The 115,343-nt window shown below is 37.9% G+C and carries 109 protein-coding genes (2 of these 109 only partly in view); 51 read left to right on the plus strand and 58 right to left on the minus strand.

Annotation, left to right across the window (positions count from 1 at the left end):
• Positions 1-354, plus strand: partial view of a prolyl oligopeptidase family serine peptidase gene (locus J2Y60_RS07180; RefSeq protein WP_309915420.1) — the 3' end only. Its footprint begins 2,025 nt before the window's first position; 354 of the gene's 2,379 nt are visible here — the last part of the coding sequence; its start codon lies beyond the left edge, outside the window; its stop codon occupies positions 352-354.
• A gap of 52 nt (positions 355-406) precedes the next feature.
• Here the strand turns inward: J2Y60_RS07180 and J2Y60_RS07185 are convergent, their stop codons facing one another.
• Complete coding sequence (locus J2Y60_RS07185) at positions 407-1,141, minus strand: NrtR DNA-binding winged helix domain-containing protein (RefSeq protein ID WP_309915424.1); 735 nt, start codon at positions 1,139-1,141, stop codon at positions 407-409.
• Between the two features lie 103 nt (positions 1,142-1,244).
• On the opposite strand from J2Y60_RS07185, the gene J2Y60_RS07190 reads away from it, so the two are divergent.
• Positions 1,245-2,888: a carboxylesterase family protein gene (locus tag J2Y60_RS07190; protein ID WP_309915427.1), complete on the plus strand. Its 1,644-nt coding sequence runs from the start codon at positions 1,245-1,247 to the stop codon at positions 2,886-2,888.
• Between the two features lie 881 nt (positions 2,889-3,769).
• The gene (locus J2Y60_RS07195; RefSeq protein ID WP_309915429.1) at positions 3,770-5,662 is read left to right on the plus strand and encodes an amidophosphoribosyltransferase; all 1,893 of its coding nucleotides are present in this window, start codon (positions 3,770-3,772) and stop codon (positions 5,660-5,662) included.
• Between the two features lie 70 nt (positions 5,663-5,732).
• Here J2Y60_RS07195 and recG read toward each other — a convergent pair whose 3' ends face one another.
• Positions 5,733-7,829 carry an ATP-dependent DNA helicase RecG gene (recG, locus tag J2Y60_RS07200; protein WP_309915432.1) on the minus strand — a complete coding sequence of 699 codons (2,097 nt, stop codon included), beginning with the start codon at positions 7,827-7,829 and terminating at the stop codon, positions 5,733-5,735.
• Positions 7,830-8,212: 383 nt separating this feature from the next.
• Between recG and J2Y60_RS07205 the strand changes: the two genes are divergently transcribed.
• The 4 genes from J2Y60_RS07205 (at position 8,213) to J2Y60_RS07220 (ending at position 12,403) form a co-directional block, all read left to right on the plus strand.
• Positions 8,213-10,507, plus strand: a complete 2,295-nt coding sequence (locus J2Y60_RS07205) for a gliding motility-associated C-terminal domain-containing protein (RefSeq protein WP_309915439.1) — start codon at positions 8,213-8,215, stop codon at positions 10,505-10,507.
• Between the two features lie 87 nt (positions 10,508-10,594).
• On the plus strand, positions 10,595-11,149 hold the full coding sequence (gene nuoB / locus J2Y60_RS07210; protein ID WP_309915445.1) for an NADH-quinone oxidoreductase subunit NuoB: 555 nt from the start codon (positions 10,595-10,597) through the stop codon (positions 11,147-11,149).
• A gap of 5 nt (positions 11,150-11,154) precedes the next feature.
• Positions 11,155-11,643: an NADH-quinone oxidoreductase subunit C gene (locus tag J2Y60_RS07215; RefSeq protein ID WP_309915447.1), complete on the plus strand. Its 489-nt coding sequence runs from the start codon at positions 11,155-11,157 to the stop codon at positions 11,641-11,643.
• A gap of 16 nt (positions 11,644-11,659) precedes the next feature.
• A complete protein-coding gene (locus J2Y60_RS07220) occupies positions 11,660-12,403 on the plus strand; it encodes a glycosyltransferase family 2 protein (RefSeq protein WP_309915450.1) in 744 nt (247 codons plus the stop codon).
• Here J2Y60_RS07220 and J2Y60_RS07225 read toward each other — a convergent pair.
• Genes J2Y60_RS07225 through J2Y60_RS07235 form a run of 3 tightly spaced genes read right to left on the minus strand, consistent with a single transcriptional unit; the run spans position 12,375 to position 15,257 of the window.
• On the minus strand, positions 12,375-13,157 hold the full coding sequence (locus J2Y60_RS07225; protein WP_309915453.1) for a polysaccharide deacetylase family protein: 783 nt from the start codon (positions 13,155-13,157) through the stop codon (positions 12,375-12,377). The genes J2Y60_RS07220 and J2Y60_RS07225 overlap by 29 nt on opposite strands.
• Positions 13,132-14,091, minus strand: coding sequence for a glycosyltransferase family 2 protein (locus J2Y60_RS07230; RefSeq protein ID WP_309915456.1), 960 nt, complete (start codon positions 14,089-14,091; stop codon positions 13,132-13,134). The genes J2Y60_RS07225 and J2Y60_RS07230 overlap by 26 nt, the downstream gene beginning before the upstream one ends.
• Positions 14,073-15,257 carry a glycosyltransferase family 87 protein gene (locus J2Y60_RS07235; RefSeq protein WP_309915459.1) on the minus strand — a complete coding sequence of 395 codons (1,185 nt, stop codon included), beginning with the start codon at positions 15,255-15,257 and terminating at the stop codon, positions 14,073-14,075. Before J2Y60_RS07235 ends, J2Y60_RS07230 begins: the two co-directional genes overlap by 19 nt.
• Positions 15,258-15,782: 525 nt before the next feature.
• On the opposite strand from J2Y60_RS07235, the gene J2Y60_RS07240 reads away from it, so the two are divergent.
• The 3 genes from J2Y60_RS07240 (at position 15,783) to J2Y60_RS07250 (ending at position 19,000) form a co-directional block, all read left to right on the plus strand.
• Entirely contained in the window at positions 15,783-17,618 is a 1,836-nt protein-coding gene (locus J2Y60_RS07240) for an ABC transporter transmembrane domain-containing protein (protein WP_309915462.1), read from the plus strand.
• A gap of 57 nt (positions 17,619-17,675) precedes the next feature.
• Positions 17,676-17,879, plus strand: a complete 204-nt coding sequence (locus J2Y60_RS07245; protein WP_309915465.1) for a cysteine-rich CWC family protein — start codon at positions 17,676-17,678, stop codon at positions 17,877-17,879.
• 278 nt (positions 17,880-18,157) lie between these two features.
• The gene (locus tag J2Y60_RS07250; protein WP_309915469.1) at positions 18,158-19,000 is read left to right on the plus strand and encodes an endonuclease/exonuclease/phosphatase family protein; all 843 of its coding nucleotides are present in this window, start codon (positions 18,158-18,160) and stop codon (positions 18,998-19,000) included.
• A gap of 118 nt (positions 19,001-19,118) precedes the next feature.
• Here J2Y60_RS07250 and prmC read toward each other — a convergent pair whose 3' ends face one another.
• The gene (gene prmC / locus J2Y60_RS07255; RefSeq protein WP_309915471.1) at positions 19,119-19,979 is read right to left on the minus strand and encodes a peptide chain release factor N(5)-glutamine methyltransferase; all 861 of its coding nucleotides are present in this window, start codon (positions 19,977-19,979) and stop codon (positions 19,119-19,121) included.
• 19 nt (positions 19,980-19,998) lie between these two features.
• Between prmC and ribD the strand changes: the two genes are divergently transcribed.
• The gene (ribD, locus tag J2Y60_RS07260) at positions 19,999-21,063 is read left to right on the plus strand and encodes a bifunctional diaminohydroxyphosphoribosylaminopyrimidine deaminase/5-amino-6-(5-phosphoribosylamino)uracil reductase RibD (RefSeq protein ID WP_309915477.1); all 1,065 of its coding nucleotides are present in this window, start codon (positions 19,999-20,001) and stop codon (positions 21,061-21,063) included.
• Here the strand turns inward: ribD and J2Y60_RS07265 are convergent.
• The 11 genes from J2Y60_RS07265 to J2Y60_RS07315 form a co-directional block, all read right to left on the minus strand.
• Complete coding sequence (locus J2Y60_RS07265) at positions 21,029-21,400, minus strand: SMR family transporter (protein WP_309915480.1); 372 nt, start codon at positions 21,398-21,400, stop codon at positions 21,029-21,031. The two genes, ribD and J2Y60_RS07265, sit on opposite strands and share 35 nt — an antisense overlap.
• Positions 21,401-22,312 carry a sterol desaturase family protein gene (locus tag J2Y60_RS07270; RefSeq protein WP_309915482.1) on the minus strand — a complete coding sequence of 304 codons (912 nt, stop codon included), beginning with the start codon at positions 22,310-22,312 and terminating at the stop codon, positions 21,401-21,403. It lies immediately after the preceding gene.
• A 251-nt stretch (positions 22,313-22,563) separates the two neighbouring features.
• Positions 22,564-23,469, minus strand: coding sequence for an N-acetylneuraminate synthase family protein (locus tag J2Y60_RS07275; protein ID WP_309915485.1), 906 nt, complete (start codon positions 23,467-23,469; stop codon positions 22,564-22,566).
• Between the two features lie 141 nt (positions 23,470-23,610).
• Positions 23,611-24,102, minus strand: coding sequence for an HAD hydrolase family protein (locus J2Y60_RS07280; protein ID WP_309915488.1), 492 nt, complete (start codon positions 24,100-24,102; stop codon positions 23,611-23,613).
• A gap of 122 nt (positions 24,103-24,224) precedes the next feature.
• Positions 24,225-25,064 carry an SDR family oxidoreductase gene (locus tag J2Y60_RS07285; protein ID WP_309915491.1) on the minus strand — a complete coding sequence of 280 codons (840 nt, stop codon included), beginning with the start codon at positions 25,062-25,064 and terminating at the stop codon, positions 24,225-24,227.
• A 95-nt stretch (positions 25,065-25,159) separates the two neighbouring features.
• The gene (locus tag J2Y60_RS07290; RefSeq protein ID WP_309915494.1) at positions 25,160-26,503 is read right to left on the minus strand and encodes an aminotransferase class III-fold pyridoxal phosphate-dependent enzyme; all 1,344 of its coding nucleotides are present in this window, start codon (positions 26,501-26,503) and stop codon (positions 25,160-25,162) included.
• Between the two features lie 112 nt (positions 26,504-26,615).
• A complete protein-coding gene (locus J2Y60_RS07295; RefSeq protein ID WP_309915496.1) occupies positions 26,616-27,530 on the minus strand; it encodes a transketolase C-terminal domain-containing protein in 915 nt (304 codons plus the stop codon).
• A gap of 107 nt (positions 27,531-27,637) precedes the next feature.
• On the minus strand, positions 27,638-28,495 hold the full coding sequence (locus tag J2Y60_RS07300) for a thiamine pyrophosphate-dependent enzyme (RefSeq protein ID WP_309915500.1): 858 nt from the start codon (positions 28,493-28,495) through the stop codon (positions 27,638-27,640).
• A gap of 21 nt (positions 28,496-28,516) precedes the next feature.
• Positions 28,517-29,320 (minus strand): glycosyltransferase family protein, encoded by an 804-nt coding sequence (locus J2Y60_RS07305; protein ID WP_309915503.1) that lies wholly within the window; start codon positions 29,318-29,320, stop codon positions 28,517-28,519.
• Between the two features lie 132 nt (positions 29,321-29,452).
• Positions 29,453-30,487, minus strand: a complete 1,035-nt coding sequence (locus J2Y60_RS07310; RefSeq protein ID WP_309915506.1) for a hypothetical protein — start codon at positions 30,485-30,487, stop codon at positions 29,453-29,455.
• A 183-nt stretch (positions 30,488-30,670) separates the two neighbouring features.
• Positions 30,671-33,232 (minus strand): DUF5686 family protein, encoded by a 2,562-nt coding sequence (locus J2Y60_RS07315; protein ID WP_309915508.1) that lies wholly within the window; start codon positions 33,230-33,232, stop codon positions 30,671-30,673.
• Positions 33,233-33,899: 667 nt separating this feature from the next.
• Here J2Y60_RS07315 and J2Y60_RS07320 point away from each other — a divergent pair.
• Entirely contained in the window at positions 33,900-35,078 is a 1,179-nt protein-coding gene (locus J2Y60_RS07320; protein WP_309915510.1) for an alkaline phosphatase family protein, read from the plus strand.
• A gap of 106 nt (positions 35,079-35,184) precedes the next feature.
• Here the strand turns inward: J2Y60_RS07320 and J2Y60_RS07325 are convergent, their stop codons facing one another.
• The 3 genes from J2Y60_RS07325 to J2Y60_RS07335 all read right to left on the minus strand — a co-directional run bounded on the left by J2Y60_RS07325 (position 35,185) and on the right by J2Y60_RS07335 (position 37,864).
• The gene (locus J2Y60_RS07325; protein ID WP_309915513.1) at positions 35,185-35,643 is read right to left on the minus strand and encodes a hypothetical protein; all 459 of its coding nucleotides are present in this window, start codon (positions 35,641-35,643) and stop codon (positions 35,185-35,187) included.
• 202 nt (positions 35,644-35,845) lie between these two features.
• Positions 35,846-36,997 carry a TIGR03364 family FAD-dependent oxidoreductase gene (locus J2Y60_RS07330; protein ID WP_309915516.1) on the minus strand — a complete coding sequence of 384 codons (1,152 nt, stop codon included), beginning with the start codon at positions 36,995-36,997 and terminating at the stop codon, positions 35,846-35,848.
• An 84-nt stretch (positions 36,998-37,081) separates the two neighbouring features.
• Positions 37,082-37,864, minus strand: a complete 783-nt coding sequence (locus J2Y60_RS07335) for an HAD hydrolase-like protein (RefSeq protein ID WP_309915519.1) — start codon at positions 37,862-37,864, stop codon at positions 37,082-37,084.
• A 227-nt stretch (positions 37,865-38,091) separates the two neighbouring features.
• Here J2Y60_RS07335 and J2Y60_RS07340 point away from each other — a divergent pair, with 227 nt between their 5' ends.
• Positions 38,092-39,399, plus strand: a complete 1,308-nt coding sequence (locus J2Y60_RS07340; protein ID WP_309915523.1) for a DUF5690 family protein — start codon at positions 38,092-38,094, stop codon at positions 39,397-39,399.
• A 69-nt stretch (positions 39,400-39,468) separates the two neighbouring features.
• On the opposite strand, the gene J2Y60_RS07345 is transcribed toward J2Y60_RS07340, so the two are convergent.
• Positions 39,469-39,633 (minus strand): hypothetical protein, encoded by a 165-nt coding sequence (locus tag J2Y60_RS07345; protein ID WP_309915525.1) that lies wholly within the window; start codon positions 39,631-39,633, stop codon positions 39,469-39,471.
• A 4-nt stretch (positions 39,634-39,637) separates the two neighbouring features.
• The gene (locus J2Y60_RS07350) at positions 39,638-40,117 is read right to left on the minus strand and encodes a DUF6934 family protein (RefSeq protein WP_309915528.1); all 480 of its coding nucleotides are present in this window, start codon (positions 40,115-40,117) and stop codon (positions 39,638-39,640) included.
• A gap of 247 nt (positions 40,118-40,364) precedes the next feature.
• Between J2Y60_RS07350 and J2Y60_RS07355 the strand changes: the two genes are divergently transcribed.
• The 6 genes from J2Y60_RS07355 to J2Y60_RS07380 all read left to right on the plus strand — a co-directional run bounded on the left by J2Y60_RS07355 (position 40,365) and on the right by J2Y60_RS07380 (position 47,819).
• Positions 40,365-40,862 (plus strand): hypothetical protein, encoded by a 498-nt coding sequence (locus J2Y60_RS07355; RefSeq protein ID WP_309915532.1) that lies wholly within the window; start codon positions 40,365-40,367, stop codon positions 40,860-40,862.
• Between the two features lie 6 nt (positions 40,863-40,868).
• Complete coding sequence (locus tag J2Y60_RS07360; protein WP_309994578.1) at positions 40,869-41,507, plus strand: carboxymuconolactone decarboxylase family protein; 639 nt, start codon at positions 40,869-40,871, stop codon at positions 41,505-41,507.
• A 299-nt stretch (positions 41,508-41,806) separates the two neighbouring features.
• Entirely contained in the window at positions 41,807-45,100 is a 3,294-nt protein-coding gene (locus J2Y60_RS07365) for a SusC/RagA family TonB-linked outer membrane protein (RefSeq protein WP_309915538.1), read from the plus strand.
• A 65-nt stretch (positions 45,101-45,165) separates the two neighbouring features.
• Entirely contained in the window at positions 45,166-45,714 is a 549-nt protein-coding gene (locus tag J2Y60_RS07370) for a hypothetical protein (protein ID WP_309915541.1), read from the plus strand.
• Positions 45,715-45,747: 33 nt separating this feature from the next.
• Positions 45,748-47,226 carry a SusD/RagB family nutrient-binding outer membrane lipoprotein gene (locus J2Y60_RS07375; protein WP_309915545.1) on the plus strand — a complete coding sequence of 493 codons (1,479 nt, stop codon included), beginning with the start codon at positions 45,748-45,750 and terminating at the stop codon, positions 47,224-47,226.
• A gap of 17 nt (positions 47,227-47,243) precedes the next feature.
• Complete coding sequence (locus J2Y60_RS07380; RefSeq protein ID WP_309915548.1) at positions 47,244-47,819, plus strand: HD domain-containing protein; 576 nt, start codon at positions 47,244-47,246, stop codon at positions 47,817-47,819.
• Positions 47,820-47,900: 81 nt separating this feature from the next.
• Here J2Y60_RS07380 and J2Y60_RS07385 read toward each other — a convergent pair whose 3' ends face one another.
• Complete coding sequence (locus tag J2Y60_RS07385) at positions 47,901-48,299, minus strand: DUF3244 domain-containing protein (protein ID WP_309915550.1); 399 nt, start codon at positions 48,297-48,299, stop codon at positions 47,901-47,903.
• A 343-nt stretch (positions 48,300-48,642) separates the two neighbouring features.
• Here J2Y60_RS07385 and J2Y60_RS07390 point away from each other — a divergent pair, with 343 nt between their 5' ends.
• Positions 48,643-50,034 (plus strand): GH1 family beta-glucosidase, encoded by a 1,392-nt coding sequence (locus tag J2Y60_RS07390; protein WP_309915553.1) that lies wholly within the window; start codon positions 48,643-48,645, stop codon positions 50,032-50,034.
• Positions 50,035-50,142: 108 nt separating this feature from the next.
• Here J2Y60_RS07390 and J2Y60_RS07395 read toward each other — a convergent pair whose 3' ends face one another.
• Complete coding sequence (locus tag J2Y60_RS07395) at positions 50,143-50,880, minus strand: LytTR family DNA-binding domain-containing protein (RefSeq protein WP_309915556.1); 738 nt, start codon at positions 50,878-50,880, stop codon at positions 50,143-50,145.
• A 175-nt stretch (positions 50,881-51,055) separates the two neighbouring features.
• Positions 51,056-52,087 carry a sensor histidine kinase gene (locus J2Y60_RS07400; RefSeq protein WP_309915558.1) on the minus strand — a complete coding sequence of 344 codons (1,032 nt, stop codon included), beginning with the start codon at positions 52,085-52,087 and terminating at the stop codon, positions 51,056-51,058.
• Positions 52,088-52,401: 314 nt separating this feature from the next.
• Between J2Y60_RS07400 and J2Y60_RS07405 the strand changes: the two genes are divergently transcribed.
• Entirely contained in the window at positions 52,402-54,936 is a 2,535-nt protein-coding gene (locus J2Y60_RS07405) for a TonB-dependent receptor domain-containing protein (RefSeq protein ID WP_309915560.1), read from the plus strand.
• A gap of 52 nt (positions 54,937-54,988) precedes the next feature.
• On the plus strand, positions 54,989-55,558 hold the full coding sequence (locus J2Y60_RS07410) for a YceI family protein (protein ID WP_309915563.1): 570 nt from the start codon (positions 54,989-54,991) through the stop codon (positions 55,556-55,558).
• A gap of 138 nt (positions 55,559-55,696) precedes the next feature.
• On the opposite strand, the gene J2Y60_RS07415 is transcribed toward J2Y60_RS07410, so the two are convergent.
• The gene (locus J2Y60_RS07415) at positions 55,697-56,419 is read right to left on the minus strand and encodes an NrtR DNA-binding winged helix domain-containing protein (protein ID WP_309915566.1); all 723 of its coding nucleotides are present in this window, start codon (positions 56,417-56,419) and stop codon (positions 55,697-55,699) included.
• A 134-nt stretch (positions 56,420-56,553) separates the two neighbouring features.
• On the opposite strand from J2Y60_RS07415, the gene J2Y60_RS07420 reads away from it, so the two are divergent.
• Positions 56,554-57,348 (plus strand): prolyl oligopeptidase family serine peptidase, encoded by a 795-nt coding sequence (locus J2Y60_RS07420; protein WP_309915569.1) that lies wholly within the window; start codon positions 56,554-56,556, stop codon positions 57,346-57,348.
• Between the two features lie 137 nt (positions 57,349-57,485).
• On the plus strand, positions 57,486-58,415 hold the full coding sequence (locus tag J2Y60_RS07425) for a sugar phosphate isomerase/epimerase (protein WP_309915571.1): 930 nt from the start codon (positions 57,486-57,488) through the stop codon (positions 58,413-58,415).
• A gap of 112 nt (positions 58,416-58,527) precedes the next feature.
• Here the strand turns inward: J2Y60_RS07425 and J2Y60_RS07430 are convergent, their stop codons facing one another.
• From J2Y60_RS07430 to J2Y60_RS07440, 3 genes are all read right to left on the minus strand, one after another.
• Positions 58,528-59,196: a YiiX family permuted papain-like enzyme gene (locus J2Y60_RS07430; RefSeq protein ID WP_309915574.1), complete on the minus strand. Its 669-nt coding sequence runs from the start codon at positions 59,194-59,196 to the stop codon at positions 58,528-58,530.
• A 250-nt stretch (positions 59,197-59,446) separates the two neighbouring features.
• Complete coding sequence (locus J2Y60_RS07435; RefSeq protein WP_309915577.1) at positions 59,447-59,944, minus strand: hypothetical protein; 498 nt, start codon at positions 59,942-59,944, stop codon at positions 59,447-59,449.
• An 80-nt stretch (positions 59,945-60,024) separates the two neighbouring features.
• Positions 60,025-60,300: an energy transducer TonB gene (locus tag J2Y60_RS07440; protein WP_309915580.1), complete on the minus strand. Its 276-nt coding sequence runs from the start codon at positions 60,298-60,300 to the stop codon at positions 60,025-60,027.
• Between the two features lie 238 nt (positions 60,301-60,538).
• Between J2Y60_RS07440 and J2Y60_RS07445 the strand changes: the two genes are divergently transcribed.
• The 13 genes from J2Y60_RS07445 to J2Y60_RS07505 all read left to right on the plus strand — a co-directional run bounded on the left by J2Y60_RS07445 (position 60,539) and on the right by J2Y60_RS07505 (position 70,959).
• A complete protein-coding gene (locus J2Y60_RS07445) occupies positions 60,539-61,804 on the plus strand; it encodes a site-specific integrase (RefSeq protein ID WP_309915583.1) in 1,266 nt (421 codons plus the stop codon).
• 155 nt (positions 61,805-61,959) lie between these two features.
• Entirely contained in the window at positions 61,960-63,348 is a 1,389-nt protein-coding gene (locus J2Y60_RS07450; protein WP_309915587.1) for a hypothetical protein, read from the plus strand.
• Between the two features lie 2 nt (positions 63,349-63,350).
• On the plus strand, positions 63,351-64,226 hold the full coding sequence (locus J2Y60_RS07455; RefSeq protein ID WP_309915590.1) for a DUF4238 domain-containing protein: 876 nt from the start codon (positions 63,351-63,353) through the stop codon (positions 64,224-64,226).
• A gap of 667 nt (positions 64,227-64,893) precedes the next feature.
• The gene (locus tag J2Y60_RS07460) at positions 64,894-65,271 is read left to right on the plus strand and encodes a single-stranded DNA-binding protein (protein ID WP_309915593.1); all 378 of its coding nucleotides are present in this window, start codon (positions 64,894-64,896) and stop codon (positions 65,269-65,271) included.
• Between the two features lie 45 nt (positions 65,272-65,316).
• Positions 65,317-66,390: a DUF932 domain-containing protein gene (locus tag J2Y60_RS07465; RefSeq protein WP_309915596.1), complete on the plus strand. Its 1,074-nt coding sequence runs from the start codon at positions 65,317-65,319 to the stop codon at positions 66,388-66,390.
• A 58-nt stretch (positions 66,391-66,448) separates the two neighbouring features.
• On the plus strand, positions 66,449-66,826 hold the full coding sequence (locus J2Y60_RS07470) for a hypothetical protein (protein WP_309915598.1): 378 nt from the start codon (positions 66,449-66,451) through the stop codon (positions 66,824-66,826).
• A gap of 16 nt (positions 66,827-66,842) precedes the next feature.
• Entirely contained in the window at positions 66,843-67,181 is a 339-nt protein-coding gene (locus J2Y60_RS07475) for a molybdenum ABC transporter ATP-binding protein (RefSeq protein ID WP_309915599.1), read from the plus strand.
• Positions 67,182-67,191: 10 nt separating this feature from the next.
• A complete protein-coding gene (locus J2Y60_RS07480; RefSeq protein ID WP_309915603.1) occupies positions 67,192-67,386 on the plus strand; it encodes a hypothetical protein in 195 nt (64 codons plus the stop codon).
• A 12-nt stretch (positions 67,387-67,398) separates the two neighbouring features.
• Positions 67,399-68,001, plus strand: a complete 603-nt coding sequence (locus J2Y60_RS07485; RefSeq protein ID WP_309915606.1) for a PRTRC system protein E — start codon at positions 67,399-67,401, stop codon at positions 67,999-68,001.
• 30 nt (positions 68,002-68,031) lie between these two features.
• Positions 68,032-68,250, plus strand: coding sequence for a PRTRC system protein C (locus J2Y60_RS07490; RefSeq protein WP_184160325.1), 219 nt, complete (start codon positions 68,032-68,034; stop codon positions 68,248-68,250).
• Positions 68,251-68,267: 17 nt separating this feature from the next.
• Positions 68,268-69,434, plus strand: coding sequence for a hypothetical protein (locus tag J2Y60_RS07495; RefSeq protein WP_309915609.1), 1,167 nt, complete (start codon positions 68,268-68,270; stop codon positions 69,432-69,434).
• On the plus strand, positions 69,431-70,153 hold the full coding sequence (locus J2Y60_RS07500) for a PRTRC system protein B (RefSeq protein ID WP_309915612.1): 723 nt from the start codon (positions 69,431-69,433) through the stop codon (positions 70,151-70,153). The genes J2Y60_RS07495 and J2Y60_RS07500 overlap by 4 nt, the downstream gene beginning before the upstream one ends.
• Positions 70,153-70,959 carry a PRTRC system ThiF family protein gene (locus tag J2Y60_RS07505; RefSeq protein ID WP_309915615.1) on the plus strand — a complete coding sequence of 269 codons (807 nt, stop codon included), beginning with the start codon at positions 70,153-70,155 and terminating at the stop codon, positions 70,957-70,959. Before J2Y60_RS07500 ends, J2Y60_RS07505 begins: the two co-directional genes overlap by 1 nt.
• Positions 70,960-71,195: 236 nt before the next feature.
• Here J2Y60_RS07505 and J2Y60_RS07510 read toward each other — a convergent pair whose 3' ends face one another.
• From J2Y60_RS07510 to J2Y60_RS07610, 21 genes are all read right to left on the minus strand, one after another.
• Positions 71,196-71,642 carry a response regulator transcription factor gene (locus tag J2Y60_RS07510; protein ID WP_309915617.1) on the minus strand — a complete coding sequence of 149 codons (447 nt, stop codon included), beginning with the start codon at positions 71,640-71,642 and terminating at the stop codon, positions 71,196-71,198.
• A complete protein-coding gene (locus tag J2Y60_RS07515) occupies positions 71,620-71,925 on the minus strand; it encodes a hypothetical protein (protein ID WP_309915619.1) in 306 nt (101 codons plus the stop codon). The genes J2Y60_RS07510 and J2Y60_RS07515 overlap by 23 nt, the downstream gene beginning before the upstream one ends.
• A 272-nt stretch (positions 71,926-72,197) precedes the next feature.
• Positions 72,198-72,491 carry a helix-turn-helix domain-containing protein gene (locus J2Y60_RS07520; protein WP_309915622.1) on the minus strand — a complete coding sequence of 98 codons (294 nt, stop codon included), beginning with the start codon at positions 72,489-72,491 and terminating at the stop codon, positions 72,198-72,200.
• Positions 72,472-72,783 carry a helix-turn-helix domain-containing protein gene (locus tag J2Y60_RS07525; protein WP_309915625.1) on the minus strand — a complete coding sequence of 104 codons (312 nt, stop codon included), beginning with the start codon at positions 72,781-72,783 and terminating at the stop codon, positions 72,472-72,474. The genes J2Y60_RS07520 and J2Y60_RS07525 overlap by 20 nt, the downstream gene beginning before the upstream one ends.
• Positions 72,784-72,955: 172 nt before the next feature.
• Positions 72,956-73,231 carry a molybdenum ABC transporter permease gene (locus J2Y60_RS07530; protein ID WP_309915628.1) on the minus strand — a complete coding sequence of 92 codons (276 nt, stop codon included), beginning with the start codon at positions 73,229-73,231 and terminating at the stop codon, positions 72,956-72,958.
• 98 nt (positions 73,232-73,329) lie between these two features.
• Entirely contained in the window at positions 73,330-73,779 is a 450-nt protein-coding gene (locus tag J2Y60_RS07535) for a DUF3872 domain-containing protein (RefSeq protein ID WP_309915631.1), read from the minus strand.
• A 13-nt stretch (positions 73,780-73,792) separates the two neighbouring features.
• The gene (locus tag J2Y60_RS07540) at positions 73,793-74,353 is read right to left on the minus strand and encodes a conjugal transfer protein TraO (RefSeq protein ID WP_309915634.1); all 561 of its coding nucleotides are present in this window, start codon (positions 74,351-74,353) and stop codon (positions 73,793-73,795) included.
• Positions 74,354-74,373: 20 nt separating this feature from the next.
• The gene (gene traN, locus J2Y60_RS07545) at positions 74,374-75,267 is read right to left on the minus strand and encodes a conjugative transposon protein TraN (protein ID WP_309915638.1); all 894 of its coding nucleotides are present in this window, start codon (positions 75,265-75,267) and stop codon (positions 74,374-74,376) included.
• Positions 75,268-75,291: 24 nt separating this feature from the next.
• Positions 75,292-76,692 (minus strand): conjugative transposon protein TraM, encoded by a 1,401-nt coding sequence (traM, locus tag J2Y60_RS07550; RefSeq protein ID WP_309994580.1) that lies wholly within the window; start codon positions 76,690-76,692, stop codon positions 75,292-75,294.
• Positions 76,622-76,909 (minus strand): nitrogen regulatory IIA protein, encoded by a 288-nt coding sequence (locus J2Y60_RS07555; protein ID WP_309915644.1) that lies wholly within the window; start codon positions 76,907-76,909, stop codon positions 76,622-76,624. The genes traM and J2Y60_RS07555 overlap by 71 nt, the downstream gene beginning before the upstream one ends.
• A 19-nt stretch (positions 76,910-76,928) precedes the next feature.
• A complete protein-coding gene (locus tag J2Y60_RS07560; RefSeq protein WP_309915647.1) occupies positions 76,929-77,354 on the minus strand; it encodes a hypothetical protein in 426 nt (141 codons plus the stop codon).
• Positions 77,355-77,364: 10 nt separating this feature from the next.
• Positions 77,365-77,988, minus strand: a complete 624-nt coding sequence (gene traK, locus J2Y60_RS07565; RefSeq protein WP_309915651.1) for a conjugative transposon protein TraK — start codon at positions 77,986-77,988, stop codon at positions 77,365-77,367.
• 19 nt (positions 77,989-78,007) lie between these two features.
• Positions 78,008-79,003 carry a conjugative transposon protein TraJ gene (gene traJ, locus J2Y60_RS07570; protein WP_309915654.1) on the minus strand — a complete coding sequence of 332 codons (996 nt, stop codon included), beginning with the start codon at positions 79,001-79,003 and terminating at the stop codon, positions 78,008-78,010.
• 3 nt (positions 79,004-79,006) lie between these two features.
• Positions 79,007-79,639, minus strand: coding sequence for a DUF4141 domain-containing protein (locus tag J2Y60_RS07575; RefSeq protein WP_309915657.1), 633 nt, complete (start codon positions 79,637-79,639; stop codon positions 79,007-79,009).
• 26 nt (positions 79,640-79,665) lie between these two features.
• Positions 79,666-82,170, minus strand: coding sequence for a TraG family conjugative transposon ATPase (locus J2Y60_RS07580; protein WP_309915658.1), 2,505 nt, complete (start codon positions 82,168-82,170; stop codon positions 79,666-79,668).
• The gene (locus J2Y60_RS07585) at positions 82,167-82,496 is read right to left on the minus strand and encodes a DUF4133 domain-containing protein (RefSeq protein ID WP_309915662.1); all 330 of its coding nucleotides are present in this window, start codon (positions 82,494-82,496) and stop codon (positions 82,167-82,169) included. The genes J2Y60_RS07580 and J2Y60_RS07585 overlap by 4 nt, the downstream gene beginning before the upstream one ends.
• 11 nt (positions 82,497-82,507) lie before the next feature.
• Positions 82,508-82,813 carry a DUF4134 domain-containing protein gene (locus J2Y60_RS07590; protein ID WP_309915665.1) on the minus strand — a complete coding sequence of 102 codons (306 nt, stop codon included), beginning with the start codon at positions 82,811-82,813 and terminating at the stop codon, positions 82,508-82,510.
• A gap of 198 nt (positions 82,814-83,011) precedes the next feature.
• Positions 83,012-83,791 (minus strand): hypothetical protein, encoded by a 780-nt coding sequence (locus J2Y60_RS07595; RefSeq protein WP_309915668.1) that lies wholly within the window; start codon positions 83,789-83,791, stop codon positions 83,012-83,014.
• Between the two features lie 76 nt (positions 83,792-83,867).
• Positions 83,868-84,503 (minus strand): conjugal transfer protein TraD, encoded by a 636-nt coding sequence (locus J2Y60_RS07600; protein ID WP_309915671.1) that lies wholly within the window; start codon positions 84,501-84,503, stop codon positions 83,868-83,870.
• 11 nt (positions 84,504-84,514) lie between these two features.
• A complete protein-coding gene (locus J2Y60_RS07605) occupies positions 84,515-84,964 on the minus strand; it encodes a DUF3408 domain-containing protein (protein ID WP_309915674.1) in 450 nt (149 codons plus the stop codon).
• Positions 84,965-84,969: 5 nt separating this feature from the next.
• Positions 84,970-85,737 (minus strand): ParA family protein, encoded by a 768-nt coding sequence (locus tag J2Y60_RS07610; RefSeq protein ID WP_309915676.1) that lies wholly within the window; start codon positions 85,735-85,737, stop codon positions 84,970-84,972.
• A gap of 747 nt (positions 85,738-86,484) precedes the next feature.
• Between J2Y60_RS07610 and mobA the strand changes: the two genes are divergently transcribed.
• From mobA to mobC, 6 genes are all read left to right on the plus strand, one after another.
• The gene (gene mobA, locus J2Y60_RS07615) at positions 86,485-86,916 is read left to right on the plus strand and encodes a conjugal transfer protein MobA (RefSeq protein ID WP_309915684.1); all 432 of its coding nucleotides are present in this window, start codon (positions 86,485-86,487) and stop codon (positions 86,914-86,916) included.
• Positions 86,917-86,924: 8 nt separating this feature from the next.
• Positions 86,925-88,211 carry a conjugal transfer protein MobB gene (gene mobB / locus J2Y60_RS07620; protein WP_309915687.1) on the plus strand — a complete coding sequence of 429 codons (1,287 nt, stop codon included), beginning with the start codon at positions 86,925-86,927 and terminating at the stop codon, positions 88,209-88,211.
• Between the two features lie 87 nt (positions 88,212-88,298).
• On the plus strand, positions 88,299-88,610 hold the full coding sequence (locus tag J2Y60_RS07625) for a helix-turn-helix transcriptional regulator (protein WP_309915691.1): 312 nt from the start codon (positions 88,299-88,301) through the stop codon (positions 88,608-88,610).
• Complete coding sequence (locus tag J2Y60_RS07630; RefSeq protein WP_309915694.1) at positions 88,607-89,515, plus strand: Dam family site-specific DNA-(adenine-N6)-methyltransferase; 909 nt, start codon at positions 88,607-88,609, stop codon at positions 89,513-89,515. The genes J2Y60_RS07625 and J2Y60_RS07630 overlap by 4 nt, the downstream gene beginning before the upstream one ends.
• Positions 89,516-89,521: 6 nt before the next feature.
• Positions 89,522-91,201 carry an AlwI family type II restriction endonuclease gene (locus J2Y60_RS07635; protein ID WP_309915697.1) on the plus strand — a complete coding sequence of 560 codons (1,680 nt, stop codon included), beginning with the start codon at positions 89,522-89,524 and terminating at the stop codon, positions 91,199-91,201.
• Positions 91,202-91,345: 144 nt separating this feature from the next.
• Positions 91,346-93,349, plus strand: a complete 2,004-nt coding sequence (gene mobC / locus J2Y60_RS07640; protein WP_309915951.1) for a conjugal transfer protein MobC — start codon at positions 91,346-91,348, stop codon at positions 93,347-93,349.
• A 53-nt stretch (positions 93,350-93,402) separates the two neighbouring features.
• On the opposite strand, the gene J2Y60_RS07645 is transcribed toward mobC, so the two are convergent.
• Positions 93,403-98,838, minus strand: a complete 5,436-nt coding sequence (locus J2Y60_RS07645; RefSeq protein ID WP_309915700.1) for an N-6 DNA methylase — start codon at positions 98,836-98,838, stop codon at positions 93,403-93,405.
• Positions 98,825-99,262 carry a DUF1896 domain-containing protein gene (locus J2Y60_RS07650; protein ID WP_309915703.1) on the minus strand — a complete coding sequence of 146 codons (438 nt, stop codon included), beginning with the start codon at positions 99,260-99,262 and terminating at the stop codon, positions 98,825-98,827. The genes J2Y60_RS07645 and J2Y60_RS07650 overlap by 14 nt, the downstream gene beginning before the upstream one ends.
• A 181-nt stretch (positions 99,263-99,443) precedes the next feature.
• On the opposite strand from J2Y60_RS07650, the gene J2Y60_RS07655 reads away from it, so the two are divergent.
• The 5 genes from J2Y60_RS07655 to J2Y60_RS07675 all read left to right on the plus strand — a co-directional run bounded on the left by J2Y60_RS07655 (position 99,444) and on the right by J2Y60_RS07675 (position 105,082).
• Positions 99,444-102,557: a protein NO VEIN domain-containing protein gene (locus J2Y60_RS07655; RefSeq protein ID WP_309915705.1), complete on the plus strand. Its 3,114-nt coding sequence runs from the start codon at positions 99,444-99,446 to the stop codon at positions 102,555-102,557.
• A 140-nt stretch (positions 102,558-102,697) separates the two neighbouring features.
• The gene (locus J2Y60_RS07660) at positions 102,698-103,420 is read left to right on the plus strand and encodes a YoaK family protein (protein ID WP_309915707.1); all 723 of its coding nucleotides are present in this window, start codon (positions 102,698-102,700) and stop codon (positions 103,418-103,420) included.
• 98 nt (positions 103,421-103,518) lie between these two features.
• A complete protein-coding gene (locus J2Y60_RS07665) occupies positions 103,519-104,097 on the plus strand; it encodes a Crp/Fnr family transcriptional regulator (protein ID WP_309915710.1) in 579 nt (192 codons plus the stop codon).
• Between the two features lie 71 nt (positions 104,098-104,168).
• A complete protein-coding gene (locus J2Y60_RS07670; RefSeq protein WP_309915712.1) occupies positions 104,169-104,561 on the plus strand; it encodes a DUF4267 domain-containing protein in 393 nt (130 codons plus the stop codon).
• Positions 104,558-105,082, plus strand: coding sequence for a cupin domain-containing protein (locus tag J2Y60_RS07675; RefSeq protein WP_309915716.1), 525 nt, complete (start codon positions 104,558-104,560; stop codon positions 105,080-105,082). Before J2Y60_RS07670 ends, J2Y60_RS07675 begins: the two co-directional genes overlap by 4 nt.
• Positions 105,083-105,111: 29 nt before the next feature.
• Here the strand turns inward: J2Y60_RS07675 and J2Y60_RS07680 are convergent, their stop codons facing one another.
• From J2Y60_RS07680 to J2Y60_RS07705, 6 genes are all read right to left on the minus strand, one after another.
• Positions 105,112-105,993 (minus strand): ORF6N domain-containing protein, encoded by an 882-nt coding sequence (locus J2Y60_RS07680; RefSeq protein WP_309915718.1) that lies wholly within the window; start codon positions 105,991-105,993, stop codon positions 105,112-105,114.
• A complete protein-coding gene (locus tag J2Y60_RS07685; RefSeq protein WP_309915721.1) occupies positions 105,983-108,076 on the minus strand; it encodes a DNA topoisomerase 3 in 2,094 nt (697 codons plus the stop codon). Before J2Y60_RS07685 ends, J2Y60_RS07680 begins: the two co-directional genes overlap by 11 nt.
• A gap of 6 nt (positions 108,077-108,082) precedes the next feature.
• Positions 108,083-109,555 carry a DUF3945 domain-containing protein gene (locus J2Y60_RS07690; RefSeq protein WP_309915723.1) on the minus strand — a complete coding sequence of 491 codons (1,473 nt, stop codon included), beginning with the start codon at positions 109,553-109,555 and terminating at the stop codon, positions 108,083-108,085.
• A gap of 86 nt (positions 109,556-109,641) precedes the next feature.
• Positions 109,642-109,950 (minus strand): helix-turn-helix domain-containing protein, encoded by a 309-nt coding sequence (locus J2Y60_RS07695; protein ID WP_120182552.1) that lies wholly within the window; start codon positions 109,948-109,950, stop codon positions 109,642-109,644.
• Positions 109,951-109,966: 16 nt separating this feature from the next.
• Positions 109,967-110,317 carry a helix-turn-helix domain-containing protein gene (locus J2Y60_RS07700; protein WP_309915725.1) on the minus strand — a complete coding sequence of 117 codons (351 nt, stop codon included), beginning with the start codon at positions 110,315-110,317 and terminating at the stop codon, positions 109,967-109,969.
• A gap of 261 nt (positions 110,318-110,578) precedes the next feature.
• Positions 110,579-111,424, minus strand: a complete 846-nt coding sequence (locus tag J2Y60_RS07705; RefSeq protein ID WP_309915728.1) for an RteC domain-containing protein — start codon at positions 111,422-111,424, stop codon at positions 110,579-110,581.
• A 240-nt stretch (positions 111,425-111,664) separates the two neighbouring features.
• Between J2Y60_RS07705 and J2Y60_RS07710 the strand changes: the two genes are divergently transcribed.
• From J2Y60_RS07710 to J2Y60_RS07720, 3 genes are all read left to right on the plus strand, one after another.
• Entirely contained in the window at positions 111,665-112,228 is a 564-nt protein-coding gene (locus tag J2Y60_RS07710; protein ID WP_309915731.1) for an AraC family transcriptional regulator, read from the plus strand.
• Between the two features lie 90 nt (positions 112,229-112,318).
• Complete coding sequence (locus J2Y60_RS07715; protein ID WP_309915734.1) at positions 112,319-114,730, plus strand: heavy metal translocating P-type ATPase; 2,412 nt, start codon at positions 112,319-112,321, stop codon at positions 114,728-114,730.
• 88 nt (positions 114,731-114,818) lie between these two features.
• Positions 114,819-115,343: the 5' portion of a cation diffusion facilitator family transporter gene (locus J2Y60_RS07720; protein ID WP_309915737.1), read on the plus strand. 423 nt of this gene lie beyond the right edge of the window; 525 of the gene's 948 nt are visible here — the first part of the coding sequence; its start codon is at positions 114,819-114,821; its stop codon lies beyond the right edge, outside the window.

Below are 115,343 nucleotides of genomic sequence, written 5' to 3' on the forward strand. Positions count from 1 at the left end.
GCATATAATAGAACATTGACTCCCTTTGGCTTTCAAGGAGAAGAACGTTCGATTTGGCAAACCCCTGAAACCTATTACAAAATGTCGCCATTTAATTATGCCGATAAAATGAAAACGCCTTTGCTATTGATACATGGCGAAGCAGATAACAATATGGGAACTTTCCCGATGCAGTCTGAACGATATTATAATGCCTTGAAAGGACTAGGGGCTACGGTGCGTTATGTTCAATTGCCCTATGAAAGCCACGGATACCAAGCCAAAGAATCTATCTTACACATGCTGTGGGAAATGGATACTTGGCTGACTACTTATGTGAAGGAAGTGAAAATGGTAGAGATGAATGTTGTTTAGTATTAATGCAAAGTCCATCGAAAAATTTTTCGATGGACTTTGTGTTTGAAAGCTATTTAATAAAACTATACAGAAAAGGAGCTTTATGAGCCTTGCCTAAAAATTGTTTTTCGTGCCTTTTTAAAATATCCAAACCTAGTATTTGTCGTTGGAAAGTAGTTCTACGAATCTTTTCTCCTAAAATCGCTTCATAAACTTGTTGATATTGTTTCATAGTAAACTTTTCTGGTAATAAATTAGCCCCAACCAATTTTTTATTGATGTTGTCTCGAAGCGTTTGCAAGGCTTTCTGTACCATTTCATGGTGGTCTAGCATCAGAGGAGGCAATTCATTGACGGGATACCATTCGCACCTATCCGATAATGTATCTGGTTGTGGGTTTACTTCATTAAAATTGATTAAGGCATAATATCCCACCGAAATGAAGCGCTCTAAAAGCCAATGTTCTTCGCCCGAGTTTAAATGTCCATTATTTAACATTATCTGTTCTATGGTTGCAGGGACAAACCTTTCTAAAGAACCAAAAGTATGAAACTGTTCGAGATAAATATTTTCTAAACCCGTTCTGTCGTGCAAACCTCTTCTTACAGCATCGTTTAAGCTTTCATGCACTTTGACAAATCCTCCGGGCAATGCAAAGAGTTTGGTATTGTGATACTCTAAAATAAGAATCTTCAAGGTCTCTCCGTCAAACCCAAAAATGACTGAATCGTAGGCAATATGAGGCAAAAAGCCTGATTCTTTTGCGGTGTTTGCATACTTTTTATGAATAGCCCTTTTTGTCATTTTTAAAAAATAATAAGATTTAATTGTATTTTTCTGTAAATCATTTTATTATTGTCACAAAATGAGACAATAAGTTCAATCTTTCGTAAAACTAACAAATAAAATGAAATTTAGCATCAGACTGTTATGCTTACTCTGTGTATTAATGAATCTAAACATTACTGCTCAATCGCTCAAAAATGGATATGTATTGCCAATTCAAGCCAAAACGGTAAATGGCATTGTGGAAGGTGAATTTGATGTTCGTACCAATACCCATAGTTTCAAGGGTATTCCATTTGCTCAGCCTCCTGTTGGTGATTTAAGGTGGAAGGAACCGCAACCTGTAAAAAACTGGACAGGCGTTTTAGAAACCAAACAGTTTGGCCCTAAAGCGGTACAACCAGCTATTTTTGGAGATATGGGTTTTAGAAGTAATGGCATGAGTGAAGATTGTTTATACTTAAACGTGTGGACACCTAAAGTAAGCAGTCAAGAAAAATTGCCAGTGTTAGTATATTTCTATGGCGGAGGTTTTATCGCAGGCGATGGCTCTGAACCAAGATATGACGGCGAAAGTATGTCGAAAAAAGGAATCGTTACAGTTACTTTGAATTATAGATTAGGCATTTTTAGTTTCTTCTCACATCCTGAGCTTACGAAAGAATCTCCTCATAAAGCTTCTGGTAATTATGGTTACTTAGATCAAAACGCAGCATTGAAATGGGTAAAAGCTAATATTGCTAATTTTGGTGGTGACCCTAACAAAATTACGATAGCGGGCGAGTCTGCAGGTTCTGTTTCAGTAAGTGCGCAAGTGGTATCGCCATTATCTAAAAACTTAATTGCGGGTGCTATTGGCGAAAGTGGTGGATTGGTTTTTCCAACATTAGCAGCTGTTACTTTACAAGATGGAGAAAAAACAGGCGTTGCCTTTGCTCAAAAAGCAGGAGTGAGTACATTGAAAGAATTGCGTGCGATGACTACTTATGAAATTTATCAGAAAATGATGGAATTTGGTGTGTGGAATTTCAAATCAACAATTGATGGATATTTCTTGCCAAAAACATTACCAGAGATTTATGCGAGTAAAGAACATGCCAATGTGCCATTATTATTAGGGTGGAATTCAGAAGAAATGAATTATAAGGCTTTAACCAAAGGAAAGGAAGCTACAGCGGAAGTGTATACCAATACTGTAAAAGAATTGTACGGAGACAAAGCACAAGAAGTGTTGAAATTATACCCTGTAGGTACAGCCGAAGAAACAGAACAGTCGGCAACGGCATTGGCTGGCGACCGCTTTATTGCTTATTCTACTTGGAAATGGTTTGACGAACACCGTAAAAATAGCACACAGCCAGTGTATCGTTATTTTTATGCACACCCTAGACCCGACATGAAAGCGCAAGACCTTGAGGCTGCCTTGGCAGGGGGAGTAGTAAAAAGAGATAAAAATGCTCCGAAACCAGCAAAGCCAAAAGGCGCTGTTCACTCAGCAGAGATTGAGTACGCGATGGGCAACTTAGCAGGCAATACTACGTACGATTGGAACGAAGACGATTATAAAGTATCACAAACGATGCAAAATTACTTTGCTAACTTTATCAAAACGGGTAACCCGAACGGAACAGGCTTAGAAAACTGGCCAGTGGCTAAAGACGAAGCCAATCCAGATGTAATGATTATTAAAGTACAATCAAAGGCCATCAAAACGCCAAATGATAATCGTTATTTATTTTTAGACAAAGAGTATCAGAAGAAATAAATAGTAAAAATTTAAGCGACTGTCTTAATAAGCAATATTATCCATCTAAATGAAATTTGGAAGTATTACTATTAAGACAGTCTTTTTTAATAATAGTCTAAAGTTTAAAGTCTAGAGTCTAGTGTCCTAAATTCTAGTATCTTTAAGTCTAGCGTCCTTTAGTCCTAAATCTTCAAGTCCTGAATTCTAGTGTCTTTAAGTCTAGCGTCTTTAAGTCTAGCGTCCTTTAGTCCTAAATCTTCAAGTCCTAAATTCTAGTATCTTTAAGTCTAGCGTCTTTAAGTCTAGCATCCTTTAGTTCTAAATCTTCAAGTCCTAAATTCTAGTGTCTTTAAGTCTAGCGTCCTTTAGTTCTAAATCTTCAAGTCCTAAATTCTAGTGTCTTTAAGTCTAGCGTCCTTTAGTTCTAAATCTTCAAGTCCTAAAGTCTAGCGTCTTTAAGTCTAGCATCCTTTAGTCCTAAATCTTCAAGTCCTAAATTCTAGTGTCTTTAAGTCTAGCGTCCTTTAGTTCTAAATCTTCAAGTCCTAAATTCTAGTATCTTTAAGTCTAGCGTCTTTAAGTATAGCATCCTTTAGTCCTAAATCCTCCAGTCCTATAGTCTTAACAGATAAACACTAATATTTTAACTAAATCTAAGAATAGTTACAATTTTGAAAATGATTGTAAAAAATAGTGTTAATGAGTCCTTAAAATTTGCTTTTTTCAAAGTTATATCTGTAATTTTGCTTACAGAAAAATAACCCATCTTTAATTTTTTTTTAATCTGAGATTTATTGCGAATTCTTACCAAAACCATTTGACATTTAATACATTGGTTTAGGGAACTTTATTTTCCAAAAAATAAGTTCTAATAATTCAAAAAAAATATAATTAAAGTCATGTCTGACGCAATTAAACACGAGTGCGGGATAGCGCTAATCCGTCTTCGGAAAGACTATCAGTATTATATCAACAAATACAACACGCCATTGTACGGTTTGAATAAATTGTATTTGATGATGGAAAAACAAGTAAACCGTGGACAAGACGGTGCAGGAGTTGCTAACATCAAGATTGATGTTCCTCCGGGTCACCGTTATATCAGTCGCTACCGTTCTGTAGAACAAAATGCTGTACCTGATATTTTTGGAAAGATTTACAAGAAATTCCGAAAGGCTCTGAAGGACAACAAAGACAAAGCTAAAGATGCTCATTGGATTCAAGAAAATGTGGCTTTTTCTGGCGAAGTATTTTTAGGACACCTTCGTTATGGAACACACGGACAGAATGAAATAGAGAACTGTCATCCGATGCTGAGACAAAGTAACTGGCGAAGCAGAAACTTAGTAATGGCTGGAAACTTTAACATGACAAATGTTGAAGAGTTATTCGATAAACTGGTTTCGTTAGGACAGCACCCGAAAGAAAAAGTAGATACAGTAACGGTAATGGAGAAAATCGGACATTTTTTGGACGAAGAAAACCAACGCCAATTCGAATATTTTAAAAGTGAATATCATAATCCAGAATTATCGGATGTTATTCAGGATAATATAGATTTACAAAGGGTTCTACAACGTTCTTGTCGTGATTTTGATGGCGGATACGCCATGTGTGGAATGACTGGATACGGAGCAGCTTTTGTAGCCCGTGACCCCGCAGGAATCAGACCAGCATTTTATTATGCCGACGACGAAGTAGTGGTAGTAGCTTCTGAAAAGCAAGCCATTAAAACAAGCTTCAACTGTAATTATGAAGATATTAAAGAGGTGCAACCAGGACACGCTTTAATCATCGATAAAAAAGGAGATTATTCTGAAAAACAATTCATCGAGCCCATCGAAAGAAAATCTTGTAGTTTCGAGCGCATCTATTTCTCAAGAGCTTCAGATCCAGATATTTATGCAGAACGTAAGCAATTAGGACGTTTAGTGATTCCTCAGGTACTCCAAGAGGTGAGCTTCGACCTGAAGAATACGGTATTCTCGTACATTCCTAACACTGCCGAAACAGCCTTTTTGGGAATGATTGAAGGTTTGGAAGATTATCTTGCTAAGGAACGTAAAAAGGCTATCATGGAAGGTGTATTGTTTGAAAAAGACCTTGAAGATTTGCTCACTTTCCGTCCAAGGGTTGAAAAATTGATTTCTAAAGATGTTAAGCTAAGAACATTCATTACCAACGATGCCGACCGTAATGACATGGTAGCTCATGTATATGATACTACTTTTGAGGTAATCAAGAAAGGCGTTGATAATGTAGTGTTGATTGATGACTCTATTGTTCGTGGAACTACCTTAGAGCGTTCTATCGTGAGGTTATTGGATAAATTAGGCCCTAAGAAAATCGTTATTGTTTCTTCGGCACCACAAATTCGTTATCCTGATTGCTATGGTATAGATATGTCGCGTATGAAAGAATTTGTAGCTTTCCGTGCGGCTTATCAGTTACTGATTGAAAGAAATATGGATGATGTGCTAGAAGATACACTAGGACGTTGTTTAACAGCAATAGAATTAGGAACTGCTCATAAAGAGAACTTTGTAAAAGCTATTTATGAACCGTTTACAACAGAAGAGATTTCAGATAAAATTGCTGAGTTAGTAAAACCAAAAGACTTGAAAGCTGAATTAGCAATTGTTTATCAAACAGTTGATAGTTTAAACAAGGCTTGTCCGAATGATACAGGAGACTGGTATTTTACAGGTAATTATCCAACACCAGGAGGGAACAAAGTAGTAAATACTGCTTTTGTAAACTTTATGAAGGGTGTTGAGATGAGAGCTTACTAGTAGAGCAGCGATATAGAATAAATAAAAACGACTTGCCGAAGATGATTTGGCAAGTCGTTTTTGTTTATCATTAACTAATCCTAGCCCAGTTGCTAGCATTTGCTTTTTGCTGTTCTATTTGTTCTTTAACCATCGCATTTTGGGGTAGGTCTAAGTCATGGTCTTCTTCTAAGATGGCTGTAGCACATTCTCTGGCTACCCTTAATATTTCGCCATCTTTGGCTAGGTCTGCAATGAGTAAATCTATTACGCCGCTTTGTTGCGTCCCTGATAAATCCCCTGGCCCACGTAATTGTAAATCTACATCCGCAATTTCAAAACCATCCGTTGTTCGTACCATGGTTTCTAAACGGATACGGGTATCTTTGGAAAGCTTTACATCTGTCATCAAGATGCAATAACTTTGTTCTGCCCCACGTCCTACACGTCCACGCAATTGGTGTAGCTGTGATAGCCCAAAACGTTCGGCACTTTCAATGACCATAATAGAAGCATTCGGCACATTTACGCCAACTTCAATCACGGTGGTTGCTACCATAATTTGCGTTTCTTTTTTGATAAAGCGTTGCATCTCAAAATCTTTGTCTGCTGGCTTCATTTTTCCATGAACTATGCTAATATGGTATTCAGGAAAGGCCCTTACTATGCTTTCGTAACCATCAGCCAAGTATTTGTAATCTAATTTTTCAGACTCCTCAATCAATGGATACACCACATATACTTGTCGCCCTTTTTTGATTTCATCACGCATAAAACCAAACACATTTAAGCGGTGCGAATCGTAACGATGAACAGTTTTGATAGGCTTTCGACCTTTAGGTAATTCATCAATGATAGAAACATCTAAATCTCCATACAGCGTCATGGCCAAGGTTCGAGGAATAGGAGTAGCCGTCATTACCAGAATATGAGGATGAATAACTGAGTTTTTCTCCCACAGTTTGGCTCTTTGTGCTACACCAAAACGATGTTGTTCATCAATAACTACAAAACCTAAGTTTTGAAACTGTACAATATCTTCCAAAATGGCATGTGTTCCCACTAAGATACTTAATGAACCATCCAAAAGCCCTTCATGAATACTAGCGCGAGCTTTTTTACGAACAGACCCCGTCAGTTTATCAATTTTAATGCCTAATGAATCTGCAAAATCTTTTAAGCCTTGATAATGTTGGTCTGCTAAAATTTCGGTAGGGGCAATAATACATGCCTGACAGCCATTACTTATGGCCAAAAGCATACAAATGAAAGCAACAATGGTTTTGCCTGAACCTACATCACCTTGCAAAAGCCTATTCATTTGTTTGCCCGATTTCATATCTTCAAAAATCTCTTTGATTACCCGTTTCTGGGCATTGGTTAAATCAAAAGGAAGATGATTTTTATAAAATTCTGTTACTAAAGTAGTACTCTTAAAAACTTGTCCTTTATAGTCAGTCCTTCTATTGAGCTTTTGTTTGATAAGTCTGAGCTGATTATAGAAAAGTTCTTCAAACTTCAACCTGCGTCTAGCTTGATGTAACCAAGCTTCTGACATGGGCAAATGAATATTATAAACAGCGTCTTTCTTTTCTATCAAACGGAACTTCTGTCTGATATTTTCAGGTAGTGTTTCTCGGATTTGTGAATAGGAGATGTCTAATAAATTGCGTTGCATCGTCGCAATTACTTTAGAATCTATATAGCGTTTTTTTAGTTTTTCGGTTAAACCATATACTGGCTGAAAATATCCTCCTTTTTCATTGGCTGGGTTAAGCAATTCCATTTCGGGATGTTGCATTTGTGGGCGACCTTGAAAGAAAGCAGGTTTGCCATAAATAACATATTCTGAACTTGGTCTTAACTTTTTCTCTAAAAAACTTACTCCCTGAAACCACGTTAATTCCATCGTACCCGTTCCATCAGAGAATTGGGCAGTAAGACGAGCCTTATGACCTTCGCCCATTTTCTCCACAAAATGTAGCCTTCCTTTTATTTGCGCTACTTCCATTCCCTCATATAAGTCGGCTATTGTATGGAATTTAGTGCGGTCTTCATACCTGAAAGGATAGTATTGAATTAAGTCGGCATAGGTGAAAATTTGCAATTCAGTATTGAGGAGTAGTGCTCTTGCAGCACCTACACCCTTGAGGATTTCTATGCGGGTATCGAAAAAATTGTTTTGCATAATTTTGCTCTTAATCGCAACGTTATTAGTAAGTTAGTAGTCTTATATTGAATTGCTGCATGAACATATTTGCCTTTGGTTGTTCAAAAGAAATACAATATTTTAGATAGATGATAAACAATTATGTGAAAATACTGATTTTTATATTAAAATATTACCTTTAAGCCCTCTGAATCTCTAAAGAAAATATACTAATTAATACTTCCCCTCTACGCTTTTTTAATAAAAAGACTCTCTCGAATCCAAAAACTATGAAGAAAATTTACGTTGCATTTTTTTGCGTTCTCTGCTTTTTAAGTAGCTTCCAGCTCCGAGCCAATCACATTCTTGGGGGTAATTTTAGTCTTGTCCGAGGGAATACCCATGGTTCATTTACTTTGACTATGCATCTCTATTTCGACAATGCTGTTAGAACAGCTACTGCACAAGACAATGGGATAAAAGTAGGTATTTTTCGTAAAAGAGATAATTTTTTAATGAGGACACTTACGTTATTCACTGCTGATTTAGCAGGTCGTCCTTTTGTTTATAGTAATGCGGCTTGTGCTACTAATCAGGGATTGAATATTACAGACATCACTTTTTCTGAAAACATAGACTTAAATCCAGATGAGTATAATGATGCACAAGGCTATTATCTGACCTATGACAGATGCTGTAGAAATTCAGCCAACAATATTAGCAATTCATCAAATACAGGAATGTTATTCTATCTGGAATTTCCAGCATTAAAGATAAATGGTGTTGATTTTGTAAATTCTTCTCCAGAATTCACGACGCCTAATGGTGAATATATTTGTAAAGGTAAGCCATTTAGGTTTGATAATTCTGCTACAGATGCTGATGGAGATCAATTACGCTACTCTTTCGTAACTCCTTATAGAGGGTATAGCGTAGGGGGGAATAATATAAATAATCCTATCGGGTCTTCATCCATTCCATTGATTAATTGGAACAGTGGTTATAGTGCCATTAGCGCTATCCCAGCCGAAAGTCCCGGTATGAAAATTGACAACCAAGGAATAATGACACTAACCGCTACCGAACTTGGACTTTTTGTATATTCGGTGATGGTAGAGGAAATTCGGAATGGAGTAGTAATTGGTGTTTCCAGAAGAGATTTCCAACTGAAAGTAATAGATTGTTTTGATGCACCCGCCAAACCAGACATTTTTAAAGACTTATCACCTATTAAAACACATACAGCTACTATCGATTTTTGTGATTATGGATTTGTAGAATTAGCTACAGAAATCAATACGAAATATAGTTATCAATGGCAAAAAAACGATGTTAATCTTGTTAATGAAAATCGTTATAAAATCAGAATTAATGAACCAGGGAAATATACTGTAATAATTGGCTATAATACTGGTTGTAGCGAATCGACAACTTCTGATGAAACAATTGTTAGTAAAGTTGCTGGGGAACAATTTGTGATTAATCCCGATGAAAAAAAGGCTTGCCTTGATGAAATTCCAATTAAATTAAGTATTCAAAAACAAAATGGAAGTGCGTTTTCGCCGAGTGATTATAGTTATCTGTGGACTCGTAATGGCTTTGACATTCCCAATAATAATAGCCACATATTAGAGGCTAATTTATCTGGAGAATACTTAGGTCGGATGAAACAAATAGGAGGTGTTTGCGAATATGAACCTTCATCGAAAGTAACAATCTATGCGCTGCCAGATGCTTTGATAACAAATACGATTAATAAAAAAGTGATTTGTGATACAGATACTATTCCGCTTGTAGCCAATTTAGGATACAACCTGAAATACGATTGGTTTAAAGATGATGTCTCAATCAAAAAATCAGCAGATAATACCTTAAATGTATTAAAATCTGGGATTTATAAAGTATTAGTGACAGACGACAACGGATGTAAAAAGATGTCTGATACGCTAAAACTTACAGTAAACCCATTAACCCCCATCAGATTTGATACAATTTATCCTTTTTGTGGTACTACAAACCTAAAAGTTAACTTATTGAACTACGTCAGTCCTTATGATGCCACTAAAGCTAAATTTATAGGCAGAGGTGTAAATGGTACTACCTTTGAACCATTAATTTATGGGTATTCTCCAATTACCTATCAATACACCAATGGTTTTGGCTGTGTATCTAAACTCAATAGAATAACCTTTGTTGATTTAATTCCGAAAGTGCTATTAGGTAACGACCAAATTATTTTCAAGGGCGATACTATTACCTTAAAAAGTATCACGAGCGGAGGTTTTGATAATAATTTGATTTACGAATGGTCTCCAACCAATGGTTTGAACAATCCGAGTATCGCTAGTCCTATTGCTTCACCAAGTATCACTACCGAATACGTTTTAAAAGTAAAATCATCTACAAGTAGTTGTACTAATAGCGATAATATTGTGGTAAAAGTGAAAGCCAAGATTATTGTGCCGACAGGCTTTACACCCAATCAAGACAATGTAAATGATGTTTGGGAACTAGAAGGTATCGAAGAATATCCAAATGCTGAAGTGAAAATTTATAACCGCTGGGGCAACGAAATTTTTAGTACGCTGAGTTATCGCTCTAATCCATTTAATGGGCGAATAGATAATATTAGCTTACCAGCAGCCACTTATTATTACGTGATAAAAGCCGATGCAGACATCCGCCCCATCACAGGATATTTAACCATTGTCAGATAATTTTAAGGGTGAGAGCAGTAAAATGCAGGAATGAGATTAAATTTGCAGTCGGGGACAACATTTTTAGCCCTACAAATCTAAATCATTATGCAAGGATTACTAGATCAACAGTTCAATGAAGGTGGCGTTGTCATTACCAAAGTAGATGACCTTATCAACTGGGCACGCTTAAGCTCGCTTTGGCCTATGGGCTTTGGTTTGGCTTGCTGTGCTATTGAAATGATGCAGACGATGGCCTCTGGCTATGATTTAGACCGCTTTGGTGTTTTTCCGAGACCTTCCCCTCGGCAGTCGGATGTAATGATTGTAGCAGGAACAGTTACTTTCAAAATGGCCGACCGTATCCGTCGTTTATATGAACAAATGCCTGAACCTCGTTATGTAATTTCGATGGGAAGCTGTTCAAATTGCGGAGGACCCTATTGGGAACACGGCTATCATGTAGTGAAAGGGGTAGATAGAATCATCCCAGTAGATGTATATGTGCCAGGCTGTCCGCCTCGCCCCGAGGCTTTGATTGGTGGTTTTTTGAAACTGCAAGAAAAAATCAGAAGTGAAAGTTTAGTAGCTCCGAAGGCATTATTAGACATGGAAGAGGAAGAAGCCAGAAATCAAAAACCAGCATTTGCCATTAATGCCTAAGCAAGATGAACATAGAAAACTTTAAAGATATTCTGATAGAGAAATTTGGAGAAGCCATCATTCTTCAAGCCGACCACCAATGTATTACTGTACCTACAGAAAACATTGCAGAAGTATGTCAATTAATGCTTGAACATCAAGATTGCTACTTTGATATGCTATCTTGCCTGACGGGTTTGGATAATGGTGTTGAAAAGGCAACGATGGAGGTAATCTATAACCTCTATTCAATCCCTTACGAACATAAATTGATGTTAAAGGTAGTTTTCCCAAGAAATGAAAAAGGAGAAGCTTTGCCCAAAGTGCCTACTGTTAGTAATATTTGGAAAACAGCGGATTGGCACGAAAGAGAAACCTTTGATTTAATGGGAATTGAATTCACAGGTCATCCAGATTTAAGAAGAATTTTATTACCCGAAGATTGGGATGGACATCCACTTCGAAAAGATTATCAGGCCCAAGAATACTATCATGGTATCCAAGTAAAATATTGATTCCTCCTCCTATCCAATGAAAATAAGTGTTGTACTGATTACTTTTAATTCTGAAAAAACATTGGCTAAAGTATTGGCAACAGTAGTTTGGGCAGATGAAATCGTGATAGTCGATTCGGGCAGTGGTGATAAAACGCTTAAAATAGCCGAGCGATATAATGCAAAAGTTATCTACAGAAAGTTTGATAACTATGGTGTTCAGAAGAACTTTGCTACCCTGCAAGCTAGCAACGATTGGATACTTTCACTGGATGATGACGAAGAACTAAGTCCTGCTTTACAACAAGAAATACAAAGCCTTTCGCTAGAAGAGATGCCATATCAAGCCTATAAAATTCCTCGCTCTTTAATCTTTCTGGGGAAATTATTGCGTTTTAGCGGAGAATATAAAAGGCTTACGCTCAGACTTTTCAACCGCAACTTTGGCAATTGGAATACCGAGCACGTACACGAAAGCGTTGAGATTCAAGGGAAAGTAGGGGTATTGAAAAACCATATTCTACACGATAGCTACCGTGATTTGACAGACTACTTCAATAAGTTCAATAAATATACTTCACTAGGAGCAAAAACGCTGGCAGAACGTGGCAAAAAAGCCTCTGTTGCCACCATCGTTACTCGTTTTCCTATTACTTTCTTAAAGATTTACCTGCTGAAAGGGTCTTGTTTAGATGGTTACGCAGGTTTTATGTGGGCTTTACTTGCCGCCATGAATCCCGTAATTAAATACGCTAAACTGAAGGAAGCAAAAAATCTTTAGTGGTTTTAAACTCAAAGCCTTCTTTTTGTAAAAAAGCCATCAGCTTATCGAATCGCTCCAACATTTTTTTGCCGTTATTTCTATGTAAGTAGAAAGGATATTTTGCGCCATTGGGTAAGGCTGTATAGTCTGTAAATTCCCAAGGATGAAAATACAAATGTAAGTAGCCGTCAGCTTCTACTACTTTTTTGCATAAATAGAAAAAATAAGACAAAGGGAAATTATGAAAGGCTATCCAAAACAAAGGTACTCGCCAAGCAGGTGAAACCGAAGCAGGGAAATGAATCAGGTTGTTCTGAGTGAAAAATGTACGAGAGATATGGCGATAATCGTATCGCCCCGGTAAATATGTTGGATTGATAGAGGCATTATATAAATAGCCAGCATCTAGCAAATCAGCATCCGAAACAGGCGCCATCCTAGGCATTCTAAACCCAACAATTGCTTGTTGGGTAATGTTTTCCAGAATAGCTTTTGACGTACTTAAATCTTCTTTTTTATGGCTAGAATGATAATGATTATGCGAAGCAATCTCATGCTTTTTGCTTAATTCCTTAATCTGTGCTGTTTTTGCCAAAGCATATACTCCCGTACAATAAAAGGTAGCAGTAGCTTGATATTTATCTAATACTGAAACAATGGACTGTAAACCTTGATTAGAAGTGGCGATTTGCTCTTCCATAGGCGGAACACCGCCATATTCAAAGGGCATATCAAATTCTTCTACATCAAAACTCAACAAGGCTATTTTCATGAATATTTTGTTCTTGAACAATGTACAAAGGTCTTTCTTTATTTTGGATTAAAATTTTGCCAATATAAATTCCTAAAACCCCTAATACGATTAAATTTAATCCTCCAAAAAATGCAACCGTCATTAATAACGATGCCCAACCATCAACGGCTTTACCAACCGCAAAGCTATACATTACGTAGGGTAAGTACAAAAATGATAAAAGAGCAAAGAAGAAACCTATGTAAATGGCAGTGTATAAAGGCTTAATACTGAATGATGTAATACCTGCTAATGCCAAGCGCAACATTTTTGAAAAAGTATATTTACTTTCTCCAGCAAAACGCTTGTTGGCTTTGTATTTAATCGTTGCTTGGTCAAAGCCAATCCACTGAATCATCCCTCTTAAAAATACATCTTGTTCTTTGGTATTTTTCAAGGTTTCAGTTACCTGTCTGTCAATCAAACGGAAATCAGCTTGTCCGGGTTCTAGTTTTAGGTCACTTACTTTATTCAGGATTTTATAGAAATTCTTGCTAGACTGTCTTTTGAACCATGATAAATCTTGGTCTTCTTCACGAAGCGTATTGACCATGTTCACTTTTTTAGAAAGCCAAATATCAATCAAATCTGGAATCATCTCTGGCGGATGCTGTAAGTCGCTATCCATCATGATAATAGCATCAGCATTGATGCTATCGATACCCGCCTTTAAGGCTATTTGTTGCCCAAAATTTCTTGAAAAAGAAATATATTTTACAGATTCGTCTTTATGGGCTAGTGTTCTAATGACAGCAAGCGTATCGTCTTTACTACCATCATTGACAAAACAAAACTCAAAATTATAAGGTAATTTATCTATTACTTTTTTTACGGCATGGTAAAAAACTAAGAGGTTTTCACCCTCATTGTATGCCGCCGAAAGGATACAAATGTTTATTCTTGACTGATCCATAATGATTTAATTTCTGAGGTTTCACTTAAAAAAAGTTGATAAATACAAGCAAACCAAACCAAGCAACACGGCAAGGCTTTGATTGAGTAAACAATAAACTTCATTCGCAACCAAGCTGGTAGAATATCTGTTGCTGAAAGCGAAGTAAAGGCTACAACTGTAAAAAGTAACATCCAAACCCATCGTTCCACAGGATGCGCCTGTGTAATAAACCAGATTGCCACACCAGCCACCGCAATAATAAAAGTTGGGGATTCGGATGATGATGAAAAAATGACTACAAAAATGGATAAGGAAGCAAGGTATCTTAATTGAAAGAGTAAGTTTTTATATTGTTTAAATCTTAATAGAGGAAGTACTTGTAAAATAAAACCAGGTACAAGAAAGAACAGATTAGAGAGGTTAGGGAAACCGCCTACTCTTCTGACAAAACCCATCAGCGAAACATCTTGCATACTCGTACCAACACCATTTTCAACGCCTTGATTTTCAATGTTTTTATGAACCAAGCTATTGAACCAATCGTAATATGATTGTACTACAAATTCAGGCGAACTGATAGCCATGGGTAAAACAAAAAGGATAACGGCCCACATAATAGCATATCCAATGTATTTTAGCTTGCTATCTGAAAATACCCAGAAAGCTAACCCTACGATGCCATATAGCTTTACAAAGACGCCAATCATTACAAAAAGTGTTGCCCATATTACTTGGTCTTTTTTTACATAATACCACGAAAGTATTATCAAAGCCACAACACTAGGATTTACTTGTAAATTATGAGATGAAGTGTTTAAATCGACGATGCAAATGGCTAATAAAATCCATTGATAGGCTGGTTTTATAGGCAATAAAGCAAACGCTTTGTAAAGTACAAAAGCATGGAATGCTACCCAAATCGGAATGCCGATTACATCAGGAATGAATGTAAAAGGCATAATAATTAAACTAAACAACGGTCCATAATGATTAGAATCAAAATATTCCTGTGGGTATAATTCGTATAAATTATTAAAGTGTATGAGGTGTGTAAATACACCTTTAAAAATATTGTAATTATTTATTGAATGAAGTCGCCATTTCATAAAGCCAGCAACAACAGGCAGTAAAAACCACAAAATTGGAAGTAGCTTTCTTTTGTCTTTCAGAACAGAAAATGTCATTCTATTGTATTTGTTTCCTTTGAGCAATTAGTTTTACCTTACTTATGTTCAATAATCGTGCTATTTTTAACAAACATGAAGTTTATTAGGATAGAAACGGCAAAGTGCTATTATTGACGTTAATTGGTTCAATAAGGTTGGACTGGACATAACAAAAATGATAAGACAAATTCTGAGAAGAATTGCGCTGATACACACGGTGCAAGAAAACCTTTTGCCAGAAAGAGTAGACAGTGTTGAGCACATATTCTACTTGAGAAATCCTTATTCCAATTACAGAAAAAGGGTTTGGTAGTTTTAATGATTTAATCATAAAAGCAATTAGTATATATCCTAAAGAGGTTTCAAAGCCTTAGTGGGAGCTTCTAAACAAAATTAATATTTATCTTTCACAATTTAGTGTTTTTTGCCTAATCATTCAAGTACTATATTGCAGATATTTATCAAAGCAGAAATAGTCAATACATTTTACTAAATTTGTAGCAGTTATTTTTGCTTTTACTTTCAAATCTGAAACAATTTTCATTGAAAACTTACTTTCGTATTCTTCAATATGCAGAGTCTCTAAGGGTCTTTGCATTTCCATATTTTTTATTTTCATTACTGGCGAGCTTGTTCGGCATTTTAAACTTCACGTTACTAATTCCTTTGCTTGATGTATTGTTTGATAAAGTGCAAACGGTTGATTTAGAGAAGTTTAGTAAAAAGCCTGAGTTCTCGCTTGAATCAGATTACTTCAAAGAAATCTTTAATTATTACTTCTACCAAATCATTGATTTATACGGTAGAATGGGAGCTTTGAAGTTTGCTTGTATCGCCATCATAGTATCGGTGGTGTGTTCAAATATCTTTCGATATTTATCTCAAAGAATCCTCAAAACAGTAGAGGCTCAGACCATTGCATCTTTGCGTCAAGCCATTTTTGAGAAAACCCTTAACCTACATTTCGGTTTTTTTAACAATGAACGCAAAGGGAATTTAATGGCTCATCTCACAACGGATGTTCAAGAAGTTGAAAACTCTGTTGGTAGAGCTTTTACGGCAAGTTTCAAAGAGATTTTTACACTCATTATGTACTTTGTTTTCTTGTTTAATATGTCGGTAAAATTGACATTGTTCTCCTTGTTGATTTTGCCTATCTCAGGGGGGGTAATTGCGACTATCAGTAGAAGATTACGACGTGCTGCTCGTGATGTACAAGAACGCCAGAGTGCTATGATTGGTACACTCGACGAAGTATTTGGAGGAATGAGAATCGTAAAAGGATTTAATGCTGAAAAGGTAGTAGCCGAACGTTTCAAAGTAGAAAACTATGGCTATAAAGCAGCAGTATTACGCATGGTATATCGTCAGGAAATGACATCTCCTGTTTCTGAGGCTTTGGGAGTAACCGTTATTGCTGGGATTTTATTATATGGAGGTACGCTCGTGATTAATAATGACGAAAGCTTAAGTGCCTCAACGTTTATTTCTTTTATCATTCTGTTTTCACAAGTAATGCGACCTGCTAAGGTAATAGCAGATGCTTTTAGTGGCATACAAAGGGGAATAGCTTCGGCAGAACGAATTCTGAAATTGATTGATACCGTACCTGCGATTCAAGATGCGAAAGATGCTGTTGATATACCTGAGTTTAAAGAAGAAATTGAATTCAAAAATGTAAGCTTTGAATACCAAACGGGGAGAAAAGTATTAGATAATATTTCATTCAAAATTCAGAAAGGGAAAACAGTTGCCTTGGTCGGTACGTCAGGCGGAGGGAAATCAACCCTAGCCGACCTAGTACCAAGGTTTTATGACCCTACGGAAGGACAAATTTTGATGGATGGCATAGACCTAAAACATATTCGATTAGCGTCTTTAAGTAAACAAATCGGTATTGTTACGCAAGAATCTATTTTGTTCAATGATAGCGTAGCCAATAATATTACTTTTGGTTCTGTGGCTAGTCAGGCACAGATAGAGGAAGCCGCTAAAATTGCCAATGCTCATCAGTACATCACACAGTTGGCTGATGGCTACGAAACCTTTATTGGCGACCGTGGTGGAAGACTTTCGGGCGGACAACGTCAGCGATTGAGTATTGCCAGAGCAGTGTTGAAAAACCCACCTATTTTGATTTTGGATGAGGCTACTTCTGCCCTCGATACCGAATCGGAGAAATTGGTGCAAGAAGCTTTAACGCATTTGATGAAAAATCGTACTACGCTAGTAATTGCTCACAGACTTAGCACGATTCAACACGCAGATGAAATTTTGGTCATTAATCATGGAAAGATTGTAGAAAGAGGAACCCATAGTGAACTTTTAGAAAACGAAAATGGATTTTATAAGAAGTTAAACAGTATGCAGGAAACGTAGATAGCTATTAGCTATAATTCATAAACCAGTGAGGTTAAGGTTCTTAAATAATTTATCATGGAAAAGCACGCTCAAGAAGGTTGCCCGAGATGTGGGAAAGTTTTTATCTGTAAGGTAAATAATATCTTGCAGTGCGACTGTATGAAAATCAATCTGAGCAAAACACAAATAGAACACATTTCCGACATTAGTCAGTGGGAGTTTGATGGAGCGTGCTTATGTAATGAATGTTTAGAAGAGCTAAAAGCAGAAGTGTCGTAGTCATAGGCTTTCGGAAGTCAGATTTCAGTTTTCGGCTTTTGGGTGATATTAGGCAAGAACACAAAAAATCTTATGTCTTGCATCTTGTTTTTCCAGTCTAGCGTCTTATGTCTTGAATCTTCCGTCTAGTATCTTAAAGTCCTCAAGTCTAATAATCCTCAAGTCCTCCTTCCAAAAGTCCCCCTCCCCAAATTCCTTTACACAAATTTCATCTACATCAGGTCAGGTCTGACATTGAAAATGAATAGCTTTGCTGAAAAATCTCAAACAGTCAGTAAATGAAAAAATCTTTCTATTCTCTGCTATTAATACTTTTAATAAGTACTTCTATGAGCAGTTATTCACAACAAAAATTGAATGTAATGACTTTCAATATCCGCATGGAAACTGTGCAGGATGGCGAAAATCAATGGGCTAAACGTAAGGAAAATCTTAGTAGTATGCTAGATTTTTATGAAGCAGATATTTGTGGAATGCAAGAGGTATTAGTCGGACAGATTAGAGATTTAACCAAACTGCTTCCTAATTATGCCTATGTAGGCGTAGGGCGTGATGATTCTAAAGAAGGAGGAGAGTTTTCGCCCATCTTTTACAGAAAAGATAAGTTTACAATATTAGAAAGCAATACTTTTTGGCTAAGCCAAACGCCTGATGTACCAAGCAAAAGTTGGGATGCCGCATTGAATCGTATTGTTACTTATGCCAAATTCAGAGACAATAAAACCAAGAAAGTATTCTATTTCTTCAATACTCACTTCGACCATATTGGTCAGGTAGCTCGTCGTGAAAGTGCTAAAATGTTAGTCGCTAAAATCAAAGCAGTTGATGCTAAGATACCCGTTATTTTAACAGGAGATTTCAACAGCACTCCGACAGAAGAGCCAACTGTTATCATTAATGCAGGATTAATTGATACGGAGAAAGTTACTTCAACACCACACTTTGGGCCAGTAAGTACTTTTAATGGATTTCAGGCTAAAGAAATAGAAGGGAAATTGATAGACTATATTTTTCTGAATACTGATAAAATCAAAGTATTGAAGCATGGTACATTAAGTAATACTTGGAATGGTCGTTTTGCATCAGACCATCATGCTGTCTTTGCACAACTTGCATTTTAATCGGCTATCAGCTTTCGGTCTTCGGCTTTCAGCTATCAGTTAAGCAATAAATTATCTGATAGCCGATGCCCGAAGACCGATAGCCAATGTCCGATAGCCGAAGACCGAAATCCGACAGCTACAAGTGTGCCTTCACCATTCTATCTCTTCCAAAAAAATCTTTCACTACCTCAACACTACTAAAACCTTCGTCCCAGAATAAAGCTGCTGTTTCTAAACCAAATGATTGGTTAATTTCTACGATACAAAATCCATTTACCGATAAATGTTTTTTTGCAAATTTGGCGATAGCTTTATAAAAAATCAGTGGATTGCCGTCTTCTACAAAAAGAGCGAGGTGTGGCTCATAAGCCAATACATTTTTCTCCATCTCATGTTTTTCAAAATTGGTAACATAAGGAGGATTAGAAAGAATAATATCGAACATAGGTAGGGACTCATGCTTAGATTCATCCAAAAAATTTACCTCTTCAAAATCTACTTTTACCTTATTGGTTACTGCATTCTCCTGCGCAATTTGCAGTGCTTTTGTTGATATATCATAAGCTGTTACAGAGGCGTTATCAATACCGCCTCCCACAGAAATAGCAATACAACCCGTTCCTGTACCAATGTCTAATATTTTCGGATTCGATACAATCAACTTGTTTTTTACTAAATCCTGAAAAGTATTTAATGTTAGTTCAACTAATTCTTCTGTTTCTGGTCTGGGAATTAAAGTAGCAGGACTTACTTTGAATCTTCTTCCATAAAACTCCGTTTCGCCAATAATGTACTGAACAGGTTCATGATTTTTGAGTCGGGTGATAATATCTTGATAATCAAAAACCTCTTTTAGTGGATTATCCAGCAAAATATCTGTTTTAGAAATACCTTGAAAGTGTTCTAACACTAAATAAACGATGCTTTTTGCTTCGTTTTCATCATAAACAGCACTAATTTCGGATACTAATTGTTGAAAAAAGGTTTTTGCAGACATAAAATGATCAATAAAATTTATGCAAAGTTACAAAGAAAATTACGCTAACAAGTCTGAAATGTGGATGGCTCGTGCTTTGCAATTAGCTCGTTTAGGGGCAGGGACTGTATCGCCCAATCCGATGGTAGGTTGCGTAATTGTACATAATGGGCAAATAATTGGCGAAGGCTGGCATAAAAAGTATGGAGAAGCCCATGCAGAAGTAAATGCTGTAAATTCGGTAATGGATAAATCTTTGTTGACAGAAGCTGATGTATATGTCACGCTTGAACCTTGTTCACATTTTGGCAAGACACCCCCTTGTGCAGATTTACTGGTAAAGCATGCCGTCAAACGAGTAATCATTTGTAATGTAGATTCAAACCCATTGGTAGGAGGAAAGGGCATTGCCAAGCTACAAGCTGCGGGAATAGCGGTAGAGACGGGTATTTTAGCAGAACAAGGACGAGCATTGAATAAACGGTTTTTTACTTTTATCGAAAAGCAACGCCCTTATATTATCCTGAAATGGGCAGAAACTGCGGATGGGTTTATTGCTAAAGAGAATTTTGAAGCTGTTCAAATATCTAATGCTCTTTCCAGAAGGGTTGTTCATAAAATGCGTAGTGAAGAAGATGCCATCATGATTGGCACTAATACGGCTCGGTATGATAACCCTAGTCTGAATAACCGTTTTTGGACTGGCAAAAATCCTTTAAGAATCGTAATAGATAAAGACCTTTCCTTGGATAAATCCTTGCATATCTTTGATGGCTCACAGCCTACTATTTACTATAATTTACTAGTAAATAAAGAAGAAAATAATGTTTTTTTTGTGAAAATAGAGCAAGAAGACTTTTTATCGACAATTATACAAGATTTAACACAACGAAAAGTACAATCGTTGATTGTGGAAGGAGGTAGTAAATTATTGCAAAGTTTTATCGATGCCACTCTATGGGACGAAGCAATCGTATTACAAAGTAAGAAAATACTAGAGCGCGGTATAGCTGCCCCCAAAATTAAAGGTGTTGCTAGTGTAAGTGAAAAGCTTGGTAGTGATAATATCCTTACACTTTACCACCAACAACCTTTAAACCAATAATTCCTACCGTAATTAACAAAAGAAAAAAGACTTCAGACCAATTTAACTTTGCATGAAAGAAGGCTATTTCGGCTATTTTAATAAAAATCAATGTGGCTGCTGTCCATACCGCCATTGCCGTAGCTGTGGGTACAGTTTTAAGTGCAACGGAGAAAAAATAAACATTGGCTAATCCAAAAACGATATAACCCAAGAATGGCATTAGTGTTAGAATCCCTTCTGCAGCAAAATACTTGTTTAAGGGAAGAGCTTTAATATCTTTAAAACTAAATAATTTTAAAGAGAAAGTCCATGCTGCTTCAAACAAAGCAGCAATAATAAGGTATATCCAAGCCATTTATGTAAGGTCTGAGGGGTGATTATTGGAATCTTTATTTTCTTCTATTTTGTGTTGTTCTATTCTACGGTAATTCATACTCGAGTTTTCAATTAGAAAATAATGTTCAATATCTTCAATCCAATGTGTGATTTTTTTCAAAATGGTAGGGCGAAGGTTATAATACCATGCAAACCATTTAAAGCGTAATAATTTCTTTTCATCAAAACGTTTAACCGAAAAAGCGTGCTGTAAGAAATAGTCTTTCGGATAGTCATAATATAATCCCCAATTTTCTCGCTCATTGCCCGGCTTGTGCCCAGGGAAATAGACTGTACCAAAAAGATAGTCCCAGAAGGCAAATTTTGTTGCGAAATTAGCATGAAACACTTCTTGATAGTTGGAATGATGCCATAAATGCAATTCTGGTGAATTAAAAATATACTTCCATTTACCCATTTTTACATCAATATTAGCATGAATAAACATGCCAAAAATAGCATCTAATAAGGCTTTAATTGGTAGAACAGCAGGGTCTGCTCCTAACACAATGATGGGTAGAAATTCAATGGTTTGATTAATAATAATTTCTACAGCATGTGAACGCGAACCTTCTAAAAAGTCAACTTCTTTTCCAGAATGGTGTGCTTCATGTGTTCTCCAGAAAAATTTATTGGAGTGTTGAAAGCGATGAAACCAATAGATATAAAAATCGTGTGTAATCAGAAAAAAAAGAACTTGTACTGGAACTGACCAATGTTTAACAAATTGGTATTCAGACCAATCGAAACTTGTATTGATTGGCTGAATAATGTAATCGAAAATAAGAATTTTAAGAAAGAAACTCTGAATAATGGTATACCAAACTAAATCCACCCAAAAGCCTTCTCTGAAAAGCTTTAAACCTTTACGATATGGATATAACCTTTCCATCAGAATAATAAAAATTATCCAACATATTAATATTGAAGTGGTTATTGTTAAGAGATTCATATTGGTTGTATGATAATATTACGCGGAAAAGGAATTTCCATTAATTACTTTACTTGTCTGAATTTTATAGAAATTAAGAGGTAGAAACTTTACAAAAGCTTCTACCTCTTGAACAAAATCTACTTCCTCTAATCAATATTAGATAATAAAACCGACATTTACTGATAAGCTTAACATTAATTTAATAAACACTAAGCAGAGTATTCTGCTGAGATATGTTTTCTAAGCTTTTTCATCTGAGATATCTCAGCTTCATATACTTTTTTAACGCCATCACCTACCGAAATTTCTACGTCACGGATGTCTTTTACTAAACGTGATAAGCCCTGAGGCTCTACAGAAGCAGCATGGTCAGAACCCCACATAGCACGATCTAGTGTGAAATGACGCTCTACAAAAGTAGCACCTAAAGCCACAGCCGCTACAGTGGTAGCCAAGCCTGTTTCATGGCCAGAATAACCAATAGGAGTATCTGGGAACATTTCACCCAACGTTTTAATCATGCTTAAATTCAATTCTTCTGGCTTACATGGATAAGCTGAAGTAGAATGAGCAATCATCAATGGGTAGTTTTCATCAAAGTTTTTAATGAAAGCAACTGTCTCAACAATCTCTTTTACAGTTGACATACCTGTTGAAATCATTAATGGGCGACCAGTATGAAGAATTTTCTCGATTAATTCTAAGTCAGTTAGAGAAGCCGAAGCTAATTTGTATAATACTGGGCTAAAGTGCTCTAAGAAATCAACCGACTCAACATCCCAAGGTGATGCAAACCAGTCGATACCTCTTTGTTTAGCGTGCTGGTCGATGGCTGAATATTCTAAATTGCCAAATTCAGTTTTACGTTTGTAGTCGATGTACGACATTCTTCCCCAAGGAGTATCACGCTGAATTTCCCATTGGTCAAGTGGAACACATAATTCAGGTGTTCTTTTTTGAAATTTTACAGCGTCTGCTTTTGCATTTGCCCCTTCGTCAATCAGTTGTTTGGCAACGTCTAAAGAACCATTGTGATTGATTCCGATTTCGGCAATAATGTAGCATGGCTGACCCTTACCGATAACTTTTCCTGATGATAATGTAACGTTTTTCATTTGTAATGGACGTAAAAACCCCCTGACCCCCGAGGAGGGTTTGTTAGAAAAGTATTGATGTCTTTGGGGATAAGAGATTGTATAAATAGTTAGATTTATACAATCTCTGGAAGACATTATTGTTTAAATTTTTAAAATCAATTAAGATTGTGCCGCAATAATCAATTCTGCAAACTCTCTGAAACAGCCTTCGCCACCTTTGTTTTGACAGATATAATCGGCTACTTCTTTGGTAAAACTAATGGCATCATTGGGACAAGCAGTTAGTCCCACATTTTGCATAATTTCAATATCGTTTACATCGTCACCGATGTAGGCAATGTTGTTTTTGGTAAGATTACGGCTAACCATTATCTGTGTTAGAATAGCCAATTTGTCTTTGATACCTAGGTGCAATTCCGTGATTTTTAGCTTTTCAGCTCTTTTCACCACTGAAGGAGAAACCTCTCCTGTGATAATAGCAGTTTCTACATTGACTGATTTACGAAGTCTTTCTACACCCATTCCATCACGGATATTGAATTTTTTTAATACCTCGCCATTCTCGCCATAATAAACGCCTGCGTCTGTCAGCACACCATCACAATCAGTAATGAGCAATTTTATATGCTTTGCTTTTTCGTGTATATTCATGTTTTATTGAGTGATTTAGTGAATGGTGATTTAGTGATTTTTAATAATTATTAATTAACTATGTGTTGATTCAACAATTCACAACTAAAAAATCACTAAATCACTCATTCACTCAATCATAATTATATAGCCGTCCAACCACCATCTACAACTAAGTTTGCGCCTGTCATGTATGCAGAGGCATCAGAAGCTAGGTAAATTAAAGCTCCTTGATAGTCGTTTGCAGTAGCCATTCGACCTAATAAAGTTTTGGCTGAATAATTCTTTACAAAATATTCGTCTTGAGCATTTCCTACACCGCCGGGCGAAAGCGTATTTACTCTTACGCCTTTGTTTCCCCAATAAGCCGCTAGATATCTTGTAAAATTGATAATAGCTCCCTTAGTAGTAGGATATGATGGCGATTTGAAAAATAACTGCTCGCCTGCTTCGTTACGGTAAATGCTTTGATCTGGCCCAACAATTCCGTAAGTAGAAGCGATGTTGATAATACTTCCACTACCTTGTTCAGCCATGACCGAACCAAATATTTGTGAGCATAAAAACACGCCTAAAACATTTACTTCTAACGATTTGCGGAAAGATGCTATCGGGTATTTTTCAAAAGCCGAAAGCTCTGCTGCTAGTTCTGGATTTTCAAACATATCATTGATAGCAGCATTATTTACCAAAATATCTATTGAACCATAACGAGCTATGATTGCTTGTTTTGCATTTTCTAAAGAGGCTTCGTCAGTAACATCTATGCTTATTCCTATCGCTTTCTCTCCAAAGTTTTCCGCAAATTTTTGTGGGTTTGCCTGCGCAATATCTGCCACTACTACATTGGCTCCAGCCGCTACTAACGCTTCGCAATGCTTTTTACCGATAAGTCCAGTGCCACCCGTTACGATAGCCGTTTTCCCTTCCAAAGAAAATAATTGAGAGAGGTTCAAATCAGGACTTGTGATTGTATTTTCCATAAATAATTTAACGTATCTAAAATCAAGCAGATTATTTATAACTAGCTTATGTAATCTTAAATTATTAGCTCATCGCTCATAACTCACAGCTTTACTTAAGCTTTAGCCAAAGCAGGCTTGATATTATAATTGCTAGTTTTTCTGAAAACTGCTTCTAATACTTCACCTTTCAAGTATGATTTTAGATCATTACTTTCGATAGCTTCTTTCAAAATAGGCATTACCTCGCGATAGGCCGAAAGTGTATAATTGATGTCTTCGTCTGAATGGCTAAAACACATATTATGGAAACCAGCCCATAAAACACCACGCTTAATCATTTCTTGTTGTACCAAAGCCTTTACTTCTAAGCCGTTACCAGCTTCAGGTGCAAACGTCACCATCGAACGGCAGTTATAACCAATACACTTAGTAAGGTTTTCTAAACCAAATTCTTTCGCGATTTCGTTATAGCCATCTTTGATAATTTGACCTTTAGCATCTAAATAAGCAGGCACATTTTTATCCCTGATTTCTTTGATAGTAGCAATACTTGCTGCCAAAGAAAGAGCTTCACCACCAAAAGTAGTGTAGCTGAATACATCACTATTGAATAATTCCATTACATCAGCTCGACCCGTCAATAATGCAATAGGCATCCCGTTTGCACACGCTTTTGAATAGACAGCTAAATCAGGCACAACATTGAAATATTCCTGAGCACCACCCAATGCAATACGGAAGCCCGTCCACATTTCATCAAAAATGAGTAATGTGCCATTTTCACGACAAAGCGTTGCTAATTCCTGTAAGAAATTGTTTTGTGGGGCTTCGAAAATGAAAGGTTCAAGGATAATAGCAGCTACGTCTTCATCCAACGCCTCACGGATTGCTTGAATATTGTTGTATTCAAACGTATAGGTCATGTTTTGAATAGCCTCTGGAATACCCGCATTACGGCTTGTAATACCGATATACCAATCGTGCCAGCCATGATAACCACAACAGAAAATCTTTTCACGGCCAGTGAAAGCACGTGCAACACGGATAGCCGCTGAACAAACATCCGCACCAGTTTTTGAAATCTTTACAGCCTCGGCATTAGGAATTACTTCTTGAATCAATTCAGAAAGTTCTACTTCTAAAGGATGCATCAATGAAAACGTGATTCCATCTTCTAACTGTTGCTTAATGGCTTCATCTACTACAGGATAAGCATAACCTAATGAAAGCGGTCCAATCGCAGCATTAAAGTCGATGTATTCGTTGCCATCAACATCCCAAACGTGCGAGCCTTTTCCTTTTTTCAAATACTTAGGAGCTACGCCCTTCGTAAACTGACCTGGTCCCTTGGCAAGAGTTTGCGTAATTGGTTTTTGTACTTTTAAAGCTCTATTATACAGACTATCAGACTCGGTGATAGTTGGATAATTATCGTTAGATTTTATTGAATTTGGCATTTTTGTTGGAATTTAGGATCGTTGGACTTTAAGACTTTAGGATGAAAGAATCAAGAGATGATTAAGGTTGAGGAAGCAAGATTCAGAAGAATTTGATTCATCAACTCAAGGCTCATTGCTCAAGGCTTACAGCTTCCTCATGAGCCAATATTTTTTCAGCCATTTGTTTTCCCGTGAATCCTTCATATGCTAGTACTTCGTTCAAACGTGCTGGTTTAAACCATTTTTCTACTAAAGCAATTGGTAACACATCGGCCGTGATTCTATTTTTCAATAAAGTTTCGGCAACTATAGTATATAATCCACCAGTTAAGAAGTGGTCTTCGATAGTTACCACTAAATCTGATTGTAGCGCAGCTTTTACAATAGCTTGTTCGTCTACAGGTTTAAGGCTTCTCATGTTTACCAAACCTACTGATTTACCTTCTTGACGTAAAATATCTGCTGTAATCAAAGCTTGTTCAAACATAAAACCATATACTAAGATAGTTACATCTGTTCCTTCTGCAATGATTTCAGCCTTCCCGATTTCAAAATTGGTATCATGTTGATACTGAGCAGGTCTTGTACAAATACGAACATAAGAAGGATTTGGAGTATTCCAGATTTGAGGTAACATCGTTACTAAATCATTTTCATCAGCAGGAGCAAAAACCTGCATATTCGGAATACCACGCATGATATTAATATCTTCAATGGCTTGGTGCGTAGGCCCGTTTCCGTCTGATAAAAAGCCGGGGATAAAACTGCTTAATTTCACAGGCAAATTAGCAATACCTGCATCAGTACGGATAAACTCAAAAGCACGCATTGACAAAAAAGCCGACAAAGCATGCACCACAGGAATGCGTCCGCGAAGTGCTAAGCCAGCGGCAGCACCAATCATCGTTTGTTCTGTTATACCTGTATCTATAAATCGTTTGCCCAAAACAGCTGGTAGATTTCTGACTAATGCACGGTTTTCGGCAGTCATTACTACAAAACGTTCGTCGTTAAGGGCTGTATTTTTTAATAATTCTTCGTACATAATTTTATATATTTTTTAAGTCATCGGATTTCGGCTATCTGGTTTCGGATTTGCTTTTTAGTAAATTAAAGGCTCAAAGCCGAAAGCTGACATCTGATGGCTGATAGCTATCTAACTACTAATACTTCAGATTCGATATTAGCTGAATGAACACCATGTAATTCTTCCATCAATTGTGATACCTCATTGGCTGAGAAATTACAGAACCAACGGTCAGCACGAGCTTCTATACTTGGTAATCCTTTCCCACGGATAGTATCAGCAATCACTACGTGAAGTTTGCCTTTGCGTTCATCTAAACTTGTAAAAGCTTCTTCTAAATCCAGAAAATTATGTCCGTCTATTCTTACTACATCCGCTCCAAAAGCTTTGAATTTATCGGCCAAAGGCTCCAACGGAATCAAATCTTCTGTAGCAATGTTTGCTTGGAACTGGTTACGATCAATCACAAAAACTAGGTTGTCTAATTTGTACGCATTGGCTACTAAAACAGCTTCCCAACAAGACCCTTCGTTTAATTCACCATCACCCAAAATACAGATGATTCGGTTGTCAGTTCCTCTCATTTTACAATCTAAGGCTACACCAAGCGAAACAGCCGGTAGGTGGCCTAATGAACCTGAATGAAATTCGATACCCGGAATTTTAGTATTAGGGTGCCAGTAAATACTATCTGAAGTAGAAAGATGATTTTGAAGACGTTCAGCTTCTAAAATGCCCATTTCAACCAACGTTCCATACAAAGCAGGTACATCATGACCTTTTGAAAGAAACAAATAGTCACGATTCGGGTCATCAAGATTTTCTTTGGTGATATTTAAAAAACTATTGTAGAGGTAAACCATCAAATCGGTAGCCGAAAGGGAAGCTCCTACAAAACAACCGCCATCCGTAGACATTCCGATGATGTGCTCACGGACACGTAATGCGATACTTTTTAATGTTTCTAATTTTTCTTCGGTCATTGTATTTATTTGGAATTTATGCTAAATACTAATTTTGGTTTGCTCAGGCGTGATGGTTTTCAATTCATCTAAATGATTTCTGTACCAATTTACACCTGCAAAACGTTCGTTAATAGTATATATTTCAGGTTTTTGCTGTAGCAACCTAAGAATATCGTCCAATGAAAACGCAGGATTTTGTGGATATAATTCTTCAAAAACACGCTTAATGAATAGATAGTCTTCGTGGTAGTCTATGGTAAAACGATGAGACATAGAATAGTCTAATCCTGTTTCCCAAGTAACATTTGCTAACCGAAATTTATCTGAATTTTCCCAAAAGTAGGGGGTAGTATGTTCTAATTCTAAAGGGCGACTGGCTTCATTCCAAGCTTTGCTCAATGCTTCAATCGTCATAATCTCTACATCGTTGCCGTCTGGATAAGTAGCAGGGTGAAGGTTACTCACAAAATCATATTTTCCTTCATTTTCAATATAAAAATCCAATACTTTATCAACAATTGTTGGGTCGATAAGTGGGCAATCAGAAGGGATTTTTATGACAATTTTGGCATTAGTCAAGACGCCAACCTGATAATGTCTGTCTAATAAATTATTCAGGCTCCCACGGTAACAGATGATGTTTTTTTCTTGACAAAACTGTTCAATCACATCATCTTGCTGGTCTTCTGAGGTAGCAATTACAATAGTAGCCTGATGTTTAATTTGTTGTAAACGTTCTATCATTCTATATAGCAGACTTTCGCCCAAAATAGGTAATAATACCTTTTTGGGTAATCTACTAGACGACATCCGAGCTTGAACAACAATCGTAATTTCTGACATTATTTTAATATATTATTTTGAAACAAAATGTCTGTAAGAAATGGGTCAAAACTAAACCACATCAGCAAAAGAGTAATTTTAAATGTGTTAAATCACGCATTCATTAAATCGCTCAATTACTTATAATACAGTCTATTCATATACCAATTCGCTAACAGCTTTATAGTCATACGACTTAACGAAATCTTCTTTCTTTCCTTTAAATCCTAAAAAGTCTCTGCAAACCTGAGCGATATTTTTAGCCGAAGTACCTTTGTTTTGAATAGGCATTTGTCTGGTAAGTTCTTCTTTATCAAAGTACGAATGTACTTTTTTGCCAAGTGCCATTCCCACATATACTGCTGATGAATACTGTGTGATAAATTCATCACAGTTCGCAATCATTGGATTAATATTACCAGTAGTATAAATTATAGTTCCCTCAGGCGTATTCTCTTTGATTTCGTTAGTAGCTCTTTCAACAATTTCATTAGGATGAAGCTTGAATATCATTTGTCTCCCTGCTGCCTTTGCCACACAGTCTTTGATAAAACCGACTCTGTCTTCAGGTCTGAAGCATTCTCGTCCATCAGAAGTGGCCACTAAAACATAATTGTGTAAAGGGAAATCATTTATATGATACTGTTCACAATTATCAAAATTTGGAATACCTGTTACTAAAATTTTGTTGCTGTGTGTACCAATTTTTGAGAAGCGTTCTTTATAGCCTTCAGAAGCTGCACAATAAACATCACAAATATTTGAAGACCCATTTAATGATGTTCCAACAGCTAGATAAGGAGGTAATTTTAATCTTTTTATAAGCTTACTTATACCAGTATACTCGTCAATCATACCTTCTTGTACCCACAAGGTTTTATTTTGGAGCATTCTATCAGGAATAATCATATCTGAACAATAAACCACTAAATCGTATTGATTCTTTCTAGCTTTATAATCCAATTTGAGATGATGTTCATAACAGTATTTTTCAGAATTTTCTTTGAACTGCCCCGCCAATACAGTTTTATTCAGAAACTCAGTTTTGTCAATAACCCATTGGATAAAGGGTGAATCTGTAAAAATTTGGCTAAACCAACAATCAAATTCAGGAAGTTGTTCCGCAATTTGATGCATTTGAGTAGTTTGATTGATTGAACCAGTTATGAATAAAATCTTCTTTTTCATAGACTATCTTTTGATTTATTTAAAGCAAAATTATCAAGCAAGTATTAATTCAATATTATCTCGAAATTAAGTGTTTGTGAGTTTGAACTATATCTGGATGAAATTGATATTAAAGTATTTTTAAAACGTGTTTTAATATCAATGTTAAGCCTCTTTAGGTATGATATTTTGGTTTAAATTTGATTAAAAATCAAACCTCATTCTAAACCTAATTGCTGTTCCCGTACTGACATTTGGATTTTCTAAATAGCTTAAACGCTTTACAAAATCTAGTCGAAGTACTTTAAAGATATTCTCAATACCAAAACTCATTTCCATATAGGGTTTATTTTCTAGCGAAAAAGTAGTAGGCTTACCATTTTCGTCGACAGGTAATAACATTAATCCATTTTGTGCAGTTGGACGATTTTTATCACTTAACCTCCCCATCAATCCTTTAAAGGTAATCACTTCTCTTAACTTTAATTTTTTTATCAAAGGTAATTTGTTGAAAATAAATCCATTAAAATGGTGGTCAACAAAAAGAGCAGCATATTCGTCACTAACAAATTCTAAAAAATTCATCAGGTTGTAGGCCTCTGGTTGATAAGCATAACTTTGGTTAGCTCTATGAATTGTTAATAATGGGTAAGGCAATGTATTAAACGTTTTGCCACCTTCTAACGTAAAATCGGTGTAGCCAATAGGAGGTAAATACATTCGTTTATGGGCATAGCCTACTAAACGGTGGAAATTGTATTGCCCATCCAATAAACCTTTTACGCCTAAGGTATATCGTATCTGAAAGGTAGGATATTTGTTAATAATCGGGATACGATAATTTTTGCCTTGATAAAATTGTTCGTTAGGGGCATATTTTAGCCCAATCATCAACTCGCTACTAATCACTTCGGGCGTAGAAGTAATATTACCATCTTTGATAGTATTAAAAGTAAGGGCGCCAGTAGGCGTTTGTCTGATATTTTTGAAATTGACGTTCACCGTTAACCCTGACCTTGATTCATTTAAATAATCCAGATTGATTACTTTATTATAAGTCATTTTATTATTCTGACCTCTTTTAAAGGAAAGCAAGAAATTATCTTCTTGAACAAACTGTAATTCCTGACCTGGAATTTTTATTTCATCTTGATAAGAAATCCTAAGGTGTTTGATAGGATAGGTATAGGTATTATGGTCTGTCAAGGAGAAAGTGGCAGAAGCAAAATACTTATAACGTTCGTCTCTGAAACCGTAGGCAGCATAGCCCTCAAAAGCCATTTTGTCACTAAAAGTAGGTGTTGTTCGTCCGCCTACTCGTAGTCTAAATCCTTCTATCGTATTAAAACTGTAAAATGTATTTACTGGACCAATTTCAAAGCCTCCCATTGGCTTATAACCTTCCAGTAAAAAAGTGGCGGTATTCATGAAACGCTGAAAAGCAGGCACTTTTTTTACACTATCAACCATCGTGTAAATCCCCAATTCTTTTGATGACAGTTCCTGATGTCGGTTCTGTTGCCAAAAGCTATCATCTCTATTGGCGGCATCTTTTAAGATGTCTGTTTTTAGACCTGAAAACTTTTCATCACTGATGGGTTTGTTGATAACGTACCTATTATACGACACGCTCCTTTGCCCAAAAAGCCCCATACCATTTTCCTTTTTCAATAGGTTGAATTCAATCGCCAAATCGTCTTTAGTCAGCATCAAGCCTTCGTTTTCAATAAAGTCATACTCTTGAGCCACTCTTAAATCTGTCACAAAATTCACGTTAATGTCTTTAGAAAAGCCCATTTGTACCTTTCTAATCGCATAACTAGAATCCAGTGCGATCAACATTGTTCCTTGAAAAAGCTGGTCATTAGAATTCCTTGGAGAGAAACCTAAATTGACACACTTGGTTCCTTTAAAGCTGGTGGTGTCAATAATTACATAGCGATAAAACTGAGGAGCAACAGGAGCAGTTGGTCCTAAAAACTGTGTGGCTAATAGTAGGATATTGTTGTCATACACATTTACGTCTTGGTACAAGGCCTCCAGATATAGTTTTATACCATTGTTATCTACATAGTTCCCCAAGCCCGTCATTTTCTCACCGCTAATTACTTCCTTTTTATTCTCTGGTGATTTTTTGTAGTAAACGTCTGATATAGTTTCTTTTAGGTACATTGGTAAATTTACTTTACCAGTGATTTGTGAAGTGTCGAGGTGATTAAATACAAAGTCGAATTTTTTCAAAGAGCGTTTGTTCCTGAATTTTTCAGAAATATTGCTAAGGTCAAATTCTAATTTTTCGTATTTATTATATTGATAAAAATCTAGGGCTTCTTTCCTGTTTTGGTCTTTGTGTTCTATAACCTTGCGAATCAATACCACAGCAGGATTATCTTTGTTGCGGTATTTATCTTTTTTACCTTTTACGGTTACTTCTTGTAAATCCGTATTTTGGGTTTTAAGCTTGAAAGTTACAGTTACAATTTTGCCCCCATCTATTTCTCTGACCTCAGGGGTATAACCTACGAAGGCTACTCGCAGAGTAGGTTTTAACACAGGAGTTTCTAGATAAAAACTCCCATTCATATCTGTTTGAGTACCCTGTTTAGTTCCCATAATACTTACATTTACAAATGGCAACGTTTCTCCAGTTTTAGCATCGCTTACTTTTCCTTTGATACGAGTAAGCTGTTGTGCATAAATAATTGGTGTAATAGCTACAAAAAGTAGAAGTAAACAGGCTTTGAGTATTTTGTAATAATCACTCATTTTATAAAATTAATTTAAATAAAGCAGTTGAATTATATAGGAATGGCCATCAGAAATAGCCACATCTAATAAGGATTAACTTAAGAATATTTTTGAAAAAAAGAAATCAACATTTTTTAATAAACCAACCAAAAGTATGTTGGTGAAAATTTAAGAAACGGTCTTGAAAAACCGAAAATATCAATAATTGAATAAACTATATTCAGAAAAACTAACGCTACTTCTAAAAGGTTCAATTGTTGATTAAATAGATTTAAAATAAGTATTTTAATGTTAACAAAACTATGAATCAATATAGTTCAACAAACGAAATAAATGATGAACAACAGTTTTTATAGGATAAATAACAATAATACTGGTATCAATAAATAATGGTAAACTTAATTGACTATGTAAAAGTAAGGAGGGATAATATAAAAGTCAAGTATGTTTACTATTATTATTTTAGCACTTATATTTTTGAGGAATGTCTTATAACTATCAACTATTGATAGCAAAGTTGTATGGAAGAAATTTAAAAGTAACTAAAGACACATTTTTATTAATATTGGAGCATAAAGTATAATTTATTGTTAATATTTCAATAACTTTTTCACTAATATAAATTGCTATTTTTGATTCCTTTTTAAAGTATTCCCAACAGAAAATAGTTTCAAAAAAACAATAGATGAATATTTTACCCAATGCTTCAACCATGATTAGACTAATGGTGAGCGACTACGTTTTTCAAATAAGAAAAGTGTTAATGTTTTTTCCTAGAATCCTGAAAAACGCTTTTGTATTAACTGCATTTGTTACGTTAGCTTTTTTGCAACAAGGTTTCTCACAACATAAAACTGAGAATATTTTTTTGATTACCACAGATGGCTTTCGTTGGGAAGAAGTATTTGGCGGGGTTGATTCCGTGTTGTTGAATAATAAGGAATACACTAAAAATAAAGATAGAATAAAGCAAACCTTTTGGTCTGATACAGCCTCTGTGAGTCGCAAGAAAATAATGCCTTTTGTATGGAATACGATGGCTAAGCAAGGGCAATTGTACGGAAACCGTTGGGCTGGCAATAAAGTAAATGTAAAAAATCCTTACTGGTTTTCATATCCGGGCTATAATGAAATTCTGACGGGCTATGCTGACGACAAAGTAAATTCAAATGATAAAATTCTGAACGATAACATTACGGTTTTAGAGTTTCTGAACAATCAGCCAAAATACAAAGGGAAAGTAGCAGCTTATACTACTTGGGATGTTTTTCCGTACATTATTAATGAAAAAAGAAGTGGTATTCCTGTCAATAGCGGTAAAGAATTGGTAGAAGGCAATTTAACAGAAAAGGAAAAAATGTTAAATGAAATTCAAAGTAATTATCCAAGTTTGGCTAGTGACCGCCACGATTTTATTACTTATTATTTAGCGAAGGAATATATCAAAAAGAACAATCCAAATGTATTCTTTTTGTCCTTTGATGAAACCGACGAATTTGCGCACGAAGCCAAATATGATGAATACCTTTTTGCTGCCAATACTGTTGATAAGTTTGTGGGTGATTTATGGAATTATTGCCAAAGCAACCCCAAGTATAAAGACAAAACCACGATTATTTTAACAACAGATCATGGACGTGGCAATAAAGTTAAAAGTCAGTGGACAAGCCACGGACAAAAAGTGCCAGACTGTTATGAAATTTGGTTTGGCGTCATCGGACCAGATACTCCAGCCTTAGGAGAAGTAAAAACAGAAGGACAACTTTTCCAAAATCAAATTGCAAAGACATTAGCTAAATTCTTAGGATATGATTTCCAGAATGGCAAAGAAATCGGAGAGGTAGTTAAACAAACAATGAAATAACACTCTTTTCTTTTATATAAAATCCCCTGATGAACAACGTCATAAACGTAGTTTATCAGGGGATTGTTTTTTCAAGAGAAATAAGCAAATTGAATTTTAATAAAAATTATTTTAGATACAAATCATAATGTAAAATGTAATCACCAAAGTTTTCGTTTTCTTTTACTTTCGTTGTAGCAACTAACATTGGTGGTTGTCCTGAAACATAGATTTGTTTAAGCTTTTGCTTGTAAATAACATTGTTCAATGTTATTGTTACAATTATCGCATTTTGACTAGAATCGTTTGCTTTGTTAATATTGGCAGCAGTGTTCTCTATTACCTCATCGTCAATTTCATTTTTATAAAAGGCTTTAACTGTTGCAGTACCAGTACTATACGATGTGAGAATTTCCTTTTTATCACTTGGCACTTGTTTACCATTAACGTCAGTGTAACTCAGTCGCCAAGATTTATAAAATTCTGAATCGAATGGAGGTGAAACACAACCACATTTGTCACTATCGCACGAGCTAATTGAAAATGTGATAACAAATAGAATGAAGAGTAAAACTGTTTTTTTCATGATGTCGTTAATTTAAGGTTTAATGCTAGTTTTAATAAATATAGAAGTTGTTTAATATTAGCAATATAACGTCTCTGAAGCGATGAAAATTGCCAAGGAAAGTTTGATATTTATCTGATAGTCAAAGATAAATAAAAAAACAAATAAATGTAAGATTGGTTAAACTAGCTATTTCCTAACAGATTTATTTTAACGCATACCCTTACTTAAAAATATCCTCAATTCGTTTACGACTATAACCTGCGGCAGTAGTCATTCCTTTGCCACCGATACCTGTTGAAATATAGATTTTATCTTCTATTTGGTATTCATACGAACCGCCATCAGCCGTTTGAGAGTAATACCCTGCCCAATAGTTTTGAATTTTCCAGTTAGGCAAAGACATAATTCTTTTAGCTTCTTTCAAAATCAAATCGTTTATCGACATATCAATGCCTAGTGGCAATTTAGCATTCTCGTGTACATCAGCATATTCGTGCGAGTCGCCAATGATGATTGAACCATTTAAAGCCTGCTTGAAAAGAATATGAATGCCCCACTCTTTATAAACTTTTTGCCACTCGGGCGTCTGAATATATTGATATGAATTGCAAGATTTAAAGCTATCATAACGACGAATAGAAAGTCCAGATAGAATATTTCCATTCAATTTTAATTCAGGTAAAGGGTATGTCTGCATCATATTCAGTTTGCAGATTTTCATACCGCTTTCATTGAAAATCTCAGGGAATAAAATTTTGAATTCATGTCCATTACAAACAGCTACTTTGTCGGCAAATAACTTTTGATTGGTTGCTGTCCTTATTTCACAAATACCATTATTTATTTCACAGCCGATAACGGCCGTATTGTTCATAAATACTAATCCAAAATCTTGGATAAGCATTTTCCTTACTTGATGAACCATCGTCCTAGGCTCTACAGAAACCTCTTCAGGAAAAAATAAACCACCTTTATAATATTCAGAATTCAGGTTAGGAAAGCGTTCATAACAAGATTTTCTAGAAAGTAGCGTAGAAGGATATTCTCTGATTTTAAATAATGCCCTAGCTTCCTCTAAAAGCAACATTTCTTCATCATCAGAAGCAAAATAGTATGAACCATTTTGTCGGGCTGTAATATCAAATTTTGCCTGAATTTTCTTATAAATACCCAACGACTCTCTACCATATTCAAACCAAGTATCTAAGGCTTGTCCAGAAGGAACTACCTGTCCGAAATTTCTAACCGTTGCCTCTATTGGTTCCGAATCTTTATCTATCATCAATACAGATTTGCCTTGTGTTAAAGCATGATAAGCATGAAAAGTACCTACGTTTCCTGCTCCAATGACTATCAAATCATATTTTTTCATCGAATGGTTCTTAAAAAAGCGTATCTAAAAGCCAAGTACATTTAGATAACGTTCTGTTGAATAGTGGTTTTATTGAGAATAGAATTATAGCAAGAAATTAAGTTTCTTTAAGAATGGAAATGGCGTATCGCTCTCCAAGCGCTCATTTTCAATGTTTTCAATAATTTCTTTGATGTCTGAAACTTTGTTCAATAGTCCATCATTTCTGTGGATACTCAATTGCTGACGAGTGTGTGTACCATTGGTTACACCCAACGACATTCTGCATCCAGCCCGTACACCTGATTTTAAATCAGAGGGCGTATCACCAATATTGATGACCCTGTTAGCATCAGACACATTCAATACCTGAATCGCTTTTTGAATCATAAAGGGTTCTGGGCGACCTTTCTGTACCTCATCTGAAGCAATAGAAAGCTGTATTAATGTATTTTCGTTGCCAACGTAGTTATTATTCAAGCCATCAAGCCAGCCTAATTTTTGTAAGATAATGTTGGTTACTTTTCTATAAAAACCTGTAGTAAGAGCAATTTTTATTTTTTTGCTTTTCAGATAATCAAATATTTCCAAGCATCCTTCTGTAGGATAAATATCATTGTTGATATAATGATTCTCTAAAATTTCGCAAAAAGTATGGTATGAATTATTCACAAATTCACGCAAATCAGGATGATTATCTCCAATCATTTCTGACCATAATAATTCAAAAACATATTTTTTAGAATAGCCCTGTAGTGCCAGAACGCGTTCGGGCGATACGGTTAAACCAGTTTGTGAAGCGGCTTCAATAAAGCACATTTCTACCTCATGGCGATCTTGAACGGTTGTTCCCGCCATATCAAAAGTGACTAATTCAATGAGTGACATTTAATGTTGGATTTAGTGACAACCAAAGCTTTAATTATGAAAATTACGATACTATCTGAGTGTCATTTTTAATGAAATCAAAGATAAGTAGTCTCATTTTAACCATACGTTAAATCTTGATTAAGGCTTTGTAAAATGCTGATTTTTAGGTGTTTTTGTTCGTAATGTTGTGATTAAAAAGTCATCTTTTAGCATAAAACATATACTCAAAGAGATGTTTTTCATCCATGAACAAACTAGAAAATTTTCTTCAGCGCCAATCTCAAATATTTCTTGCCATCTATCTAGGCATAGCCGCTTTCAGTACTTATTTCTGTATGTATGCTTTCAGAAAGCCCTTTACTGCTGGTGATTTTCATGACGTTACTTTATTGGGAATAGACTATAAAATTGTGTTGGTTATCTCGCAAGTATTGGGATATGCAACAGCCAAAGGCTTGGGAATTAAAATAGTATCAGAGGTAAAGCCTCATCAAAGAGCCAAATACATTGTTGGAATGATTTTATTTGCGGAACTCAACTTATTACTGTTTGGATTAGTACCTCCTCCGTACAATTGGGCATTCTTGTATTTCAATGGCTTAGGTTTAGGAATGGTCTATGGCTTAGTGTTTAGTTTTTTAGAAGGCCGACAAATCACTGAGATTTTAGGGGCTGGTTTGGCAGTGAGTTTTATTGTAGCCTCTGGCATGGTAAAATCCATCGGGAAGTATTTTATTAATGTTGGGGTGAACGAATATTGGATGCCTTTCTTAACAGGGTTAACTTTTTTTCCGCTACTACTGATATCAGTTTACGCCATGTCTATTGCTCCCAGACCTAGTAAAGTAGATGAAAACGAACGGTCGGAACGCTTACCCATGAATACCCAAGACCGAAAGAATTTCCTCAAAAAACATGGTTTTGGACTGATAGCCTTGATTACGATATATGTGTTAATGACTATCTTGAGAGACATTAGGGATAATTTTGGCGTAGAAATCTGGCGAGAAATAGGTGTAACGAATGCTTCTATCTTTGCCAAAACAGAATCTTTGATAGGCTTAGTAATTTGTGCCTTTACTGCCTTTATGTATTTTGTGAAGAATCATAAACAAGCTTTTTGGTTGAATCATTTGATGATTTTTGCAGGAGTAATCTTGATACTGATTGCTACCTTATCTTTTTTAAATCATACCATCTCACCGTTTTGGTGGTCTGTTTATTTAGGAATAGGCTTATATATGGCCTATGTGCCTTTTAACGGAATGCTTTTCGACCGCCTGTTGGCAGTATTGAAAGAAAAGGCCAATGTAGGTTTTTTGTTTTATTTAGCCGATTTTAGTGGATATGTAGGTAGTGTAGTGATTTTGATTTACCAAAACTTTGGTACTAAAAATACATCGTGGTTGGACTTATTGACTGATTTGTCTTTGTTTTTACCTTTGATTTCAATGGTATTAATTATTATTTCCTTCTTTTATTTCAATCGAAAGTTAACATCAGGTTCTTCTGCTTCGATGAATGCTGTAGTTAGTATTTCTAACCATAATTAATTTTAATGAATTATAAGTAAGGAATGCTCGTATCTAAGTAAATGGTGAGTAATTCAAGTAAATACTTGTTTATTTGCCAAATTTTTCAAGAATAGGTTTAGGCAAACCTGCTTTTGAAAGTAGTTCTTTGGCTTTAATTAATTTTTTTGATGACATATCTTTCGCATCCAAATAATCTAATTTGGGATTATACCGACTATTTGTGCTAGCATGCTCTATGTTTGTCTTTTTCATAATACTAATATAATAAGTTTCTTTTATTGATAATCAAAAAAGCATCATAATTATTGCCAATTGAATATTCTTCCCAGTAGTAGTTTGTCAATCCATATATAGTTGCTTCTTTCAATAGTTCATTAAGATTTTTTGAAATAGCAATTTGATAAAGCCTATTTCTTTCTGAAGTACTGCCTGTTATGAATAAAAGTGAATCTGGATGATAATGCCAAAACTCTCTGACAGTATTAGCGACTGTTGCTAATACTATTTCAGTATCTCCATTATTACTTCTAGCAAAATCATCTATATCTCCAGATTCTTCATTCCAATCACCGAAAGCTAAATTATAAAGTGTTATATGTTTAGGCAATCCATAATTTTCAATATCATTAATTTGAGTAAATTGGACTCGTTTTTCGATTACATTACGACCGATACTTGTAAAACTAAATATAGATTTATTAGCATTGCTTTGTGTAGGATACTTTTCAAATTTCATTTTATTTAAGATATTCATTGAAAAAGAATAAGATTCTAAATTAATAAAATATTAATTATAGAATAATTTTTTACATGAAAATAGGAGTGTTTCTGATTTTTGTTCTGTGCTAATGTTTATAAGAGAAAGTAAACCGAAAAATGCTAACAAATATTAAGATTTTTATATAAATTTGATTGCTAAATAAAGTCTCTAAGTTGTGAGAAAAATCATAAGCATATCTTTTCTTTGTCTTTTGCTGTACAATATGTTCAGCACAGGCATTGTATTGCTGTGTTTTGACAAGGAATATGCTTCTGCAACGCCATATGAGGCAAATGATGAATTTTTAGAATTAAAAGTCCCGATTTCACTACCTTATACCTCCGACTTCCATAATACATCACCCACCGAGGCTTTAATTCAATACAAAGGGGAATTTTATAACGTTATCGAACAACGTTATGAAAATGATACATTGATTACAAAAATTAAAACCAATCAATCTGCCAGAGAACGATTTGCATCCTTAGCAGATGAAATCAATACCGTGTTGGCTCGTAATCATTCTGACAAACAATCACCGCTCAAAAAAGCGTTAGAGTTATGTAAATCACTATCGGTTACTTATATTCAGAATAACGGAATGAACCTTGCTCAATACCAATATACATTGGATGCAGGTACAATCAACTCTTTTTCTTACGAAGTCCACCTTCTTTCGGATTATAGTCAGTCCTTTTTTACCCCTCCCGAATTGTCTTAGTGTTCAATGATTTTTACCATTGTGTCTTTAGATACCTTGGTAATAGTTGCTGTGTTTACAGCAACTGATTCTTACTTTCCATCAATCAAAGAAAATCAACTAATGGCACATATAACACTTACCAATCCTAATCTGCCTGGCATGACAGGATTATTAGATTATAGCAAAGTAACGGCAGTACCTTTATTAAACTTGGCAGAAGCGTTATTACGCAGCGACTCAAGTTTGAGTAGCGTAGAATGCGAATTGATAGCGGCGCATGTTTCATATTTAAACGATTGTCATTTTTGTCATTCTTCACACGCGGCAACAGCCGTGGCTCATTTAGGATGCGATGCTAGTTTGATAGACGACATCAAAGACAACTTTGCCTCAACGCCCATCTCTCCGAAACTCAGGGCCTTGTTAGATATCGCGACCAAAGTTCAAATAGGAGGGAAGAACGTATTGCCTGAAGACATCGCTAAGGCACGCGAACATAACGCAACCGACCGTGAAATTCATGATACTGTATTAATAGCAGCAGCATTTTGTATGTATAATCGTTATGTAGATGGCTTAGGCACGTGGGCTCCACAACAAAAAGAAGAATATCTTGAAATGGGACAAGAGGTAGCTTTAATGGGTTACGAACGTCAGCATTAGTCTTATACTATAACAAGGATAAAATTTCCGCCTTTCATGGGTTTTACTATTAAAAGACGAAAATTTTATCCTTCATTTCACCAAACGCTTCCATGATATGAGTCTCCAAAGGATGCTGGCGTAGGCTCTAACCATCAATTTGGCTCTTTTTTACCTTCTCCTAATATTCCCCTAACAATACTCACGATAATGAGTGTTGATTGCTCTTTATTCTTCATGGATTGATAACGCTATCCTAAAGTTGTGGTTAAAACAAGGTTTTACTTTTGCGAGGAATTAAAAACCTTACTCACATCCACATGAAAAACATTTTACGAATTGGATTCAAAAGGAATATTACATTGTCTGCGAACATGATGTTCATGGCTGTAATGTTTCTTTTCTTGTCGTTCGTTACTAATGCCCAAGAACGCACTGTTACGGGTAAAGTGACTGACGCTGCAGACAACACTCCTATTGCAGGAGTATCGATAAGAATTAAAGGTTCTGGTAGAGGAACAACGACTAATGCTGATGGTACTTATAAAATTGCTACTGCGGCTTCTGCTACTTTGCAATTTACATTTGTTGGTTATTCAAACCAAGAGGTAGCAGTTGGTGCAAAATCAGTCATTAATGTAAACCTTTTAGCAGATACTAAACAGATTGAAGAGGTAGTAGTAACGGCACTAGGGATTTCTAAAGAAAAAAGAAGTTTGACGAATGCTATCCAAACTGTACAAGGTGCGGATTTAACGAAAGCACGTGAGCCAAACTCTATTAACTCGTTAACTGGTAAAGTAGCAGGTTTGACGGTTGGTCCATCGGCTGAGTTATTAGGTCGCCCGAATGTTGTGTTAAGAGGTAACACAGATATTTTATATGTTGTAGATGGTGTACCTATCAACTCAGATACATGGAATATTTCTGCTGACGATATCGAAACATATTCAGTATTGAAAGGAGCTAACGCTGCTGCTCTTTATGGTTTCAGAGGAAAAAATGGTGCTATTATAATTACTACTAAAAAAGGTACTAAAGATAAACGTGGTTTCTCGGTTGAGTTTAATTCTTCGACCATGATAGAGAGTGGTTTCAACACCATACCAAGAGTACAAGACCTATATGGCCCAGGTGACCACGGGCAATATTCATTCGTAGATGGTAGAGGGGGAGGAACAAACGATGGTGACTATGATATTTGGGGACCAAAATTTGACCCAACTGGTCAGAAAAAAATCGCTCAATACGATTCACCAATCGATCCAGCTACAGGAAAACGTATTCCTACGGCTTGGACAGCTCGTGGTGCTAATAACTTGACACGTTTTTTACGTGATGCTGTTTTAACAAACAACAATATTTCGGTAGCAAGTAGTAATGATAAAATGGATATTCGTTTTTCATTATCACATAATTATCAAAAAGGTATTGTCCCTAACACACAATTGAATACTGCTAACTTCAATATTTCTACGAAGTACAGATTCTCTAATAAATTAACATTTGACGCTAACCTTAACTACAACCGTCAATCTACACCAAATATTCCAGATGTAAATTATGGGCCAAACTCATTGATTTATAACATGGTAATTTGGGGAGGTGCAGACTGGAGCGTTGACGATATGCGTAATTATTGGCAGGCAGGTAAAGAAGGTAGCCAGCAAATCTATGCTGAATATCAGCGTTATAACAACCCTTACTTTGTGGCTTATGAATGGTTGAGAAGTCATTACAAAAATGATATTTACGGATATGCTTCTTTAGACTATAAAATCAATAATAATCTAAGCATTACGGGTCGTACTTCTATTACAACTTATGACATTTTCCGTTCAGAAAAATTCCCTTATTCTGCTACAGTGTATGGTCGTGAAGAAGCAAAAGGCGATTACCGTGAAGACAAACGTACATTGTTTGAAAACAACACAGACATTTTAATTAAGTTTGATAAGAAAATTGCAAACGATTTTGATGTAAAAGTATGGGGAGGAGGGAACATCCGTACATTCAAATACAATTCAAGTTATGTAACTACCGACTATTTGAATACGCCAGGTGTTTATACTTTTGCTAACTCTTTGAGACCCGTAAAAGCATATAGTTATTTGTCTGACATGGAGGTACAAAGTGCTTATTACTCAGCAGATATTTCATATAAAGGATTAGTTACTTTATCTACAACTGGTCGTTTAGATTATCTTTCTACTTTACCAAAAGGAAATAACAAATTCTTTTATCCATCAGTAGGTTTAAGTACAGTAGTTTCTGACTACGTGAAATTTCCAGAAGTTGTTTCTTTTGTAAAATTACGTACAAGTTATGCTAACGTAAAAGACGGTTTAACCCAGTCAACAATTGGTTCAACACCAGGTGCTAGCTCTCCTTTAGGTTACGGTTCAGGATATAATTCTTCTTATGATGGTCCAACTTACGGTAACTCTGTAGGTTATGGAATCAGTCCGTCTTACAATATCCTTCCGGGTGCTTCATTCTCTGATAAATTGAATAATCCATCTTTAAAACCAAATACTTCAGAGCAAATAGAAGCAGGTGCAGAAGTAAGCTTATTGAAAAACAGATTCTCTGCTGATGTTACTTACTTTACTTCAAACGATGGTCCAAGAATTTTTAACCGTGATTTATCACAAACTACAGGTTATACTTCAGCTATCGTGAATGGTATCTTAACAAAGAAAACAGGTTGGGAAGTTACTTTAAAAGGAACACCTTTAAGACGTAACAATTTCTCATGGGATGTAATGTTTAACTGGTCAACATTCAAAGAGACTTTGCAAGAAGTGTATAACGAGAATGGTATTAAAATTGATAAATTGGCATCTAACTACTTTGTTAGCGGAAACTCAGGTTCACAATTTATCAATATTGGCGATAGAATTGATAAGGTATATGTAGCTACTTTCCAAAGAACAACTGATGGACAAATTATCAATGATGCTGGTGGGCGTCCGATAGTTAATAATGCTGCTGCATTTGTGGGATATGCTAATCCAGATTACGTTTGGGGTATCAACAACAAAGTAAAATATAAAAACTGGTCATTATCATTCCAATTTGATGGTCGTGTAGGTGGTGTTATCGAAGACTATATCCGTAAACAAACATTCCGTGGCGGTCGTCACATCGAAACAGTTGAAGGTGCTTTTGGTATCGCACGTGATTTAGATGCACAAGGTATCAAATCTTATGTAGGTGAAGGAGTAATGATTACAGAAGGTACTCCAACTTATGATGGACAAACTGGCTTAATCACCAACTATAATCAGTTGAAATTTGCACCAAATACCATCAAAACTTATGCGCAAGATTATATCAGCCGTTATAATGGAACAGCAGAAGGAAACTTGATGAGCAAAACGTTCTCGAAATTGCGTGAGGTAACATTGGGATATTCTTTACCACAGTCTATGTTAAGAAAAACGTTCTTCAAACAAGCTTCGGTATCGTTAGTAGGTCGTAATTTATTCTACTTTATCGATAGCAAACATGATGGTGTTGACCTAGACCAATTCACAGGGTTGAATGCTACATCTGGTTTACAAACACCAACGATGAAGCGTTATGGTATCAATATCAATATTGTATTTTAAGTAAACAATCTTCCACTTACTTAATGAGATACTCATTAAGTAAGTGGAGTTGTCAAGTAGTTAAAATGGAATTTTCTGATTACTTAAAACAGATACTTGAAAAATATCCAAAAGATATTGGTTTTTTGAGTGATGACTTTGAAGAACACGAAACTATTCAGCAAATCAGAAGAACCTTTGATTTTGAGTCAAAAAGACAATTTCCTCAGTTTCAGGTATTATTGAATAGTCTTGTAGAAAAGTATTTCATGGTTTTAAGTAATTATGGATTATCACATAGGTCTTTAGATATTACAATAAGAGTAACACAGGATGCTGATTTTTTTATTGATATAAGCATTAGTATGTTAGTTCCTTTTCATTGTATTATTTGCTGGAGACCAGAAAGTTCAGAGAAGAGTTATTGTCAAATAGAAGTTTGTAGTACTGATTATAACCAATACCTAGACAAGATTAATCAGTTGGTAAAACAAAATTTCGATTCAGAGCTGATAGATAACAAAACAATTAGTGAAGTGCTTTTAGGTATTGAAGTAGAAAGTATTAGTATTGAAAATTCTGCGACAGTATACAATATGTTTTTTGCTACTTTTCCTGTCACTTTTTTAAAGTAAGTTTTAAAATAAAAATTTTAATAAGAAATTCTCATGAAAAAATATATTTTCTCATTTCTAATCCTTACGCTTTTAGCAAGCTGTAGTGATTACCAATTGTTGGAGAAAAATCCCAACTTACCAACCTCTGTACCTTCTTCTATTATTCTTAGAAGTGTATTGAATGGTATGAATGAAGGTGCTTGGAACGGTACAATGCGTAATAACCAGTTTTACTGTTCAAATTATGCTTATTACGATACTAATGAGTATAACTGGCAATATGCTTCTTTACAATTTACTACTTTGAAAAACGTAGTGAAATTAGAAGAAGAAGCCATAAAAAGTGGTGCAAAAGCATTGAACCCATATTCGGCTTTAGGTAAATTTTTAAGAGCTTACTCTTATACAAATATGACTTTAAGAGTAGGTGATTTACCAGTAAAAGATGCTTTAAAAGGAAGTGAGGTTGATAAACCAAAATATGATACGCAGAAAGATGTATTCATCCAAGTGTTGAAGTGGTTAGAAGACGCTAATACAGACTTAGCGGCTTTGATTGTTGCAGGAGATAGATCTTTAGATGGAGATATTTATTATGCGGGTGATTTAAGAAAATGGCAAAAAGCTGTTAATACTTTTAGATTAAGAGTATTGATTCACCTAAGCAAAAAAGCTGACGATGCAGATTTGAAAGTAAAACAAGATTTTGCTGCTGTTATTGGTAATCCTACTAAATACCCATTAATGACTGATTTGTCAGAGTCTTTACAGTATGTTTGGAGTGTAAATAACAAATATCCACGTAACCCTGACAACTTAGGTAATAATGCTACGCGTGAGAATATGGCTAAAACATATATCGACTTGTTGAAAAACAATAATGACCCACGCCTTTTTGTAGTAGCAGAACCAGCAGCAGCACAAATAGCTAAGGGCTTGAAAGCAACCGATGTTGAAGCTTATGTTGGAGCAAGTTCTGGGGAGGATTTGGCAGATATGTCATCTAAGGCTGGTCGTGGAGAATATTCATTCCAAAGTCGTGCTCGTTATTATAGCTCTTATACAGGCGAGAATACATTTTTAGTATCTTACCCAGAAATGTGTTTCAACATTGCAGAAGCAATCAATCAAGGTTGGGTTAATGGCAATGCTCAAGATTGGTACGAGCGTGGCGTTAAAGCTTCGATGGCGTTCTACGGTATTACTGATGCTACTGCTTATTTAGCACAAGCTTCGGTAAAATATGCAGGAAACAATGCTACGGGTTTAACCCAAATCTTGAGTCAGAAATATATTGCATTCTTCCAAAACTCTGGATATGAAGCTTATTTCAACTGGAGAAGAACAGGTGTGCCAACATTCTTAGTAGGAGTTGGTACTGGTAATGGTACAAAAATTCCTTTACGTTTTAGATATCCACAGTCTGAACAATCGACAAATACTCAAAACCTTGTAGACGCCCTAACTCGTCAGTTTGGTGTTGGGATAGAAGGCGAAAATATCAATGCTTCGATGTGGCTAATTAAATAAAAAATACCTATCAACCAATGACAATCTCTGAATCTATCCTTCGTCAAAGACTTGATTCTATCTTTGGTCTTTATGAAATCAATGGTGCTGACGAATACGTTGGCGAGCCACTGACCATCCTTGAGCATAGCTTTCAATCTGCCATGTTAGCAGAAGAGGAGGGGTATGACGAAGAAGTAGTCTTGGCGGCTTTCTTTCATGATATTGGGCATTTTCTTCCTAATAGAAATGAAATGAGTGGTTTAGGAAATATCAGGCATGAAATAGCGGGAGCAAATTTCCTTTACAAAAATGGCTTTTCTAATAGAATAGCATTGCTCGTGAGAAATCACGTAGAAGCAAAAAGGTATCTGACTTTCAAATATCCTGACTATTATGATAAATTATCAGAAGCCAGCAAGAAGACATTGGAGTATCAAGGAGGTGTAATGACAGAAGAGGAAGCAAAAATATTTGAAAAGATGCCTCTTTTTGATTTATACATCAGGATGAGAGATTGGGATGATAAAGCGAAAGAAGTAGATTTTGAAAGGCCATCTTTAGAGAAATATAAGCAAATGGCTTGGAAACATATCGGTTATCGATTGAATTAGGTTCCCATTTATAGCACAAAAGGCTGTCAGATTTCTGACAGCCTTTTGTATTATTAATGACGGGTATAGATGTTTTTGATATTATTCCACTACAATAGTTCTTGTTACCTCTTGTGGTTTAGCAGAGTTAATATTGATTGTACGAGTGATTTTTTCAGTACCATCCGTAATTTCTACAGAATAAGTACCGTCGTTTAATGCTTGTAAATCGAATTTACCATGATACGAACGAGCACTTTTTGCGATTCTTTCATTGTGTATTACTTTACCGTCTTTGTCTTTGATGGTAACAGTAACTGCTTTTCCCACCACTTTGTCCAATGTGAGGTGCATATCTAAAGTTCCCACGCTTTGGTACATACCGATAGCGAAGTTGTTAGTTTTGTTAGCATTTACGTTGGTTTCACCAGCGATAGGGTTAGCAAAGATAGAAGAAGTAGTTAAAGTGGCAATAGCGATAATTTGAGCAAAAGTTTTCATTTTTTGATTTGTTTAGATACGGTTAAAATTATGATTGTATAGAGGTTAAATACCTGTTAATTAGTTAATTAAATTGTTTTGTTGTTAGATTGTTGATTCAAAATTAGCAGATGGAGTGATAGTTTCAATAGAAAAAGGAATGGTCGGTTGGCGGAATTGATAAACGGTGATTTTGGTAGGATGAGGATAAAATATAAACAAAGAAAGAATGGTTTTGACTATTCCGTTTGTCAGAGATAGAACCAATATGTTAGATGAAGCGTGATAAAAGCTTAACCTAAAAATTTAACATAACTTTAACGAATTTTATACTTACTTTTGCATCCCAAAATTTTAGGTGTAAATGCAAGATAATCAATATATTAGTCCATCAACCATTGTAGTATCTCAGGAAAATGTTTTTTCAAAAGATGCTTTTGGGAAAGATTTTGCTTGGGGCGTAGCGATGGCTTCTTTTCAAAACGAAGGTGCGTGGGATAAGGATGGTAAAGGAGAATCTATCTGGGATAAGTTCTCTCATAAAAAGAATAAAATAAAAGACCATCAGAATGCAAAAGTCGCATGCGATTTCTATCATCGCTTTGAAGAAGATATTTTATTAGCAAAATCTCTCAATTTCAATACATTCCGTTTTTCAATGGCCTGGACACGTATTTTGCCTCATGGTATTGGCAAAGTGAATCAGGCTGGTTTAGAGTTCTATCATCAGGTAATAGACTGTTGTCTTGAGAATGGTTTGGAGCCTTATGTTACTTTGTACCACTGGGATTTACCTCAATCTTTGGAAGATAAGGGCGGATGGACAAACAGGGATATCATCGACTGGTTTTCGGATTATTGTGAGGTAGTCACGCGCGAATTTGCTTCAAAGGTAAAATATTGGATGGTACTGAATGAGCCAGCAGGTTTTACAGGCTTGGGCTACATGACGGGCTATCATGCTCCGGGGCGATTGGGTATGCGAAACTTCTTGCCAGCAGTACACCATGCAGCGATGTGCCAAGCTGAGGGAGGAAGAATTATCCGTAAGAATGTACCTGAGGCAGTAATTGGTACTACCTTTTCATGTTCGTTCATTGAACCTTATACTAATACCGCGAGCGATATAAAAGCCGCTAAACGTATAGATGCTTTGTTAAACAGGTTATTTCTTGAACCTACTTTGGGCTTGGGTTATCCTGTACATGAGTTGCCTTTTCTTCAAAACATGGTTAAAAAGTATGTTCATGCGGGTGATATGGAGAAATTGCAATTCGATTTCGACTTCATTGGTGTGCAAAACTATTTTAAATTGGTAGTAAAAGGTGCTTTTTGGATACCTTACTTAAAAGCACTTGAAGTAAAACCTAAAGCTCGTAACGTAGAAAGTGTAACAGATATGGGGTGGGAGATTTCACCTGACGGGATGTATAATATTTTGAAACAATTTGCTGAATACAAAAACATTAAGCAAATAATTGTGACAGAAAACGGAGCGGCATTTAAAGATGAATTATCTGACGGAAATATTGATGATAACGACCGTGTAGCATTCTACCAAAGCTATTTACAGCATATCTTGAAAGCCAAACAAGATGGTGTAAAAGTAAATGGTTATTTGGCTTGGACACTCACCGATAATTTTGAATGGACGGAAGGTTATAAACCCAGATTCGGTTTAGTACATATTGACTTCAAAACACAACAAAGAACTGTAAAAAAATCAGGGAAGTGGTTTAGGGAGTTTTTGGGGTAGATTTGGAAATTTGGAAATTTGAAGATTTGAAAATGATGTATTATTCAATCCTAAATTAAATAATATTTTATTTTCAAATCTTCAAATCCGCAAATTTTCAAATTCACATCATCTTTCAATAAACTCCTTAAACGCCTTCCTATAAGTATCACTAATTGGCAAAAAGACTTTACCAATTTGTACTTTTTCTCGATGGACAGATTCTATCCATTCTAGGGCTACGATATAAGAATTGTGGATTCTGACAAATTGTGTTTCGGGCAATTGTGCTTCTAAAGCTTTTAAAGTCTGCAAGGCAACTACTTTTTGTTGGGTAGTATAAATCGTTACGTAGTCTTTCAGCCCTTCTATATACATAATTTCTGCTAATCGAATTTTTACAAGCTTTGTACCATCTTTCACAAAAATAAATGCCTGTGTGGCTTCTTGTTGATTGATGATTACTTCTTTTACCACTTTTTCTTTCATAACGGGTGTTTGTACAGCCGTATTCAATCGCAAGGAAGCCTTCTCAACCGACTTCAAAAATCGCTCAAAGGTAATGGGCTTAAGCAGGTAATCTAATACATCTAATTCATAGCCTTCGATGGCAAATTCAGAATAAGCCGTTGTAAGGATAATCAAAGGTTTTTTCTGTAAAATTTTCAATAAAGTAATACCCGTAATTTCAGGCATCTGAATATCCGAGAACAAAATATCTACAGTATTCTCCCTCAAAAAATCCAGTGCTTTTAAAGGGTCTGAAAAAGATTGGACTAATTGTAAATACGGCACCTTTCTCACGTAAGTTTCCATTAAACTACGCGCCAAAGGTTCATCTTCTACAATTATACAAGTATGAGGCATGATTAGTTGAGATTGAGTGATTTAGTGAGTTGTGATTTAGTGAATTGTGAGTTAGTGTGTTGTGAGTTAGTGATTTCAATGTCCATTCTTATGAAAGAAGAGTTCAGATTTTTTTTATTTTACTTTTCCGAAATAACTCACTAACTCACAACTTACTAACTCTCAACTGTATCAATCACAACTGATTTAGCGTCAAATTTACTTTATAATCACTTTCTGTATCTTCCACAACTAACTGATATTTGTTGGAATAACTTAAATCTAGTCTTCTCTTTACGTTTCTTAGCCCAATACCAGACTTTTCGTGATTTGAAGACTTTAATTTACTGTTTTCTACGATATAAATCAATTCGTTCTTTGTCACAGATAATTTTACGACGATATAAGCATCCGTAGAATTATTGCTCACGCCATGCTTGAAAGCATTCTCTAAGAAAGTAATCAAAATTAAAGGTACAATCTGGGTTTGACTGATATTTCCTTCAATCTCAAAAGTTATCGGAATCTGGTTGTTCAGGCGTAGCTTCTCAAGACTAATATAGTTCTCGATATATTCTATTTCTTTGCTTAATAACACTTTTGCATGATTTGAATCGTAAATCATGTAGCGCATCATTTGCGATAGCTTAGCGATTACCTCAGTAGTATTGGGCGAATTGGTAAAAGCCAAATAATAGAGGTTATTCAGGGTATTAAACAAAAAATGTGGATTGATTTGGGCTTTCAAAAAAGTAAGCTCAGCCATCAGTTTTTCATTTTCTACTTCTTTCCTTTTTGCTTCTAGTTCTAGCCAATCTTCTGCAAACTTTAACATTCCCACAAAAATTACAATGAATATTGTTCCTACAGAGTGTTGGACGATAAACTTTATACTGTAAAAATACCCAATATGCTCGTTATTAGCCATTTGAACTCTTTTTACATACACATACATCGTGATGAAAATGGCGAACACAGGGAGGAATTCTAGCAGGTAGGCAAAAAGATTCTTTTTATGAATGAGGCGTGGCAAAAAGATAAAGTAATTAATATAAGCTAAAGTTGCTATAAAACCTATGTGTAGTATAGTAGTAACTAAAGCCTCTGTTAGGTCTGTTTCTTCTCCAGGTTTTCCAAAGCTTACCTGATAGTAAAAAAAAGAAAAATATACCCACCAGAAAGATAGATGGATGAGTAAAATTCTGTTTCGTTGAATATAAGCTTGCATATATTTGAATGAAAAATAATCAATTTGGTATAAGTACAAATCAAATTTCTGTAAAAAAACTTAGATAAATACTTTACATTGATTAGAAGTACCTCAATTGCTCCAATTATTTGATAAGTCGCCTATTTTATCCGATGGTTTGCCTCAAAATCCCGACAATTCCTCCTTATGGTACCTCAGCCTCAATTGTCGATTTTCTCAGCCTGATTGTCTATTGCGGATTTCAATCTCATTTTATTGTCTTTGTTTTGTACATCAATTTTAAAATAAAGACCAAGAAAGCTTTTTCATAATAATCAAAATATTTTACAACGATGAAAAAATTATTAAGCCTCATCCTCATTATTTTCACAACGAGTGAAATCGCATTAGCACAATTTGGAGGACCACCAAACGGAGGTGGAGGAGGAGATGGCAACGGAAGAAACCGTTCGACTCAGCAAAACACGCCAAGTTTTGAAATCAATACTCCAAAAGGTAATTCAAAGATTTCAGGATTTATCATCGATTCGACTGCGACTAGTGCGGTTGAGTTTGCTAATATCTCTTTAATCAGCAAAACCACCAACAAACCTGTTGATGGAACAATGGCTGATGATAAAGGTAAGTTTTCATTAACTAAAGTAGCCGTGGGCGATTATAAATTGCAGATTTCGTTTATCGGTTTTGAAAGCAAAACGATTAATGATATTAAAGTTGAGAAAGGCAAAGACATTGATTTAGGAATCCTCAAACTTTCGCCTATTTCTCAAATGCTTGATGGCGTAACAGTAACAGCTGAAAAAGCTATGATTGAAGAAAAAGTTGACCGTCTGGTTTATAATGCTGAAAAAGATATGCTGGCTAAAGGAGGGGATGCGTCAGATATCTTGAAAAAAGTACCGATGCTTTCGGTAGATTTAGATGGTAATGTATCTTTAAGAGGAACGACTAATATTAAAGTATTGATAAACAACAAGCCGTCAACCATTGTAGCAAGTAGCATTGCTGATGCCTTGAAGATGATACCTGCTGATTTAATCAAAACAGTAGAAGTTATTACTTCACCATCTGCAAAATACGATGCTGAAGGCTCTGCAGGTATCATTAATATCATTACAAAAAAATCATCTATTGAAGGATTAACCCTTAATCTTGATTCAGGAGTAGGACTTCGAGCTTCTAACTTAGGATTGAACGGTAGTTATCGTCATGGTAAATTAGGTGTTACTTTAGGAGGCTTTGGTAGATTGTTCTATAATAAGGCAGGAACCACATTAGAGCAATCAAGTGTAAAAGACGGTGTCACTCAGCTAACACAACAAAGTTCTGATGCAAAAGATAATGGCTTGTTTGGAAGATACAACTTAGGGTTTGATTATGAAATTTCAAAAACACAAACAATAAGTTCCTCAATAGCTTTTGGTACTAGAAATTTAGATCGTAATCAAGAGTATGTAACAAAGTTATTCTCGAACAATAACCTTACTTCTACTTCTTACAGAGATGTGGATAGTAAAGACTTATCAAATTCAGTTGATATAAATGTTGATTATATCAAAACATTCAAACCTCAACAAGAATGGTCTATTTCAACACAGTTTAGTCAGAATAATTTAACAAACAATTTTGACGCTAACATCTTGAATGGTGCAAGTGAATTATTAAGTCGCCAGAAAAACATCAACGGAAATACTAACCGTGAGATTACTGTTCAGACGGATTATCAAACGCCAATCAAACAAAATCAAATGTTTGAGGTTGGTTTAAAAAGCATTACTCGTCAAGTTGATAGTGATTATCAGTATTTGTATGCAGGTAGTACAGGAGGTTTTAGTACAGATGCTAGAAACCCATCGGGTTTGTTGAACTATAAACAAACTATTTCGTCGGGATATGTTTCTTATACTTATTCTACTAAAAATAAGTACACTTTTAAAGTAGGAACACGTTATGAATATACAACGATTGATGCAGTAACGAATGTAAACTCAATCAATATTCCTTCTTATGGAAATTTGGTGCCAAGTATCAATATCTCTAAGAGCTTAGGAACTGCAACCTTGAAATTAGCGTATAACAATCGTATCCAACGTCCGGGCTTACAACAATTGAACCCTAACTTCAATGCTTCTAATGCACAAAACATCACGATTGGTAACCCTAGCTTGAAACCAGAAGTGACTAACAATGTGGAATTAAGCTTAAGTAAAAATATCAACAGAACATATTTGAATGTATCGTTATTTGGTCGTCAAACAAATAATTCAATTGTAAGAATCAGTGCACCATCTGATACCCTTGCCGGAGCAATCGTGACAACGTTTCAAAACATCGGTAGACAACAAACGCTTGGAGCGAACATTTTCGGAAATACTTTTATCACACCGAAATGGTCATTGAGTGGAGGTGTTGATATCTATTACAATTATTTAGATGGTCAGGTTGCAAATGCAACAGGTGGTTTTTCAACAATTAGCAATACAGGCTTAACAATTGGCGGAAGAATTACATCTCAATTACAATTAAATAATGGATGGGGCGTTCAAGCATTCGGAGGTTACCGTGGAAACCAAGTACAATTACAAGGTTCACAAAATGGAATGGGAATGTATTCGTTAGGTGTTAAAAAGGACATTAACAACAAAAGAGGAAGTATTGGGTTAGCAGCAGAGAATTTCTTTGGTGGTATGACGATGACATCAACGCTGAATACGGCTCAGTTTAATCAGAAAAGTGTTAATAATATTTATAACCAAAACATAAAATTGACATTCTCTTATAAGATTGGAAATATGAAATTCGTTGAACAGAAAAAATCGAAATCTGTGAAAAATGATGATGTAAAAGGTGGAGAATCTAATAATTAAGTATGAAATTTGTAAAATCAAACATTTAATCTTATCTAATTAATCTAAAACAATGAAAAAAATCGCAATCTTAATTACAACACTAGTTGTTTCAGTATCATCATCATTTGCACAAAAGTGGAATGTAGACAAAGCACACTCTAAAGTAGGCTTTACTGTTACCCACTTAATGCTTTCAGAAGTTGACGGTAACTTCAAAACTTTTGATGCAACCATTACTTCATCAAAAGAAGATTTTACTGATGCAGTTTTTGAATTTTCAGCAGACGTAAGTAGCGTTGATACTGATAATGAAATGAGAGATGGACATTTGAAGAAAGCAGATATGTTTGATGCTGAGAAATTTCCAAAAATTAGCTTCAAAAGTACTTCTATCTCTAAAGTAGATGCTAAAAAATATAAATTGGTTGGAGACCTTACTTTGAAAGGTGTTACAAAACCAGTAACGTTTGATTTAACATTGAATGGTGTTGGAAAAAACATGAGAACTCAAAAGCCAATTGCTGGGTTTAAATTAACAGGAACTATCAAACGTACTGACTTTGGTGTAGGTGGAATGCCAGGCGCAGTAGTAAGCGAAGACATTGAAATCAGAGCCGTAGGTGAATTCGGCAAAGAATAAAAATATCAAGATTTAATCAATGATTATCTCTTCCTAGACATAGTCAGTTTGAAACACATGTAAAATTGTGTTTTTGATTGAAAAAAAGAAAGGCTTGCTGTTTTACGGCAAGCCTGTTCTCTTTATAAAGGTTTTGAGTCAAACATTACTTTCTTTTCCCACAAATCGATACAAATAAGGCGCTTTATTGGCAGCACCTGTCATTTTTTTATCCAATCTCTCTAAAATCCCCAAACTCAACATTTTGCGTTGGAAATTTGTACGTAGGAGTTTTTTATCTAAAATGGTTTCGTACATATTTTGCAAGTCGTTCATTGTAAACACTTCTGGTAATAAATTAAAACCAATTAGTTTTTCATCCAAAAAGAAACGAAGGGTTTCTAATGCTTTTTTTACCATCGCTGAATGGTCGTAAATCAATGTAGGAATCGTATCTATGTCATACCATTGGCATGAATCAGAAGTATAATCGGGTGTTGGGTTTGCCTTTGTGAAATCTATCAGCGCATAATAACCAATTGATAAAAAGCGAGTCATTAAATAATGGTCTGGACTAAGCTCTACCCCATCAACAGCTTTCATCAAAGACTTTAGCATCTCATTATCTCGCCTATCTCTATCGCCAAAAACATAAAATTGTTCTAGATAAATATTGGTTAGACCAGTTCGTTCTTCTAAAATTCTTTGTGCTGCTTCTTCTAAGTTCTCGCTTTCTTTGATAAATCCACCCGGTACTGCTAGCCAATCTGTATTCTTGAAATTTAATAATAATATTTTTAATTGATTGTCATGAAATCCGAAGATTACACAATCAATAGAAATGCCTGGAAGGTAGTCGTATCCACGAGTTTTAGTACTCATAATTCAAATATTTGAGATGTTTAAGCGAATTTTAGATAAATGTAAAGAAAAATTTGGTAACATAAAAAGGTTCAAGTATTATTGTACCGCAATGATACAATAAATTTAATACTATTTAATCTTAAAAAATAAATATGAAAAAGTTTTTAGGCTTTTTCCTACTACTTTGTTATACGGGTGTTTTTGCTCAGGACCTCGACAAGTATGAGAAGAGAGAATATGTTCGTTCAGATGGCTTTAAATTGCCCTATCGCATACTATATCCTAAAGACTACAATAAAAGTAAAAAGTACCCTTTGATACTCTTTCTTCATGGTGCTGGCGAACGTGGCAATGATAATGAAAAACAATTGACACACGGCGCCAAATTGTTTTTAAAAGATGAAAATAGGGAAAACTTCCCATGTATCGTAATTGCGCCCCAATGTCCTACTGATAATTACTGGGCTTCTGTAAAAGTTGACAGAAGTACTTCACCCATCACGCTTGGTTTTGATTATCATAACCAGTCCACTACCCCAATGCTTAGCTTCATGGATATTGTAAAACAGGTTTGTCAGGACGAAAGTGTGGATAAATCTCGGTTGTACATCATTGGACTCTCGATGGGTGGAATGGGAACCTTCGAGACAGTATATCGCTATCCAAAAGTATTTGCAGCAGCCATTCCGATATGTGGAGGAGGTGATGTAGAGAAGTATGATAAATCAGTAAAAAGAACTTCTTTCTGGGTTTTTCATGGAGATGCTGACCAAGTAGTAGATGTGAATAATTCTCGTAAAATAGTTGAAAAATTAAAGCAACTCAAGATTGATGTAAAGTATACTGAATACCCAAACGTAAAGCATAATAGTTGGGATAATGTATTTCAAGAACCCGATTTATTACCTTGGTTGTTTGCTCATAAAAGAAAAAAAGTACAACTATAAATTTCGACTAAGGCCTGCCTTATGGCAGGCGATGTCAATTTTGCTTCTGTAAATACTCTTTATTATCCAATATCATTTTTATAAATAAATTAATAAACGCATTTAAACAAACCGTTACATTACCTACAACAACGACTATGCAAAATAGAAGAGACTTTCTGAAAAATACAGGAGCTTTAGCCCTTGGAGGGATGCTTTTGCCAAATTTGGCCGATGCGTTCGGACATAAAATTACGCCTAAGAATTTTGGTGTGCAGTTGTTTACCACGATGTCGATAATTGATAAGGATGTAACAGGGACATTAAAGCAGATTGCGGATATTGGCTACAAAGAAATAGAGTCTGCTTTTAGTATGAAGGGCGGTTACTATGGTATGAAGCCAAAAGAGTTTGCTAAAGTAGTAAGCGATTTAGGAATGACATGGCAAGCACACCATATTATGGGTGCACCTTTCAGAATGCCAGCACCTAAGCCAGGAGCTGCTGCAAACCCTAATGCTGAAATGTTGAACAAGATGCCTCCGATGAAATCGTTGATGAACGATACACAGCAGGTAGTAGATGAAGTAGCAGAAGGTGGTGCAAAGTATTTAGTATGTGCTAGTATTCCAGTGAAGACTTCAGAAGACATAAAATCGTCGCTAGAGATTCTTCAAAAGGCAGGAGAGGCTTGTAAGAAAGCAGGATTAACGTTTGTATTTCATAATCATACCGCAGAATTTGAAAAAGTAGATGGACAATTACCATTTGATATATTTACGTCACAAATCAGTGCAGACTTATTGAAATTTGAATTGGATTTGGCTTGGGCAACCAAAGCTGGGGTAAACATTCCAGCATTATTTGCTAAGCATCCAGGTCGTTTCCCATTATTTCACGTAAAAGATTTAAACAAAGAAACATTATTGCCTGTTGAAGTAGGTACAGGAATTGTGGATTTCAAAGCCATTTTTGCCGCAGCAGACACTGCTGGTGTAAAACACCTTTTTGTAGAACAAGACGGTGCTCCATCGCCTATCAATAACCTTGGTACAAGCTTTGGTAATTTAAAGAAAATAATTAGTTAATATAAATTTTCAGGGAAGTTATAAACCACGTTAGGATAATCTTACGTGGTTTTTTTATGTTTGGGGGTAGTCATATTTTTTGGCTCTATGTCAAATGTAGGGTCAATCCCTTTTAATTACTTTTAATAGTAGTCAATAATTCGCTCTCATAAATTGCTGCTGGTGATATTACAATTTCATTCATTGGAATATTATTTCCATAACGTTCTTTCATTTTTTTCTTAACTATTTCGTTTTCCAAATCAAAGTCTTTCAAGGTTTCAAGTTTGCCTATTTCAATACCTGTTGCACGTTGATAGACTTTCCAAATTAGTTCTGAACAATAAATTTTATCATCACTCCATTCAAAGGTCAAATCGTAATTTTTGCCCTGAAAAGAATTTCCAACTTGTTTCATTTTATTTAAGACCTCTGCGGTCAAAATATGGTTAGCATTTTTTAAGCGTTTAATTACATAATGTCCACCCTTTCCGCGTGCAATCCACTGAGCTAGAGGTGTTCGTTTTACTGGCTGAACGGCTTCAAATACAAAAAAGCTATTACCTTCTTTATAGATAAGTCCACAATGAGAATATTTAGATTTAGTGGCTAGCTGAATCGCTTTACTTTGTGTGGATAATGAAGTTTGAAAAATTATATCGCCATTTTGGATTTCGCCGTTGTCAGTCAGATTTTTTACTTTCTCAAGTTGAAATTTAGGGTCGTGAATTTTTCTTTTAGCATAAAGTCCAATGAGTAAAGTGAGTCCTAACAGTACAGATAGAATTAATGGTTTTTTCATTATTGTCAGTCTTAAGTTGTAACTTACTATTTATTTCTGATTTTCTTTAATAACTGTTTTATACTTTATAAATGAAAGTAGTGATTTCATAATATGCCATTGTTTAACAATTATAGTTTATCTTCATTGTCCAAGTCTTCAACTATTAGCGATACTTTATAAATGAAAGTTTAATCGCTTTAAAGTCAAAAATATCCATCTAAATAACTAGTTACATACTCTTAAAAATTGTTCTAACAATCACTGATTGTTAGAACAAAATAGATTGCCAATCATTAATTAAATTTATAGTACGTTTTGAATGTCCAGCATTTATATCTTCTAAAATAAAAACTGTTGGGTCAGCATAACATTCAAAACAAAAACTACTATCTATATTTTTTATTTTTGTTTGCTTGGCTATTAATAAAGAGATTTTATTATAATCCTTCCTCTGAATCCCAAGATTCATTCTTTTAAAGTTTGAAGTGATTTCTTGCCTACTTGGTGAAACAATTATCCAAAAACCTTCTTCTCGCGCAGGAAGAATTGATAAAATATATACAGATTCTTTATTTTGTAAATTTGCTTTAAGAACAGAATCAGTTTTAATTTCTTTTAAACGTTTACTTACATCATTGTTAAATTTATTATAGCTGTCAAATTTTTGTGCCGATAAGTTATCGTCGTCTTTATGTTTTTCATTGGAAGAAAAAGTACAACTGTAAAGGAAAAATATTGGAAAAAAAGTGATTACTACTTTCATCATTTCAAAGTATTTTTTTTGAGAATAACATAATTTGTAATTTACCTCTACCATGAAGTCAAAGACTACGAGAATTGAGAAACTTATTCGTTTAGAGCTATATGAGTAGTTATAATTACACGGACAGCTACTTCTTTTCCATTACATTTACCTACTTTCCATTTTGGCATTAATTCTAAGAGTTTTAAAGCTTCTTTATCTAAAGGGGTATAATCTTCTATGTTCTTTTTATAAATCTTCTTATCTATCAATAGTCCTTCTTTATTTACAACAAAAGAATAAGTTATTTTTCCTTGTACTGTTTTCTGTTCAGAAGGATATTTTAATTTTTTTTGTAAAAAAAGATGAATAAAAAGCAAAAGTAAGCAAAACGATTAAAATCGTTGTTATACAATGCTTTATAAAACAGCAGTCTTGATCTGGAGGTCGGTGTCCGATTGTTTTGAGGCTTGAAATGACAACGTTAGGTTACTAATTCGTTACCGCTTATAAAGTCAACGAATTACTATAACGGGCTATATTTCAGCATTTTGCACCACTTTCTGTATTTCCTTGTAACTCAATGTAATTTAATTTTAAACGTTAAACACTTGAGTTATGGAGCAGACAAAAAAATCGACCTTCAAACTGCTTTTCTATCTGAAAAAGAACGAACTGAAGAAGAATGGTAACGCACCAATTATGGCACGTATTACCATTGATGGATCACCTAAAACTTTGGGGACAAAGTTAGAAATTGACCCTGCCAATTGGGATTTAAAATATGGCAGAGTTGAGGGCAAAAGTGCCACAGCATTAAGCATCAACAAAAAACTGGATAATATTCGGGGGCGCATCGACAAGATATATGAAGATATGCTAAAGCACGAAGGCTTTGCAACTGCCCAAAAAGTCAAGCTATCGTTCTTAGGTGTTGGGGTAATGGACGATGCACTATTAAAGGTCTTTAACGATCAAAACGAAGAATTTAAAAAACTGGTCGGTAAGGAAGAACGCTCCCAGAGCACCTACAATAAATATTTAACCGTTTACAATCATCTTTCCGATTTTATCAGCGCACGCTTCCATAGGGAGGATATGGCTTTTCGTGAACTAACAGCGGACTTTATCCGGGAATTTGATTTTTACCTGCGATACGATAAACAGTGTACCCACAACACGGTTTGGGTTTACACTATGCCAGTTTTAAGCCTGATGGAATTGGCCATGAAAAAAGGTCTAATACGTGATAATCCGTTCCAGGATTATGAAATATGTATGCAGGAAACAGACAGGGGCTACATACTTAAAGAAGATGTTGAAAAACTGATGAAATGTAAACCATCCCATCAACGTTATGAGCTTGTGAAAGACTTGTTCATTTTTAGTTGCTTTACTGGACTTTCCTATGTGGACATCAAAAAAATGAAAAGGAGCAATATTCAATCGTTCTTTGACGGCCATCAATGGATTATAAGCCGAAGAAAGAAATCAGATGTTGCCTCAAATGTTCGGCTAATGGAAATTCCGAGACGTATTATTGAAAAATATCAAGGTACAACCCGCAATGATTTCATTTTTCCGGTTCCGACCAATGCAACCTGTAATACCCACGTTAAAAAATTGATGGAGAAAGCAGAAATCATTACGGAACAAAAAGTAACATTCCACACTGCAAGGCATACTTTTGGAACAATGTTTTTAACCGAAGGTGTACCACTTGAAAGCCTCAGTAAAATGATGGGACATAAAAACATTTCCACTACACAGATCTATGCTAAAATCACAAGTCAGAAAATCAGTAAGGATATGGATATGGTGTCGCATAAGTTCGCCGGAATGGAAGCTGCATTTATTGAAATGGAAGAAGAAGTTCTCGTTTAATAATTGTTATGAGCTATTTAATGAAGCAGGATCAAGTCCTGCTTTTTTTATTTCCAACTTCTTCATTTAATCAAGTTCACCAGTTATTTTTAAATTCACATAGCTAAATGCAGAATAAACCTGCTTCTAAAACAGCGTTACAAAATAACTAGATTATGGAAGAAATTGACCTTACCAAAATTAAATACTATCCAGATAGGTTCTACGTCTGTCTGGATGGTTTTGATATTGAAAACCTCACCACGTTCATAACCGACCTTGAAATTGGACAGCACCAATCTATATTCATTCATGAATATTATCACTACCTAACTAACATTGCTACACTGCCTGGAATCCGTCAGTTCAACCTGAATTTTTGTGACAGATTTCGGGCATCAACCATCTTGACATCGAAAGAAGGACTCAATGCCTATCCAATAAATACCAACACCTTTCAAAGCTGTAAGGACATGGTGGATTATTGGAACGATGTAACTGCCATACTCAACGAGGATGATATTGACTATAAGGTTGTAGAAGAGGCGAATAACACATCGAATAAGAAATTCGGGATTGAATCCATACAAAGAACCGCAAAACCAATGGAAGTGATGGTAGATGGGGTTAAGCATACCGGAGCAAGAAATCTAATTACTATATATGCCACAGGTCTTATTAACGTGCATAGCTTTTACCTGACATTTGGTGCAATTGATGAGTTCCTGAGTTCTGCAATTGATGAATATCTGTTTGAAAATGACTTATCGGAGATCGACCCAAGTATGCTTAGTCAAAGGCCATTTTATCCATATTGTTTCTTTGATGAACTGCTTTCTTTCTACGGGATAAAAAGAGCTTCAGCATTTGAGAAAATCCTCATTGCATACTTTGCCTTGAACTCATCAAATCCACCGGTGATCCTAATTGATATACTGGAGAAACTAAGGGATGGCGATTATGAGCAATTTCAGGAAAACCACGAAGTATATTTGCTCGCTAATTTTTCGGAAGCACCACAGTACAATGATATTCTCAATAATATAAAGAGCTTTGCCGATTTGACATCCAAGCAAGGGCGTGTCCATATCTCGCAGGCATTGAAATACTATTACGATAAGTTTTATATGGCACAAAAACTAAAAGAACAAGACTTCTTTTATTTTATTAGGCCGTTCTTTGCTAACGGAGAGGATAAAATCAGGTACAAGCAAAAATTCCTTCTTGAACTTTCAAGGATAATAAACCTTTTCACACCGCCAGTTATACTTAAAGACAAGCAGTTTTATTACATTGACAAACTGACAACTTTTGGCGAAGCTACTATGTTGATATTAGCTACCTATGAAATTTTTGAAAGTATCAGGACAAACCGGGTAGCATCAAGGCCGGCACACCAAAAAGCGAAGTACACTTTCCCGGACAGTGACCCTGATTGCGATAACTTTGAAAAGTTCACCCCACCACCAATTTATGGTATAGTATTCAGGCTTGCCCTTAACGAGCTGAACCTTTATGGTCCCTATCTTAGGGAGTTGGAAAATCTTAGACAGAATAATCACTAATTATGGGTATTTCAAAACGGCATCATTACATTCCACAGTTCCTTATCAAAAGATTTGCCGATAAGGACAATATGCTTTATCTGTACGATAAGGAAAAAGGAACCTTTTCAAAAGAAAAGAGAAGTCCAAAATCTGTATTCTTTGAGATGAACAGGAATACCCTTGATTTTGATGGCACACTGAACGACAACCTAGAAAAACTGTATGCTGAGCTTGACGAGAAATTTTCCCGTGACCTGGCAGAAATTGTTAGGTCTGGAAACATAAGTGAGGATGGGTTAGTATCCTTGCTCGTAATGGTATCTTCATTAAAATGGCGATTGCCCATTAATGATAAATTGTTCGATGAAAAAGATAACCATTACACATACGATAAATTACCAATCTCGATAAAGGCCATTAAAGATGACGGCTCACAAAATGGGGAAGCTATCGAACATCTGCTCAATTCTGAAATTTTCAGACGTACCAAACGTCTGATTTTTCCATTCCTGCCGTTCTATGAGGGCGCTGAATTAACACCCGCCAAATTATTAAAGCTACACCAGCAAAGCTACATTAACACAAATGAGAGGATTACATCTATCCTCGGCGACTCCCCGCTTATCGAAAGCAAAAGTTCCGATATAGAAGATTTTGGGAATTTCATTTTGCCTCTTGGAAATAGCGAAACTTTTATTTGTAATAATTCAGGTCGAAAAAATATCAACAGCATAGCATTTTACGTCAATAAAGATCTTGCCGTGTTTCATCAGGCAAACAAGTACGTAGTCTGTAGAGACAAGGAACACCTTATTTCCATTATTAAGGCGTATCAAACATTACAAGATGCCGGACAAACAAATCTAATACACGATCATATTTTTAAGTTTGTATAAACCCATTTTATAAAACTGAGCCGAGGTCAATAAGCCTCGGTTTTTTTATGCCTATACTTTATTCCTTAAAGCATTTTTAGTTCTCCAATAGGCATTCAATACTTCAAAAAGGACTTTGACAAGCTAATTTGATAAAGCACAAAAAAAATCCTACATAATCCAACAGCAACATTATTAATGCATTCTATTATGTGGGCTTTTAAGCCACAATACTTTAAAGATGGATATCATCTTCCTTAGAAATTCTGCTGCATGGATGCAGGTTTTGTAATCACACAGACCATTTTCTTAATGCCATTTTCATTGCTTCCCGTTTAGCTTTTTATTGAAGAGCCAGTATGCTGTTTTGTTCCATTTCAAGAGCAAAGGTATGATCGTGTTCTTAACGCAGCCCCAAGGTCATGCAAGTTTGAAAAAAAATCTCCACCCAGGGGTAGTATTTTTTTCCAAAACCTTGGCGCTGCTAAACACTAACCTTTCATGCTCGTGAAACGAAACAAAGCATACTCCGGCTCTTTAGACGAATAAAAAAAATGTCAGAAATGAAAAACAACAGCATTGAAAACGGTAAAAGAGTGAAACGGAACTTCAGCACCTCCTCTCATTGCCGAATAAATCAAAAAAAAATAAATCAGAACAAAATCAATAACGCAAAAAAGTAGAAATCATGAACATCACAGGAAGACTTACAAGGGATGCGGAAGTACGCACAACGTCACACGACAAACAAGTAGTAAACTTTTCAGTAGCGACCAACGACAGCTACCGAAACAAGCAGGGCGAACGCATAGAGCAGACAACCTATTTCGATTGCTCCTATTGGATAACGGCTAAAGTCGCCAAGCTACTAACAAAAGGCACATTGGTGGAACTAACAGGCAGGGTAAGCGCAAGGGCGTGGACAGGTAATGATGGGGAAGCACATGCAGGGCTGAATTTCCATACCTCACAAATCAAACTGCACGGAGGTGGTAAGAAATCAGAAACAGTACAAGCTACCACAGGAACAAACAACAGCAAGGAAGAGGACGACCTCCCATTTTAAAAACGAGTATTCAAACAATTTTCAAACTTTTTAACATCATATATCATGGCACATAATATCAATTTCAACGAGAGAACAGGACGTTATTCATTTTTTAGCGTACAACAAAAAGCATGGCACGGTTTGGGGCAAATCGTGGAGCAGTACCCAACAAGCGAGGAAGCTATTAAACATGCAGGGTTAGATTACGAAGTCGTAAAATCCCCACTGTTTACCAAAGGTTCGGGTATTATCGAAACTGCCAACGGCATTGAGATTGGCAGTAACGAGTTGGAAGTACCTAACTACTTCGCCAACACACGCACCGATAACAATGCAGTATTGGGTGTTGTAGGCAAGGATTATCATATTGTACAAAACCGTGAAGCCTTTAATTTCTTTGATGCTATTGTAGGGGGTGGCGAGGGTATTCTGTACGAAACAGCAGGAGCGTTAGGCAACGGGGAACGCATTTTTATCACAGCAAAACTGCCCGACTATATCCGTGTAGGTAATGGCGATGATGTAACGGAAAAATATATCTTCTTAACGACTTCGCACGATGGTAGCGGAAGTATCACAGCCGCATTTACTCCTATCAGGATTGTATGCCAAAATACGCTGAATGCCTCACTACGTAATATGACCAATGTAGTTCGTATCAAACACACTTCGGGAGCGAAACAGCGTATCGAGAACGCCCACAAGATTATGGGATTGGCTAACACGTTGAGCAACCAATTAGAAGGCATTTTTAACGAGTGGACAAAGGTAAAAGTAACAGACCGTGAAGTAAGAAAGCTAATCCAGTTGGCACTTTGCCCAAACAAGGAAACGCTTGACCTCATTGCAAAAGGTGCGGAGGATGAAATTTCCACCGTGTTCAAAAATACCGTTGATGATGCGTTTAGCTATGCAATGATAAGCGACACTCAGCAAATGGCCACTACCAAAGGTACTCTGTTCGGGGCATACAACGCTGTTACAGGCTACTATCAGAACGTAAGAAATTACAAGAACGATGAAGCCAAACTGCAAAGTATTGTATTGGGTGGTACTGCCCAACTCAAATCACAGAAAGCATTTGAATTGTGTACTGCATTTGCTTCGGACGGTGCGGAAATCTTAAACCTAAATTAAATAACAACAGGCTACCGCCTTAAATGGTGGTAGCCTACTATAAACAATAGCGGAAACAATGGAAACTTATAAAGCAACGCTGAAGCACGACAAAGGCACGGTAACACTCACAGTAGTATCACTAAGCGGAAAGCAGGGAGCTATACAGCAGATAATAACCGCAGAGGGTTGTCCCGAAAGTGCCATTGCAGATATAGTACAGATTGACAACAATACAATACAGCAGGATATGAAAGCGAAAACAATTGATGAAGCGAAAAATCTGGCTAAAACCAAGAGCCTTGAAAAGCAATACAGGGATGAAGCTATATACATCATCTATTGCAATAGAACCAAGTATTTCTATGTAGATACCAACAGCCTGATAAGGCTTTGGGAACAGCTTTTAGGCTACTATGAAAACGGAGTTTATACCGCTGAAAAATCACATTCATAACATTAAAGCAGATACAATGAAAACAGAAACAATAGCCACAAAGTTTGTCCGCCACGATGTACCCGAATTACAATCCCTGCAAAACGCTAAAGTGTACCTGCTAAGGGAGAAACTGAACAAAGGCGAGAAGATGAACCGAGCCGAAAAGAACTGGCTTGCAGAAGCGGTGAACCGAAATGCCTTTTTTAAAAGAGCAGTTCCCTTGCAAGGGTATCGGTTTGGGTTTGAAGATGTGCTGAAAACCTATTTGGTGAAGCAATATGATAGTTGGCACGAATACAATGCCCCCGATAAAACAAGCCTTAGAGCCGTTGTTTATGGAAAGATTGACCAAATCGCACAAATCACAAATTAACAGGACAGCAATGTATATAACAGATTTAAACGGTTGCCTAATAGAAGTAACAGACCTTGATAAAGCTATCCAAATCACAGCGGAATACAAGGAATACAGGCACAAGGACAAAAGTTATTCGGAGTTCAACCAAAAGCAAAAAGCCTATTGGACGGATATGTACGAGAAACTGACAGCAATTAAAGTAAAAGTGACAACACATTAAAATCTTACAGCGATGAATACCAATTTTTTTAATCAGATACAACAGTTGGACTTCACAGGAGTATTACAACTGACCATTTCAAAAGGAATAGAAAGCAACCTAATTGTAACGGTATTGCTCAACAATGAGCAGTGCGGAGATAGTGCCAAAAACCTAATACCCCCATTAACATTTAATGCCACGCCACAAGAGTTCGACGAAGGATTTTTTGAGCAGATAAGCACCCCTATACAAAAGGTATCGGGCTTAATGGTGGATATGGAAAAATTCTTAAAGCAATTGGAAGAAGCTAAAAAGCAATCGGCAATCGAGAAGGACAAAGCCGATAAAGAGAAAAAGGAAAAGGAAGCCAAAGACAAGAAGTTTAAAGACGCTATGGCAAAAGCGGATGAACTGGAGAAAGAGGGCAAGTTTCGTGAAGCGTGGATGAAAGTTCCCGATATAACCGAGTTTCCCGAAAAAGCAGACGAGATACGCAAACGCAAAACTTCATTATCTGACAAGTTTGGAACACCAAGCCTTTTCGGGGCAATGGAAGAAGCTACGCCAAAACAGCAACAGTTGGAAGAAGTTACTGCCGATTATCCTATTGATGAAACAGGCGAAGAAGAATAATAAATGTGTTAATCCGAAAATTGAAAAGTTATGTTACTAGCAACGCAATTAGAACGAGTATTCATACTCAAAGATAAAGGACAGGACATCAAACTGACCGACCCCGAACCACGTTGGAGCGTAGAAGCTGTAATGAATTTTTACGCTAATCTGTACCCCATTCTAACAACCGCAAAAGTATCCGCACCGCAGATTAAAGATGATGCAGTAGAGTACAAATTTGAGAGCGTAATGGGTACTAAAGGTTAAATCAAAAATTAAAAACAATGAATTATGCAACGCAACATCATATCGGGACTTATCAGCCTGCCCGAAGAGAAACGGCAACAGCAGTTGCACCGACAGTTGGGCGAGTTTGCAAAATGGCTACAGAAGCCAAAGGATGCAAGCCAGGTGCAGAAAGACAAACAGAAAGCCGTACCAATAGCAATGCTACCAATGGTATTCTAAAGTGTACGTTCCTGCCCAAACTGCAAATAGCACAATCTGTACAGGCTTGTCAGAAAACGGAGAGGGATTTTTACAAGTCCCTTTCCAAACTTGCCGAACATTATAGCATTGAGCCGATACAGACCAAAGATTTTGAATTTCCCTACAATATTGCCTTGTCCATGTGGGATGTAGAAACTAAAGTAAAACGCACCAACTCCAATTGGGATAGTTTCAAATTAGTACAGGATAGTAACAGAATATTTCTGACAAGCGAGGAAAGATATAATACAGGTACAACCTTGTATTATATTCCAATTGTGCCACTCTTTAACATGCTCAAAGACCCGAAGTGTAAAAAAAATGCACAGTTGCTTATATCGGTATGCAGTTACCTGTATCATATTGCCGACATACCGTATTACAGGCAGGAAGACAGCTACCTGTATTGGATGTACGAAATGCACAAAGATTGGGTAGAACAGGATGATGAAACGGAAGATACAGAAACCTATAAGCGTGAATTTCGTGAAGCTGAATATGTTGGCGACCGTATAGAACAACGGATATTCAACCGCACCAATCTAAAGGTTTTTGAACAGCGTTTGAGCCGTTTTAAGTGCCGTGATACTTTCGACAACGAATGTTTGAATGTGGCTTACAATGCCTTCGCCCTTTATACGGAATATCCGACAGCAAGTGTTTTCAGAAACGCACCGATGCACGAAGAAGACCCAAATAATGAGGATTGCGAAAACGAAACCATCGGGATGGAAAAGTATATCTCTTTCATTGCCGATACCAAAGGTTGGCTGTATGAAAGCCTTTCGGATTGCATCAATAACGAGTTTAACGAATATGGTGCAATGGACGAGCCGACCATTTGCAAATCATTTGACAGAAGCAAACCAACACAGGCTAACCTTGATTTTGAGAACCGCCTTTTTGCCTTACTGGACGACCTATGCACACTATTATATGACTATAAAAGAACAGGAAAATGAACAACGAAAATAACATAGCCGAGACTTTCGGTACATTATACCATCCTAAATCCGCTTTGGTTTTCTATGAAGCCACAGGAACGGAAACTGCTATGTACGTGGAACATTTCGATATGGATCGCAACGGAACACCCATCAACGCCCACCCATTGACAGTAAAAGAAGCCAATGTACTGGCAAAATCATTACAGACTGATAAAGAAAAAAGTAAAGCCTTTTTAAAGCCAATGGGAATTTTACCGACCAACATTCTGCATATCAATCCGAGCGAAAAGGGCACGGTGCTATGGTACACTAAAGCACAGCAACGGAAGCTGTATTTTGTAAATGGCTTGGACATACCTAACGGAACGGCACAAGTACCGCCAATGCTTTGGTTTGCCAATAAAAACAACCTTGCAGTCTTTGCCCTTGCAACAGATAGAAGACCGACAGAAAAAACGCCATTGCATTATGCTCCCTTTTTCAATATCTATGAAGACGGCAAAGTGTGTATGGGTACGGTAACAATTGACATTAAAAAATCGGCTTCGGTTGAAGAATTTGTACAGGCGTGGGAAAGCTATTTTTTTAACAGCTATTTTAGCCACTTATTGGGAAGCCACAGCCCCATAAAAGGAAATTGTGTAAATGTATGGAAAGACCTTATCGGAACAGATAAACCCTTTCCTAAAGAAGTATTGAAGGGAAATAATAAAACACTTAAAAATCTATTGTGATGAATACGGAAAAAAAAGCAGTCCATTTTACGGACAACTATTTAATAAGCCCTACCAACCCGATTTCGGTAAACCTCATCGGTGCAGGTGGCACAGGTTCAAAAGTATTGACCGCCTTAATGGAAATAAACGAGAGTTTGATAGCTTTAGGACATGCAGGGTTGCAAGTACGTTTGTGGGACGATGATATTATAACAAGTGCAAATTTAGGCAGACAGCGTTTTTTTGAATGTGAAACAGGATTGTACAAATCCGTTGCATTGGTAAACCGCATCAACCGCTGTATCGGTTCAAACTGGAAAGCCGAAACAGCAAAATTTGAAAAGGATAAGTTTGGCAGACTGCCCGAAAATGCAAGGGCAACCATTACCATTACCTGCGTGGATAATGTGCAGGCAAGGTTTGGCGTAGCTGAAATCCTGAAAGAAGCAAGCTCCCGCAGACATTACCAAGACGAGCCAAAATATTGGCTGGACTTCGGCAATAGCCAAGATACAGGGCAAGTGTTACTATCTACTATCAGTGAAATAAAACAACCCCACTCAGAAAAGTACCAAACGGTGGCAAACCTGCCATTTGTTACAGAAGAATATGGAGAATTGCTAAAGCAATCAGAACAAGAGGACAACACGCCAAGTTGCTCACTTGCCGAAGCATTAGAGCATCAAGATTTATTTATCAATGCATCATTGACGCAAATGGGTTGCTCCCTACTGTGGAACTTGTTTCGCAGGGGAATGACAGAATATAAAGGATTTTTTCACAATCTGAAAGACTTTCGCACCCACCCGATAAAAGTCGCCTGACCCAAAAGTCGGGCGGCAAAAAGACACTCCCTCCCGATGGTCGGGGCAGTCTTTTTGCATCAAAGCGGTGCAACCCCTTTGCCAAAATGATAAGGCTCTGCGCCACCATCACGCATCATTTTATCAAAGAGGTTGTGTTCTATTTGTGTGGGATATTCATTATCCCATAGTTACATTTGGAGAAATTACTTTCTTTCGTGAGTTCAACGAAAAAGAAAGTAACAAAGAAACCACCATTACTCAAATTGTTTAAAATATTCATTTGCTATTTCGCATACGCCTGGACTGAAATATCGACCACCATCATAGGTAACCCTAATTGCCTTTTTGAGTTCTTCCGGGTCTGCTCCTTTTAGTATATATCCTTTTGCTCCGCAGTTGAGCATCTTCACCACATCTTTTACATCATCGTTTACGCTGAAGGCCAGAATACTGATATTCGGATATGCTTGAAGCAATATTTTGGTAGTGTCAAATCCATTCATTACAGGCATACTTATATCTACAACTAATACGTCAGGAACTACTTCTTGTTGTTCCATTTTTTCTATTGCCGATTTACCGTTATCTGCTTCAAATATGATTTCAAAATCATCATCGCTCTGAATAAATTTGCAAATACCTTCTCTAAGCAAATCGTGGTCATCTACGAATGCTACCTTAATTTTCTTTTCTTTTCTCATTTCCTTTATTTCTTTTAATAAGATTAAACACAACACCGAGAGGTTTAGGTAAATGGGACTTTTTGTTTGCGGGAGGTAGGTAACTATTAAAAAGATCAATCTCAATATCCCTAACATTGTAACAGTTGAGCCATTCTCGAAAATGGTCTGTCTCATCAGGTTTGAAGCGTACTATCTTTCCGTTTTTAAGAGATATGATGTATGTATCTATACAGAGGGAAAAGGCTGACAAGTGTGATACAGGGTAGCCAAATTCGGGGTAAAAGATTTCTTTGCTGTCCATAATCTCAATGTTTACTAAGTTAGCGGACCTGCAAAAAATAAGGCGCAGGCAAGCACACTTATCGGCATTAAGGCACTGGTACGCCTGACCCCCAAATAAGCGAGCGCCCACGCCTATGACGTGAGCGTTCCTACTTATCTGTTCCGGGGTTATAAAAATTACCAGTTTTTAATGCGGAACTTAAAGCAAAAACACTTTAAGATTTTTATATTTTAGGTTACAAAGATACAAAACTCGTTCTTAAATGAAAACACGTAGGTCAAAAAGGTTAGTTAATCTGCTTTATGGGATACATAGTTTTGTTCCAATACAGCCATTAAATCTGTTTGCTTATAGATAATTTTCCCTCCAATCTGTATAAACGGCAGGATATTATCATCCCTGTATTGCTGTAAAGTCCGTTTGCTGATATGGAGCATCTTGCATACATCTTCGCCTGACAGATATATCTCCCCGTTCATCACTGGACGGTAGTTTTGCAATATACTCTCGATGCTATTTTTAAGCCGCATTATCATTTCCTGATGGGTAATGATTTCTTCATTTTCATTCGTGAGTAAATCCATTTTCAACAGTATTATTCGGTTGGCCAGCTTCGAGTAAAGCCTGCACATCCGAGCGTTTATAATAGTTCTTGCGGTTCAGTTTGGAATATGGCAAAAAGCCTTTATCCTTGTAAGTCTGCAAAGTCCTTTTGGTAATGTTCATCATCAGGCACACTTCCTGGTTATCGAGCCATTTTTCATCTTTGAAAATGGGCGCATATTTATGTATGGCATTTTCGGTAAGCTCCAAAAGTGCCTTCAGTTCTTTCGTCATTCCGTCCAATGCAGATTTTTGTATTGCGATAACTTCCATAGTTTGCTCAGTTTTTCCGTGGAAGTTGAATTTATAAAGACTTAGCACTGAGCAGGAGAATGTTGCAGGGTTTGGCTTTGAGAGGCAGTGTTTGGCGGGTTACTATCCCTATAAATCAAAAAAATCGGATAACCTTTTGGGCTATCCGATTTGCTTTAAATCTGTATTATAATTATCTGCGTTGGGCAGGTTGTTCGGTATTTACCGTTGGCTTATCTTTTTTCTCACGGGAATAGACCCATAGCGATAACAACCCGAATATGATCAGTGCATAGGCTAACCATTTACCAATCCGTTCAACAAATTTAATAAATACCGAACTTTCATAAGATGAAAAGCCCTCTGCTCCCATAGGGCCGCGCCTGTAGAACTTTCTTCGGTTAATCCAATAACGAAGTCCCAAGCCGGCAACCAAAAATATTATCCCGATAACTAATGATGCGACCATATCAAATACACTTTAAATCCACATTTTAAATTTACGAAAAAATTCGCCTCGGCATACCTAAAAAAAGAAATCCTGCTCTTGTGGCAGGATTTCTTTTTTTAGTCGTTACTGTTAAACTGAAAACTTATCTGCTTTTCATTCCCGAAGCTGTCGGAAATCCAAACCTCAAAAGATTGAGATACGGCAGAAGTAGAAGTGTAATACAAACGAAACTGCTCCGTTGGCAATGTGTAAAGGTCATTTGGCAAGTACGGCGGTTCATCGTAATATCTCAATGTGCCTTGCCCGTCAAACTGGAAGTAGCGCAAAAAATACTGTGTATTGCTGTAGTTGCCTGTACGCTTTATAGTAATGCGTATTTCTACGGTTTGTCCGTTGGTGACATCTTTAGGCACAGGCATTACATTCACCTCGAAAGGGAAATCATTCTGTATTTGGAGTTCGTCATCTTTGCTACAAGATACCAATGTAACCGAAGCTGCGAGGATTGCCAACACTACATATAACGGCAGTAGCCCCATTCTGATTTTATTAAATATCGCTATCATTTTTTTATACGTTTTAAAAGTTAAACCTCAATCCCAAACCTGCCGATGGTCGAAACTGTTGCAAATCGGTACCCCAAAGAACTTTTGTACGCCCTTGTAGGACAAGTACAAAACGGTCGGACAGGTACGTTTCAAATGTTAAGCGACCACCTGCTCCGTAAATAAAATTGTCGTCGCTCAGAAGCTTTGCACCATCGTTCAGCATGGGTTCACCCTTGTTGATGGTTTCGTAACCGAATACCCCCGTTATGCCCAGGTTGAGGGCAATGTTCTTTCGGGCATCGCCTAACAAAAAGAAGCTGTAACCACCCTCTGCAGAATACGTTTCCTGCGGTATGCGCAGATCTTTATAATCGTGGTACCGGTGGGTATATTCCAATGCCCAAAGCTGATAGTTTCCGTTTTTACCATTTACAGTCATTGCTGCACTGATGTAGTAGTCATTACCAATCTTATCGTTCGATAATACGCCGGTACTTATCTCCAGTCCTTTCTGTTTTGGCAACATTCTTTGCGCCTGTACACCCGTGAAGCCTATCAGGACAAGCATCACGGTATAGATATACTTTTTCATATTCTTTGTTTAAATGATGATTAGAATTTAAGGTGCATATCGTTGATCAACTGGGCTCTGATTAAATCGGAATTTTCGACCTGCAAAGTCTGATGCCTACCTCCATTCTTCTCGAAAATCTCAATCAGCAACACCTTGTCATCGGCGATGGTAAACTGGTCTAACAGGAATACATTTTGCTCGACCGATTTTCCAGCGATACCGTTCAATGGTTTATAAGTTCTCAAAGGTGTTAATGGGCGCTCCTGTACTACTGTACGTTTGGCTACTTTCTTATCCGCTACTTTGAAATTGATAAAGTCAATCTCAAAAGGCACATTGGTACGGTTTCTCAATTCAGTATGGAAATAGTATTTGCCGTTGTGTATGTAAATCCCTTTCAGAACAAACTGAATACCGAAACTCTTAGCCCCGATATGCTTTACAATACGCTTGTCTTTCTTGTAAATGGTTTCCAATAGCAAGCCTGCCAGTGAGGGAGAATTATTGCCCAGTTCTTCAAAAAGCACATCATTTCCGTTTGCTTTCTCTACTGCCTTTTGCATTGTAAGCAAGTCATAGCTCAATGCTTCAGGACAGGAGCTGTAATGCACGTTGAAGCTGTAAAAACGCCCGTCATTAGTGATTACGGAGAAATTCGTTTCTGTTTTAAAATCCCTTACTGCTGCTTTTACACGCAGTACATTTTCAGCATCTTCCGCTTTTCCGGCAATCAGGTATTCGCTTCCCAGATCCACATATCGAATGGCGGTCGGAAAAATCAGGTGCGATGTTTTATCGTAGGTTACTTCCATACGGTAGGGTTCTATCTTGCCCAATGAAAGTGGTTTTCTGATGCTGTCCTGTGCATAGGACTGTATAGCAAAGCTGAGTATTAAAGCGAATGCCAAAAAGGTTCTTAAATGATTTTTCATTGTTTTACTTATTTGAGTTAAATATTATTTTTTAGACACAAGGAAGACCTGATAGCCTGCCTTTAGGGTAACTTTAGGTGTACGTACCTTTTTGGCGAAATAGCCCGAAATACCCTGGACTACGCCACGGCTAAGGTCAGCGGCAACCTGTTGTCCGGCATTTTGCGTTAGCATTACACTGGTGCCACCTGTCTGGCTCATATTTCCCGCCATTTCTGTGAGGGCATTCATTTCGGGCGAGTATGGAACGTATAAGCCCTGCTGTCCGTCCAAATCGTAAATTGTAATATCCACAGGGATGATGTTGCCCTCCAGTTCTATTGAGGTAACTTTCAGTTGTAGCCTGCCATTCTGAAATTTGGCATTGGCCGTAACAATGGTTCCTTTCGGAATGGTACGTTGAGGCGTGTTTGCCGGTTCCAATAGGCGCAGCTTTACGCCTGTTTCGCCAATAACAGTTTTTGCTTCATGTACACAGGCTTTGATACTGTTTTTTGGTTGCACTGCCTGGTCCACAGAACCGGCGGTGTAAAAACCACGATTCTTTGTTTCGCTATAACTGGCTAAGAAAGCACTATCGGTAGGTTCGCGGTACAAAGCCGATACGGCATTCTTCCTCACAGGTGTAAATCCTACAAAATGCTCCTTTTGATTAGTGACCGAAGTTCCTGTGACGGTGCTTTTGTCGGGGGCAGCTTCTCCAGTATTGGTATTGCCCTGTGGAAGATACTTAGCTGCCATTTGGTAGGATTTCTCCATTAATGTCAGTTGGTCATCAACGGTTGTAGGCTTTGGTACATCTTTTTCAGCCAGCTTTTCTTTCAGCTCGTCCAACTGCTTGCGGAGTTCCGTAGTTTCGGAATTGTTATCCTGATAAAACGAACCCAACGTGCTTTGTGCATTACGGTAACTGTTCAAGGCAGTATTGCCATTTCTTCCCGAACCTTTGCCACCGCCACCATAGTTGTTGTTTTCCTCGTCTTCATTAAGCTGCCCGTTGGTCGAATCTTCTTTACCTTCGGTATTCCAGTAGTCGGAAAGTGTTGCCAACGCATTGCGTTTTTCCTGCTCTTTGCGTTCGAGCATTTCCTGCTCGTAAGCCTTGCCCTTGTCAGCGGGCATTCCCGGTTCGGTAGCCTGTGGTACAGCATCGTTCAGTCCGATATTCTCCACTGCCTTTTTATCCTTAGACGGTTTAAATATCAGATACATACAGCCGAGAAATACCACGCCCATCAAAAGGAATATGAGTGGCTTTTTGAGCTTATCGACTTTGTTCTGTGTGCCATCTTGCAGCACATCAGCGGTTGTTGCCTGGTTCCCCTCTGTCACCCGGACAACCGATTTGTTGTTCTCATTTTCTTTCATAAAACTGATTTTTAAAAATTGTTGATACTGTGTCCTGTAATCTTGGCGGACTTCCATTTTTTTTGAGGACAGGGTTTTCGATATGCTCAATGACAATACCGTTACGGGACTTTGAGGTGTCGTAAAAAACTTTGCCGATAACCCCTGCGGTAAGCAACAGATAACCTACGAAGAGGTATAGTGTATATTGATGCTGTTTGCGCAGTGGTAAGGCCCGCCAGCGTTCATCCAGCTTGTCAAAGTACCTATCCATATTTGCTCTTAATTTTTTCATAGCCTTACTGTTTCTGTTGTTATAGCTTGAAACGTTTTGGACTATTTGCCGTATTCAGCTTCGGATCATTGACCAATGCGACCGCCTCCATCGCTTTAGGTGCCGATAGTACAGACAGGTTTGCCAGTTCCGATTTTTTGAGCAATTGCCCGAAGCCGTCTTTTTTAATTACCTCCATCTTGTTGAGAGAGAATTTGCCATCCTGGTATTTTACCCACATATTACATTCTACACGGGGCTTGTCTTCTCCCGACCATTGCAGGTAACCGGTCAGCAACAAATTTTGCTCAGGCAGGGTGTCCGCACCTTTTTGGCAGTTTTCGAGGTACTTGCTGATGCTGTCTTTCAGTTTTCCGGCATACGCACCCTGCGTATGGAAATAGCCGTTATATCCTTTATCGGTAAGGATTTTGGCGAACGTGTTTAAATCTGATAATGCTTCCATAAGATTGTTTTTAGCGTTCGATAACCTCGACGTCTTTGTTTTCGACAACCGCAAACTTTTCGATATTGAAGCCCTGTGGGTTGTTGTCGGATCGAACGGAGTTGACGAGGTAGCAGGAGGTGATCAGGTTACGCCTGGTTACATTGCTCGAACGGATGATGAATTGTTTGGCGTAGGTACGTACCGCATAGGGGTAGTTGTCGAAGTTGCACACCACACTATCCACTTCTATGCGTTGCTGTACGTTACCCGAAATGATACGGCTGTAATAGCCTTTCTCCGACAAGTCCTTGTAATAATCGAAAGCACTTTTGTCCGCAAGGTTGAACGCCCTGCTCATATTACTTTCGATGGCGTTCTTATCGGGAGCCAGCGTAAAGAAAAGCTCGTGAAAACGTCTGACGTGCTCCCTTGCTTCAACCGGGCGGTTAATGCTGGCATCTTGCGATAAGGCAAGCATCAGGGATTTGCCATTATCCAGTACATAGATTTTCTGGCGTTGTTCCTCTGCAAAGCGGTAGGATCGCCATACGGCGTATCCTACCACGCCAAGGCAGAGGACAGAAAACAAAATGGCATATAAGCGTATCTGCCTAAAGCTGTTTTCTATATTTCTTAGCGTTTTAAATTCCATTTTTTGAATGATTAAATGTTTATCTATTCATCAGCTTACCGCCGATGTTTCCAACTGTTGAACCTGCTCCTGCTCCGGCAAGGTTTCCGGCTTTCATTGCAGTCTGGTTTACATTGCGTGTAAAGTTTCCTGCACCTCCGGCTTGGATTACCCAGCCCGTTACTGTCGGTATTGTGAAATACCCGATGATGCCTATAATCATAAAAATGATATAAACCGTATTGCTGGTATCGGGGATGTAGGTCGGGTCAGCCAGCATTGCAATGTCCCTTTCCAGTATGAGGGATTGTATTCGTGCAAGCATTGAGCTGAACAGATCCGAAACAGGAAGCCACAGGTAAACGCTCACATACCTCGTGAGCCACTGTGAGAGCGTACTCTGAAAGCCATCCCACACGGAAATAGCAAAGGCTATTGGTCCGAGTATGGACAGGACAATCAGGAAAAACGTTCGTATGGTATCAATGACCAAAGCTGCTGCCTGAAAAAGTATTTCCAGTAGATTGCGAAACCAATCTTTTATGGCTTTCTCGATCTTGTAGGCTTGCCTGTCCATATACATACCTGCCATTGTTCCAATGTCGGAGGGCGACCAACCCAGTTCATCCAGTTTTTTATCAAACTCTTCGTCTGATACCATATAGGCGGTTTCGGGGTTCCTTACCATTGCCTCATATTCCAGTTGGTCTTTCTGCTGTTGCAGCTTGTTCAGGTCAAGTACCTGGTCTTCGAGTATTTGGTGGGTTCCCGTTACAACAGGGCTTAGTACCGCATTGATGGTTCCCAGTACGATAGTCGGGAAGAACATAATACAAAGCCCTAAAGCGAATGGGCGCAGCAACGGGAAAACATCAATAGGTTCGGCACGGCTTAAAGCCTGCCAAACCTTTAATGCCACATAGAACAATGCTCCCAATCCCGCCAGTCCTTTAGCCACTGCCGCCATATCGCCTGCAAGCGGCATCATATCGTCGTAAAGCGAACGCAGGAGTTCGTGAAGATTATCCCATTCCATAGTTTACCAGTATTTTTGGTTAGCAGTTCCGTAGAGGTCAAGCACCCTTTGGGTATCATTTTTCTTTTTCGCTCTCAGGTAGCTTACAGAAATGTTCTTATTGGTGTAGTAGCGTACAAGGCTATGGTAATCCTTAACCTCTTTGTACACACGGTCAATAATATCCATGCGCTCTTTGTCGTTCAGTGAAAGGCTTGATGACGTTACGATCTGCTTTAACTCTTTCAGCAGTTCGGTACTCTCATTGAGCAGTGCTGAATAACCGTTGCCGATGGCGACCAATTCCTGCGGTTTGAAATTGGGGTCGTTCATCATCTTGCCGAAATTCTGTACATACATTTCGGACACATCGCCAACTAACAGTACAGTTTGCTGTACTTTCCGGGCATCTTTCACAAGGTTGTTGATAGCTTTCAGCTTATCGTAGTATTCCTTGCCCTGGTCATACACTTTTTTTACTTCGTTGAAGTTCTTTACCACGTTGCTCACGGTGGAGGAAGTCTGTACGATTTCGTTCGCACTGTTGAGAATACCCGATGCCAAATTCGCAGGATCGGTTACTACCCATTGGGCTTTTGCTGAAGGTGCTACGGCGAACATCAGTGCCGTACACACCAGATACAATACTTTTTTCATTGTTTCTGAATTTTAAATGTTAATGACTATTGATTTACCTTATCCCGCCTTTGCATTGCAATGTGCTTAATGGCGAGTTCTACATTGCCGTCGAGTTCGGAAGCGAGCTGCATCACTTCCATTTTTTCGGTTTCTTCAGTTGTGTATGCGAGATACTCTTCGAGGCTAACTTCGGTGGCATAGACTGCCGAGTGCGTACCACCTAAGCCAATCCAGACCTCTTTGTACAGTCGGCTGGCATCGTTGTTCATATTGATGGAAAGAACCTGTCCTTTCTCTTTGTCCGTAAGCCCCAGCATCGCCTGTATATCATCAAACTTGTTCATATACTTTCGCTGGTCGAGAAGGATTTTACAATCGGAATTATTGATGATACTTTCTTTCACTATGGGCGATTGGATAATGTCATCCACCTCCTGTGTTACGACAATCGCTTCACCGAAAAATTTCCTCACCGTCTTAAAGAGGTACTTGATGTATTCAGCCATTCCCTCTTTTGCTATCGCTTTCCAGGCTTCTTCAATCAGGATTAGCTTGCGGATACCTTTCAGCCTACGCATCTTGTTGATAAAGACTTCCATAATGATAATGGTCACTATAGGAAAGAGGATCTTGTGGTCTTTAATCGCATCAATTTCAAATACAATAAAGCGTTTGGAAAGCAGGTCTAATTGCTTGTTAGAGTTTAGCAGGTAATCATACTCACCACCCTTGTAGTAGGGTTCGAGTACATTCAGGAAGTTGGCAATATCGAAGTCTTTTTCCCTTACCTGTTTTTCCTGCAATACCTTGCGATAATCGCCCTGTACATACTCGTAGAAGCCGTTGAAAGACGGATACATATCGTCTGCTTTGATACGTTCTATATAACCGCTTACAGCATTGGAAAGAGCAACCTCTTCAGAGCGTGTTGGGGGTTCATCATCACGTTTCCAAAGGGTCAGTATCAAAGTCTTGATACTTTCACGCTTCTCGATGTCGAACACGCCATCATCAGTGTAAAATGGGTTAAAGGCAATGGGGTTGTCTTCGGTGTAAGTGAAGTAAACACCATCTTCGCCTTTGGTTTTTCCTTTAATAAGTTCACATAAACCCTGGTAAGAGTTTCCGGTATCTACCAACAGTACGTGTGCACCCTGTTCGTAATACTGCCTTACCATATGGTTTGTGAAGAATGACTTACCCGAACCTGACGGGCCAAGTATGAACTTGTTCCGGTTCGTAATAATCCCACGCTTCATAGGCAGATCAGAAATATCCAAATGGATAGGTTTTCCTGTAAGCCTGTCAGCCATCTTGATACCAAACGGAGAGGGTGAATTATGGTAGTTGGTTTCTTCTGTGAAGAAGCACAATGCAGGCTCGATGAACGTGTAAAAACTTTCTTCACTCGGAAAATCGCCTGCGTTACCCGGCATTCCGGCCCAATACAAAGTGGCTACATCAGTTGTGTTATGCCGTGGCTTGCATTCCATTAGTGCCAGCGCACTACCACAGTCGTTCTTCAACTGTTTCAGTTCGGCTGGGTCTTCTGACCAGGCCATAATGTTGAAGTGCGCACGAATGGAGGACAGCCCGAAGCTATGGGCTTCGTTCAGGTACTTTTCTATCCACTCTTTGTTGATTTGGTTGGCACGGCTGTAACGGGCCAATGAGTGCATATTCCTTGCTGACTTTTCAAACTTTTGCAGGTTGTCTTCGCTGTTATCCAAGAATATATACTGATTGTAAATGTGGTTACAGCTTAACAGTAATCCCACTGGTGCGGCAAAGGATAATCGGCAGTCACTACGGTCGGTAGATAGCTTTTCAAAACGTGTATCTGCCGATACCGTTCCGGGTAAATCGTCGGTATCGGATAAGGTGTGCAAACTCAACCTTTTGTTGCCGATGCGTACTTCTTCCGTTCCGAGGGCTATGTCCTGCATTGGTGTTCCGGCTTCCCTTGCTAGTGTGAGGTACTGCTCCAGTAATCCCTGCTTGTCTTTTGTTCCGATAATCTCATCTTCGCTAAGACGTTGCAGGCTAAAAAAACCACTGTCGTTAACGATACGTTCAAACTGTGCGACTGCTTCCATAAAGCGGTGTATCGTTTCCTTGTTCCTGATTTCCTTTGGTATCAGCGTACCCTTGCAAAGCGAACTGAAGTTGCTTTGCATCCGCATTCTTTCCTTAGTGGTCTTTGTAAGGAATAGGTAGCAATAGTGATTTAAGAACGGACGCTCGTTGAAATGTCGCTGGTAAGACTTTGATAAAAAGCTCTGGTCTTCCTGTGCCAAATCGGGAGCATAGTTCTCTTTAATGTACCAATCCTGTTTGTGAATGACCGTAAAATCAGGCAGGGTTTTGATGGCCTTGTGCCAGGCGGAATGAATGGCCTCATATTCGACAGAAGCTACTGTGAACAGTTCAGGCAAACGCACTTCAAAGCAGGCAGTAATATCAGCATCTTTGGAAAGGATGCAATTGTTCTCTACTGCCAACAATGGAAATTTGTTTTCCAGTGTGGTGGTCTTTGCTGCATTTCTCATAGGGCGTTTGATTTAGGGGTGAACTTTAAATAGCGATGCACAGGCTTCCGGCAAATGATGTATCGAGGATGCCGTTTATTCGCAGCAATTTTCATCAACCCATGTTCGCCGTATTTTCTATTGAGCGAAAAGGTCTGCCATATAATCAGCGAAGCGCCGCCTGTTCCGAGGAAGAGGCAGATGTAAGAGTTTACACCTGCCATATACAGTATCATCACCAATATGAGCGTACCGAGCAGCCCACCTGCAAAGATGAACAGGTATTGTGCTTTCAGCCCTCTAAACTCCACTGTTCTTCCAATGCCTTTGTTGATATTGTATTTCATAAGGCAAAGGATTAAAGGAAGAATGAACGTAAGATGGTAGCTGCAACAATCAGGAAGATACACGCACCAAACCACGAAGCCGCTGTCTTCGATGTGTCAGGATCGCCGGAACTGAACTTGTTGTACACCTTAACGCCTCCGATGAGCCCAACCACCGCACCGATAGCGTAGATTAACTGGGTTGCGGGGTCGAAATAACTTGTTACCATTTGGGTGGCCTCGTTGATACCTGCCGAGCCGTTTCCCTGTGCGAAAGCACCAATTCCTGACAGCACTGCCGCTACTGCCAGCAAACCTTTTTTTCTTTGTTTTTCCATAATTGAAACGCATTATTTTGTTACTGTTTATCCCGCACCTTGCGAGCTTTCGGGACAAATGTCTTATGGAAAAAGAGGGGTTATAAGAATGTGGCAGTCTAAGGAAGTGTTTGGCTGTGAGTGGCTTTATAAGAAGTGTTTGGGCAAAAAGAAACGCCAAACTTTTTACAGTTTGGCGTTTACTAATCCGGTTTTCATTTACATCTTTCGCCCCTTTTTTCTATCTGGTTTTTCAGTGGTTTTTTGCAGGTTCTTTTCGGTTTTAAGGTTGCTTTTAATCAGATCCGCAAGAAAGGTTTTTTCCCAGGGTATTTGCTTTGCGGTAAACTGTAATGTCAATCCCTGCTTTGCCAGTCCGTGTGTTAATTCAAAGCCGTAGTGCCTGTTCCATCCAATCCTGTCAAGCAGTCTTTCAGAAGGAAAACTCACAGCGATTAAATCTTTGGGAAGCTCTTTGATATTCCGGTAATCAGGTTCCTGAAATTCGTGTGTCTTTGGATTGTATGGAATGGTGTAGGTTCTTTTATCTTCATCATAGTAGTTCTGGATATCCGAGAATACAATTCCCTTAGAAAGAAAATCGTCTTTAGGTCGTAGCATATCCATACGAATGTCCACATAGAACGTATGCCCTACAATATCTACCGTTGGGAGCATCCCTTTATTTACACGCAAATCGTAGGCTTTCTGGTCAGTTACATTACTTTCCGGCCTGATTTCTGACTTTTTCTGCTGAATACTGGCTATCCAATCAATGTAGCCTCTTGCATCATCAATGTTGTGAGGTACGGACTTTCTCTGCCCTGACATCTTGCTATCATCAAGCCCAATAACAAAGCCGTGATTAGGGAACTCATCTGACCTGTAAACAGTGATAAGATTATTTACGTCTTTGTCGGCAACATTGTTTTTGTGACTGGCTATTGTATATCCTTTATATTCCTCGAATATGTAATCAGGGTCATCTTTACTAATCATACCTGTACTATTAAATTGATTGACAATACTTTTTATCTGCTTGCTACGCCTTTAAAAACAAAGGGGAGCTATCTTTTCAGACAAACTCCCCAATGTCAAAATCACTGAGATCACTTTTCCGCGAGGATGAAGAACTGTTATCCGTTTCAGTTGAAAGTGTGCCATCCAAAAGCTCGGCAATTTTTCGGGATGCACCTTCTATTGAATTTTCCAGTAGGCTGAATAATTCAGTTCCCTGTAATTTCTGAACTATGGCTACCGCTGTTTCCTTTTGAGCCTGCTCCAAACTCTCTTTTTGAAGCAACGCCCCTACGGAGCTTAGTTCGTCGTAGGTAACCCCTTGGGCAAGACTGTTATCGCCACCGGATATCCCGTACCTGTTCCATTCTTCTTCCTCTTCTTCCAAATCAGGCATGTTACTGAAAACTTCGTCCAGTTCTTCCTGCGGAACCTGAATGCCGACGATTTCATTCTCGTCGTATTCAATGTCTAAATTATCGGGGTTTATCACCTGTTCCGCTATTTGGCGTTCTTTGGCGTTCTTTGGCATTGAAAGGCTTCTTACTAGCTTAGGTTGCCCCATAATATCGGGCAGGTTCGGATTGACTTTCTCCTGTGTCGGTTTTTGCGGCAACCTTTTATGAATGACAATTTTATCCTGTAATAGCAGTACAATGACGATTAGCAGGCATATCACAATTATTATTTCCATAATCAAATACTTTAAAAAATGGGTTTAAACTTTTCGTTAAAATCATCTGTGATCGCCTTTTCAAACATTTCAAAATGATGTTCAAGTATATTATCGAGGTAGGCGTACAAGGGTATCTCATCCTTGCCAATTACCTGTACAATGCGGGATAGCCGTTCGTGATATTCCTGACGGATATAAATGCTTTTATCCCCTCGTTTTGTCATTGAGTGGGTTTTCAAAAAATGATCGCCATAACCTCCATCAAGGGTTTTCTTGGCCCTATTTCTTTCTCTCTGTGAGGGTTTGCCAGGTAATATGTCATCCTGTTTTTCTACATCCTTTATTGTGGGCTTTTCCGGTTCTTCAGGTGGTTCGGGCGGAAGCTGTATGCCATCTTTTTTGATACCGTCCACCATCAGGTTCATCATCAACTCTTCGTTGATGTCCGGGATCACTTTTCTTTTATTGTCTTTCTCCATAGCACCTATAATTGAATAATTTTTAAAAACTCATTGATAAAATGGTCTAACTGGCAGGCTTTCATCAATCGCTCATCAGGGGGCATTAATGTTGAACGGAAAACCGTTTTGCTGTCCATTTCACTTTCTTTGCGAAAACGGGTGCTGCTTTTGATCTGGCTCTCCATCAGGCTTAACCCCAATTGTTCAATAAGCTGATTGTACACATCATATAAGGGGGTGCTTTCCCGTCCATCCACCTGGTTCCAAAACAGGTTAATGGTTTCTATGGAAGTTTCACCCTTTTTCATAATCACATCCTGCAAAAGCTGGGTGAATATGAGCGTACTTTCCATTACAACACGGTCAGCCGTGATGGGCGTAAAGATGTGGTTCATCCCTGCCAATGCTTGCAGTATGCCGGGAGTATTCACAGTTCCGGGCAAGTCAAAGAATACTACATCAAACTGAACGGAAGCGTTTTTTACATATTCGTGGGCCGCTTCCAACACGCTATCTGCTTTGTGCTGCATAATCTCATAAGCCTTTTTATTGATACTCATAAATTGCTTATACGCCAGTTTTTTCAAAGCCTCATTTTCCATTACCATAGCCAAATCACGAGCCTTCATTTTCATCAGGCTGTGTTGAGGAAAATCCGCATCAAATACGGCTACGTTATAGCCTAACCGGTAGTGCATGATACTTGCAACAAGCGTAGTAAATGTGCTTTTGCCAACTCCGCCTTTTTGTGAAGAAAAGGCAATAAACAGGGGTTTCTTTCTTGTGTCCATATATTTAAAATTTAAAGTTTACTTTTTCCGTTTTCAGCCTTGCAGGCTTTCAGGCACGCCGCACTGATTTCATGCTTCCTTGCAGTGTAGCTATCAGGTTTGCCTGCGAGAATTTCTGATGGCCAGCTAGCTTCCCGTAAAGCGGGATTTCTATCTCTCCTGCATGTTATCAGTCAGGTCTGCCGTCATTACCTCATTCCGTCCGTCATCCGTTCTGTCAGGCAAGCCTGATATTTGGATTGCAGGCGTTCACGCTTTCTAACATTCCTGCTTTCTTGCATTCCTGCAATCAGGCAGGCAGGATAGCCCGCAGTATTGAATGCTTTCCATCTGCTCTTCCTGAAGTACGGGCTGCCTGGCTTCCTGCCAACATTCAGGACAAAGAACCAAGCAATTTCATTCGATTGTATAGCGATGGCACTGTTTGGCATACAGAGGCACTATTTGGCAGTGTGATGCAGTGCAATGCTTCGGAAATCAGGGGCTTACTTTGTATTGTGATTTTTATTAACGGATTTATGCAAAAGCCTTTTGACAAATCGAGGGTAACAGTAACGGCATCGAGCCGTTTTCCCTGTTACATTCAATCCGTCCCGCAGGGCGGATTTTTGTGTTCACCAGAACACGGCAAGTTGTGTTTTGAGGCACTCGAAACCGAGTTCGTGCCTCAAAACAACTTGCCCTTTGCAGGGGGCAGAAAACACCTTCCGAAGTCAGGGTTTTGTTTGAATTAAAAATGGATTAGTGATGAACGAGAACACCAACAAAAAACAGAATAAGGGCGGACGGACCCCAAAGACCGACCCCAGCGTCCACCGCCACGTTTTTCGTCTTACAGACGAAGAGAACGCCAAACTTTTGTCGCTTTTTGAAGCATCGGGGATGTCCAACAAAGCAAAGTTTATCATTTCACTGTTGTTCAGTAAGGAGATGAAGTCCGTCAAAATTGACAAAGGAACGGTTGATTTTTATATGCGGCTGACCTCATTTCATAGCCAGTTCCGTTCCGTTGGCGTGAATTATAACCAGATTGTTAAGCTCCTGTACAAACATTTTACCGAGAAAAAGGCGGCTGCATTCTTATACAAACTGGAAAAACAAACGGCTGAAATGGCGATGTTATGCCAAAAGATCATTCAAATATGCGAGGAATTTGATGCAAAATATCTAAAAAAATAGCCGCAGAAATGATAGCAAAAATTGGCAGAAGTGGAAATTTATACGGAGCATTGGCGTATAATCAGCTTAAAGTGGATAATGAAAACGGGCAGATTTTGCTCGCCAATAAGATAATTGAAACCACTAATGGGCATTATTCAGTGGCACAATTAGCCCAGTCGTTTGCTCCATACCTGATTGCTAACCGCAATACCGAGAAACACACGCTGCATATTTCACTTAATCCTGCCCCCAAAGACAAGATAAGTGATGACAAGTTCCGCGAAATGGCAGAGGAATATATGCGGGAAATGGGTTATGGTGAACAGCCGTTTGTAGTGTTTAAACATACGGATATTGACCGCAGCCATATCCATATTGTATCGGTTTGTGTTGGCGAGGAGGGCAAAAAGATTTCAGACAAGTTTGAAAAAATGCGGTCTATGAATGTATGCCGCGACCTGGAAAGGAAACACAACCTGATACCTGCAACGGATAAAGAGCGCAATCAGAACGATAAGATTTTTCGCCCTGTGGATTACCGGGCTGGCGACGTGAAAAGTCAGATCGCTTCAGTGATTCGGCATTTACCCAATTATTACCAATACCAGACCTTGGGCGAATACAACGCCTTGCTTTCCCTTTTTAACATCACTACGGAAAAGGTTGAGGGAGAATTACAGGGGACAATGCGGCAGGGATTGCTATATATTCCCTTAAATGAAAAAGGAGAAAGAGCCGGGCATCCATTCAAGGCTTCCTTGTTCGGGAAGAATGCGGGGCTTCCGGCTTTGGAATTGCATTTTGAAAAGTGCAAAACGGCTTTAAAAAACAACCCGGCTCAAAAGACCCTGCAATCAGCCGTTACCATTGCGCTGAGATCTACCAGGGATGAACTTAGTTTTAAAAAGCAATTGGCAGAACAAGGCATTAATGTAGTGGTGCGCAGAAATGATACTGGACGTATCTACGGGATAACCTTTATAGATCATAATTCCAAAGCTGTTTGGAACGGCTCACGTTTAGGAAAGGAACTTTCAGCCAATATCTTTAATGATTATTGGAACAATGATATCAAACCGGATTTTAAAGAGCCTGCCATATTGCAGCCAAAATCATCCCAAACAAGTGACAACGATCTTCCACAAGAGGAACCACACCATTTTTTCGACTTCATATCTACCAACAAGCACGAAGACGGTTTGATTGAAGCATTGGGAGGATTGTTGCCCGAAGCCCAGGGCGATGACTACCAGGAACAGGACTTTGCCAATAAGATGAAGAAAAAAAGGAAACGGAAGAGAGGGCAGCAATAACCTGATTAAAATACAATACCTTCTAATCAAAGCTTTCCTACTTAAAAAGAAATTATTATATTTGCCAAATAATGTCAAGACGAATTTATGTCAACAATTTTCGGCAATAGACTAAAAAAGCTTCGGGATGAAAAACAAATCACCCAAAGACAGTTAGCTTCCATTTTGGAAATTGACACTGCCACCTATTGTAAAATCGAAAAGGGAGATAGACGTGCTAAACGTGAACAGGTATTAGAACTTGCCAACACACTAAAAGCCGATATAAAAGAGCTTTTGAGATTATGGTCAGCAGATAAAGTTTATGATATTGTTGCTGAAGAAGATGAAGCAGCTCAAATTCTAAGTCTAGTTGCTGAAAATATTACAAATTATAAACGTCAAAAAGCGAAGTTATGAAACCATTACTTAAATATAGGGGCGGAAAGTCAAAAGAAATTCCTTACTTGGAAAAACACATCCCAAAGTTTTCTGGACGCTATATTGAACCGTTTTTTGGCGGCGGGGCTTTGTTCTTTTACCTAGAACCTAAACAAGCTATCATTAATGACATTAACTCAAAATTAATGTCGTTTTATAAGGGTGTTAAGCTGGACTTTAGTAGTCTGCAAAAAGAACTTTCTAAAATAGAGAAAACGTATCGAGTAAATCGAATTAAGTTTGAAGAACTAAAAGGCAAGACACCCAATTTACGTGTAGATGATAATAACGAAACTCTTTATTATCAAATTAGAGACATGTTTAATGATTTGGCAACTAAAAAATATTCGGATGCCTTGCTGTACTTTTTCATTAACAAAACGTCATATTCGGGAATGATACGTTATAATTCCAAAGGAGAATTTAATGTTCCCTATGGAAGATATGCGAACTTTAATACGTCGTTAGTAACGATAGCTCACAGTCAGCTACTTGCCAATACTGAAATATATAATCTTGATTACAAAGATATTTTTAAAATGGCGAAGGAAGACGATTTTATGTTTTTAGACCCTCCTTACGATTGCATTTTTTCCGACTATGGAAATGCAGAGTATAAAGACGGATTTAACGAAACAAATCATATCGCACTGGCAAAAGCTTACAAACAGCTAAAATGTAAAGCATTAATGGTAATTGGAAGAACACCGTTAACCGAACAATTATATGGAGATATGATTGTGGACGAATACGGAAAATCTTATGCTGTAAATATACGTAACAGATTTAAAGCTTCAGCTTCTCATATTTTAATATCTAACTATGGCAATGTAATTAATGAGCAAATTTCCGAATTGGAATTAGAACAAGCATTGTCACTATAAAACGTTATGGCAAGAATAGATAGCAAGGTGATTTTCGTTACAACATCGCCTCGAACACCGAGTAAAATGATACCCGAAATAGAGCTATTGAATACTCATTTTGCCGGGCAGAAATGGAATATAGAAACACAAAGAGCATTTATGGAATTGTTGAAAGAGGAAAACTTTTTCAATGGGGAGGGTGCAAATGACCCTGCATTTAGCGCAAGGGATCGAATTAACCGTGCGCCCAAAGCACTAGGTTTTGTTACTCTTTCACCCACAATCTCCCTAACACCGGCAGGTGTAGAATTAGTAAATTCTGCTCGCAAAGATGAAATCTTTTTACGACAACTACTAAAATTTCAGGTTCCTTCTCCATATCATAAACCTTCCGCCAATTCAGCAGATTTTTGGGTAAAACCATATCTTGAGCTTTTTCGACTAATTCGCCATTTTGGTTCTCTGAAATTTGATGAACTGATGATCTTTGGGTTACAGTTAGTTGACTATCGAGAGTTTGATACCATCGCTTCTACAATCAATGAATTTAGAGCAGCTAAAGCTCAAAACGAAGGTAATTACAAGAAGTTTCGTTTTGAATATTTGGACCAAGAGTTGAGAACGATTTATGCCGACGAAATCATTGCGGGAAATACAAGAACCAGAGAGACGAACGACGCTTCAGTTGCTAAATTTCTGAAAACAAAAGCAAGTAATATGCGAGACTATGCTGATGCATGTATCCGCTATTTACGAGCGACAGGTATCGTAAACATTTCACACCTCGGCAAAACAGTTTCAATTATTCCTGAAAAAGTTCAGGAAGTCGATTTTTTCTTGGCACACACAGATAGAGATCCGGTTTTTGTAGATAATGAAACACAATACGTCACTTATCTTGGAAATGCTGAAACCCCGACTCTATTAACTGATGACAGAGGATTACTTGAACAAAAAATCAGTTCCGAATTTCCGTATGCTACAATATCTGAAACAGCAACGCTGCAAGAACTTAAAGATATTTTCGCGGATGAACTATTACATCGAAAAGAGGAAATCCTTAATGAGCAGATAGCGGCAATAAAAGATTATCGTTTATTTGATGATATTAACTCAACATTTGAGCAAATACTCGACAATTCGTTATATGATGCTCCTCTGATGCTAGAATGGAATACTTGGCGGGCAATGACAATGTTGGATGGCGGAAACATCAGAGCAAATTTGAAATTTGACGACTTTGGAAATCCTATGTCTACAGCTCAAGGAAATATGGCTGACATCATTTGTGATTATGAAACTTTTGGATTAACCGTTGAGGTTACTATGCAAGGTGGGCAACGGCAATATGAAACCGAGGGCGAACCTGTTACCAGACATCTTGCAAAAGTGAAAAGGGAAACCGAAAAGCCAGCTTATTGTTTATTTATTGCTCCAAACATAAATGAAGCCTGTATTGCCCATTTTTATGCGTTGCACAAAATGAATATTAGTTATTATGGAGGGACTTCTACTATTGTACCTCTTCCTTTGAGTGTTTTCATAAAAATGGTAGAGGACTCTCATAAGGCAGCCTATATTCCTGAACCAAATCACGTTCAACGATTTTTTGAACGTTCAAATGAGTTAGCAAGTATAACAAACAATGAGCGGGATTGGTATGAAGGAATAACCGCAGAAGCATTGAATTGGTTAAATAAGTAATTTTTGTAAACTCAGAATACCAGGTGACTTTGCCCCGTCCCACGTTCGTCCCGCCAAACGCTGCCACTCAATGCCACTGACTGCCACATTACTATGACCACTCTTTAGAGCCGTTAAATTCACGCCCGAACATTAAATCTAAAGATAATGCAGGGAGAAGACGATTTAAGAGGACTTGCCAAGATAATGGCTTTTATGCGGGCAGTCAGTATTCTTTTGGTGCTGATGCATCTTTATTGGTTCTGCTATGGTTTCTTTTTAGGGCGTGGCTGGACGTTGGAAGTAATCAATAAAATTTTAGGCAATTTCGACAGAACGGCAGGGTTATTTTCACACACCTTATACACTAAAGCATTTGCGCTGGTTTTGTTGGCTTTGAGTTGCTTAGGTACGAAAGGCGTAAAGAACGAGAAAATAACCTGGTCTAAAATTTACGTGGCTCTGGGTGTTGGCTTTGTACTGTTCTTTCTGAATACCCCATTGTTAAAACTATCTCCTGCAATAGGTACATTCCTTTATATCCTTACAATCTCTTTAGGTTATATCGCTCTGCTGATGGCAGGTGTATGGATGAGCCGACTGCTTCGCACCAATCTTATGGACGATGTTTTCAATAACGAAAACGAGAGTTTCCAACAAGAAACAAAGTTGATGGAAAATGAATACTCCGTCAATCTGCCTACCAAATTCTATTACAAGGACAAATGGAATAATGGCTGGATAAATATTGTAAATCCATTTCGTGCATCAATCGTGTTGGGAACACCAGGTTCCGGTAAGTCCTATGCCATCGTGAACAACTACATCAAACAGCAGATTGAGAAGGGTTTCAGCATGTACATTTACGATTTCAAATTTGACGACCTTTCTACCATTGCCTACAATCACTTACTGAAGCATCGGGACAAATACAAAGTGCAGCCAAAATTCTATGTGATAAATTTTGACGATCCCCGCAAGAGCCACCGCTGTAACCCGCTTAATCCCGACTTTATGACGGACATTTCAGATGCCTATGAAGCGGCTTATACCATAATGCTGAACCTGAACCGAAGCTGGATACAGAAGCAAGGGGATTTTTTCGTGGAAAGCCCAATTATCTTATTGGCCGCCATTATCTGGTATCTGAAAATTTATAAAGATGGTAAATATTGCACTTTTCCGCACGCCATTGAATTGCTGAACAAAAAGTATTCGGATGTATTTACAATACTTACCTCATATCCTGATTTGGAAAACTATTTATCCCCCTTTATGGATGCATGGCAAGGTGGTGCGCAGGACCAGTTACAGGGCCAGATTGCATCTGCAAAAATTCCGCTGTCTAGAATGATAAGCCCACAACTTTACTGGGTAATGACCGGCGATGACTTTACCCTCGACATTAACAACCCGAAAGAACCTAAAATTTTATGTGTCGGAAATAACCCCGACCGTCAAAATATTTACTCTGCAGCACTGGGCTTATACAATTCGAGGATCGTAAAGTTGATAAACAAAAAAGGCCAGCTAAAGAGTTCTGTAATAATAGACGAGTTGCCTACAATTTATTTCAGGGGACTGGATAACCTGATCGCGACGGCCAGAAGTAATAAGGTGGCCGTTTGCCTGGGCTTCCAGGACTTTTCTCAATTAACCCGTGATTACGGCGACAAGGAGAGTAAGGTAATTCAAAATACAGTTGGTAATATATTTAGCGGTCAAGTTGTCGGCGAAACGGCAAAGAGCTTATCGGAGCGATTTGGTAAGGTATTGCAGAAACGCCAGAGTATGACTATTAACCGTAATGATAAATCAACTTCGATATCTACCCAGTTGGATAGTTTGATACCTGCCTCTAAAATTTCAACTTTGACACAAGGTATGTTTGTTGGTTCGGTATCTGATAACTTTGATGAACGAATAGAACAGAAAATATTTCACGCTGAAATTGTGGTGGATAATGAAAAGGTGGCTTCAGAAACCAAAGCCTATCAGAAGATACCGCAGATCCTCTCCTTTGTGGATGAGCAGGGCGAGGATAAAATGAAACAACAGATTGAAAGCAATTACCGACAGATTAAGTCGGACATTTTGAGCATTGTTGAGAACGAAATGGAGCGCATCAACAATGACCCAAACTTGCAGCATTTAGTACAGAAGGGGTAAGTGAAAGGGAGGTTTAAAAATGATCTCCTTTTTCCATATCTATTCAGTCAGGTTTACAGCACTCCACGGGGCATATGAATACCTTTTACCCGCACAATGCTTTCCGAAACCTGTGGAGCTTCTTTTTGTTTTTCGGTTTGTGCTTCTTTGGGGCTTTCCTTAGTTTCGGGCGTTATGGATAGCTGTATCTTTCGTTCCACCGCAGCCAGCTCCGTTTTAAGTTCGCTCAACCGGCCTTCTTTAGACCAGCTTCCGTTGATCATTTCCTGAAGAACAGGAAGGTCTTTTTTGAGTTCAGCGATTTTCTCCTGTTCCTGCTTCACATAGCCAGGCAGTTTTTCCAATGCGTTTAAGAAATTCATTGTGGCCAGCTTTTCATCTTTGGCGATGATGCCGTTATTATAGGTGTATTTGATATTGCCCTCACCCTGCACCAAAAAGCGGTTTACCCGAATATCTACTCCTTCTTTTTCTGATACTTCGGTTTTAACCAATAGCGAAAACCCATACAGGCTTCCTATTTCTTCATACTGTCCACCAGTGCGGGATTTGTCGGCAAGATGGTTGAGCTTCGCACCAATTTGTTTAACATCCGCATTGGGTTGTAAGCCGTCTAACTGAACAGGGTTCGCTATAGAGCCGTCTGAATGTCTTTGCATACGCTGTTGCAAATTTTCCCAATCGAGGCTCATTCGGTTCAACCGGCTTTGAGAGGCTTCCAAGAGTTCCGTAAAGTCCTGTAGTTTGTATTTGGCGCGGAATTTAGACCTGTTAAATGCCTGCTTTTCACTTTCCAGTCCGGCAATCTGTTTTTCCAATTTAGCTTTGTCCAGCAGGTCAGTATTTCCCGATAGTATTGCTACATATTCTGAGAAGTTCATTCCCGATTGTTCGTCCATACTGCCCTCATCAATGGTTCGTTTACCGAGATTATTGGTCTTTAGTTGGTCGATAAATAGCTGTTTATTGTACAGCAAGTTGAACTTGTAACTGTCCAATGATTTTTCTACAGCGTAAATAATCACATCTACTTTGTTGTCTGCAAAGAACTTGGCAATCTCATTGCCCTTACGTATGGCCCGGCCATCCCTTTGCGCAAGATCGCTTGGTCGCCAAGGTGTATCTAAATGATGAATAGCAACGGCTCTTTTCTGGGCATTCACACCTGTTCCAAGCATACTTGTAGATCCAAACAGCACGCGGATTTTACCCTCGTTCATTCCTTTGATAAGTTCCTTACGGTGCTTATCATTTTTGGCTTCCTGTATAAAACGGATTTCGTTTGTTGGTATGCCATGGTCTTCTACGAGCTTACGCTTGATTTCGGAGTACACGTTCCACTCGCCAGGTTTATAGGTTCCCAAATCGGAGAAAACGAATTGCGTTCCCTTCTGTGCATTATATTGGTTGTAATATTTGACAATGTTTGCCGCACAATGCGAAGCCTTGTTGTCGGGGTGGTCAGCATAAGCTCCACTTACCATGCGCATGTCCAAAGACATCTTGCGGGCATAATCCGTAGCAATCAGCATCTTTGCCTTTTCTTCACTATCACTTAACTTAGGTCTGCCCAATAGTTCTGCATTTCCTGTTTTGGCGAACTCCATAAGTTTTTGGATAAATACCGCCTGGTCAGGAGTAGGCGGTATGTTATAAAGCACCTCGTTCTTATTCGGACGATCAATGCCAATATCTTTCGCTGTTCGGTAGTCCGTAATTTCAGAATAGAATTGAGCAAGTTCCGGTACTTTAATAAAGTATCGGAAACGTTCTTTTGCTACGATATTGTTGGCAACTGAAAACTCATAGTCGGTAGTTTTTCTTGCATAGATTGCTGCCCATGCATCAAAAGAATGGATACCCTGTTTTTCCATTGCCCTTGGTCGCAGGTATTTAAACAACAGATACAACTCAGTTAAAGAGTTGCTGATGGTAGTACCAGAAAGAAAGGTTGCTCCCATGTCCGCATTGGTACGTTCCTGAATGGTACGGATGGCAAAAAGCAGGTTCATCGCCTTTTGGCTTCCATCCACATTTCCCAACCCGGCTACCCGTGTATGTCTGGTATTAAACATCAGGTTTTTGAATTGGTGACTTTCGTCCACAAACAAATGGTCAATGCCCATCATCTTGAAGTCCACCACATCATCTTTGCGGTGTTCGATATCGTGTTGCAGGGTCTTCAACTTTACTTCGAGGTTTTCTTTCCGCTTGATTACTCCGGCAAGCATTCCCCTGGTTACTTCCTTGCCTTGCGATTGCAGGGCATCAAGGTTGCGCTCCACGCTCTCCAGTTCTGTTTGGAGGATTTCCTTTTGTAATTCGGGAGATTGTGGTATCATTCCGAATTGGTCGTGCGTGAGGATCACACAATCCCAATCGTTGTTTTTAATATCGCCGAAAATGCGCAAACGTTTCTGAGGCGTAAAATCTTCCTTACCGGGAAACAAAATTTTAGCATGCGGATAAGCGGTACGGTAGGCTTCGGCAATTTCGTGCACATTGCTTTTAAGTCCAATAATCATTGGTTTATGGGCCAGTCCCAAACGCTTCATTTCATGTGCAGCGGTACACATAACTAATGTTTTTCCTGCACCTACCTCGTGGTCGCAGATAGCACCATTGTTCAGCTTTATCATCCAAACGGTGTCCTTTTGGCTGGAATACAGATCCTGGATGCCGAGCGCCTTGCGGTCTAATCCCGGAAAGTCCTGGTGCGTACCGTCATAGTTTGGCCGAACAAAGCAGTTGAACGTGTCGTTGTATTGGTCGGTAAGCCTGTTTTTGAACTCATCGTTTTGGGCGTGAAGCCAGTTAGTGAAGGCGGTACGGATTTCGTCAATCTTGGTATTGGCCATTTGTATGGCCTCCATATCCCGTACCTTCACTTCCTGATCACCCATCATCACTTTTTTGGTAATATCTGGCGTGGTATTCACCAAAGCATGTTTGAGCAAGGCAACCCCGTCAAATGTCCGGCTTTCAGCTTTGACGGCATATTTTTCCCATATATTCATATTGCCCTGATTACACTTTACGGAAAAGTCATCGGAGCTTTCAGAATAGTGGATATTCACATCCGCATCGAATAAATGCGAAGCAAATCGGGCATAAATACCTGTAGGTATCCAACGTTCGCCGAGGTTAAAGTCCAATTCTTCAAATTCAATACGTCTTGGCCGGGCTTCCTCCAATACAGTAAGGCTCGCTTTGGCCTCGGTATCGTCGGGATTATTTTCAATGTAGGTTCTTACATTGTGGCCTTTCTCCACCACGTTTCCGGCAATCCATCGTTCGGATATTTCATATTCCTTTTGTAAGGGGTTATAGTAAATACGTCCGTGTAAAGCATCTTTCAAAGCATCATCAGGCATACCGCTTATTTCGGACATATAGCCCAAATGCACGCTTCCGTACTTGTTCAACGATGCTGCCAACGCTTCTTCAGGATTGTCCGCTGCTATGTTTAAGGTCGAGAAACTAACCGGATGGTTGAAGATATCGGCTTTATGCACTACACTGCCCACCATACGCTCCAAGTAAGGGATTTCCTTGCCGGAGCTATCGGTTTTAATGAGTTTGATATTATCGGCGTTGTTAAGGTTACCGTATCTTTTTACAAAAGCATCGTAAAGGCGGTTAAGCGTTTCCCTTTCTTGCTTGTGTTCTGTCTGCAGCTCTGCCTCTTTCGCGTAAAGCTGTTGGTAAATATCCCGCACTTCGATGTACGCTTCTGCTCTTGCTTTTTGTATTGCAGGTAACTGCAAAGGGTGAAAAACAGCCGTACCGTCTGCCGTGTCTACATTTTGCAAATGACCAATCCAACCCTTATCCATTACAAGGCAATCGTTGCGGTGGAACGGTTGCAGTTTACCGCTGTAGGAAGCAGGTTTGGGGATGGTAGTGCTCATGAAATTATTTGATTGAGCGATCTGGTCATTCCCATTAATGTTTGAAAAAAGGTCGCCAATGTGCTCTTGTTTCTTGTCGTTCGATGGTATGTTTCCATTGACCTCCCTATTGGTAACCGGTGCCGTAAAAGGCTGTGGCATTCCGCTACTGAACAGGTCGGTTTGGCGACCAATTGTACCTCGTTTTTTATTACTGCTTTGTTTTTTCGCCTGCACCACTCTTTGCGTTGGGGCAATAACGGCTACCGTGTCCTCAGCATTTTCAAACAGGTCAAAAATGCTCAACTGCTTTAATTCCTGTGCACTATCCCCACTATTTATCGCAACTGATAGCGGCCTTATTTCCTGTTGAATGCTTACGGGTTCGATGATGGTAGGTGGAATCTTTGGTTCCACCGGAATTTGTATCACAGGCACATCATTCCGTTCACCTTTATACAGTCTCAAACTCAGGTGGATTCCAAAATCTTCGGAAAGCATTTGCCGGAGGTCTTTGGCGATTCCGACAGCCCCGTCTTTATGTGTATAGATGAGTGCAGCCTGTCCGTAAGGATCAGTGTCTAATTTGCTTTCGGTATGTACAATCCTTTTACTCTCCTGAATTAAGGCATTACCGGGCGTATTGTAGGCTGTTTGACCGCTTTGGCAAAATAGTTCTTCCCTTTCGGTCAGACCTTGTTTTGCTGTATTCTTTTGCAGGATAATCAAATCACTGCCTACTTCTGTACCTGCATAATCGGTAAACAAATTATTCGGGAGGCGAATGGCTGATACCAGGTTGTTTTCCTGCATCAATGCCCTACGTATCGGTTCGTTTTTCGGACTATTGAGAATGCCCTGAGAAGTGATATATGCCAAAATGCCGCCATCACGAAGGGTATCAGCACCTTTTAAAAAGAAATAATTATGTATGCTCCGGGCGGCTTGTATTTTTGCTGCATCCTTACTTCTGGAATAAGAAAGGTCAAATACAGAAGTGTCACCGAATGGGATATTGCTTGCAATTACGTCAAAACTGTTTTGTTCTTTTTCGGGTATTTCCTCAAAGCCACTAACACGGATATTGCTTTGGGGATAAAGTTGCTTTAAAATTTTGCCTGTCAGCAGATCCTTTTCATATGCGGTAACGCTGGTTCGTGGTTCTTCAGAAAAGGATTGTATGAATGAGCCGATACCTGCGGAGGGTTCGAGGAATTTTTCAATATTCAGGCCACTTTCACGTAAGGTTTCGGAAATCGCATTTATGACCTGTGGAGGTGTATAAAAAGCCGTTAGCACAGAGCTTTTCATACTATCCACATACCTGCGGTATTGTTTATCGTCTCCAGAATTTTCTTTGAGTAGCCGGTGGAGTTCCTGAGTGAGCGGAAACAGATCGTGTTCTGTTTTTCTCCAGTGATTGATGTCTATTTCGCTCTCTATAGGGTTCAAAACGAATTTAAGACCGCCAAATCCGCTGTATTGCATCATTAGCAGTCTTTCACCTACGGTGGCTTGTCGGTTCTCCTTTTCCAGTTTAAAAGCAATTCGCAGGGCATCAATGTTTAGTTGGAGATGTTGGCGTTTACTGAAGCCCATTTTCCTCTATCCATATTGCGATGGTGCCCGTTATTTCGGTATAGAGTAAATCATACTCTGCGCTGCCAGCGAAATCATCGGTTAGTTCATATCTTGTAAACACAGGTTCACAGACAGGGAACATTTTCAGGGCGAATGGTCGGAGTTCCTCGTCTGCCATCAGGGTATCAAATTCATTGCATACCACTTTAAAAACCGTGTCGAACCGGGAGAAGTGCAGGTTTTCAAACAGAATATAATTGGCATAATGGTCACACTGTTCAATGGAGTTCCCGGCGCTAAAAGCCCCCTGATAAGCATTGGCAGCCCAGGATGAGCGCTGGTCAATAAATTTTTGGTCGTGGATCTTTTCAGGGAAGCTGCTGTTTAATAATTCTTGCAGTCGCAATCTGAAATACGATAGGTCTTTTTGCTGTGTATCCATACTAATTTTGTTTAGATTTTTTTTCTTGAAGCCTAAAATTAAAACGGTATGCAGAAGCTTGCCTAAGTCTGGCAGGGTTTGGCTCTGAGAGGTAGGATTTGGCGTAGGATATTAGTAGAGAGGGGATTTAATTTGTATTTTTATAGTTTGAATAAAAGCGGAGTTATAAACTATACCAACAATGGAGGAACAAACCAAAAACCTTGAAATGACACTATCTTATGAGGATCTGTCGGAGTTAAACGATATGAAGCAACATGCAGATAAGATTATTCAAGGAATAAAAAAATTAGAAGAAAATGATGCCAATAGAGCGATTTGGGAGCTTTTTCAAAATGCGATAGATTTAAGTGATAATTGCGAGATTACAATTACCCAAACAGAAGATCGTTTGGTATTTAAACACAATGGGGAGCCGTTTACACCCATGACTCTTGATTGTCTTTTCAAACAAGTTAGTTCTAAAACTCTTGAAGAAAGGAAAATTACATTTGAAGACAATGAACCTGTTGGTCAATATGGCACAGGATTCATCACATCTCATACATTTGGAAAGAGAATCGAGATAAACGGAGCTTTAGTAAAGGATGAGGGGTATGTACCTTTAAATAATTTTATCATTGATAGGAATACAGACAATTGGAAAGAACTTGGACAAAGAATAAGACTCTTAAAAAAAGAAGTAAGCAAATTACTTAAAGAAGAAGGAACCATACAGCCTCCATATCCTGATACGGAATTTTCATTTTACACCATTTCAAAAAATAATAAAGATTGTGCAATAAAGGCAGTCAACTCTTTACGTACGATTTTGCCTTATGTAATAACTTTAAATCCACGACTGAAGAAAGTCACAGTAAAAGAACTATCGGGTAAGATAACAGTTTATCAACGGAATGGGACTTCTTTAGAAGGAAAACTTCATAGTACATCTATTCTAATTAATCAGGATAGCGCCGAAGTTTTCTATCTAAAATCTGATGATAATAAAATCACGGTAATCTTACCATTTTCGTCAAGTCTTACTGCAACGGACTTAAGCGATGAATTACCGAAACTTTTTTTATACTATCCATTAGTAGGATCGCAAAATTTTGGAATTAATTACCTATTACATTCAAGACATTTCCTGCCAAATGAACCACGTAATGGCTTGTATTTAAAATCAAATAATGAGGATAATCAAAATGAAGAAGAAGCCAATCGGAATCTAATAGATATTGCTTCAAGGCTAATTTTTGAATATGTCGAATCAGACGCAAAAGAAATAAGCAATCCTATTAAGTTAGCTCGTATCAATTTTAAAATAGACAGCGATAAACCGCTATTAAATGGATACTTTAAGGACTTAAAATATTCTTGGATAGGTCAGTTTAAATCATTTCCATTGGTTGAGTCCAAAACGGGAAATATCCTTGTTTCAAAGTCAGTTTTTATTGACCCTGTTTTACTCCACGATGATTGCATTTTTGAGTCAATTTTTACTTTGGTAGATTTTTTCTGGGATAACACACCACTAAAGCATTTAACAAAAGAATGGTCATCAATTATTCAAGAATGGAATCTTGATGAGATTATATACATTGGCTATAAGGACCTTGCTGTCAAAATAAAAGAGGTCGGCAATCTCAATGGAATCCCATACATACAGGATTTAAAAAACTTATATCAACATTTGATTAAAGAAGGTCATGGGGATTTGTTCAACTCATTTGAACTTCTTCCCAATATTAAAGGAGAGTTTCGACTTTTATCGGCTTTGAACAAGAATATCAGTTTGCCAAAAGAACTGATTGAAATTGCTGATATTATTATGCCTGATATTCCAAAGAGACATATTGATCCTGAATTTAAATTCGAACTGGAATTAAACCCTTACGCGAGAAAAAATTATACAACCGATATTAATGCTGCAATAGCTGAAAAAGTTAAGGACAAAACAATTACATCGGAAATTCCCTCTGATTTTTTAGGAGCCATAATTCGCTACTCAAAAATAGCCTCATCAATTGACTCCATTAGCGTGCCTATAAAATTAATAAAGCTGATTTGTGACTATTATAGTTTTGATAGCACCACTATCGAAGTTCCGGCTATAAAAGATGACGAGTTAGATACTAGAGTATCACAACGTCGGTTGATTCGTTTGTTTTTAAATGATATAAGCAAAGAAAGTTCTGAATGGGTCATTGAAAACCTACAGTTTTTAAAAGACATCTTGGAAATAGGATCTTCATATCATGATTATGAAGAAATTTTTAGCCCTTTGGCGGTATTCCCGAATCAATTAAATGAACTATCTACGCAGAACTTTCTAAAAGTTGATGACAATATACCTGAAGAAATTAAAAATATTTATGATGAAATAATAAAACCGAATTTTCCAATTAGAGCAAATCTCATCCATAACGAATTTGCTAAATACTTAAAAGGGCAGGACAAGAGAACTGTTAGAAATCTCACAGAGAAAATCGAAACAGCTTTTTTTGAAACTTCCCAATTTACAAACATAGAGAATCATCCACTAAAAGAATATATCATAGATATAATACAAAAGTTCAAAACTACGGATGAATACGAAAAGTATTTTCCGGTTGTTTTTAGTAAACGATCTTCTATTCTTGTTGAACTGGCGGACGGCGAAGACTCATTCTCAATATTAAGTCTTGATTCATCAAAGATTAAAAAACTTGCTGAGCTTGGTAAAAACCCCAATATTGATGAAATTATCAAATTGGGAAATGAAGCATTAGTACAGAAACAGCAAGAGAATGCTAACTTTCAGCACAAATATACCATAGGAACACATATTGAAAGTGTGTTAAGAGAAGCGATAACAAGCATAATACCTGCTACTATTAAAGCTGATATTAAAAATGTTCAGGATGGACAGGATATTGTTATTCTTCTGAATGCAGTTCCTGTGTATTTTATTGAAGTAAAGTCAAGGTGGGATGCGAATAACTCTGTGAGAATGTCTAAAAACCAAACACTTAAATCATTTGAGCAAAAAGAAAATTATTCATTATGTACTGTTGATATGACCAATTACAATGGTGAGAATAAATATCATGTAGAAAATATTGATGAAATAAAGGATTTTATAAAATTCAATAATGACATTGGTAGTAATGTGGTTCATTTAATAGATGTTTTGAATAAATCAAGTGAACCAGAAACAATACATCTTGATGGTGATTTTAGAACCCTAATTCCCCAAACTTATATTGGCAAGGGAATGGATTTGACCGAATTTGAAGCTTTTATCGTAAGGTATTTAAAAACTAAATTATAGTACGTAAGTTGAGCACTCCGCCCCTCTATAGAAAAGCAAAGCTTTCCTATAGTTTTTAATTAGCTAAAGAGCATATAATTAGGTGTTTATAAGTAAGTTCTTCAGCTACTTGTTAAATTTGCTCCAAATTCGATAAGACATTGTTTAGACACCAAGGTAAAATCAGGACATTAAGCCATAACCTAAAAATAGCATCCTTGCTATCTTTTGTCGCTGGTATCGTCAACGTTGGTGGCTTCCTGGCAGTGCAACGCTTAACAACAAATGTGACCGGGCATTTTGCGTTTTTTGTAGATGAAGTATTCAAGCTGGATTTGTGGCGGGGCTTTGTTTACTTCCTGTATATCTTCTTTTTCTTTTTAGGATCTTTTGTGTCTGGGATGCTCACAGAGCATGTTGTCAGAAAAAACGAAAAGCTCATTTATGTGCTACCTGTGATAATAGAATGTACTATTCTATTATTCGTTGGACTATTTTACCCATATTTCATAAGAAGCAACCCTGATTCAATAGCATTTAGCCTACTCTTTGCAATGGGCTTGCAAAATTCTTTGGTGACAACTATATCCAATTCGGCTGTAAGGACTACTCATCTTACTGGTTTGTTTACCGATTTAGGTATTGAGTTTTCGCAACTGTTCTTTTATAGATCACCCGAACATAAAGAGAAACTACTTTCATCGATCAAACTACGCTTTACTATTATCATCTTTTTCTTTTTAGGTGGCATATCCGGCGGCTTTCTTTATTCGATAATGAATCTGCACATATTGGTTATCACGAGCATGCTGTTACTCGCTGGTTTAGTGTACGACAATATCAAGTTCAGGATAATACTTATGAGACGCAAACTAAGAATTTAGAGCAAAGTTGTATTGAGAAAACATCACATACTAACGAATGCTCTCTGAAGAAAAAGTAAATTTGTAACGTTCAAATACAATTTTGAAGAGGCAATAAAATGATATACAGTTTACTGAATAGCATACAAAATGTAATTTCGTTAACCGCGACTGAGAAAGATATTATAGCGTCTTTGTGGAAAGGGAAAACGTATAAAAAAGGTGACCTATTTTTAGCGGAAGGGCAAGTTTGCAGGCAAGTAGGGTTTATTACAAAAGGGCTCATACGTTATTACATCAATCATAATGGCGAAGATAAAACGTATGCCTTTGCAAAAGAAGGTGATTTTATTTGTAACTACGAAAGCTTTATTCCGCAAACGCCTTCTCAAAAAAACATTCAGGCATTAGAGGACTGTGAAATTTTGCAAATCTCTCATGACGACCTGCAGCAGTTCTACAAATCCATCGGGCAAGCAGAACGTTTTGGCAGACTTGTTATTGAACAGGTTTTTATACAGACTTTGCATGACCTTAGCTCATTTTATACCGACAGTCCTGAAGATCGGTACGAGAGGTTCCTAACCGAACACCCTGACTTGCAACAAAGGATCTCTCAATACCATATTGCATCCTATGTTGGTGTAAAACCACAGTCACTTAGCCGTATTCGCAAAAGAATTTTTAGTCAAAAATGATTTCTTAACCCAGGTGCATCAATTTAGCTTTTGGGTTTTGAAATTTTGTGTCATCAATTAAATATATGATTATGACACAAAGAATTGTTATTGCTATCGCGTTTCTAACAGGGTTAGGAATGATTTTCCTGGGTGCAAGATTTCTGTTAGCACCAGAAATGGGCGAAGCCGGTTATGGGATACACTTTAACGAACAAGGCGACCATTCCTTTCATTACATCAAAGGGATTCGGGATATATTTTCCGGTTTAGTTATTTGTCTGCTTGTATTGACCAAGCAAACAAAAGCATTGGGAATAGTACTAATGGTGGGGACGATTATCCCGATTGCAGATATGCTCATTGTTTTAAGCAAACAATACAACAGCGTGGCACAAGCCGTGCCTCACATTTCTGCAATAATTATTTGCGCTGTAACCGGGATAATTTTATTAACGCATAGGACCTCAAATAAAGGAATATGAATACAAGAGGATATGTCAAACTGATTAGTTCAGCAGATACAAATAAAGAAAGTGTTTTAGAAATGAATATCCTTCCGCGCGAAAAAACACCCTGGCATTACCACACGCTGTTTTCAGAGGCATTTGAAGTGCTGAAAGGGACACTGGAAGTTGGGTTAAATAATGAAACTCTTCAATTGAAAAAGGGCGACAATGTAATAATTAAGCCAAATGCGAGGCACTATTTTCACAACATTTCAAGTGATGAATGTTTAATAAGAGTGACAATAAGCCCAGGCAATAACAATTTTGAAAAAGCTCTTCTGATTTACAAAGGACTTGCAACTGAAGGTTTGGCAAGTGCAGCGGGAACACCAAAGAAATTATCTGACCTTGCGCTATTCGTTTATCTAAACAACTCAAAAATGGTTGGGCTACAGAAAATCGCGGAACCATTATTTACTTACATAGCCCAAAGAGCCATTAGAAAAGGACGTTTGAAAGAATTGGAACTGAAATATTGCTTACGAACAGGGCTTTGAATTTTCACAATATCTTGTTCCCGCCCGTTTTATGAGATATTTAAAATTTGAAGCATTCTGCCCACTTCAATATCCATTCTTGAAAAGGCAAACCATTTTTTGCCGAGGTCTTTAAGCGATGCTCCAATATGATAAAGTATTGCGTTGTCAATTATCAAGAAACGGTCGTGGGCATCAGTGAACACCTCAATCCCAATCGAAGGATATTGGCTGTTATAACGTTGGAGATCCAGCCGCAATTGATTGCTGATACTTTTGGTGTAGATTGTTGCAGTTACATTGTCCTTACGCTTTCCCAATAATGTTAGCACCGTATCGTCCACGTAATTGTCAAGCAGGATAATAGAGCTTTCGGCACTTCTGATAATATCGGAAACAAAAGTATAGGCATCAAAAATCTGCCCATCGTAGAAAACACCTTTTTCGCTGTAGATCTTGTCACTCTCCAGGGCCTTGAAAATTTCTTCAAATTTCTGGTCGGCTTCCAGTTGCTTTAATTCGATGTTGTCTAACCGATGAAACAGGGAAGCATTGCTGATGAGCATACGTCGCATTTCTACAAATGCTTCCATTATTTCAACGCTCATTTTAACGGCTATATCAGAACGGAGTATGGCAGAAGCCATTGCAACTCCTTGTTCTGTAAAAACGTATGGTAAATAACGTCTTCCGCCGTAGTTTAAACTTGAGGTTCCAAATTGGAACCTCAAGTTTTCAATTTCCCCTTCGGTCAGTTGAAAGCAAAATGAAGCAGGAAAACGCTCGATATTTCGTTTTACGGCTTTGTTCAGGTTCTTGGTTTCTACCTGATATAAGGTAGCGAGGTCGCTGTCCAACATTACTTGTTTGCCCCGGATGGTATATATCAGGTTCCTGATTTCTTTAGGTATGATTGACGGTTTATTTTCCATTTCGTTTATTGCTTTTATTTTTCTCAAACTCAAATGAGCTTTCGGCGTTTTCCTTCAGTACGATGTAGGCATCGAATTTCTTTCCGGCTTTGCTTGTCATTCCTTTGATTAAACCGGTTTTACCCTTGTTTATAAGGTTTGTTACATTTTCGATACTGATTTGTACACCGCAAACGGTACGGAACTGAACCCAATTACAAGCCTCATCAGGGCATTTCACAATCTTATCACGAATAATAAGTGGCTGACTTTTGCATTTCGGACAGGTTAATTTCGGCTGATTAGTGTTTGCAATGGAAGTTTGCAGCAGTTCATCGGTAATGGATTTCGCGTAGGTTTCCATTTCAGTTTGGAATGTTCCGGCATCCGCTTCATTATTTTCAATTTTCTGCAATGCCAATTCCCATTCGGCGGTCATTGCAACATCTGCAATTTTGCGTTCTTTGACCAACTCGTACACCTGTAATCCCTTTTCCGTAGGTATTAAAGAACGCTTATCCCTTTGGATGTAATTACGGGTAAAGAGCGTTTCAATTATCGCGGCTCTTGTAGCCGGAGTGCCAATACCAATATTTTTCAGGGCCTTACGTTCTTCCTCGTTTTCTATTTCTTTTCCGGCAGTTTCCATAGCTGATAAAAGCCCGGCTTCTGTATAAAGAACTGGTGGTTTTGTTTGCTTTTCCAAAACGGTAGCTTCCTTTATTTTGAGTTCATCACCTTTGTTCAGTTCAGGCAGCTCCTGCACCGGCTCTTCGCCGTCATCAGTAAAACTTCCTTTGATGGCACGCCAGCCCGCTTCCTGAATTTTACAGCCTTTGGTCGTAAAATCGTAATGCAAAGCCTGTAAACTGACATCGGTTATTTCTTTGACACAGGCTTGTGAAATGGCTTCGAGCAGCCGGAACGCAATCATATTATAGATCTTGTTTTCATCAGCGTTGAGTACTGACGGCACTTTATCAGTGATCAGCAAGCCATGATGGTCGGTAACACGGAGGTCATTCACGATACGCTTATTGAAGCGTCCCCATTTGATTTGGGTAAGTGCCTGTTTGCAATCTTCACGGTTCTGCAATGCCCTTACAAGGTTGGGTATTTCTGCCCACATATCTTCTGGTATGTATTTGCTTCCGGTACGTGGATAAGTTATAAACTTCTTTTCGTACAGGCTCTGCGCAATATTAAGCGTTGCTTCAGCAGACAATTTCAGCCTTTTGTTGGCTTCCTTTTGCAAGCCAGTCAGGTCAAAAAGCAAAGGCGGCTGTTCTGTAATGCTTTTGGTTTCTACGAATGTAACCGTTGCGCTTCCGCCTCGCTGAATAACTTTCAATGTATCATCGGCAAGTTGCTTTTCGTCCCACTTTATTGCGGAAATACTTTTGAAATCAACCTGTGCCTTGTTATGCGCCAATTGTATCTGCCAGTATTTTTTTACCGTGAAATTCCTGTTATCAATATAGCGTTTGCATATCAAAGCAAGTGTAGGTGTTTGTACTCTCCCGAGCGAATAGATGCCGTGGCCTGCGGCGATGCTCAATGCCTGTGTAGCATTAATGCCCACAAGCCAATCAGCACGGCTTCTGCCTTGTGCCGCCTGGTACAGGCCGTCAAATTCTTTTCCGTTTTTCAGATTATCAAATCCCTGTTTAATGGCTTTTTCGGTTAGTGAACTAATCCAAAGACGCTCAAATGGCTTGTTGCATTTCAGGTATTCATAAATGTATCTGAAAATGAGCTCACCTTCTCTTCCTGCATCGGTTGCAACGATAATGCTATCACTTTTATTGAATAGCTCTTTGATGATTTTCAGTTGCTTCGATGCACCTGCATCAGGTGTATATCCCTTGTCTTTTTTCACCTTGCGAACGGTCAACAAAAACGGGTTAGGCAATATTGGTAAAGCGGCTTTATCAAATGCCGACATCCCGTAATCTTCCGGCATTCCCAGTCCTATTAAATGACCGAACGCCCATGTAACAAAATAGCCGTTACCTGTCAGGTAGCCGTCCTTCTTTTCGGATGCTCCCAACAAGCCGGCTATCTCTCTTGCTACGCTTGGTTTTTCTGCAATTATTGTTTTCATACCATATTACATTTTTCTGCCTTTGGATTTTCCGGGAGTTTCTGGTTTTTCCTGTTGATCCTGCTGTTGCTTGTTTTTGGGGGTTTGTTGTCCCGACTTCAGAGGCTCCTGGATGTTTTTGGTTGCTTCGTTGGTTTTACCCTCCGAATTGACGGCTGTTTGTGTTTTATGGGCTTCGGTAGGTTGTACCCTTTCCTTATATTGGGTAGGAAATTCAAAATTGGTTTTTCCGGTTTCTTTATCGAAAGTGATATACCCCTTGTAAGGCTGGTCTTTTTTGTCCTTTAGCTCAACATATATGGTTTGACCGGCTTTGAACTTGTTGTATTGCTCATCATCCAGTTCTTTGCCCCTGAAAGTTCTTGGAGCTTCCTGTGATTGGCTTTGCTGGGTGCCCTGCTTCTGTTGGTTGTTTTGTTGGTTTGATTGCGCCTGCTGATTGTTATTACTTCTGTCAAACAGGAACTCAACAAATCGTTTGTCAGCGTTAAACTGAACATTGGCGCTAAAGGGTTCACCTTTTTTAGATATCATGCCCTCCAGATAAAGCGGCTTGCCGTCCATTAAGGTTTGCTTTTGTTCATTATTCAGTTTTACACCCTTTATTTCATCAGGTATTTTTACAAACTCTGTTCGCAGTGCGATTACATCATTGGTAAGCCTGTCAATGCTGATAATAGACGGCATCAGATCGCCCGTTTTACTGTTTATTAGATTTACCACCCGACCCATATTCCCTGTTTCGAGCAAATTCTTTTTGTCTTCATCGGTAAACTTGTGTCCGAAAAACTCAAAATGCAGGTTGGGCTCTTTTTTGATACCATGAATTGCCACTATAACGTTGCCGTCTTCGGCTTGCTGCAAAGAAAGCCGGGCATCTGTTCGGAGAATTGAACCTCCCAGGTTTACACCAATAGGTAAAAGTTCATTGGTTTTGTAGCCTCTCAATAAAGGGTCGAGAAGATTTCTTTTTTCGAGATACTCTTTACTTAATCCAAGATTTTTCATCGTATCCCAATCAATCTGTTCCGGTTTGTAGCGGTATTCGCTTGTTTCCGGAGTTGTTTGTGTTGTTGCCATATTATTTTGATTTTCTTGTTTTTTATCCTTTTGTGGTTCCGGTTTCACTTCATGCTCTTTCATTATTTTTTCGCCCTCGGGAGTGGGCTTATCTACGTGCTTTTGAAGTTCTTGCGCTTTTTCAGCAGCAAGTGGGGCAGGGACTTTAAAAAATGAAAAATTAGTAGGATTCTTCAATTGACTGAAAAAATTGGAAAAGAAGTTGGAGAAGAAATCGCCGCTTTTATCTACACGCATAAACTGGTTTTCATTTTTCTTTGTAGGCGCTACCGTTTCCATTTTACCGTTTTCGTCGATGCTCTTTACAGCCTGGATTTTCATTTTCTCTTTATCCAGCACCAGCAATATGTCCGAAAGCTGTTCGGGCATTTCATGTTTATTTGTTGTTTCTTCGCTCATGATGTGAAATTTTTAAAAAGTTCGCTGTCTAATGTACAGGATGCTGCCACCGTACTGCCTTATGTGGCAGTCAAAGGCAGTGTTTGTCACTTATTGGCATTCAGCTTAGGCAAGGGAGGGTTAAAACTCTCCCGGATAAACTGATGTACATCGGACAGTTTGTAATACAGCTTTCCGCTAATGGTATAGTAAGGAAGCTTTCCGATGGAACGGTACCTTTGCAGGGAACGGTTACTGATTTTTAGCATTTGTAGCAGATCCTGATTGTCCAATAATTCTTCGCCGTCTATGCTGTTACGTTTCTTTTGTAAGTCGTCTATGTGGTTGCCGAGAATGTCAAGCCTGTCCATTATGCGCTCCATCCACGCCACAAATTCCATTTTGTCGATATTCATACCCTTACGCTTTTAATTATTTACCAGGTTTCATTTTCCTTCCTTTTTCAATATAGCTTTTGCCTTTCGCCATAAGCTGCTCTACATATTCATCCGTAGTCTGCACCGCATTTGCATTAAGCATTTCTTTGATAGCAGCAATCGTATAGTAATATTGTCCGTACATTTTTGAGAAGGCTATCTGCCCGTTGGTGCGCATTCGCCACAATGTTTTTTCGCTGATGTGGAGATACTGACAGACTTCGTGATTATTGAGCCAAAGGCTATCGTAGCTTTTATCTTCCAGTTTGAGAATATATTCGCTAATGGCTTTTAACCGCTCATTGAGGTGTTTCCAAACTTCTTCGTCAATCGTTATAATGTTCATTGCACTGTTGTTTAATGTTCACAGGACAAAATTCAGAAGAGTGGCAGTGTTTGTCTGCCAATGCTTGCCAATTGAAAAAGTGGTTTTTTGAAAATTTAACAATTTATAGTAACTGTTTTATTATCAGCTATTTATGATATTTTCCCGTTTTTTGGAGTAGAGAAGTCAGCCCATTTGCCAATTGGTATATATGGGCAGGTACGGAAATAAAAAAAGCAATACTGTTGTGTATTGCTTTTTCTTCATCAATGGAAAACCTATCTATAAATCCTTATCCATATACTCTTCAAGAGCCTGCTTTAACTGGTCTAAGAATAATGTCCGTGAGCCTGCACGGGTTTTCATTCTATGGAATGCGTGATGCACATCAGTCAGTGAAATCCGAAATAATACCTGGGAAATGGCAGTCAGTTTTCTGATGCCTAATTTGCCTCCTGAAATGGCCCCAGACGCATATAGCGCATACATCAATTCAATCAAAGCGTTTTTGCTGTCCGTCCATGAAAGTTCTTTGATGTCGTCTACATTCTGCAAATAGACTTCGGCGTTTTCTTCAGGGCTGATTTTGGTTAAGAGATAGTTGTATAATAGATCATTGGCTATTATGCGGGCGACTTTGTAATCGTAATAAGTGGAGAATTGCGGATCGATTTCAAAGACGTAACTATTTAGCCCATCGAGATAATTTATTTGGCCTCGCTTAAAGTATTCATTATCTTTATCTGATCTGCCAGAGCGATAATATCGGTAAAAATTGGAGTTGCAGATGTGCTCTCGAAACTCAATTTTCAGGGCCTGCAAATGGGTGGAAAAATAGGTGTGATACATTTTTCCGTTATTTACCGGACAGGAAGTTTCGATCCGGTAGAGTTTGTTATAGTAGATGAGTTTTCCCAGGATTTGAGGCTTGATTTTTTTGAAGAAATCAATTTCCTTAGTTTCATCGTCAAATCCTGAAACTAAAATACATTCTTTTGTCGAAACCAGTAGCTCCTGAAGATAAACTGTCATTTGAAAAGCCTCTTCAATTAGCCCTGAGCACGTGACTGAAAGTTTCCGTTCCTGCTCCTGAATTTCGCTAACAATATTCCCTAGTGACTTTTTCATAGAAGCGGAGGATTTTGTTATCAATATCAGTATATCGTGCAAATCTTGTTAATAAACAGGATATTAATAGCCAATATGTACCCACACTGGGGGAAATTTTCCTTATTTTTTCGCAATATTTCTCCTTAATATCCTCTTATTGCATCACTTATTGGCTCATAATCAATAAATACTTGAATTTTAATACTAAATTTGTAGTTGCGTATTTATGCGACAATATGAACTGTGATTTTGTAAGATATGAGCAAATTATTTATCAAAAATATGGTCTGCAACCGTTGTATTCTCGTAGTTCAGAACGAACTCGACAAGCTTGGTATAGAAGCAGACAATATAAAACTGGGCGAGATTTCCCTTAAAAAAGATCTAACCACAAACGAGCGCGAAGCGCTGGAAAACGTTTTAGACCCTTTGGGCTTTCAGGTTATTGACGACAAGAAAAGCCGAATAATTGAAAAGATAAAAAACGTTATCATTGATCTGGTTCACCACCAGGATAATGATGCAAAGACCAACCTTTCGGATGTATTGAGCGACGCTCTGCATAACGATTACAATTATCTCTCCAACCTGTTTTCTGATATTGAGGGTACAACTATCGAAAAATATTTTATTGCACAAAAAGTAGAAAAGGTTAAGGAATTGTTGGTTTATGATGAGTTGTCATTGAGTGAAATCGCAGACCGCCTGAACTATTCAAGTGTAGCTTATCTGAGCAACCAGTTCAAGAAAGTAACCGGCCTAACTCCAAGCCATTTCAAGCAAGTCAGGGAAGACAAGCGTAAGCCTTTAGATAAGGTTTAAGTAAATCTTACAAATCAAACCCATAATTTCACAATAACTATCCCCCTATTTGTTGCCAATTTTGTATTGTGAAAATAAAGCAATCGAAATATGGCAACAAATAAAGAAACAATTTACATTCCTTTAGAGGATGTAGAAAGCGAGCACTGTGCACTAATAGTCGAAAAAGGACTTGCACAGGTAAAAGGCGTAGAAACCCACAAAGTAGAGATAAACAACCGCAGAGCAGCAATTACCGTTAAAGATGAAGAAGTGGTTGCTGATGCCGTTAATGCTATAAGAGATTTAGGTTATGGCGTACCTACGGTAAAAGCAAGTTTTCCTGTACTGGGAATGACTTGTGCGTCGTGTGCCGGTAGTGCCGAATCTGTGGTACGCTATGTTCCCGGTGTCGTTAATTCTTCGGTGAACTTTGCTACGGGAAATCTCTCGGTTGAGTACTTTCCTAATATGACCGATGCCAACGCTATCCGCAAAGCTGTACAGGATGGCGGTTATGATTTACTGCTTGAAGATGAAAACAAGCAACAGGAAACGCTGGAAGCCATCCATGCCGAAAAATTCAAAAAACTTAAGAACAAAACAATCTGGGCGGTAATCCTATCCATTCCGGTAGTTGCTATCGGTATGTTCTTTATGGATATACCTTATGCCAATGAGATCATGTGGGCATTTTCAACGCCGGTAGTACTTTGGCTTGGTAAAGACTTCTTTGTCAATGCATGGAAACAGACCAGGCACCGCTCTGCTAATATGGATACATTGGTAGCACTGAGTACAGGCATCGCCTACATCTTCAGTGTTTTCAATATGCTTTTTATGGATTTTTGGATGCAAAGAGGTATTCATCCACACGTATATTTTGAAGCGGCATCAGTTGTAATTGCGTTTATTCTGTTAGGTAAGCTTTTGGAAGAAAAAGCAAAAGGCAATACCTCATCCGCCATTAAAAAACTGATGGGCCTGCAGCCCAAAACCGTAATGGTTATTCAGGTCGATGGTACTGAAAAGCAAGTGGCTATTGAGAACGTAAACGTCGGTGATATTATCCTGGTTAAACCTGGAGAAAAAATTGCAGTAGACGGCATGGTTGTATCAGGCAATTCGTATGTAGATGAAAGTATGCTAAGCGGAGAGCCTGTACCCGTACTGAAAAAAGAGAATGAAAAAGTTTTTGCAGGTACAATAAACCAAAAAGGCAGCTTCCAGTTCAAAGCGGTGAAAGTTGGTAAAGAAACAATGCTTGCGCATATCATCAAAATGGTGCAGGATGCACAGGGAAGTAAAGCTCCGGTGCAAAAACTGGTGGATAAAATCGCAGGGATCTTTGTTCCTGTAGTTATCGGTATTGCCATTCTGACCTTTGTTTTGTGGTTAATTCTTGGAGGCGACAACGGAGTAGTTCAAGGGTTGTTGGCAGCCGTTACGGTATTGGTTATCGCTTGTCCTTGTGCTTTAGGTTTAGCTACGCCAACCGCTATTATGGTGGGCGTTGGTAAAGGTGCTGAAAGCGGTATCCTGATTAAGGATGCTGAAAGCCTTGAACTGGCTAAAAAAGTAAACGCTATCGTTCTGGATAAAACAGGAACGATTACCGAGGGAAGACCGGAGGTTACAGGCATCCAATGGCTGAATAATGACGATGCGACCAAAGATGTTTTGTTGAGTATCGAAAAACAATCGGAACACCCATTGGCTGAAGCTGTTGTAAAACATCTGGAGGGCGTTGCCACCACCTCGCTATCAAACTTCGATAGTATCACAGGAAAGGGGGCAAAAGCCGACCACAACAATGAAACTTACTACGTTGGGAACAAAAAGCTATTAGCCGAAAACAATATTACCGTTCCTGCACAATTGCAGCAGCAAGCTGACGAATGGGGCAAACAATCGAAAACGGTTATTTGGTTTGCGGGCAGTAAAGAAGCACTTGCAGTAGTGGCTATCTCTGATAAAATTAAAGAAACATCGGTGCAGGCTATCAAAGAAATGCAGGATGCGGGCATTGACCTGTATATGCTGACCGGAGACAACGAAGCTACTGCCAAAGCCATTGCCGAACAGACCGGTATCAAGCATTACAAAGCTGAAGTATTACCACAGCATAAAGCAGATTTTGTGAAGGAGCTGCAACAGCAAGGCAAGGTAGTGGCAATGGTTGGCGATGGTATCAACGACAGTACAGCACTGGCAACAGCCGATGTAAGTATCGCAATGGGCAAAGGTTCGGATATCGCAATGGATGTAGCAAAAATGACCATTATTTCATCAGACCTTACCAAAATACCACAAGCGATAAGACTGTCAAAGCAAACCGTGGCAACCATTAAGCAAAACCTGTTCTGGGCGTTCATTTATAACCTCATTGGTATTCCAATTGCCGCAGGTATTCTTTATCCGATCAATGGCTTCTTACTGAACCCGATGATTGCAGGAGCAGCAATGGCTTTGAGTAGTGTAAGTGTGGTAAGTAACAGTTTACGTTTAAAGTGGAAGAAGTAAATCTTACAATTTAAACAAAGAATAACGAAATAGGTAGAACCGCTTTGCTGCTGACATTTGCATCAGCAAAACAATAGATACAAACAATATGGAACAAGACCACGGGCACAGCCATTCGCACAGTGCAAATAAAAAGACCTTAACCATTAGCCTGGTTATTATCACGGCTTATATGGCAGTGGAAGTTGTAGGCGGATTTCTGACAAACAGCCTTGCATTATTGGCAGACGCCGGGCATATGCTGAGTGATGCCATATCACTTTTCATTGCGCTGATGGCTTTTAAATTCAGCAGCAAAATAGCCGATTATGGTAAGACCTATGGTTACAAGCGCTTTGAAATACTGGCCGCAGTTATCAATGGCGCAACACTCATCCTGATTTCAGGTTATATCATCTATGAAGCCATCGAACGTTTTCAGAACCCGCCAGAAATTGGGTCAAGCGGTATGCTCATTGTTGCATTCGTTGGATTGTTGGTCAATGTATTGGTAGCCTGGATAATGATGCGTGGTGCTGATGTAAAAGAGAATCTTAATATGCGTGGAGCATACCTGCACGTGATGAGTGACATGTTGGGTTCTGTAGGGGCGATTATCGCAGCCTTGCTCATT

This window comes from Arcicella sp. BE140, from assembly GCF_031456255.1.
In the GTDB taxonomy this organism is placed as follows: domain Bacteria; phylum Bacteroidota; class Bacteroidia; order Cytophagales; family Spirosomataceae; genus Arcicella; species Arcicella aquatica.

What these genes read in the sequence shown, in the direction of transcription:
- J2Y60_RS07375 (WP_309915545.1), top strand. Translation starts at nt 45,748, where the DNA reads ATGAAAAAATATATTTTCTCATTTCTAATCCTTACGCTTTTAGCAAGC.
- J2Y60_RS07535 (WP_309915631.1), bottom strand. Translation starts at nt 73,779, where the DNA reads ATGATAGCGATATTTAATAAAATCAGAATGGGGCTACTGCCGTTATAT.
- J2Y60_RS07505 (WP_309915615.1), top strand. Translation starts at nt 70,153, where the DNA reads ATGAATACGGAAAAAAAAGCAGTCCATTTTACGGACAACTATTTAATA.
- J2Y60_RS07320 (WP_309915510.1), top strand. Translation starts at nt 33,900, where the DNA reads ATGAATATTTTACCCAATGCTTCAACCATGATTAGACTAATGGTGAGC.
- J2Y60_RS07325 (WP_309915513.1), bottom strand. Translation starts at nt 35,643, where the DNA reads ATGAAAAAAACAGTTTTACTCTTCATTCTATTTGTTATCACATTTTCA.
- J2Y60_RS07465 (WP_309915596.1), top strand. Translation starts at nt 65,317, where the DNA reads ATGGCACATAATATCAATTTCAACGAGAGAACAGGACGTTATTCATTT.
- J2Y60_RS07595 (WP_309915668.1), bottom strand. Translation starts at nt 83,791, where the DNA reads ATGATTAGTAAAGATGACCCTGATTACATATTCGAGGAATATAAAGGA.
- J2Y60_RS07390 (WP_309915553.1), top strand. Translation starts at nt 48,643, where the DNA reads ATGCAAGATAATCAATATATTAGTCCATCAACCATTGTAGTATCTCAG.
- J2Y60_RS07435 (WP_309915577.1), bottom strand. Translation starts at nt 59,944, where the DNA reads ATGATGAAAGTAGTAATCACTTTTTTTCCAATATTTTTCCTTTACAGT.
- J2Y60_RS07695 (WP_120182552.1), bottom strand. Translation starts at nt 109,950, where the DNA reads ATGAATATCGACAAAATGGAATTTGTGGCGTGGATGGAGCGCATAATG.
- J2Y60_RS07310 (WP_309915506.1), bottom strand. Translation starts at nt 30,487, where the DNA reads ATGAAAAAGAAGATTTTATTCATAACTGGTTCAATCAATCAAACTACT.
- J2Y60_RS07250 (WP_309915469.1), top strand. Translation starts at nt 18,158, where the DNA reads ATGAAAAAATCTTTCTATTCTCTGCTATTAATACTTTTAATAAGTACT.
- J2Y60_RS07305 (WP_309915503.1), bottom strand. Translation starts at nt 29,320, where the DNA reads ATGTCAGAAATTACGATTGTTGTTCAAGCTCGGATGTCGTCTAGTAGA.
- J2Y60_RS07225 (WP_309915453.1), bottom strand. Translation starts at nt 13,157, where the DNA reads ATGAAAATAGCCTTGTTGAGTTTTGATGTAGAAGAATTTGATATGCCC.
- J2Y60_RS07610 (WP_309915676.1), bottom strand. Translation starts at nt 85,737, where the DNA reads ATGGACACAAGAAAGAAACCCCTGTTTATTGCCTTTTCTTCACAAAAA.
- J2Y60_RS07470 (WP_309915598.1), top strand. Translation starts at nt 66,449, where the DNA reads ATGGAAACTTATAAAGCAACGCTGAAGCACGACAAAGGCACGGTAACA.
- J2Y60_RS07480 (WP_309915603.1), top strand. Translation starts at nt 67,192, where the DNA reads ATGTATATAACAGATTTAAACGGTTGCCTAATAGAAGTAACAGACCTT.
- mobA (WP_309915684.1), top strand. Translation starts at nt 86,485, where the DNA reads ATGAACGAGAACACCAACAAAAAACAGAATAAGGGCGGACGGACCCCA.
- J2Y60_RS07315 (WP_309915508.1), bottom strand. Translation starts at nt 33,232, where the DNA reads ATGAGTGATTATTACAAAATACTCAAAGCCTGTTTACTTCTACTTTTT.
- J2Y60_RS07350 (WP_309915528.1), bottom strand. Translation starts at nt 40,117, where the DNA reads ATGAAATTTGAAAAGTATCCTACACAAAGCAATGCTAATAAATCTATA.
- J2Y60_RS07360 (WP_309994578.1), top strand. Translation starts at nt 40,869, where the DNA reads ATGATTTTTACCATTGTGTCTTTAGATACCTTGGTAATAGTTGCTGTG.
- J2Y60_RS07675 (WP_309915716.1), top strand. Translation starts at nt 104,558, where the DNA reads ATGAATACAAGAGGATATGTCAAACTGATTAGTTCAGCAGATACAAAT.
- J2Y60_RS07475 (WP_309915599.1), top strand. Translation starts at nt 66,843, where the DNA reads ATGAAAACAGAAACAATAGCCACAAAGTTTGTCCGCCACGATGTACCC.
- J2Y60_RS07605 (WP_309915674.1), bottom strand. Translation starts at nt 84,964, where the DNA reads ATGGAGAAAGACAATAAAAGAAAAGTGATCCCGGACATCAACGAAGAG.
- J2Y60_RS07430 (WP_309915574.1), bottom strand. Translation starts at nt 59,196, where the DNA reads ATGAAAAAACCATTAATTCTATCTGTACTGTTAGGACTCACTTTACTC.
- J2Y60_RS07635 (WP_309915697.1), top strand. Translation starts at nt 89,522, where the DNA reads ATGGCAAGAATAGATAGCAAGGTGATTTTCGTTACAACATCGCCTCGA.
- J2Y60_RS07485 (WP_309915606.1), top strand. Translation starts at nt 67,399, where the DNA reads ATGAATACCAATTTTTTTAATCAGATACAACAGTTGGACTTCACAGGA.
- J2Y60_RS07625 (WP_309915691.1), top strand. Translation starts at nt 88,299, where the DNA reads ATGTCAACAATTTTCGGCAATAGACTAAAAAAGCTTCGGGATGAAAAA.
- J2Y60_RS07710 (WP_309915731.1), top strand. Translation starts at nt 111,665, where the DNA reads ATGAGCAAATTATTTATCAAAAATATGGTCTGCAACCGTTGTATTCTC.
- nuoB (WP_309915445.1), top strand. Translation starts at nt 10,595, where the DNA reads ATGCAAGGATTACTAGATCAACAGTTCAATGAAGGTGGCGTTGTCATT.
- J2Y60_RS07295 (WP_309915496.1), bottom strand. Translation starts at nt 27,530, where the DNA reads ATGTACGAAGAATTATTAAAAAATACAGCCCTTAACGACGAACGTTTT.
- J2Y60_RS07650 (WP_309915703.1), bottom strand. Translation starts at nt 99,262, where the DNA reads ATGGATACACAGCAAAAAGACCTATCGTATTTCAGATTGCGACTGCAA.
- J2Y60_RS07715 (WP_309915734.1), top strand. Translation starts at nt 112,319, where the DNA reads ATGGCAACAAATAAAGAAACAATTTACATTCCTTTAGAGGATGTAGAA.
- traM (WP_309994580.1), bottom strand. Translation starts at nt 76,692, where the DNA reads ATGGAAGTCCGCCAAGATTACAGGACACAGTATCAACAATTTTTAAAA.
- J2Y60_RS07410 (WP_309915563.1), top strand. Translation starts at nt 54,989, where the DNA reads ATGAAAAAAATCGCAATCTTAATTACAACACTAGTTGTTTCAGTATCA.
- J2Y60_RS07220 (WP_309915450.1), top strand. Translation starts at nt 11,660, where the DNA reads ATGAAAATAAGTGTTGTACTGATTACTTTTAATTCTGAAAAAACATTG.
- J2Y60_RS07515 (WP_309915619.1), bottom strand. Translation starts at nt 71,925, where the DNA reads ATGGACAGCAAAGAAATCTTTTACCCCGAATTTGGCTACCCTGTATCA.
- J2Y60_RS07490 (WP_184160325.1), top strand. Translation starts at nt 68,032, where the DNA reads ATGTTACTAGCAACGCAATTAGAACGAGTATTCATACTCAAAGATAAA.
- J2Y60_RS07575 (WP_309915657.1), bottom strand. Translation starts at nt 79,639, where the DNA reads ATGAAAAAAGTATTGTATCTGGTGTGTACGGCACTGATGTTCGCCGTA.
- J2Y60_RS07370 (WP_309915541.1), top strand. Translation starts at nt 45,166, where the DNA reads ATGGAATTTTCTGATTACTTAAAACAGATACTTGAAAAATATCCAAAA.
- J2Y60_RS07450 (WP_309915587.1), top strand. Translation starts at nt 61,960, where the DNA reads ATGGAAGAAATTGACCTTACCAAAATTAAATACTATCCAGATAGGTTC.
- J2Y60_RS07380 (WP_309915548.1), top strand. Translation starts at nt 47,244, where the DNA reads ATGACAATCTCTGAATCTATCCTTCGTCAAAGACTTGATTCTATCTTT.
- J2Y60_RS07335 (WP_309915519.1), bottom strand. Translation starts at nt 37,864, where the DNA reads ATGTCACTCATTGAATTAGTCACTTTTGATATGGCGGGAACAACCGTT.
- J2Y60_RS07400 (WP_309915558.1), bottom strand. Translation starts at nt 52,087, where the DNA reads ATGCAAGCTTATATTCAACGAAACAGAATTTTACTCATCCATCTATCT.
- J2Y60_RS07215 (WP_309915447.1), top strand. Translation starts at nt 11,155, where the DNA reads ATGAACATAGAAAACTTTAAAGATATTCTGATAGAGAAATTTGGAGAA.
- J2Y60_RS07345 (WP_309915525.1), bottom strand. Translation starts at nt 39,633, where the DNA reads ATGAAAAAGACAAACATAGAGCATGCTAGCACAAATAGTCGGTATAAT.
- J2Y60_RS07445 (WP_309915583.1), top strand. Translation starts at nt 60,539, where the DNA reads ATGGAGCAGACAAAAAAATCGACCTTCAAACTGCTTTTCTATCTGAAA.
- J2Y60_RS07665 (WP_309915710.1), top strand. Translation starts at nt 103,519, where the DNA reads ATGATATACAGTTTACTGAATAGCATACAAAATGTAATTTCGTTAACC.
- J2Y60_RS07290 (WP_309915494.1), bottom strand. Translation starts at nt 26,503, where the DNA reads ATGCCAAATTCAATAAAATCTAACGATAATTATCCAACTATCACCGAG.
- J2Y60_RS07420 (WP_309915569.1), top strand. Translation starts at nt 56,554, where the DNA reads ATGAAAAAGTTTTTAGGCTTTTTCCTACTACTTTGTTATACGGGTGTT.
- J2Y60_RS07405 (WP_309915560.1), top strand. Translation starts at nt 52,402, where the DNA reads ATGAAAAAATTATTAAGCCTCATCCTCATTATTTTCACAACGAGTGAA.
- J2Y60_RS07690 (WP_309915723.1), bottom strand. Translation starts at nt 109,555, where the DNA reads ATGAGCGAAGAAACAACAAATAAACATGAAATGCCCGAACAGCTTTCG.
- J2Y60_RS07385 (WP_309915550.1), bottom strand. Translation starts at nt 48,299, where the DNA reads ATGAAAACTTTTGCTCAAATTATCGCTATTGCCACTTTAACTACTTCT.
- J2Y60_RS07590 (WP_309915665.1), bottom strand. Translation starts at nt 82,813, where the DNA reads ATGGAAAAACAAAGAAAAAAAGGTTTGCTGGCAGTAGCGGCAGTGCTG.
- traN (WP_309915638.1), bottom strand. Translation starts at nt 75,267, where the DNA reads ATGAAAAATCATTTAAGAACCTTTTTGGCATTCGCTTTAATACTCAGC.
- J2Y60_RS07555 (WP_309915644.1), bottom strand. Translation starts at nt 76,909, where the DNA reads ATGAAAAAATTAAGAGCAAATATGGATAGGTACTTTGACAAGCTGGAT.
- J2Y60_RS07455 (WP_309915590.1), top strand. Translation starts at nt 63,351, where the DNA reads ATGGGTATTTCAAAACGGCATCATTACATTCCACAGTTCCTTATCAAA.
- J2Y60_RS07580 (WP_309915658.1), bottom strand. Translation starts at nt 82,170, where the DNA reads ATGAGAAATGCAGCAAAGACCACCACACTGGAAAACAAATTTCCATTG.
- J2Y60_RS07245 (WP_309915465.1), top strand. Translation starts at nt 17,676, where the DNA reads ATGGAAAAGCACGCTCAAGAAGGTTGCCCGAGATGTGGGAAAGTTTTT.
- J2Y60_RS07190 (WP_309915427.1), top strand. Translation starts at nt 1,245, where the DNA reads ATGAAATTTAGCATCAGACTGTTATGCTTACTCTGTGTATTAATGAAT.
- ribD (WP_309915477.1), top strand. Translation starts at nt 19,999, where the DNA reads ATGCAAAGTTACAAAGAAAATTACGCTAACAAGTCTGAAATGTGGATG.
- J2Y60_RS07630 (WP_309915694.1), top strand. Translation starts at nt 88,607, where the DNA reads ATGAAACCATTACTTAAATATAGGGGCGGAAAGTCAAAAGAAATTCCT.
- J2Y60_RS07205 (WP_309915439.1), top strand. Translation starts at nt 8,213, where the DNA reads ATGCATCTCTATTTCGACAATGCTGTTAGAACAGCTACTGCACAAGAC.
- prmC (WP_309915471.1), bottom strand. Translation starts at nt 19,979, where the DNA reads ATGTCTGCAAAAACCTTTTTTCAACAATTAGTATCCGAAATTAGTGCT.
- J2Y60_RS07340 (WP_309915523.1), top strand. Translation starts at nt 38,092, where the DNA reads ATGAACAAACTAGAAAATTTTCTTCAGCGCCAATCTCAAATATTTCTT.
- J2Y60_RS07395 (WP_309915556.1), bottom strand. Translation starts at nt 50,880, where the DNA reads ATGCCTCATACTTGTATAATTGTAGAAGATGAACCTTTGGCGCGTAGT.
- J2Y60_RS07460 (WP_309915593.1), top strand. Translation starts at nt 64,894, where the DNA reads ATGAACATCACAGGAAGACTTACAAGGGATGCGGAAGTACGCACAACG.
- J2Y60_RS07645 (WP_309915700.1), bottom strand. Translation starts at nt 98,838, where the DNA reads ATGGGCTTCAGTAAACGCCAACATCTCCAACTAAACATTGATGCCCTG.
- J2Y60_RS07585 (WP_309915662.1), bottom strand. Translation starts at nt 82,496, where the DNA reads ATGAAATACAATATCAACAAAGGCATTGGAAGAACAGTGGAGTTTAGA.
- J2Y60_RS07185 (WP_309915424.1), bottom strand. Translation starts at nt 1,141, where the DNA reads ATGACAAAAAGGGCTATTCATAAAAAGTATGCAAACACCGCAAAAGAA.
- recG (WP_309915432.1), bottom strand. Translation starts at nt 7,829, where the DNA reads ATGCAAAACAATTTTTTCGATACCCGCATAGAAATCCTCAAGGGTGTA.
- J2Y60_RS07300 (WP_309915500.1), bottom strand. Translation starts at nt 28,495, where the DNA reads ATGACCGAAGAAAAATTAGAAACATTAAAAAGTATCGCATTACGTGTC.
- J2Y60_RS07540 (WP_309915634.1), bottom strand. Translation starts at nt 74,353, where the DNA reads ATGAAAAAGTATATCTATACCGTGATGCTTGTCCTGATAGGCTTCACG.
- mobB (WP_309915687.1), top strand. Translation starts at nt 86,925, where the DNA reads ATGATAGCAAAAATTGGCAGAAGTGGAAATTTATACGGAGCATTGGCG.
- J2Y60_RS07275 (WP_309915485.1), bottom strand. Translation starts at nt 23,469, where the DNA reads ATGAAAAACGTTACATTATCATCAGGAAAAGTTATCGGTAAGGGTCAG.
- J2Y60_RS07705 (WP_309915728.1), bottom strand. Translation starts at nt 111,424, where the DNA reads ATGAAAAAGTCACTAGGGAATATTGTTAGCGAAATTCAGGAGCAGGAA.
- J2Y60_RS07520 (WP_309915622.1), bottom strand. Translation starts at nt 72,491, where the DNA reads ATGGATTTACTCACGAATGAAAATGAAGAAATCATTACCCATCAGGAA.
- J2Y60_RS07495 (WP_309915609.1), top strand. Translation starts at nt 68,268, where the DNA reads ATGAATTATGCAACGCAACATCATATCGGGACTTATCAGCCTGCCCGA.
- J2Y60_RS07235 (WP_309915459.1), bottom strand. Translation starts at nt 15,257, where the DNA reads ATGACATTTTCTGTTCTGAAAGACAAAAGAAAGCTACTTCCAATTTTG.
- J2Y60_RS07655 (WP_309915705.1), top strand. Translation starts at nt 99,444, where the DNA reads ATGGAGGAACAAACCAAAAACCTTGAAATGACACTATCTTATGAGGAT.
- J2Y60_RS07600 (WP_309915671.1), bottom strand. Translation starts at nt 84,503, where the DNA reads ATGGAAATAATAATTGTGATATGCCTGCTAATCGTCATTGTACTGCTA.
- J2Y60_RS07230 (WP_309915456.1), bottom strand. Translation starts at nt 14,091, where the DNA reads ATGGATCAGTCAAGAATAAACATTTGTATCCTTTCGGCGGCATACAAT.
- J2Y60_RS07365 (WP_309915538.1), top strand. Translation starts at nt 41,807, where the DNA reads ATGAAAAACATTTTACGAATTGGATTCAAAAGGAATATTACATTGTCT.
- traJ (WP_309915654.1), bottom strand. Translation starts at nt 79,003, where the DNA reads ATGGAATGGGATAATCTTCACGAACTCCTGCGTTCGCTTTACGACGAT.
- J2Y60_RS07685 (WP_309915721.1), bottom strand. Translation starts at nt 108,076, where the DNA reads ATGAAAACAATAATTGCAGAAAAACCAAGCGTAGCAAGAGAGATAGCC.
- J2Y60_RS07700 (WP_309915725.1), bottom strand. Translation starts at nt 110,317, where the DNA reads ATGAACATTATAACGATTGACGAAGAAGTTTGGAAACACCTCAATGAG.
- J2Y60_RS07530 (WP_309915628.1), bottom strand. Translation starts at nt 73,231, where the DNA reads ATGGTCGCATCATTAGTTATCGGGATAATATTTTTGGTTGCCGGCTTG.
- J2Y60_RS07560 (WP_309915647.1), bottom strand. Translation starts at nt 77,354, where the DNA reads ATGGAAGCATTATCAGATTTAAACACGTTCGCCAAAATCCTTACCGAT.
- J2Y60_RS07525 (WP_309915625.1), bottom strand. Translation starts at nt 72,783, where the DNA reads ATGGAAGTTATCGCAATACAAAAATCTGCATTGGACGGAATGACGAAA.
- J2Y60_RS07425 (WP_309915571.1), top strand. Translation starts at nt 57,486, where the DNA reads ATGCAAAATAGAAGAGACTTTCTGAAAAATACAGGAGCTTTAGCCCTT.
- J2Y60_RS07270 (WP_309915482.1), bottom strand. Translation starts at nt 22,312, where the DNA reads ATGGAAAGGTTATATCCATATCGTAAAGGTTTAAAGCTTTTCAGAGAA.
- J2Y60_RS07330 (WP_309915516.1), bottom strand. Translation starts at nt 36,997, where the DNA reads ATGAAAAAATATGATTTGATAGTCATTGGAGCAGGAAACGTAGGTACT.
- J2Y60_RS07265 (WP_309915480.1), bottom strand. Translation starts at nt 21,400, where the DNA reads ATGGCTTGGATATACCTTATTATTGCTGCTTTGTTTGAAGCAGCATGG.
- J2Y60_RS07415 (WP_309915566.1), bottom strand. Translation starts at nt 56,419, where the DNA reads ATGAGTACTAAAACTCGTGGATACGACTACCTTCCAGGCATTTCTATT.
- J2Y60_RS07195 (WP_309915429.1), top strand. Translation starts at nt 3,770, where the DNA reads ATGTCTGACGCAATTAAACACGAGTGCGGGATAGCGCTAATCCGTCTT.
- J2Y60_RS07355 (WP_309915532.1), top strand. Translation starts at nt 40,365, where the DNA reads ATGTTCAGCACAGGCATTGTATTGCTGTGTTTTGACAAGGAATATGCT.
- J2Y60_RS07285 (WP_309915491.1), bottom strand. Translation starts at nt 25,064, where the DNA reads ATGGAAAATACAATCACAAGTCCTGATTTGAACCTCTCTCAATTATTT.
- J2Y60_RS07510 (WP_309915617.1), bottom strand. Translation starts at nt 71,642, where the DNA reads ATGAGAAAAGAAAAGAAAATTAAGGTAGCATTCGTAGATGACCACGAT.
- J2Y60_RS07280 (WP_309915488.1), bottom strand. Translation starts at nt 24,102, where the DNA reads ATGAATATACACGAAAAAGCAAAGCATATAAAATTGCTCATTACTGAT.
- J2Y60_RS07500 (WP_309915612.1), top strand. Translation starts at nt 69,431, where the DNA reads ATGAACAACGAAAATAACATAGCCGAGACTTTCGGTACATTATACCAT.
- J2Y60_RS07680 (WP_309915718.1), bottom strand. Translation starts at nt 105,993, where the DNA reads ATGGAAAATAAACCGTCAATCATACCTAAAGAAATCAGGAACCTGATA.
- J2Y60_RS07670 (WP_309915712.1), top strand. Translation starts at nt 104,169, where the DNA reads ATGACACAAAGAATTGTTATTGCTATCGCGTTTCTAACAGGGTTAGGA.
- traK (WP_309915651.1), bottom strand. Translation starts at nt 77,988, where the DNA reads ATGGAATTTAAAACGCTAAGAAATATAGAAAACAGCTTTAGGCAGATA.